This window comes from Metallococcus carri (assembly GCF_011440275.1).
In the GTDB taxonomy this organism is placed as follows: domain Bacteria; phylum Actinomycetota; class Actinomycetes; order Actinomycetales; family Dermatophilaceae; genus Metallococcus; species Metallococcus carri.
In genome coordinates this window covers 1-112,126 of the sequence record NZ_JAAOIV010000002.1, presented here as the reverse complement: position 1 = coordinate 112,126, position 112,126 = coordinate 1, and the positions used below count along the sequence as shown (strand labels likewise).

General features: G+C 69.9%; 116 protein-coding genes and 1 riboswitch (1 of these 117 cut by a window edge). Of the genes, 60 read left to right on the top strand and 56 right to left on the bottom strand.

Annotated features, from left to right (window positions below):
- The 10 genes from G9U51_RS03065 to G9U51_RS03020 all read left to right on the top strand — a co-directional run.
- Positions 1-613, top strand: the 3' portion of a protein-coding gene (locus tag G9U51_RS03065; protein WP_207947982.1) for an amino acid ABC transporter permease. Its footprint begins 254 nt before the window's first position; only the last 613 of its 867 coding nucleotides appear in the window; the start codon falls outside the window, past its left edge; it ends in the stop codon at positions 611-613.
- A gap of 13 nt (positions 614-626) precedes the next feature.
- Positions 627-1,421 carry an amino acid ABC transporter ATP-binding protein gene (locus G9U51_RS03060; protein ID WP_166192993.1) on the top strand — a complete coding sequence of 265 codons (795 nt, stop codon included), beginning with the start codon at positions 627-629 and terminating at the stop codon, positions 1,419-1,421.
- Positions 1,418-3,100, top strand: a complete 1,683-nt coding sequence (locus tag G9U51_RS03055; protein WP_166192990.1) for a thiamine pyrophosphate-binding protein — start codon at positions 1,418-1,420, stop codon at positions 3,098-3,100. The genes G9U51_RS03060 and G9U51_RS03055 overlap by 4 nt, the downstream gene beginning before the upstream one ends.
- The gene (locus G9U51_RS03050; protein ID WP_166192983.1) at positions 3,097-4,533 is read left to right on the top strand and encodes an aldehyde dehydrogenase family protein; all 1,437 of its coding nucleotides are present in this window, start codon (positions 3,097-3,099) and stop codon (positions 4,531-4,533) included. Before G9U51_RS03055 ends, G9U51_RS03050 begins: the two co-directional genes overlap by 4 nt.
- Positions 4,530-5,921, top strand: a complete 1,392-nt coding sequence (locus tag G9U51_RS03045) for a fumarylacetoacetate hydrolase family protein (protein WP_166192980.1) — start codon at positions 4,530-4,532, stop codon at positions 5,919-5,921. The genes G9U51_RS03050 and G9U51_RS03045 overlap by 4 nt, the downstream gene beginning before the upstream one ends.
- Positions 5,905-6,876 carry a 4-hydroxy-tetrahydrodipicolinate synthase gene (dapA, locus tag G9U51_RS03040; RefSeq protein ID WP_166192977.1) on the top strand — a complete coding sequence of 324 codons (972 nt, stop codon included), beginning with the start codon at positions 5,905-5,907 and terminating at the stop codon, positions 6,874-6,876. Before G9U51_RS03045 ends, dapA begins: the two co-directional genes overlap by 17 nt.
- On the top strand, positions 6,873-8,399 hold the full coding sequence (gene hpaE / locus G9U51_RS03035) for a 5-carboxymethyl-2-hydroxymuconate semialdehyde dehydrogenase (RefSeq protein ID WP_166192974.1): 1,527 nt from the start codon (positions 6,873-6,875) through the stop codon (positions 8,397-8,399). Before dapA ends, hpaE begins: the two co-directional genes overlap by 4 nt.
- A gap of 14 nt (positions 8,400-8,413) precedes the next feature.
- Positions 8,414-9,481: a 3,4-dihydroxyphenylacetate 2,3-dioxygenase gene (gene hpaD, locus G9U51_RS03030; protein WP_166192971.1), complete on the top strand. Its 1,068-nt coding sequence runs from the start codon at positions 8,414-8,416 to the stop codon at positions 9,479-9,481.
- 22 nt (positions 9,482-9,503) lie between these two features.
- The gene (locus tag G9U51_RS03025; RefSeq protein ID WP_207947981.1) at positions 9,504-10,889 is read left to right on the top strand and encodes a chloride channel protein; all 1,386 of its coding nucleotides are present in this window, start codon (positions 9,504-9,506) and stop codon (positions 10,887-10,889) included.
- A gap of 292 nt (positions 10,890-11,181) precedes the next feature.
- A complete protein-coding gene (locus tag G9U51_RS03020; protein ID WP_166192968.1) occupies positions 11,182-11,763 on the top strand; it encodes a DinB family protein in 582 nt (193 codons plus the stop codon).
- Between the two features lie 208 nt (positions 11,764-11,971).
- Here the strand turns inward: G9U51_RS03020 and G9U51_RS03015 are convergent, their stop codons facing one another.
- The 7 genes from G9U51_RS03015 to G9U51_RS02985 form a co-directional block, all read right to left on the bottom strand.
- Positions 11,972-12,799, bottom strand: coding sequence for a phosphotransferase family protein (locus tag G9U51_RS03015; RefSeq protein ID WP_166192965.1), 828 nt, complete (start codon positions 12,797-12,799; stop codon positions 11,972-11,974).
- A gap of 113 nt (positions 12,800-12,912) precedes the next feature.
- Positions 12,913-13,260 carry a PIN domain-containing protein gene (locus G9U51_RS03010; RefSeq protein WP_207947980.1) on the bottom strand — a complete coding sequence of 116 codons (348 nt, stop codon included), beginning with the start codon at positions 13,258-13,260 and terminating at the stop codon, positions 12,913-12,915.
- Between the two features lie 16 nt (positions 13,261-13,276).
- Positions 13,277-13,675 (bottom strand): hypothetical protein, encoded by a 399-nt coding sequence (locus tag G9U51_RS03005; protein ID WP_166192962.1) that lies wholly within the window; start codon positions 13,673-13,675, stop codon positions 13,277-13,279.
- 185 nt (positions 13,676-13,860) lie between these two features.
- Complete coding sequence (locus G9U51_RS03000) at positions 13,861-14,268, bottom strand: type II toxin-antitoxin system VapC family toxin (protein ID WP_235945429.1); 408 nt, start codon at positions 14,266-14,268, stop codon at positions 13,861-13,863.
- An 11-nt stretch (positions 14,269-14,279) separates the two neighbouring features.
- Positions 14,280-14,516 carry a type II toxin-antitoxin system Phd/YefM family antitoxin gene (locus G9U51_RS02995; RefSeq protein WP_166192955.1) on the bottom strand — a complete coding sequence of 79 codons (237 nt, stop codon included), beginning with the start codon at positions 14,514-14,516 and terminating at the stop codon, positions 14,280-14,282.
- Positions 14,517-14,982: 466 nt separating this feature from the next.
- Positions 14,983-15,516: a hypothetical protein gene (locus G9U51_RS02990; RefSeq protein WP_166192952.1), complete on the bottom strand. Its 534-nt coding sequence runs from the start codon at positions 15,514-15,516 to the stop codon at positions 14,983-14,985.
- A gap of 129 nt (positions 15,517-15,645) precedes the next feature.
- Positions 15,646-16,284: a hypothetical protein gene (locus G9U51_RS02985; RefSeq protein WP_166192949.1), complete on the bottom strand. Its 639-nt coding sequence runs from the start codon at positions 16,282-16,284 to the stop codon at positions 15,646-15,648.
- An 83-nt stretch (positions 16,285-16,367) separates the two neighbouring features.
- Here G9U51_RS02985 and G9U51_RS02980 point away from each other — a divergent pair, with 83 nt between their 5' ends.
- From G9U51_RS02980 to G9U51_RS02970, 3 genes are all read left to right on the top strand, one after another.
- The gene (locus G9U51_RS02980; protein ID WP_166192946.1) at positions 16,368-16,865 is read left to right on the top strand and encodes an HIT family protein; all 498 of its coding nucleotides are present in this window, start codon (positions 16,368-16,370) and stop codon (positions 16,863-16,865) included.
- Positions 16,862-17,404 carry a GNAT family N-acetyltransferase gene (locus tag G9U51_RS02975; RefSeq protein WP_166192943.1) on the top strand — a complete coding sequence of 181 codons (543 nt, stop codon included), beginning with the start codon at positions 16,862-16,864 and terminating at the stop codon, positions 17,402-17,404. Before G9U51_RS02980 ends, G9U51_RS02975 begins: the two co-directional genes overlap by 4 nt.
- A 126-nt stretch (positions 17,405-17,530) precedes the next feature.
- Positions 17,531-17,887: a VOC family protein gene (locus G9U51_RS02970; RefSeq protein ID WP_166192940.1), complete on the top strand. Its 357-nt coding sequence runs from the start codon at positions 17,531-17,533 to the stop codon at positions 17,885-17,887.
- Between the two features lie 181 nt (positions 17,888-18,068).
- Here G9U51_RS02970 and G9U51_RS02965 read toward each other — a convergent pair whose 3' ends face one another.
- The 4 genes from G9U51_RS02965 to G9U51_RS02950 all read right to left on the bottom strand — a co-directional run bounded on the left by G9U51_RS02965 (position 18,069) and on the right by G9U51_RS02950 (position 21,549).
- A complete protein-coding gene (locus tag G9U51_RS02965; RefSeq protein WP_166192937.1) occupies positions 18,069-18,962 on the bottom strand; it encodes a helix-turn-helix transcriptional regulator in 894 nt (297 codons plus the stop codon).
- Between the two features lie 186 nt (positions 18,963-19,148).
- Positions 19,149-19,853, bottom strand: coding sequence for an alpha/beta fold hydrolase (locus G9U51_RS02960; protein WP_166192934.1), 705 nt, complete (start codon positions 19,851-19,853; stop codon positions 19,149-19,151).
- Positions 19,854-19,909: 56 nt separating this feature from the next.
- Positions 19,910-20,572: an HAD family hydrolase gene (locus G9U51_RS02955; protein ID WP_166192931.1), complete on the bottom strand. Its 663-nt coding sequence runs from the start codon at positions 20,570-20,572 to the stop codon at positions 19,910-19,912.
- A complete protein-coding gene (locus tag G9U51_RS02950) occupies positions 20,569-21,549 on the bottom strand; it encodes a TIGR03557 family F420-dependent LLM class oxidoreductase (protein WP_166192928.1) in 981 nt (326 codons plus the stop codon). The genes G9U51_RS02955 and G9U51_RS02950 overlap by 4 nt, the downstream gene beginning before the upstream one ends.
- Positions 21,550-21,713: 164 nt before the next feature.
- On the opposite strand from G9U51_RS02950, the gene G9U51_RS02945 reads away from it, so the two are divergent.
- On the top strand, positions 21,714-22,370 hold the full coding sequence (locus G9U51_RS02945; RefSeq protein ID WP_166192925.1) for a helix-turn-helix transcriptional regulator: 657 nt from the start codon (positions 21,714-21,716) through the stop codon (positions 22,368-22,370).
- Positions 22,371-22,373: 3 nt separating this feature from the next.
- On the opposite strand, the gene G9U51_RS02940 is transcribed toward G9U51_RS02945, so the two are convergent.
- Positions 22,374-23,384: an NAD(P)H-dependent glycerol-3-phosphate dehydrogenase gene (locus G9U51_RS02940; RefSeq protein ID WP_166192922.1), complete on the bottom strand. Its 1,011-nt coding sequence runs from the start codon at positions 23,382-23,384 to the stop codon at positions 22,374-22,376.
- Between the two features lie 115 nt (positions 23,385-23,499).
- On the opposite strand from G9U51_RS02940, the gene G9U51_RS02935 reads away from it, so the two are divergent.
- The 4 genes from G9U51_RS02935 to G9U51_RS17750 all read left to right on the top strand — a co-directional run bounded on the left by G9U51_RS02935 (position 23,500) and on the right by G9U51_RS17750 (position 26,445).
- Positions 23,500-24,117, top strand: coding sequence for a LysE family translocator (locus tag G9U51_RS02935; RefSeq protein WP_166192919.1), 618 nt, complete (start codon positions 23,500-23,502; stop codon positions 24,115-24,117).
- 67 nt (positions 24,118-24,184) lie between these two features.
- Positions 24,185-25,312, top strand: a complete 1,128-nt coding sequence (locus G9U51_RS02930) for a methyltransferase domain-containing protein (RefSeq protein WP_166192916.1) — start codon at positions 24,185-24,187, stop codon at positions 25,310-25,312.
- Between the two features lie 11 nt (positions 25,313-25,323).
- Complete coding sequence (locus tag G9U51_RS02925) at positions 25,324-25,593, top strand: acylphosphatase (protein WP_166192913.1); 270 nt, start codon at positions 25,324-25,326, stop codon at positions 25,591-25,593.
- A gap of 12 nt (positions 25,594-25,605) precedes the next feature.
- Positions 25,606-26,445: a DUF1028 domain-containing protein gene (locus G9U51_RS17750; RefSeq protein WP_166192910.1), complete on the top strand. Its 840-nt coding sequence runs from the start codon at positions 25,606-25,608 to the stop codon at positions 26,443-26,445.
- Here the strand turns inward: G9U51_RS17750 and G9U51_RS02915 are convergent.
- Complete coding sequence (locus G9U51_RS02915) at positions 26,439-27,800, bottom strand: FAD-binding oxidoreductase (protein ID WP_328823281.1); 1,362 nt, start codon at positions 27,798-27,800, stop codon at positions 26,439-26,441. The two genes, G9U51_RS17750 and G9U51_RS02915, sit on opposite strands and share 7 nt — an antisense overlap.
- A 67-nt stretch (positions 27,801-27,867) precedes the next feature.
- On the opposite strand from G9U51_RS02915, the gene G9U51_RS02910 reads away from it, so the two are divergent.
- Positions 27,868-28,878 carry an LLM class flavin-dependent oxidoreductase gene (locus G9U51_RS02910; protein ID WP_166192904.1) on the top strand — a complete coding sequence of 337 codons (1,011 nt, stop codon included), beginning with the start codon at positions 27,868-27,870 and terminating at the stop codon, positions 28,876-28,878.
- A gap of 4 nt (positions 28,879-28,882) precedes the next feature.
- Here G9U51_RS02910 and G9U51_RS02905 read toward each other — a convergent pair whose 3' ends face one another.
- From G9U51_RS02905 to G9U51_RS02890, 4 genes are read right to left on the bottom strand one after another with little or no spacing between them, the layout of a single operon-like run.
- Positions 28,883-29,866, bottom strand: coding sequence for a quinone oxidoreductase family protein (locus G9U51_RS02905; protein ID WP_166192901.1), 984 nt, complete (start codon positions 29,864-29,866; stop codon positions 28,883-28,885).
- Positions 29,867-29,912: 46 nt separating this feature from the next.
- Positions 29,913-30,533: an L-threonylcarbamoyladenylate synthase gene (locus tag G9U51_RS02900; RefSeq protein WP_166192898.1), complete on the bottom strand. Its 621-nt coding sequence runs from the start codon at positions 30,531-30,533 to the stop codon at positions 29,913-29,915.
- A 1-nt stretch (position 30,534) separates the two neighbouring features.
- Complete coding sequence (locus G9U51_RS02895; protein ID WP_166192895.1) at positions 30,535-31,563, bottom strand: aldo/keto reductase; 1,029 nt, start codon at positions 31,561-31,563, stop codon at positions 30,535-30,537.
- A gap of 43 nt (positions 31,564-31,606) precedes the next feature.
- Entirely contained in the window at positions 31,607-32,032 is a 426-nt protein-coding gene (locus tag G9U51_RS02890) for an OsmC family protein (RefSeq protein ID WP_166192892.1), read from the bottom strand.
- Positions 32,033-32,062: 30 nt separating this feature from the next.
- On the opposite strand from G9U51_RS02890, the gene G9U51_RS02885 reads away from it, so the two are divergent.
- Positions 32,063-32,674, top strand: coding sequence for a histidine phosphatase family protein (locus tag G9U51_RS02885; protein ID WP_166192889.1), 612 nt, complete (start codon positions 32,063-32,065; stop codon positions 32,672-32,674).
- Between the two features lies 1 nt (position 32,675).
- On the opposite strand, the gene G9U51_RS02880 is transcribed toward G9U51_RS02885, so the two are convergent.
- Positions 32,676-34,160 (bottom strand): glutamate--cysteine ligase, encoded by a 1,485-nt coding sequence (locus G9U51_RS02880; protein ID WP_166192885.1) that lies wholly within the window; start codon positions 34,158-34,160, stop codon positions 32,676-32,678.
- Between the two features lie 128 nt (positions 34,161-34,288).
- Here G9U51_RS02880 and G9U51_RS02875 point away from each other — a divergent pair, with 128 nt between their 5' ends.
- Genes G9U51_RS02875 through G9U51_RS02860 form a run of 4 tightly spaced genes read left to right on the top strand, consistent with a single transcriptional unit; the run spans position 34,289 to position 40,357 of the window.
- Entirely contained in the window at positions 34,289-35,440 is a 1,152-nt protein-coding gene (locus G9U51_RS02875; RefSeq protein WP_166192881.1) for an exonuclease SbcCD subunit D, read from the top strand.
- The gene (locus G9U51_RS02870) at positions 35,437-38,523 is read left to right on the top strand and encodes an AAA family ATPase (RefSeq protein WP_166192878.1); all 3,087 of its coding nucleotides are present in this window, start codon (positions 35,437-35,439) and stop codon (positions 38,521-38,523) included. The genes G9U51_RS02875 and G9U51_RS02870 overlap by 4 nt, the downstream gene beginning before the upstream one ends.
- A gap of 23 nt (positions 38,524-38,546) precedes the next feature.
- Entirely contained in the window at positions 38,547-39,761 is a 1,215-nt protein-coding gene (locus tag G9U51_RS02865; RefSeq protein ID WP_166192875.1) for a pyridoxal phosphate-dependent aminotransferase, read from the top strand.
- Complete coding sequence (locus tag G9U51_RS02860; RefSeq protein WP_166192872.1) at positions 39,758-40,357, top strand: histidine phosphatase family protein; 600 nt, start codon at positions 39,758-39,760, stop codon at positions 40,355-40,357. Before G9U51_RS02865 ends, G9U51_RS02860 begins: the two co-directional genes overlap by 4 nt.
- 3 nt (positions 40,358-40,360) lie before the next feature.
- Here G9U51_RS02860 and G9U51_RS02855 read toward each other — a convergent pair whose 3' ends face one another.
- A complete protein-coding gene (locus G9U51_RS02855) occupies positions 40,361-40,990 on the bottom strand; it encodes a GNAT family N-acetyltransferase (RefSeq protein WP_166192869.1) in 630 nt (209 codons plus the stop codon).
- Positions 40,991-41,040: 50 nt separating this feature from the next.
- A complete protein-coding gene (locus G9U51_RS02850; protein ID WP_166192866.1) occupies positions 41,041-41,766 on the bottom strand; it encodes a CPBP family intramembrane glutamic endopeptidase in 726 nt (241 codons plus the stop codon).
- Between the two features lie 52 nt (positions 41,767-41,818).
- Here G9U51_RS02850 and G9U51_RS02845 point away from each other — a divergent pair, with 52 nt between their 5' ends.
- Positions 41,819-42,826, top strand: coding sequence for an SDR family NAD(P)-dependent oxidoreductase (locus G9U51_RS02845; protein ID WP_166192864.1), 1,008 nt, complete (start codon positions 41,819-41,821; stop codon positions 42,824-42,826).
- 257 nt (positions 42,827-43,083) lie between these two features.
- Here the strand turns inward: G9U51_RS02845 and G9U51_RS02840 are convergent, their stop codons facing one another.
- The 12 genes from G9U51_RS02840 to fdhD form a co-directional block, all read right to left on the bottom strand.
- Complete coding sequence (locus G9U51_RS02840) at positions 43,084-43,587, bottom strand: GNAT family N-acetyltransferase (protein ID WP_166192861.1); 504 nt, start codon at positions 43,585-43,587, stop codon at positions 43,084-43,086.
- On the bottom strand, positions 43,587-46,457 hold the full coding sequence (gene gcvP, locus G9U51_RS02835) for an aminomethyl-transferring glycine dehydrogenase (RefSeq protein ID WP_166192859.1): 2,871 nt from the start codon (positions 46,455-46,457) through the stop codon (positions 43,587-43,589). Before gcvP ends, G9U51_RS02840 begins: the two co-directional genes overlap by 1 nt.
- A 71-nt stretch (positions 46,458-46,528) precedes the next feature.
- Positions 46,529-46,622: riboswitch (glycine riboswitch) on the bottom strand.
- 294 nt (positions 46,623-46,916) lie between these two features.
- Entirely contained in the window at positions 46,917-47,507 is a 591-nt protein-coding gene (locus G9U51_RS02830) for a MerR family transcriptional regulator (protein WP_328823280.1), read from the bottom strand.
- 154 nt (positions 47,508-47,661) lie between these two features.
- Positions 47,662-48,147, bottom strand: coding sequence for a bifunctional nuclease family protein (locus G9U51_RS02825; protein ID WP_171715558.1), 486 nt, complete (start codon positions 48,145-48,147; stop codon positions 47,662-47,664).
- A gap of 10 nt (positions 48,148-48,157) precedes the next feature.
- Positions 48,158-48,838 (bottom strand): transcriptional regulator FtsR, encoded by a 681-nt coding sequence (ftsR, locus tag G9U51_RS02820; protein ID WP_166192856.1) that lies wholly within the window; start codon positions 48,836-48,838, stop codon positions 48,158-48,160.
- Positions 48,839-48,849: 11 nt separating this feature from the next.
- Positions 48,850-49,305 carry an FHA domain-containing protein gene (locus G9U51_RS02815; protein WP_166192853.1) on the bottom strand — a complete coding sequence of 152 codons (456 nt, stop codon included), beginning with the start codon at positions 49,303-49,305 and terminating at the stop codon, positions 48,850-48,852.
- 32 nt (positions 49,306-49,337) lie between these two features.
- Complete coding sequence (gcvH, locus tag G9U51_RS02810; protein WP_166192850.1) at positions 49,338-49,727, bottom strand: glycine cleavage system protein GcvH; 390 nt, start codon at positions 49,725-49,727, stop codon at positions 49,338-49,340.
- Between the two features lie 34 nt (positions 49,728-49,761).
- A complete protein-coding gene (locus G9U51_RS02805; RefSeq protein WP_166192847.1) occupies positions 49,762-50,646 on the bottom strand; it encodes a DUF881 domain-containing protein in 885 nt (294 codons plus the stop codon).
- The gene (locus G9U51_RS02800; RefSeq protein WP_166192844.1) at positions 50,643-50,975 is read right to left on the bottom strand and encodes a small basic family protein; all 333 of its coding nucleotides are present in this window, start codon (positions 50,973-50,975) and stop codon (positions 50,643-50,645) included. The genes G9U51_RS02805 and G9U51_RS02800 overlap by 4 nt, the downstream gene beginning before the upstream one ends.
- Positions 50,972-51,823 (bottom strand): DUF881 domain-containing protein, encoded by an 852-nt coding sequence (locus tag G9U51_RS02795; protein ID WP_166192841.1) that lies wholly within the window; start codon positions 51,821-51,823, stop codon positions 50,972-50,974. Before G9U51_RS02795 ends, G9U51_RS02800 begins: the two co-directional genes overlap by 4 nt.
- Entirely contained in the window at positions 51,820-52,404 is a 585-nt protein-coding gene (locus G9U51_RS02790; RefSeq protein ID WP_328823279.1) for a CDP-alcohol phosphatidyltransferase family protein, read from the bottom strand. The genes G9U51_RS02795 and G9U51_RS02790 overlap by 4 nt, the downstream gene beginning before the upstream one ends.
- 51 nt (positions 52,405-52,455) lie before the next feature.
- Entirely contained in the window at positions 52,456-53,283 is an 828-nt protein-coding gene (fdhD, locus tag G9U51_RS02785; RefSeq protein ID WP_166192838.1) for a formate dehydrogenase accessory sulfurtransferase FdhD, read from the bottom strand.
- Positions 53,284-53,383: 100 nt separating this feature from the next.
- Here fdhD and G9U51_RS02780 point away from each other — a divergent pair, with 100 nt between their 5' ends.
- Complete coding sequence (locus G9U51_RS02780) at positions 53,384-54,520, top strand: DUF2207 domain-containing protein (protein WP_166192835.1); 1,137 nt, start codon at positions 53,384-53,386, stop codon at positions 54,518-54,520.
- 331 nt (positions 54,521-54,851) lie between these two features.
- On the top strand, positions 54,852-55,598 hold the full coding sequence (locus G9U51_RS02775) for a hypothetical protein (RefSeq protein ID WP_166192832.1): 747 nt from the start codon (positions 54,852-54,854) through the stop codon (positions 55,596-55,598).
- A 1,246-nt stretch (positions 55,599-56,844) separates the two neighbouring features.
- Here the strand turns inward: G9U51_RS02775 and G9U51_RS02770 are convergent.
- Positions 56,845-57,816: a magnesium transporter CorA family protein gene (locus G9U51_RS02770; RefSeq protein ID WP_328823278.1), complete on the bottom strand. Its 972-nt coding sequence runs from the start codon at positions 57,814-57,816 to the stop codon at positions 56,845-56,847.
- 28 nt (positions 57,817-57,844) lie between these two features.
- Between G9U51_RS02770 and G9U51_RS02765 the strand changes: the two genes are divergently transcribed.
- Genes G9U51_RS02765 through G9U51_RS02740 form a run of 6 tightly spaced genes read left to right on the top strand, consistent with a single transcriptional unit; the run spans position 57,845 to position 62,554 of the window.
- Positions 57,845-58,531 carry a phosphatase PAP2 family protein gene (locus tag G9U51_RS02765; protein ID WP_166192829.1) on the top strand — a complete coding sequence of 229 codons (687 nt, stop codon included), beginning with the start codon at positions 57,845-57,847 and terminating at the stop codon, positions 58,529-58,531.
- An 18-nt stretch (positions 58,532-58,549) separates the two neighbouring features.
- Positions 58,550-60,043, top strand: a complete 1,494-nt coding sequence (locus G9U51_RS02760) for an APC family permease (protein ID WP_166192826.1) — start codon at positions 58,550-58,552, stop codon at positions 60,041-60,043.
- 60 nt (positions 60,044-60,103) lie between these two features.
- Complete coding sequence (locus tag G9U51_RS02755) at positions 60,104-60,607, top strand: methylated-DNA--[protein]-cysteine S-methyltransferase (RefSeq protein WP_166192823.1); 504 nt, start codon at positions 60,104-60,106, stop codon at positions 60,605-60,607.
- On the top strand, positions 60,607-61,071 hold the full coding sequence (locus G9U51_RS02750; RefSeq protein WP_166192820.1) for an RNA polymerase sigma factor: 465 nt from the start codon (positions 60,607-60,609) through the stop codon (positions 61,069-61,071). Before G9U51_RS02755 ends, G9U51_RS02750 begins: the two co-directional genes overlap by 1 nt.
- Positions 61,071-61,652 carry a methylated-DNA--[protein]-cysteine S-methyltransferase gene (locus G9U51_RS02745; protein WP_166192817.1) on the top strand — a complete coding sequence of 194 codons (582 nt, stop codon included), beginning with the start codon at positions 61,071-61,073 and terminating at the stop codon, positions 61,650-61,652. Before G9U51_RS02750 ends, G9U51_RS02745 begins: the two co-directional genes overlap by 1 nt.
- Before the next feature lie 44 nt (positions 61,653-61,696).
- Positions 61,697-62,554, top strand: a complete 858-nt coding sequence (locus G9U51_RS02740; RefSeq protein ID WP_166192814.1) for a GNAT family N-acetyltransferase — start codon at positions 61,697-61,699, stop codon at positions 62,552-62,554.
- Positions 62,555-62,838: 284 nt separating this feature from the next.
- On the opposite strand, the gene G9U51_RS02735 is transcribed toward G9U51_RS02740, so the two are convergent.
- From G9U51_RS02735 to G9U51_RS02725, 3 genes are all read right to left on the bottom strand, one after another.
- Positions 62,839-63,204, bottom strand: coding sequence for a ribbon-helix-helix protein, CopG family (locus G9U51_RS02735; RefSeq protein ID WP_166192811.1), 366 nt, complete (start codon positions 63,202-63,204; stop codon positions 62,839-62,841).
- The gene (locus G9U51_RS02730) at positions 63,197-63,481 is read right to left on the bottom strand and encodes a hypothetical protein (RefSeq protein WP_166192808.1); all 285 of its coding nucleotides are present in this window, start codon (positions 63,479-63,481) and stop codon (positions 63,197-63,199) included. The genes G9U51_RS02735 and G9U51_RS02730 overlap by 8 nt, the downstream gene beginning before the upstream one ends.
- Positions 63,482-63,589: 108 nt before the next feature.
- Positions 63,590-64,324, bottom strand: a complete 735-nt coding sequence (locus G9U51_RS02725) for a class I SAM-dependent DNA methyltransferase (protein ID WP_166192805.1) — start codon at positions 64,322-64,324, stop codon at positions 63,590-63,592.
- A 90-nt stretch (positions 64,325-64,414) separates the two neighbouring features.
- On the opposite strand from G9U51_RS02725, the gene G9U51_RS02720 reads away from it, so the two are divergent.
- Positions 64,415-65,905: a carboxylesterase/lipase family protein gene (locus G9U51_RS02720; protein ID WP_166192802.1), complete on the top strand. Its 1,491-nt coding sequence runs from the start codon at positions 64,415-64,417 to the stop codon at positions 65,903-65,905.
- On the opposite strand, the gene G9U51_RS02715 is transcribed toward G9U51_RS02720, so the two are convergent.
- The 9 genes from G9U51_RS02715 to cobC all read right to left on the bottom strand — a co-directional run bounded on the left by G9U51_RS02715 (position 65,878) and on the right by cobC (position 74,516).
- A complete protein-coding gene (locus tag G9U51_RS02715; protein WP_328823277.1) occupies positions 65,878-66,888 on the bottom strand; it encodes an ABC transporter ATP-binding protein in 1,011 nt (336 codons plus the stop codon). The genes G9U51_RS02720 and G9U51_RS02715 overlap by 28 nt on opposite strands.
- Positions 66,889-66,905: 17 nt before the next feature.
- Complete coding sequence (locus G9U51_RS02710) at positions 66,906-68,396, bottom strand: ABC transporter permease (protein ID WP_328823276.1); 1,491 nt, start codon at positions 68,394-68,396, stop codon at positions 66,906-66,908.
- A gap of 38 nt (positions 68,397-68,434) precedes the next feature.
- Positions 68,435-69,559 carry an iron ABC transporter substrate-binding protein gene (locus G9U51_RS02705; RefSeq protein WP_407941413.1) on the bottom strand — a complete coding sequence of 375 codons (1,125 nt, stop codon included), beginning with the start codon at positions 69,557-69,559 and terminating at the stop codon, positions 68,435-68,437.
- 91 nt (positions 69,560-69,650) lie between these two features.
- Positions 69,651-70,541, bottom strand: a complete 891-nt coding sequence (locus G9U51_RS02700) for an amidohydrolase family protein (RefSeq protein WP_166192796.1) — start codon at positions 70,539-70,541, stop codon at positions 69,651-69,653.
- Positions 70,538-71,104, bottom strand: coding sequence for an NUDIX hydrolase (locus G9U51_RS02695; RefSeq protein WP_166192793.1), 567 nt, complete (start codon positions 71,102-71,104; stop codon positions 70,538-70,540). Before G9U51_RS02695 ends, G9U51_RS02700 begins: the two co-directional genes overlap by 4 nt.
- A gap of 10 nt (positions 71,105-71,114) precedes the next feature.
- The gene (locus G9U51_RS02690) at positions 71,115-72,122 is read right to left on the bottom strand and encodes a cobalamin biosynthesis protein (protein WP_166192790.1); all 1,008 of its coding nucleotides are present in this window, start codon (positions 72,120-72,122) and stop codon (positions 71,115-71,117) included.
- A complete protein-coding gene (locus tag G9U51_RS02685; protein ID WP_207947978.1) occupies positions 72,119-72,649 on the bottom strand; it encodes a bifunctional adenosylcobinamide kinase/adenosylcobinamide-phosphate guanylyltransferase in 531 nt (176 codons plus the stop codon). Before G9U51_RS02685 ends, G9U51_RS02690 begins: the two co-directional genes overlap by 4 nt.
- On the bottom strand, positions 72,646-73,404 hold the full coding sequence (locus G9U51_RS02680; RefSeq protein ID WP_166192784.1) for an adenosylcobinamide-GDP ribazoletransferase: 759 nt from the start codon (positions 73,402-73,404) through the stop codon (positions 72,646-72,648). Before G9U51_RS02680 ends, G9U51_RS02685 begins: the two co-directional genes overlap by 4 nt.
- Positions 73,368-74,516, bottom strand: a complete 1,149-nt coding sequence (gene cobC, locus G9U51_RS02675) for an Rv2231c family pyridoxal phosphate-dependent protein CobC (protein ID WP_166192781.1) — start codon at positions 74,514-74,516, stop codon at positions 73,368-73,370. The genes G9U51_RS02680 and cobC overlap by 37 nt, the downstream gene beginning before the upstream one ends.
- Before the next feature lie 251 nt (positions 74,517-74,767).
- On the opposite strand from cobC, the gene bluB reads away from it, so the two are divergent.
- Positions 74,768-76,552: a 5,6-dimethylbenzimidazole synthase gene (gene bluB, locus G9U51_RS17745; RefSeq protein ID WP_166192778.1), complete on the top strand. Its 1,785-nt coding sequence runs from the start codon at positions 74,768-74,770 to the stop codon at positions 76,550-76,552.
- Positions 76,553-76,556: 4 nt separating this feature from the next.
- Here bluB and G9U51_RS02665 read toward each other — a convergent pair whose 3' ends face one another.
- From G9U51_RS02665 to G9U51_RS02655, 4 genes are all read right to left on the bottom strand, one after another.
- Entirely contained in the window at positions 76,557-77,234 is a 678-nt protein-coding gene (locus tag G9U51_RS02665) for a transporter substrate-binding domain-containing protein (protein WP_328823275.1), read from the bottom strand.
- Positions 77,235-77,579: 345 nt separating this feature from the next.
- Positions 77,580-77,960 carry a DUF3037 domain-containing protein gene (locus G9U51_RS17045; RefSeq protein ID WP_328823274.1) on the bottom strand — a complete coding sequence of 127 codons (381 nt, stop codon included), beginning with the start codon at positions 77,958-77,960 and terminating at the stop codon, positions 77,580-77,582.
- Positions 77,957-78,724 (bottom strand): HipA family kinase, encoded by a 768-nt coding sequence (locus G9U51_RS17040; protein WP_171715554.1) that lies wholly within the window; start codon positions 78,722-78,724, stop codon positions 77,957-77,959. The genes G9U51_RS17045 and G9U51_RS17040 overlap by 4 nt, the downstream gene beginning before the upstream one ends.
- A gap of 31 nt (positions 78,725-78,755) precedes the next feature.
- Positions 78,756-80,174 carry an aminotransferase-like domain-containing protein gene (locus G9U51_RS02655; RefSeq protein ID WP_166192775.1) on the bottom strand — a complete coding sequence of 473 codons (1,419 nt, stop codon included), beginning with the start codon at positions 80,172-80,174 and terminating at the stop codon, positions 78,756-78,758.
- A gap of 43 nt (positions 80,175-80,217) precedes the next feature.
- Between G9U51_RS02655 and G9U51_RS02650 the strand changes: the two genes are divergently transcribed.
- Together G9U51_RS02650 and G9U51_RS02645 are read left to right on the top strand one after the other, a co-directional pair.
- Complete coding sequence (locus G9U51_RS02650; RefSeq protein WP_328823273.1) at positions 80,218-81,075, top strand: DMT family transporter; 858 nt, start codon at positions 80,218-80,220, stop codon at positions 81,073-81,075.
- Between the two features lie 54 nt (positions 81,076-81,129).
- Complete coding sequence (locus G9U51_RS02645) at positions 81,130-81,678, top strand: mycothiol transferase (RefSeq protein WP_166192772.1); 549 nt, start codon at positions 81,130-81,132, stop codon at positions 81,676-81,678.
- On the opposite strand, the gene G9U51_RS02640 is transcribed toward G9U51_RS02645, so the two are convergent.
- Complete coding sequence (locus tag G9U51_RS02640; RefSeq protein ID WP_328823271.1) at positions 81,659-83,128, bottom strand: cobyric acid synthase; 1,470 nt, start codon at positions 83,126-83,128, stop codon at positions 81,659-81,661. The two genes, G9U51_RS02645 and G9U51_RS02640, sit on opposite strands and share 20 nt — an antisense overlap.
- A gap of 159 nt (positions 83,129-83,287) precedes the next feature.
- Positions 83,288-84,283, bottom strand: coding sequence for a sunset domain-containing protein (locus G9U51_RS02635; RefSeq protein ID WP_166192769.1), 996 nt, complete (start codon positions 84,281-84,283; stop codon positions 83,288-83,290).
- A 148-nt stretch (positions 84,284-84,431) separates the two neighbouring features.
- Here G9U51_RS02635 and G9U51_RS02630 point away from each other — a divergent pair, with 148 nt between their 5' ends.
- Positions 84,432-85,745 carry a ClC family H(+)/Cl(-) exchange transporter gene (locus G9U51_RS02630; RefSeq protein ID WP_166192766.1) on the top strand — a complete coding sequence of 438 codons (1,314 nt, stop codon included), beginning with the start codon at positions 84,432-84,434 and terminating at the stop codon, positions 85,743-85,745.
- A 171-nt stretch (positions 85,746-85,916) separates the two neighbouring features.
- Here G9U51_RS02630 and G9U51_RS02625 read toward each other — a convergent pair whose 3' ends face one another.
- A complete protein-coding gene (locus tag G9U51_RS02625) occupies positions 85,917-87,254 on the bottom strand; it encodes a 6-phospho-beta-glucosidase (RefSeq protein WP_166192762.1) in 1,338 nt (445 codons plus the stop codon).
- Between the two features lie 148 nt (positions 87,255-87,402).
- On the opposite strand from G9U51_RS02625, the gene G9U51_RS02620 reads away from it, so the two are divergent.
- Genes G9U51_RS02620 through G9U51_RS02600 form a run of 5 tightly spaced genes read left to right on the top strand, consistent with a single transcriptional unit; the run spans position 87,403 to position 91,959 of the window.
- The gene (locus tag G9U51_RS02620) at positions 87,403-88,554 is read left to right on the top strand and encodes a PfkB family carbohydrate kinase (RefSeq protein ID WP_166192759.1); all 1,152 of its coding nucleotides are present in this window, start codon (positions 87,403-87,405) and stop codon (positions 88,552-88,554) included.
- A complete protein-coding gene (locus G9U51_RS02615) occupies positions 88,551-89,927 on the top strand; it encodes an extracellular solute-binding protein (RefSeq protein ID WP_166192756.1) in 1,377 nt (458 codons plus the stop codon). The genes G9U51_RS02620 and G9U51_RS02615 overlap by 4 nt, the downstream gene beginning before the upstream one ends.
- 6 nt (positions 89,928-89,933) lie before the next feature.
- Positions 89,934-90,797 carry a carbohydrate ABC transporter permease gene (locus G9U51_RS02610; RefSeq protein WP_166192753.1) on the top strand — a complete coding sequence of 288 codons (864 nt, stop codon included), beginning with the start codon at positions 89,934-89,936 and terminating at the stop codon, positions 90,795-90,797.
- Positions 90,794-91,609 (top strand): carbohydrate ABC transporter permease, encoded by an 816-nt coding sequence (locus tag G9U51_RS02605; protein WP_166192750.1) that lies wholly within the window; start codon positions 90,794-90,796, stop codon positions 91,607-91,609. The genes G9U51_RS02610 and G9U51_RS02605 overlap by 4 nt, the downstream gene beginning before the upstream one ends.
- A complete protein-coding gene (locus G9U51_RS02600; protein WP_166192747.1) occupies positions 91,606-91,959 on the top strand; it encodes a VOC family protein in 354 nt (117 codons plus the stop codon). The genes G9U51_RS02605 and G9U51_RS02600 overlap by 4 nt, the downstream gene beginning before the upstream one ends.
- Before the next feature lie 78 nt (positions 91,960-92,037).
- On the opposite strand, the gene G9U51_RS02595 is transcribed toward G9U51_RS02600, so the two are convergent.
- The gene (locus tag G9U51_RS02595) at positions 92,038-93,483 is read right to left on the bottom strand and encodes an ADP-ribosylglycohydrolase family protein (RefSeq protein ID WP_166192744.1); all 1,446 of its coding nucleotides are present in this window, start codon (positions 93,481-93,483) and stop codon (positions 92,038-92,040) included.
- A 1-nt stretch (position 93,484) separates the two neighbouring features.
- Entirely contained in the window at positions 93,485-94,426 is a 942-nt protein-coding gene (locus tag G9U51_RS02590) for a T3SS (YopN, CesT) and YbjN peptide-binding chaperone 1 (protein WP_166192741.1), read from the bottom strand.
- Positions 94,427-94,492: 66 nt separating this feature from the next.
- Between G9U51_RS02590 and G9U51_RS02585 the strand changes: the two genes are divergently transcribed.
- The 9 genes from G9U51_RS02585 (at position 94,493) to G9U51_RS02545 (ending at position 105,002) form a co-directional block, all read left to right on the top strand.
- Positions 94,493-95,203, top strand: coding sequence for an NUDIX hydrolase (locus G9U51_RS02585; protein WP_166192738.1), 711 nt, complete (start codon positions 94,493-94,495; stop codon positions 95,201-95,203).
- Between the two features lie 126 nt (positions 95,204-95,329).
- Positions 95,330-96,211, top strand: coding sequence for an SDR family oxidoreductase (locus G9U51_RS02580; RefSeq protein ID WP_166192735.1), 882 nt, complete (start codon positions 95,330-95,332; stop codon positions 96,209-96,211).
- Between the two features lie 2 nt (positions 96,212-96,213).
- A complete protein-coding gene (locus G9U51_RS02575) occupies positions 96,214-97,890 on the top strand; it encodes a carbamoyltransferase family protein (protein ID WP_166192732.1) in 1,677 nt (558 codons plus the stop codon).
- Complete coding sequence (locus tag G9U51_RS17740; RefSeq protein ID WP_166192729.1) at positions 97,887-99,413, top strand: HAD-IIIA family hydrolase; 1,527 nt, start codon at positions 97,887-97,889, stop codon at positions 99,411-99,413. Before G9U51_RS02575 ends, G9U51_RS17740 begins: the two co-directional genes overlap by 4 nt.
- Positions 99,410-100,453, top strand: a complete 1,044-nt coding sequence (locus G9U51_RS02565; protein ID WP_166192726.1) for a glycosyltransferase family 9 protein — start codon at positions 99,410-99,412, stop codon at positions 100,451-100,453. The genes G9U51_RS17740 and G9U51_RS02565 overlap by 4 nt, the downstream gene beginning before the upstream one ends.
- Positions 100,441-101,424, top strand: a complete 984-nt coding sequence (locus tag G9U51_RS02560; RefSeq protein ID WP_166192723.1) for a glycosyltransferase — start codon at positions 100,441-100,443, stop codon at positions 101,422-101,424. The genes G9U51_RS02565 and G9U51_RS02560 overlap by 13 nt, the downstream gene beginning before the upstream one ends.
- Positions 101,421-102,638 carry a glycosyltransferase gene (locus tag G9U51_RS02555; RefSeq protein ID WP_166192720.1) on the top strand — a complete coding sequence of 406 codons (1,218 nt, stop codon included), beginning with the start codon at positions 101,421-101,423 and terminating at the stop codon, positions 102,636-102,638. Before G9U51_RS02560 ends, G9U51_RS02555 begins: the two co-directional genes overlap by 4 nt.
- Positions 102,635-104,035 carry a PfkB family carbohydrate kinase gene (locus G9U51_RS02550; protein ID WP_166192717.1) on the top strand — a complete coding sequence of 467 codons (1,401 nt, stop codon included), beginning with the start codon at positions 102,635-102,637 and terminating at the stop codon, positions 104,033-104,035. The genes G9U51_RS02555 and G9U51_RS02550 overlap by 4 nt, the downstream gene beginning before the upstream one ends.
- Positions 104,028-105,002 carry a glycosyltransferase family 9 protein gene (locus G9U51_RS02545; protein ID WP_166192714.1) on the top strand — a complete coding sequence of 325 codons (975 nt, stop codon included), beginning with the start codon at positions 104,028-104,030 and terminating at the stop codon, positions 105,000-105,002. The genes G9U51_RS02550 and G9U51_RS02545 overlap by 8 nt, the downstream gene beginning before the upstream one ends.
- On the opposite strand, the gene G9U51_RS02540 is transcribed toward G9U51_RS02545, so the two are convergent.
- Positions 104,932-105,834, bottom strand: a complete 903-nt coding sequence (locus tag G9U51_RS02540; protein WP_166192711.1) for a glycosyltransferase family 2 protein — start codon at positions 105,832-105,834, stop codon at positions 104,932-104,934. The genes G9U51_RS02545 and G9U51_RS02540 overlap by 71 nt on opposite strands.
- A gap of 1 nt (position 105,835) precedes the next feature.
- On the bottom strand, positions 105,836-106,525 hold the full coding sequence (locus G9U51_RS02535) for a GAF and ANTAR domain-containing protein (protein ID WP_166192708.1): 690 nt from the start codon (positions 106,523-106,525) through the stop codon (positions 105,836-105,838).
- Positions 106,526-106,702: 177 nt separating this feature from the next.
- Here G9U51_RS02535 and G9U51_RS02530 point away from each other — a divergent pair, with 177 nt between their 5' ends.
- The 8 genes from G9U51_RS02530 to G9U51_RS02495 all read left to right on the top strand — a co-directional run bounded on the left by G9U51_RS02530 (position 106,703) and on the right by G9U51_RS02495 (position 111,836).
- Positions 106,703-107,224, top strand: coding sequence for a hypothetical protein (locus G9U51_RS02530; RefSeq protein WP_166192705.1), 522 nt, complete (start codon positions 106,703-106,705; stop codon positions 107,222-107,224).
- Positions 107,221-108,177, top strand: a complete 957-nt coding sequence (locus tag G9U51_RS02525) for an SDR family NAD(P)-dependent oxidoreductase (RefSeq protein ID WP_166192701.1) — start codon at positions 107,221-107,223, stop codon at positions 108,175-108,177. The genes G9U51_RS02530 and G9U51_RS02525 overlap by 4 nt, the downstream gene beginning before the upstream one ends.
- A gap of 216 nt (positions 108,178-108,393) precedes the next feature.
- Positions 108,394-109,212 carry a sigma-70 family RNA polymerase sigma factor gene (locus G9U51_RS02520; protein WP_166192698.1) on the top strand — a complete coding sequence of 273 codons (819 nt, stop codon included), beginning with the start codon at positions 108,394-108,396 and terminating at the stop codon, positions 109,210-109,212.
- 9 nt (positions 109,213-109,221) lie between these two features.
- Positions 109,222-109,680, top strand: coding sequence for a hypothetical protein (locus tag G9U51_RS02515; RefSeq protein ID WP_166192695.1), 459 nt, complete (start codon positions 109,222-109,224; stop codon positions 109,678-109,680).
- Entirely contained in the window at positions 109,677-110,906 is a 1,230-nt protein-coding gene (locus G9U51_RS02510; RefSeq protein ID WP_166192692.1) for an NRAMP family divalent metal transporter, read from the top strand. The genes G9U51_RS02515 and G9U51_RS02510 overlap by 4 nt, the downstream gene beginning before the upstream one ends.
- Positions 110,906-111,295, top strand: coding sequence for a hypothetical protein (locus G9U51_RS02505; RefSeq protein WP_166192689.1), 390 nt, complete (start codon positions 110,906-110,908; stop codon positions 111,293-111,295). Before G9U51_RS02510 ends, G9U51_RS02505 begins: the two co-directional genes overlap by 1 nt.
- On the top strand, positions 111,292-111,633 hold the full coding sequence (locus G9U51_RS02500) for a PRC-barrel domain-containing protein (RefSeq protein WP_166192686.1): 342 nt from the start codon (positions 111,292-111,294) through the stop codon (positions 111,631-111,633). The genes G9U51_RS02505 and G9U51_RS02500 overlap by 4 nt, the downstream gene beginning before the upstream one ends.
- Entirely contained in the window at positions 111,630-111,836 is a 207-nt protein-coding gene (locus G9U51_RS02495; protein WP_166192683.1) for a hypothetical protein, read from the top strand. The genes G9U51_RS02500 and G9U51_RS02495 overlap by 4 nt, the downstream gene beginning before the upstream one ends.
- The last annotated feature ends 290 nt before the right edge of the window (positions 111,837-112,126 follow it).

Sequence of the window (112,126 nt, the reverse complement as noted above, 5' to 3'; positions counted from 1 at the left end):
CGGCACCCTCGTGGCGCTGGCGCGGATGTCCAGCAACCGTGTGCTGCAGGCGGTGGCCTTCGCCTATATCTGGTTCTTCCGGGGCGTGCCGCTGCTCGTGCAATTGCTGGTGTGGGGCAACCTCGGTCTGCTCTTTGCCACCTTGAGCCTGCGTATTCCGTTCACCCAGATCGTGCTGGTCGAGGCCAACACCAACAAAGTGGTCACCGCCACGGTGGCCGCCTGCCTGGGGCTCGGCTTGCACGAGGCGGCCTATATGGCAGAGATCGTGCGCGGCGGTATACTCGCCGTCGATGTCGGGCAGGGCGAGGCCGCGACCGCGCTCGGTATGACGTCGTCGCTCGCCATGCGTCGCATCGTCCTGCCGCAGGCCCTGCGGGTGATCATCCCGCCGACAGGCAACCAATTCATCTCGCTGCTCAAAGCCAGTTCGCTGGTGTCGGTGATCGCCGGCGGTGACTTGCTGACCGCGGTCGAGAACATCAGCGCGGTCAATTACCGAACGATGGAACTGCTCGCCGTTGCGAGTTTTTGGTATCTCGTGATCGTTTCGGTGCTCAGCATCGGCCAGCACTTCCTCGAGCGCCGCCTCTCCCGCGGCCACCAGCGATAGGAGGGCCCGCATCATGACCGCTCAATTGGAAAAACCCACAGCGCGTGAGGCCTTGGTGCGGCTTTCCGGCGTGCGCAAAAGCTTCGGCGACCACGAGGTGCTGCGCGGTGTCGACCTGCAGATCGATCGTGGCGAAGTGCTGTGCCTGATCGGGCCGAGCGGGTCTGGCAAGTCGACCCTGCTGCGGTGCATCAACGAACTGGAGACCGTCGACGACGGCGTCGTCTTCCTGGAAGACACCCCGATCGGGCATATCGCCGAGGGCGGACGCCTGCGGCGGATGCGGCCGCGGATGGTCGCCCGCCAGCGCCGCGAGATCGGCATGGTGTTCCAGCGCTTCAACCTCTTCCCGCATATGACCGTGCTGGAGAACATCGTCGAGGCGCCGGTGCGTGTCCGGCGCGAACCGATCGGCGAGGTGCGCGAGCGGGCCCAGGGCCTGCTCGAGCGGGTCGGGTTGAGCACGCACGCCGACCACTACCCGGCCCAGCTGTCCGGCGGTCAGCAGCAACGCGTCGCGATCGCCCGCGCCCTCGCGATGCGCCCCAAGCTGATGCTCTTCGACGAACCCACCTCGGCCCTGGACCCCGAGCTGGTCGGCGAGGTGCTCGATGTCATGCGCGGCCTCGCCCGGACCGGCATGACGATGGTGGTGGTCACCCACGAGATGGGGTTCGCCCGTGATGTCGCCGACCGGATCGCCTTCATGGACGACGGGACGATCGTCGAGATCGGCGATCCCGCGACCGTGCTCGGCAACCCCAGCCACCAGCGCACCCGCACCTTCTTGACGGCGATCCGCCGATGACCGCCCTGCGCACCGATCCCTCCCCCAGCCAGGAAGTCCCACCGATGACCTCCCGCCAGACCGGCGGCGAACTGCTCGCCGCACAACTCGTCGCCGAAGGCGTCACCACCGTGTTCGGTGTGCCGGGCATCCAACTCGACTATGCCGTCGACGGCATCGCCCAACAGGGCAAGGGGCTGGACTTTGTGGTCGCCCGGCACGAGCAGGGTGCGGCCTATATGGCCGACGGCTACGCCCGGGTGGCCGGCAAGCCCGGCGTCTGCCTGGTCGTCCCGGGTCCCGGCCTGCTCAACGCCGGAGCCGCGCTGGCCACGGCATACGCCTGCAGTAGCCCGATGGTCCTCATCGTCGGGCAGATCCCCTCGCCGACGATCGGGCGCGGTTACGGGATGCTGCACGAGATCCCCGAGCAGAGCAGGCTGCTGCGGTCGCTCACCAAATGGCACCGCCTGGTCACCTCACCCGAGGACGTGCCGGACGCCATTGCAGAGGCCTTCCAACAGGTCCGATCGGGGCGGCCGCGGCCGGTCGCGGTCGAGGTGCCACCGGACGTTCTCAAATCGCTCAGTGACGCCGAACTCGTCCCGTCCCGCCCGGTCACACCACTCGCGCCGGACCCCGAGGACGTGCGCCAGGTGGTGCGGCTGATCGGCGAGGCCAAGAACCCGGTGCTGTATGCCGGCGGCGGCGTGCGTGACGCGCCCAGCTCGGCGGCCCTGCAAGAACTCGCCGAGCGTCTCGGCGCGCCGGTGGTGATGAGCCGCAACGGCCGCGGTGCGCTCTCCGACCGCCACCCGCTGGCCATGAGCCGGCTCACCGGTGGCCCGTTGCTCGACCGCGCCGACACCGTCATCGCCGTCGGCACTCGCTTCATGACCCAGCAGGGTCGCCCGGTCGTGCACGGAGCCGGCCGGCACCGGCTGATCGGGATCAACGCCGACCCGGCCGACCTGGGCGAGCCGCGACAGTATGACGCCGTCCTGACGACCGACGCGCACTCCGCGCTGACCGCACTCCTAGCCGCCCTCCCCACCCAGGCGCGACCGGCGCCAGACCTCTCCGACTTGCGCCGCCGGTCCGAGGAGTTGTTGCGTGAGATCCAGCCGCAGGTGCAGTGGCTCGAAGCGATCCGGGCGGCCCTGCCCGACGACGGCGTCCTGGTGGACGAGCTGACCCAGGTGGGTTATCCCTCCCGGATCGCCTACCCCGTCTACCAACCGGGCACCTACGTCACGCCGGGTTATCAGGGCACGCTCGGCTACGGCTTCCCCACCGGACTGGGTGTCCAGGCCGCCGACCCCGACCGCCCGGTCGTCGCGATCACCGGCGACGGTGGCTTCGGCTGGTGCCTGCCAGAGCTCGCCACCGCCGCGAGATATGAGCTCGGCCTGGTGACGGTCGTCTTCGTCAACGGTTCGTTCGGCAATGTCGAGCGCATCCAGCAGGACACCTTCGGCCGCACCCTCGGCGTCGAACTGCATAACCCCGATTTCGCCGGCCTGGCTTCGGCATACGGCGTCCGGCACGAACTGGTGAAGACCCCCGAGGACCTGACCACCGTTATCCGAGCCGCCCGCGGCACCCGGCGTCCGCTCTTGGTGGAGGTGCCGGTCGGTGACATGCCCTCACCGTGGGACCTGATCGCGGAACCGAGCTACGGCGAGGAGGCAGCGCGATGACGACCGCACACGTCACCAGCTTCGTCGACGGCGAGTGGACCGCACCGACCGGACATCGCGCCGATGTGGTGTCCCCGCACACCGAGGACGTGATCGCCGAGGTCGAACTCGCCGACGCCGACACCGCACGCTCAGCGGTCGCCGCCGCAGTCCGCGACCAGCCGGCGTGGGCGGCTACTCCCCCGTCGGTACGCGCCGCGCTCGTCGAGCGGATGGCGACCTTGGTGCAGGAGCGGGAAGACGAGTTGACCGAGCTCATCACCGCCGAGGTCGGTATGCCGGCCGCGCAGGCTCGCGTGCTGCAGGTCCAGTCCGCGATCGGCGCGCTGCAGGACGCGGCCCGGCTGCTGCGGCAAGCCCTGGCGCCCGAGACCATCGGTGACACCGTGGTGGTGCACGAGCCGGCCGGCGTCGTCGTCGGCATCACGCCGTGGAACTTTCCGCTCTATCAAGCTGCGCTCAAGGTCGGTCCCGCGCTCGCCGCCGGTTGCGCGATCGTGCTCAAGCCGAGCGAGGTCACTCCACTGACCGCGATCGTGCTCGCCGAGGTTTTCGCCGACGCGCGAACCGCCCTAGGCAGGTGTGGACACGACGTCCCCACCGGTATCTGCAGTGTCGTCCTCGGTGATGCCGATATCGGCGCCGTGCTCGCCGCCGACCACCGCATCGACCTGGTATCGCTGACTGGCAGCACGAGCGCGGGCCGCGCCGTCGCGGCCGCTGCGTCCGGCACTGTCACCCGGGTGTCGCTCGAACTCGGCGGCAAGAGCCCATTGGTGGTGCTGCCGGATGCGGATCTGGAGGAGGCGGTGCGCTACGGAGTGGCCCGCTGCTTCGTCAATAGCGGACAGACCTGTGCGGCGCTCACCCGGCTCATCGTCCCTCGCGACCGGCTGGCCGAGGTCGAGCGGATCGCGGCCGACGCGGTCGCTGAAGTCCGCCTGGGTGAAACGCTCGGTCCGCTCGTCTCGCGCACTCAACGGGATCGGGTGCTCGCCTTCATTGACCGCGGCCTCGCGGAAGGTGCCCGGCTGGTCGCCGGCGGCAGCGATCGCCCGCGCGAGCGCGGCTGGTTCGTGCGGCCAACGGTCTTCTCCGACACCCGGCCCGAGATGACGATCGTGCGAGAGGAGATTTTCGGCCCGGTCCTTGTCTTGCAGGCCTATGACTCGGTGGCCGAGGCGGTGCAGCTCGCCAACGACACCGACTACGGCCTTGCGGCCGGGGTGATCGGCGGCGATCCGAAGGCCGAACGGGAAGTTGCGTCCCAGCTGCGCGCCGGGATGGTCTTCCTCGGAGCCGTACCCACCAACCCGCAGGCGCCCTTCGGCGGCGTGAAGCACTCGGGCTACGGCCGCGAACGAGGGCGCCACGGCATCAGCGAATATCTCGTCCCCAAGGCGCTCGTCGGCGCCGCGAAGGATCGGTCATGACCACGCGCCCCGGGAAAGTCATCGCGGTGCACGTCAACTACCGCAGCCGCGCCGCCGAGCGCGGAGCGACGCCGAAGCACCCGTCATACTTCCTCAAACCTGGCACCTCGGTGAGCTCCGGCGGCCCGGTGGCCCGCCCGCCCGGTGCCGGATCACTCACCTTCGAAGGTGAGATCGCCCTGGTCATCGGCACGCCGGCCCGCGGGGTGAGCGAGGACCGCGCCTGGGAGCACGTGGCCACGGTGACCGTGGCCAACGACTTGGGCCTGCCCGGCCTGAAGGCGATCGACCGCGGGTCCAACCTGCGCAGCAAGGGGGCGGATGGGTACACGGCTGTGGCGGCCAACGGTCTCGACGCCCGCGTTGTCGATCCTTGGCGGCTGCGGCTACGGACTTGGCTCAACGGCACTCTCGTGCAGGACGACTATTCCGACCAGTTGCTTTTCGGCTTCGCCCGGCTGGTGAGCGATCTGTCCGAGTTGATCACGCTCGAGGCGGGCGATGTGATCCTCACCGGCACACCGGCCGGTGCTGGCACCGCCAAACCGGGTGACCTGATCGAGGTCGAGGTGAGCGACGGCATACGCAGCACCGGGCGGCTGCGAACCGAAGTTGTCGACGGGCCGGCCCTGCGCGAGCCGGGCATCGCCGCGCCTCCGGCAGGCACCGGCGCGCCTGAGTTCGTCCTCGACGAGGAGCGGCGCCGTGCGGCATCTTCGGTGACCACCGCGACGCTGAACTCGCAACTGCGCCGCCGAGGCCTGGTGGCGACCAGCCTGGACGGCGTCCACCCCCTCGTCCCGGGGATGCGGCTGGTCGGCCGGGCGCGCACCCTGCGGTTCATCGGCTTCCGGGAGGACCTGTTCGCCGAGCATGGCGGAGGCCACAACGCCCAGAAGGCCGCGTTCGACGCCATCGGCCCAGGCGAGGTGCTGGTGATCGAGGCCCGCGGTCAGACGTATGCCGGGACCCTCGGCGACATCCTCGCGCTGCGGGCAGCGCACCGCCACGCGGCTGGGGTCGTCAGCGATGGCGCGGTGCGAGATCACGCCGAGGTCGCGGCCGTGGGGCTGCCGGTCTTCGCGACCGGCGCCCATCCATCGGTGCTGGGGCGTTGCCACGTGCCGTGGGAGACCGACGTCGCGGTCACCTGCGGAGGAGTAGCGGTCCTGCCGGGCGACGTGCTTGTCGGCGACGACGACGGGGTGGTCGTCATACCTCCGGCCATATTCGACGAGGTGGTGGCCGACGCGATCGAGCAGGAGCGGCAGGAGCGGTTCATTGCCGACCGGGTGGCCGAGGGCGCACCGCTCGAGGGCCTCTATCCGATGAATTCCCAATGGCGAGAACAGTATCTGGCAAGGAGAGCCGATGAAGTTCCGAACTGACCCGTGGCGGCTGACCGGCTCGATCGCCGCGTTGATGACCCCCTTCGGCGACGACGGACAGCTCGATCTGCCCAGCCTGCGCCGGATGGTCGCCTGGCAGCTCGACCAGGGATCGCATGGCGTTTCCATCGGCGGTTCGACCGGCGAACCGAGCTCACAGACGATCAGCGAACGCGCAGCGGCCATTCGCGCGGTCGCGGACGAGGTCGGTGACCGGGTTCCGTTCCTCGCCGGCACCGGCACGGCGAAGCTGGACGAGACTCTCGAGCTCACCGCGGTCGCCCGCGACGCCGGGGCGGACGCCGCGCTGATCATCACGCCGTACTACGTGAAGCCGACCCAGGAGGCGCTGGTGCGGTGGTACACCACCATCGCCGGTGAGTTCCCGGACCTGCCGATCATCGCCTACAACGTGCCGAGCCGCACCTGTGTCGACATTGCACCGGAGACGGTCGAGCGGCTCTTCCGGGCCGTCGACAACTTCATCGGGGTCAAGGAGACAACCGCGGACTTCCAGCACTTCTCCCGGGTGCTGCACCGGTGCGGGCCGGAGCTGATGGTGTGGTCCGGCATCGAGCTGTTGTGCCTGCCGCTGCTGTCACTCGGCGGCGCCGGGTTCATCAGCGCCGCCGCGAACCTGGCCCCAGCGGCGAGCGCGCTGATGTACGACCACTGGATCGCCGGCGACCACGACGGCGCCCGGCGCATCCACTACGGGCTGCACCCCCTGGTCGACCTGCTGTTCGTCGAGACCAACCCGGCACCCGGCAAACACGTGCTGGCCGAACGCGGAGTCATCGCCTCGCCGCACGTGCGTCCCCCGCTCGCCGGCCTGACCGCCGCCGGTCGCACCCGCGTCGAGGAACTGCTCGCGGCCGGTGCCGACTACCTGTCTCCCCCACCGACCGAATCGCTATCCGGTGCCACGGCACCCCTGATGGAGGCCGGCCGATGATCGCTACACCGCCCACTGATCTGCCCGAGCTGCTGCGCCACCACATCGACGGCGTCGACGTCGACAGCATCGGCGGGGAGACCCTCGAGGTCCTCGATCCGGTGAGCAACACGGCATACCTGCGGGCGGCCTCCGGTCAGACCGCGGACGTCGCACGAGCGGTCGCCGCCGCGCGCAAGGCCTTCGAGTCCGGGAGCTGGTCCCGGCTGCGCGCCCGGGACCGAGCGCGCTGCCTCGCCCGGGTGGCCGACGAGATCGAGGCGCGCCGGGACCGGCTCGCCACCTGGGAGTCCTTCGACTCCGGCCTGCCGATCACCCAGGCGCGGGGCCAGGCGGCACGTGCCGCCGAGAACTTCCGCTTCTTCGCCGACCTGATCGTCGCCCAGCGCGACGATGTCTACGCGGTGCCCGGCGCCCAGTTGAACTATGTCAACCGCAAGCCGGTCGGCGTCGCCGGGCTGATCACCCCCTGGAACACCCCGTTCATGCTGGAGAGCTGGAAGCTCGCCCCGGCGCTGGCCGCCGGCTGCACTGTCGTGCTCAAGCCAGCCGAGTTCACGCCATTGTCGGCGAGCCTGTGGGGCGAGATCTTCGCCGCAGCCGGCCTGCCGACCGGCGTCTTCAACCTCGTCAACGGACTCGGCGAGAGTGCCGGTGATGCGCTGGTGCGTCATCCCGACGTCCCGCTGATCTCCTTCACCGGCGAAAGCTCAACGGGCGCAACGATTTTCGAGCGGTCGGCACCCTTCCTCAAGGGTCTGTCGATGGAGCTGGGCGGCAAGTCGCCGGCGGTGATCTTCGCCGACGCCGACCTGGACGCCGCCGTCGACTCCACGGTCTTCGGGGTGTTCTCGCTCAACGGTGAACGTTGCACCGCCGGCAGCCGCGTGCTCGTGCAACGGCAGGTGTATGACGACTACTGTGCCCGGCTCGCCGAGCGAGCCGCGGCGATCGTGGTCGGCGACCCGTCCGACCCCACCACCGAGGTCGGTGCGCTCGTCCACCCAGAGCATTTCGCGAAGGTGATGAGTTATGTCGAGCTCGGCAAGGGTGAGGGCCGGTTGCTCGCCGGGGGCGACCGGCCGGCCGACCTCCCGGACGGCAACTTCGTGGCTCCGACGGTGTTCGCCGATGTGGATCCGCGAGCCCGCATCTTCCAGGAGGAGATCTTCGGCCCGGTCGTCGCGGTCACCCCCTTCGACACCGAAGCGGATGCGGTTCGCCTTGCCAATGACACCCGGTACGGGCTGGCGGCATACATCTGGACCCGCGACCTGGACCGGGCGCACCGGGTGGCGGACGCCGTCGACGCCGGCATGGTGTGGATCAACTCCCACAACGTGCGCGACCTGCGCACCCCGTTCGGCGGGGTGAAGGCCTCCGGGCTCGGGCAGGAGGGCGGTTACCGATCTCTGGACTTCTACAGCGAACAGCAAGCGGTGCATCTGACCACCGGCCCGGTTCACACCCCCATCTTCGGAGCGGCGCGCCAGCCCGCTGCCTCCGCGACCTCGAACCGATGACAGGAGACCACGTCATGTCCCCAAGCCCCCACACCCTCTCCGTCCCGCCGCCGGACATCGTGCGGTCGGCCTATGTCGACCTGGTGGTGGCCGACCTCGCGCGCGCTCGCGCGTTCTATGTCGACCTGCTCGGGCTGATCGTGACCAAGGAGACCGAGGACGCGATCTACCTGCGGACCTTCGAGGAGTTCATCCATCACAACGTGGTGCTGCGACAGGGCCCGCAGCCGGGCGCCGCCGCCTTCGGTTACCGCGTGCGCACCCCCGAGGACGTCGACCGCGCCGAGGCCTTCTTCGCCGCGCTGGGATGCCGGGTCAAACGCGCCCGCGACGGCTTCGTCGACGGCATCGGCGACGCGGTCCGGGTGGAGGACCCGCTCGGCTTCACCGACGAATTCTTCTACCAGACCGACCATGTCGACCGTCTCACCTGGCGTTACGACCTGCATTGCGCGACGCCGCTCGCCCGGCTGGACCACATCAACCTGGTCACCCCGCGGGTGCAGGAGGGCTGTGACTTCCTCGCCGCACTCGGCTTCCGCATCACCGAGGACATCCGCGACGGCGACGGGGTGACCTATGCCGCGTGGTTGGGCCGCAAGCAGACCGTGCACGACACCGCGCTCACCGGTGGGGACGGGCCGCGGATGCATCACCTGGCGTTCTCGACCTACGAGTCCCATCACGTCCTGGCACTGTGCGACCGGCTCGGTGCGCTCAGCCAGACCTCGGCGATCGAGCGAGGACCGGGGCGGCACGGCGTCTCCAATGCGTTCTACCTCTACCTGCGAGACCCCGACGGGCACCGCGTCGAGATCTACACCCACGACTACTACACCGGCGATCCCGACAACCCGAGGATCACCTGGGATGTCACCGACGAGCGTCGCCGCGACTGGTGGGCGAATCCCGTTGTGCCACGGTGGTATTCAGAGGCAAGCAGCGTCCTCGACCTCGACGGCATACCGCGCCCGCTCGACATCCGGGAGGAGCCACGCGAAGAGCGAGTGGTGGTGGGAGCCGACGGCTTCACCGTCGACACCGCCACCGATCAGGAGACCAAGATCGGCTCGCAATTGTGACTCGTCCGGGAGCTCGATCCCGGTGAGGTGGCAAGCCAGCGCCGGCCCGTCGGAGCGCGAGCGCGTGCCGCCGCCGTTGCTCAAGCGGCGTATGTCGTCCGGGCGCGCGTCGACCAGTCAGCCCAATGTCACCGGTGACGGGGCCGCGGCGCTGACCCCGGGGTTCTGGGTCGCGATCGTGGTGACCGGTGTGGCTGCCGGTCTGTTCGGCGCGGCGTTGATGGAGTTGCTGCGTGCTGTTTCCCGGATCGCCTACGGCGCTGCAGACCTCAGCGGCTTCGCTGCGGCGGTGCGGGCCGCTTCCCCCTGGGGCAGGGCGTGGCCGCTGCTGGTAGCCGGGGTGATCGCCGGGCTCGGCGGGTGGGGCCTGGGGCGTTTCGCCGCGGGCAAACGCACCGACGTCGATGACCTGCTGTGGACCGGGCGTGGCCGGCTGTCGGTGCGGCGCAGCCTGGGCACGTCGGTGCTCTCCGAGGCCGTGGTCGGGCTCGGCGCCTCGCTCGGCCGCGAGGCGGCGCCCAAACTCATGGGCGCCGTCGCCGGCCACGTCGTCGCCGAACGACTGCATTTCACGCCGCCCCAGGTGCGGCTGCTCGTCGCGTGCGGCGCAGGTGCGGGGTTCGCGTCTGTCTACAACGTGCCGTTCGGGGCCGCGCTGTTTACCGCGGAGGTGTTGGTGGGCGCGATCAACCTTCCGATCGTGCTCCCGGCGCTCGCCTGCAGCGCGACTGCTACGGCGACGGCCTGGCTGGTGCTGCCGAATCAGCCGGTCTATCTCCAGGTTCCGCAGGTCACGACGACCGCCGGACTGGTGGTCTTCGCCATCGTGATCGGGCCGGTGATCGGATTATGCGCGACGGCCTATGTGCGCCTCATCGGCATCGTCTCGCATCATGCACCGGGTGGCCGGTGGGTCCTGGTGTTGCCGTCGGTGGCCTTCGGCATACTCGCCCTGCTTGGCCTGAGCTACCCCCTCCTCTACGGCAACGGTTCGGACATCATGGTCGCGGCCCTAGGCGACAACGGCACCCTTGAAGTGTTCGTCGCCCTGCTCATGCTCAAACCGCTCGTGACGGTCCTGTGCCTCGGCAGCGGCGCGCCGGGTGGACTGTTCACGCCAGTGCTGGCGACCGGTGCCGCGTTCGGGCTGGTGAGCGGAAGGCTGTGGGATCTCATCTGGCCGGGCACGCCGATCGCGGCATACGTGCTGGTGGCCGCCGCGGCGATGATCGGAGCGGGCATGCAGGCCCCGCTGGCCGGGGTCGCCCTTGTGCTCGAACTCACGGCGGTCGGCACAGCTGTCGTCGTGCCCCTTATCGCGGCGACCATGATCGCCACCGCCGTCAGTCACCGGCTCGACGGCTACTCCATCTATTCGGCCCGGCTCGCAAGCTCGATCGAGTCCTGACCCGGCCGACATAGGGTGCGCGGCTTCAAGGCCAGGGGGTGAGATCCAAGAAGTCGATGAGCCAGGACCGCAGCTCGCGCAGCGTGCCTTCATCGACCTGTCCGGCGCGCTTGGTGATTCGTTGTCGGTCGATCGTTCGGGGCGCGCCTCCGGCGTGACCGTGATGGTCGTGGTCGTAGCCATAGAGACCATGGTGGTCGCCCTACAGCCTGCTTGGTAGCGCATCAGGTATCCGAGCCGCAGCCGCAACTGACGCCGGGTGCTGGGTGGCGCACCTCTCTAGAGTCGGACCATGACCACCGAACAGAAGGCCGTCTGGCAGCGCTACTACCGGGAGCGCCGCGAGGCCCTGATCTCCAAGGTCGAGGACCTGTCGGAGTACGAGGCCCGCAGACCGCGGACGCCGACCGGAACCAACCTGATCGGGATCATCAAGCACGTCCTCAACGTGGAGGCGATCTACCTCGGCGCGACCTTCGGCCGCCCGTTCCCCCACCCTGAGGAACTCGTCGCGGACGACGCGTATGACGCCGACCCGCAGGCGGACTGGTACGCCACCGCCGACGAGACCGTGGCCGGCATCATCGACCTCTACCGCCGAGTGATCACGCACTGTGAGCAGACCGTCGAGCAACTCGATCTCGATGCGGTCGGCCACGTCCGGCACTGGGGCAGCGAGCAGGTCACGCTGGAGTTGATCCTGGTCCACAACTTCAACGACCTGTCACAGCACAACGGCCAGGCCGACATCCTGCGCGAGCAAGTCGACGGCAGCGCCGGCTGGCGAGGGCCCGGCGACAACGTCCCGGATGGGTACGACTGGCCGGCCTACGTGGCGAAGCTGACCGAGCTCGCCGAGATGTTCCGCGACTGACCGTCAGCTCACCGCGCGGGTGGCGACGGGACCGGACACGGCGCGCCCTCACAACAGGGCCGGATGTATCCGCAGCCGTCGCACCGTTCGTGGGAGGTCTCCCAGCGCATGAGCGTGCCGCAGGCGGGACAGGGTTCGGTCAGATCGGCCACCCGTCGACCGTATGCCGTGCGCCCGGCCCGTTCCGCTCGGCGCGCCGACTCCAGAGTCAGCCGAGTCGGCGAAGGGTCGACTCGATCACGGTCTCCACGCGGGCCGTCATACCGCCCTCGTCGACGGGTCGACGTCCGGCGACCTGACGAGTGAGCCATTTCGCCTGCTCGTCGTTGTAGTGCAGCAGCGTGTAGAGGTCCCACCACGGATCGACGCGCACCCCAGCGATCGACTCGTAAAGCGACCGAAACGCTTCCGCAGTCTCCGGCGCGTCGAGGGTGGCAAGGTAACGCCGGCAGTGGCCGACGTCGATGGCGCGTGACCCGCGATGAACCCCGTTCCAGTCAATCAAGCCGGTGATCCTCCTCCGCGACCACAGCAGGTTCACCGGCAAGAAGTCGCCGTGCACGAAGACGGCTTCGTCCTCCGGTGGCGACTCCCCCATGACCTCGAACGCCGCCGTCCACACGGCGGGATCCCGCGCGCCCGTCGGCACCCGCAGGGCGGCCCGCGGCCTGATCCACGAATCGGCCCACGGGCGGAATCTGCTCGCAGGCAGGTCGACAGAATGCACGCGCGCAGCGAGCTCCGCCATACGCGTCAACCAGGTCTGCGGGTCGGCCGGGTCGAGGTCCACGTGACCCGACAGCCGCGTCATCAGCAGGGCCGGCGCTCCGCCCGTCGCCGCGCCGTTCACGTCCGCGGCCAGCACGCGGGGAACCGGCAGGCCACTCCCCTGCACCAGGTCGAGCGTCGCGATCTCTCGCTCGAGCGCCGCCCGCAGGCCGAGTCCACCCGGATACTGCCGGAGTATGACGAAGGTGCGGGCCCCGTGCCGCGCGACCGTCAGCCGATGCACCGCCGAGGAGACGCCACCGGTCATCCGGCGATGAGCGACGACCCGACTGCTTCGACCTATCGACGCCTCGACCCATCGAAGCGTGTCGTCACTGGGCCGCCGTGAGGTGAACCCGCTCTCCCGCCAGTCCGCGTCCGTCACGGACGTGACGCTAGTGGCCGGAATCGTTGGGCGACAATGGATTTCGCTGGGCCAGCGGTCGGAGCTTGAACATCAAGATGCCGAGGTATTTGTTCATCACCGCTGCCTTTCCGAGTCACGACCGTCATGCCGCGTGCCTTGGCGATGGCGCCGATGAGCGCGTCATCGAGCGGGGCCATGCTCGGGCACTCGAAACCTAGCCAATGACCGCGCTGCCGCCAGGTCGAACGGCAGCACGCCCGCAAGAGCTGACCCTGCCGACGATCGGAGCGTTCCTTCTGCACCACTCCCCGCTCGATCTCAGCAATCGTGAGCGCTGTGACGAATTGCTCGACGACCGGCACGGTTGTGGTCCTTTGGTTACGAGGACGCTCGCACGCGGCCGGGTGAGATCGCCAGCGCTGCCCAGAAGTTGACCTCTCTGCACTGGGCCAACTCGACCACGGTTGAGTGCACGGCAACCGAATCAGCTTGTGCGACAACCTTGTTGCTCAGGTCGCGAACAGTGACCGAAATCGCCTTCGCACCCTTGACCGGATGGAGCGAAGTCGACAATCGAGTGAGGTGCAGATCGACCCACGTCGAGGGGTCGGTGCCGACCGCCGCGCTCCTCTGGCAGGTCTGTTGGGCGCACACTTCAACCGTCACCGTGGAGCCGTCGGCGAAATCGTTGAAGGTGACGCCCACCGGTGACTCCGCCAACGACGCCGGGCACGCCACCGAGTCCGGGGACTGCGCGCATCCTGACAGCGTGATCATGCACGCTCCCATCGCAACGATCCGCCCCAACCCCATGACGTGATCGTGATCCGCCGTTCGTGGGATGGCTAGGGCTCTGGCGGGGTTGATGCCGAATCGCTATCAATGGACCCGTCAGGGATCACCGTCGGATTCAGCTGAGCGGGCACCGGTCGCGTCAAAGCCTCGAGACGCTTTTTCCTCAGTCAACCGTCAACCGCGCGGTCCGGGTGCGTGACGACGTGAATCTCCAAGGCGCCGATGCCCTCGAAGTCTTGCGGATTGCAGGTGTAGAGCGGCACACCGTGAGCGATGGCCGTGGCGGCGATGAGGGCGTCATACGCGCGCGCTGATGTCCTGCGCCCGCGGGCCCGCAGGGCCGCCGCCACTCCTCCGAAAGCGCGCGCCGCATCCGCACCGAACGGCACCATGTCGAAGTCCGCTTCCGCCTGCTGCAGGTGAGCCTGCCGAGCCACGCGCTCGCGTTCGTCGTCGGCGACCAGGGGCCCAACCGAGAGCTCTGCGAGAGTGACAGCACTCACGATGCATTCATCTGGCAGTTCACCCGGATCATTGACCCGCCCCAGCAAGATCACCGTCGCGGTGTCCAGCATTCCCCGAGTGGTCATAACGAGGAATCGATCACCGAATCGAGGTCTTTGCGCAGGAGGTCCGGATCAACGGGCGGAAGCGTGCGTCGCCGGGCTATCAGTTCGGCGGGACGCGGGCTGCGCCGAGAACGCGGACTCAACTGCGCGACCTCGACGTCGTCGCGCGTCACCGCGAGCGTTTCACCGCGGACAACACGGTCCAGCACCTCGCCGCCGTGATTGCGAAGCTCCCGAACGCTCACCCTGTCCATCCCCCAAGTGTGTCACCGGTGAGACAGAATCGAGTCGGGCTTGGTCGGCGCCGTCTCGCTATCCGACCCGTCGTCCTTGGGAATGAGACAGCGGCAGCCGCGCGATTGCGGCATACGCGACAGGGTCTCCCGATCCACCCGCGCAGGGGCTTCACCTCGGCGGTAGAAGAGCGCACGGTGGAGACATGAGCGCCACCCACGATCTCGACGACTACGACCTCGACCAAGAGTCGCTGGCAACCGAGGAAGGTATGCCGGCCGCGACCTTTCCCGCGCCCGACCCTCCCCTGCCGATCCCCGGTGAGCCGGCACCCGGACCGGGCGAGCCGGGTGTGCCGCCTCCGGGGCCGGGCGTGCCGCAGGAACCAGCCCCTGGGCCGGGGTCCCGCAACCGCCGATCGAGCCCGGCCCGCTCACCGAACCTCCCGGCCCCGACCCTGACCCGCGACCGGTGTGAACTTGGCGGTCAGTGCAATAGGGCCCAGATGCCCAAGCCGCCGAAGACGATGACCAGGAGCACGGCGGTGACGATGGCGACGATCAAGGCGCCCTTCTGTTCGGCAGGCATCTTTTCCGACCAGCCCTGCGCCTTCGCGACGTCGCGGATGATGGCGCGGCCGGTGGACGAGTCGAACGAATAGCCGACCACCTCGCCGACCTTGCCCGAGTCGAGGTCAACCCCGAACTCCTTGTGGAAGGACTTTTCGTAGATCCGGCCGCGGGTGACCTTCTTTTCCATCCGCAATTGCGGAACGGTGCCACCAGCACCGCCGGTGACCTCGTTGGAGACGTCAGTGATGACCATTTTCTGTTGCGGCTCATCGAGTTTCACCTCATAGGTGAAGACCTTCTTGAGCTTCTGCACGCTGACCAAGGTTGCCCACCGCGCGTCGGCCACATCGATGGTGAGGTCGAATCCCTCCGGAGTCTCGCGCACGACATACGGCGTGTTCTGCGCCGCTGCCTGCACGGCGGCGATGAATTCGGCTCGGCTGCTCATCTGCGGTTGCTCCTTCGGGGACTGGCGCCCCTGATGCGACGGGTGGTGCGGTCGTCACCATAGAGAGTCCGATGGGCTCGCCGGTTCCCCCGAATGTCAGATGGTCAACAAGACCTCCACGGGGTTCGCTCATCCATCCCGAGCGAACCCGTCGTCGCGCATGCCCCTCGGCAGTGCCGCTGTCGTGCGTTGCGGCGCGGTCAGGGCGGGCGCGTTGGACGTCTCCAGGTAGTTGTGCACCGTGGACGCGATAGCGCTGATCGACCGCGGTGGCACGTAGGCCGATGCCCCGGCGTCGAGCAGACGACTGACGGGGCCGCCATACCGCACGCCGAGTTCCTCGTCCTCGATCTCGGTGATGATGACGCGGGCGTCCGGGAACTGCGCGCGCAAGGTGCCGAGCAGTTGTGGGCTCACCGGACTGATGAGCAGCACGTCGGTGCTGCGCGGCGCCTCCTGCAGATCGAGGACGACATAGTCGCTGCCGAATTCGTCGGCGAGGCGACGGCGGGCCGAGTCCGACAGCTGCATTGCGGTGGCCACGACCGTGACGCCCTCGCGCGGCACCGTCTCCGGCTCAGGCTCGTGGGCGGCCGGGATGACGACACCGGAGAGCACACTCGGGCGGAATGCGAGCGTGCCGAGTTCGCAGCCGCCGCTCACGACGGTCACCGGCAGGCCCGCCACCGCCGCCTCGATCGCGCGCCGCACAGCGCGCGGCAGCGCGTCCAGGTCGAGCCGTGGTGCATCCCGCTCTGATCGACTCATCCGGCTTCCCCTCGCGCGCTGTCGGTCAGCGACGCTCCCAGTCTTACCCCGTCCTCGCCCGCCAACGTGGTCGAACCGCCGGAGTGCCACAGATTCCCGGTTGCCGTGCGCGCCGCGCCCTGCTCCAATCAAGCGGCATGAACGACGTCTGCCTCGTCTGCGCCGAGGTCACCGGGGCGCAGCCCGTGCCGGGCGGCTTCCTCGAGCAATGCAACACGGTGGTCGTATTCCACTGCCCGGTCGTCGCCCCAGCCACCGACGTGTATGCCGGTCACCTGTTCGTCGTGCCCCGGCGCCACGCGGCCGGCTTCGCCGATCTGACCATGAGCGAGGCGGCGAGCGTGGGTCAGGCGCTCGCCCGGTGGTCACTCGCCCTCGAACGTGCCGGCGCCGAACATGTGTATGTCGTCCGCGTCGGCCACGCGTTTCCTCACCTGCACGTGATGCTTCTCCCCCGCTGGCCGGGAACGCCGGAATCCGTGTCGTGGAGCGAGGTGGACCGCTGGCCCGGCGCCCGGCGCGGCGACACCGAGTTCGCGACGGAAGTGGTCGACGAACTGCGCCGACTGGCCGCAGTATGACGGACCTGGCGTACCCCGATCCGCCGCTGCAGGACGGCCGGTTCGGGCTGCGCGCGTGGCGGCCGACCGACCTGGAGTGTGTCCGGCTGGCATCGACCGATCCGCAGATTCCGCTCGGCACGACGGTGCCCGCGGTCTTCACTCCGGACGCCGGTCGTGACTTCGTCGCGCGACAGATCTCTCGCGCGCGAACCGGTCAAGGTCTGGCGCTGGCGATCGCGGACCTGACCGACGACCGCGCTATCGGCCATCTGTGGCTTGGCCGTCGGCCCCAGGAAAACGTTGCGGGAGTGGGGTATTGGGTGATTCCGAGTGACCGCCGCCGCGGCGCCGCGGCGAGCGCGCTGCGACTGATCGTGCCGTGGGCGTTCGCGTCCTGGGGTGTACGCCGGATCGAGGCGTGGGTGGCTCCGGACAACCTGGCGTCCCGGCACACCCTGCTGGGTGCCGGGTTCGAGTTGGAGGGTCGGTTGCGCAACTTCCTTACTGTTGGCGGTCAGACCGCCGACGCCCTGGTTTTCTCGACGATTGACGGGTAAGGGTTTCGACGCGGCGGCTCGTCCCTCGCCGCCTTGCCCTTCGACTCGCTGCGCTCGCTCAGGACGGCGCTCAACCACCGACAACATGGGACGGGGATCGTCCACATCCAGGGCTAACGTGGCGACATGGCTATCGCGCGCTTCCCCACCGTCGTCCTGGACTGCCCTGACCCGAAGGTGCTCGCCGAGTTCTACGGCGCCTTGCTGGACTGGAAAGTTGAGCACAAGGAGGACTGGTCCTCCATCCGCGCCGACTACGGCGACTCGCTGGAGTTTCAACGAGTCGAGAACTACCAGGCGCCCGCCTGGCCGGGTCAGGACCGACCGCAGCAGATGCACATCGACGTCGTCGTCGACGACCTCGACAGCGGCGAACAGGCGGTGCTCGAGCTTGGCGCAACGAAGGCCGAGCACCAGCCGGGTGAAACATTCCGGGTTTTCCTCGACCCCGCCGGTCACCCGTTCTGCTTGTGCCTCAACTGAATTCGGCTCAGCTGCATATCGGGTAGCGCCCGGGCCATCACAGCGTCCGCGTCCACGCACCAACGGTGCAGCGAAACTGCGGACACAACGACCCCAGGCCACCGCAGCGTCCGCATCGACGCACCAACGCTGACGCGAAACTGCGGACACGCACCCACGGGCGCACACATCGACCGAGCGGTCACCACTCCCAGTCGAAGCCGATCCCACCCGCCGGTCCGCCGGAACGCACCATCTGCACGATGCCGTCACGGTCCGGAGTGATGAGGCGCCCGCGGGCGGCGTCGTGGTCACCGGCGGTGTAGCTGAGCTCCCACACCGCCTTCGGCGGACGCAGGAACTGCACGTCGACGACCAGCGTGCTGTCCGGCGAACTGGTGGACCGGACGATGCCGTCGGACAACGGTCGGCCGGCGGCCAACGCGGCCAGCTGCGGGTCCGCGAGCAGATCCTCCGGCGCTTCGGCGAATTCGTAGGACACCGAGACCGTCGAGCCCGCGCGACTGTCGGACACCCGGAAGGTGAACAACGCCGCGTTATGGTCGCGCAGATCCAGCCGCTGCAGGGGCTCGCACCCGTGCCAATCAACCAACCGGCTGAGCGCTACAGGTGTCGCGTCGTCGCCAGCCTTCAGCAGGCTGGTGATCCGCGCGGTCGGAGTCTTGGCCTGCAGCACGCGGTGGCTGAAGGCGCGAAGGATCCGGCCGTCCTCGCCGACGGTCACCCGGTGGGTGGCGGCAAGCTCGCGCCAGCGATGCCGCGCCGGGTCAACCACCGAGGCGACCAGGTCGTCGATCGACCCGCCGCTGAGCAGACCTCGCTCCACGCTGGCGAACTCGTCATAACTCGCTGGCGCGTCGTCACCGAAGGCCTCGCGGAGCGCATCCGCGAGCGGGGTGAAGGGTCCGAGCACGTCGATCAGTGCTTGCAGCGTCCCAGGGTGCGGGCTGGTGATCGTGCCACGCTCCAGCGCACCGATGGTGCGTGCGCTCACGCCGGACCGCGCCGCCAGCGTCTGCTGAGTGAGACCGGCGGCGGCTCGAGCCTGCCGCAACAGGACGCGCCCCCTTGCCATAGGACGAGTATGGCAAGGGGGCGCGCCCTACCCCCCTGGGACGCCGTTGCGCGTGCCCAAACCAACCGCCGAGACCCCACTGCTCGCAACGTCTACCAGCGAAATTGCCGACAACCTGCCGACGGATCGCTACATCAGTCCGTATGCCGAGAGCCCGCAGGGTGAAAGCCCCGCTCGCGACCGCACCTACCCGCGCGGCACGCCGCCGAGGATCACCTGCGCCAACCGCTCCGGCTGGGTCAACTGCGGCCAGTGCCCACCACCGATGTCGACGTAGTCGACGGCGACCGTGCGGCGCAGCTCCGGCCCGGGCCCGTCGTCCTCGGTCGCCCACTCCTTGGCGTCCTCGGTGGTGTATTCGGGGCACACCAGAGTCATGGGCACCGCGAACCGGCGCCCGTCGCGCAGTCTCACCGGCGTGGTGATCGCCGCCACCGGCACGGGTATCGCGTTGTCATACAACGACTTTCGTTGTGCAGCGTCCATATCGCGCACGTTGGCTTCCTCGCCCATCTCGACCCAGTCCGGCATACGCACCTCGCCGTTAACGGCGGGTAACCCACCGAGCAAGGCCTCGCCATCGCCTGCCGGGAAGCCCCCGATATGCATCACCCGGACGACGCGCTCGGGCCGGGCGTCGAGCGCGGCATGGGCGAGCCCGCAACCGGCCGAATGTCCCACGAGCAGCACGGGGTCCGCAGCGTCGTCGATGGCCGCAACCACCGCGTCGATCCAGTGCTGCAGGCCGACGCCCGAGCGATCAGCGCCCGTCGACTCCATCCCGGGCAGGGTGAGGGCGCGCACGCGATGGCCGGCCGCCTCGAGCCGCGGGGTCACCTCGTCCCAGCACGACGCGTTGAGCCAGAGACCGGGGATGAGCACGATGTCCATGACCGGGACGCTAGAAGCGATTCCGGACGGACACCCTCCGCTTCATCGCGCCGACGTCAGCGGCAGTACCCGAGGAACGACAGCCAGTCCAGGCCGATCGCCTCACGCGGCCCGTCGACGACGGTCGCCGCGCCGGCCTTGTAGAGCTCCGCCTCACCGAACCCACCGGTGCGGAAGGTGATGCAGCGCAGCCCGGCACGCGAGGCGGCATCGACGTCATACACCGAGTCCCCGACCATCACGGCGCGCTCGGCGCGGCTGGCGCGCAGCGCGGCCTCCAGCACGTCCGGCTCGGGCTTGGACTCCTCGGCGTCATCGGAGGACACGACCGCCTCCAGAGCGTCCGCGACGCCCAGACGCTCGACGGCCTCATCGACGAACTCCCGCTCCCCCGAGGACGCCAGCGCGACGAGGAAGCCCCCGTTGCGCAGTTGCCGAATCAGCCGCTCCGCGCCGTCGAACGGCCGGGCCTCACCGCGCAGCGGCTCGTATTCCTGCCGCCAGCGTTCGCGCAGGTCATCGCCGTGGGCGCGCTCGGCGTCCTCGCCCAGCACCTCTGCCACCAACCGGTCCCCGCCCATCCCGATCGCGCGGTGGACCCGCCAGGTCGGCGCCGCCAGGTCGTATGCCGCGAACGCGCGCGCCCAGGCGATCGCGTGCAGGTAGGTCGAGTCGACGAGGGTGCCGTCGACATCGAGGACGACCACATCACGGCTCATGACGCAGCCCGCAGCTTCTTCAGCAGCGGCGCGGCCGCCTCGTCGAGGAAGCGCTGCTGGTCCTCGCCGCCGATCTGCACCAGGGCGATATCGGTGAAGCCGGCCTCCCAGTAGGCGGACACGGCCTCCACGATGCGGTCGAGATCCGGGCCGCAGGGCATGGCGTCAGCGACATCGTCCTCGGTGACATAGGCCGTTGCCGCGGCGAAACCGGCCGGCGTCGGGATGTCCGCGTTGACCCCGAATCCCCCTGCGAACCAACGGAACTGGTCGTGCGCGCGCTTCTTGGCCTCCGCCTCGTCGGGGCCCCAGCAGATCGGGATCTGGCCGATCGCCCGAGCCTTCTGCGGTATGCCGGGAGCCCCGGACGTCGCGTTCCACGTCTTGACGAGCTCGGCGGACGGTTCGACCGCGACGAGATGGTCCGCCAGCGGGGCGAAGCGTTCGATCGCGCGGTCGCCACCGACGGCCACCGCAATCGGCACCGGCTGGTCGGGCAGGTCCCAGATGCGCGCGGAGTTCACCTCGAAGTGCGTGCCGTGGTGGTCGATGAGCTCACCGGTGTGCAGTGCGCGGATGATCTCGATCGCCTCGGCCAGCTTGTCCTGGCGCACCGCGACCGAGGGCCAGGGGCCGACCGTGTGCTCGTTGAGGCTCTCGCCGCTGCCCAGACCGAGCACGAAGCGATCCTCGGAGAGCAGCGCCATGGTCGCGGCCTTCTGCGCCACGACCGCCGGGTGGTACCGCTGGGTCGGGCAGGTGACATAGGTCATCAGCTCGACCTTCTCGGTCGCCTGGGCAACGGCACCGAGCACGCTCCACGCATAGGGCGCGTGACCCTGCGAGGTGAGCCATGGCGAGAAGTGATCGCTCATCACCTCGAAGTCGAAGCCGACGCTCTCGGCGTGGGCCGCGTCGGCCACCAGTGCGCGTGGACCGGTCTGCTCGGTCATCAGCGTGTAACCGAAAGCGGGCATCCGTGCTACGCCTCCCTGAGTGAGGTGGATGGGGTTGGCACTCCCACGTTGCCGCATCGGTGCTGGTGCAAACTCGCCTCGAAAGGGTGGAATCGCCTGGCCAAGCGTCCATATCGGGCAGGTCTGAGGCGGCAGATGTCGGTGTGGGGGTTTACCGTCTAGGTATGCCGACCGACCTGCGTCCCCGCGTGGCGATCGTGAACGACTACGAAGTGATCGTTCACGGTGTGCGCGCCATGCTCGAGCCCTATCGCGACCACGTGCGCATCGTTGAGGTCGCAGCCTCCGAACCGGTCGAAGAACCGGTGGACGTGGCGTTATTCGACACCTTCTCCACCGCCAGCCCGTCCGCGCCGGAGCTGCAGACGCTGCTGGAAAACCCGTTGGTCGGCGCCGTGGCGGTCTATGCCTGGAACGTGCCGACCACCTACGTGCACGACGCGATCACCGTCGGCGTGCGCGGAGTGCTGCCCAAATCGCTGGAGCCCAAGGAGTTGGTGCGCGCGATCGAACGGATCGCTGCCGGTGAGATCGTCCGGCCGGCGGCCGGCATCACCGCATCCGGCGGTGCCAACGTGGGTCGGGACTGGCCGGGCCGCGCCGAGGGCCTCACTGAGCGCGAGGCTGACGTCATCGCGCTGATCAGCCAGGGTCTGTCGAATGACGAGATCACCCGGCGGCTCTACCTGAGCATCAACACGGTGAAGAGCTACATCCGCACCGCCTACCGCACGATGGGCGTCGCGTCGCGCAGCCAGGCGGTGCTCTGGGCGGTGCAGCACGGCTTCACCCAGTCCTCCGGGCACGTCGCGGTCAAATAGGCCTCACCAGGCGTCGCCGTGGAACTCATGTGACGGCGCCTCGCGTAGCAAGCCCCGGTAGGTGTGCTCCACCGGCTGCCCGTGATTGATCACCGCATCGACCTCGTGCGCGATGCGCATATCGACACCGTGGTGATCGGCCAGCTCCATCACCACCGATGACGACTTCACGCCCTCGGCGACCTGCTTGAGCTCCGCGGCGATCTCCTCCAGCGTCCGGCCCTGCGCGAGCCGCACACCGACCCGCCGGTTGCGGCTGTGCGGGCTGGTGCAGGTCGCGATCAGATCGCCCATCCCGGACAGGCCGGAGAAGGTGCGCTCCTGGCCGCCCATCGCGACGCCGAGCCGGGACAGCTCGCGCAGCGACCGGGTAATGACCATCGCGCGGGTGTTGTCGCCCGCCTCGAGCCCGTCGCCGAAACCGGTGGCGATCGCAAACACATTCTTCAAGGCGCCCGCGACCTCGACGCCGGTGACATCGGTCGAGGTGTAGACCCGGTAGAGCTTGGAGCTCAGCAGCCGTTGCAGCGATTGCGCCAAATGGTGGTCGGGCATCGCCAAGGTGGCGGCAGCGGCATACCCCTGCACGATCTCGCGGGCGATATTCGGCCCGTTGAGCACGCCGACGGGGTGACCGGGCAGCACCTCGCTCACCACATCGGTGATCCGTGACCGCGTCCCCTGCTCCAGGCCCTTGACCAGCGACACGATCGGCACCCACGGGCGCAGGTGGTCGGCCGCCTCGGTCAGCACCGCGCGGCAAGCGTGCGAGGGCACGCCGAGCACGAGCACGTCGGCGGTCTCGACCGCCTCCTGCAGATCGGCGGTGGCGCGCAGCCGCGGGTGCAGCGGCAGGTCATCGAGATAGCGGGAGTTGGTATGCCGCTCGTTGAGCTCGGTGACCGTGTCGGCGTCCCGGGCCCACAACAGGGTCTCGGTGTTGCGCGTGGCAACCGACGCCACCGCCGTGCCCCACGAACCGCCACCCAGGACCGTCACCTTCGGTTGCCGCATCCGCGCTCCTCGTCCTCGCCGCTGGTGCGCCGACTCTAGGGCCCGGGGAGCCGCTAGGTGGCCGCTTCGCGGAACGGCATCGACGCGTCCGGACCGACCGCCACATACTGACGCGGTGAGCCAGTACCTCAGCTTCGTGCTCTTCGCCGCCGTGGTCGCCATCGCACCCGGACCCGACACCTTCCTCACCCTGCGCAACACGGTGATGGGCGGGCGTGGCCGCGGGCTGTGGACGACCTTCGGCATCTGCTCGGCGGGCGCGACCCAGGGAGTGCTGGCCGCGCTGGGGCTCGGCGCGATCATCGCCCGCGCCGAGCCGGTCTTCCAAGCCATCCGCTGGGCCGGCGTCGCCTATCTGACCTACCTCGGTTTCCTCGCGCTGCGCGCGGCCGTCCGCGGTCACGGGATGAACTGGGAGGCCACCGGGCTCGCCCCGCGCAGCCCCTGGCGCAGCTTCCGCCAGGGCTTCTTGTGCAATATCACCAACCCCAAGGTGCTGGCGTTCAATCTGGCTGTGCTGCCCCAGTTCGCCGGCGCCGACACCGGTATGGCGGGGCTGCTCGCCTACGCACTCACCCTCACCCTGGTCGGTCTGGTCGTGCTGCTCGCGGTGGTCGCCGGCGCGTCCCGGGCCCGCACGGTGCTGCAGGGCCGTCGCGCCCAGCGCACCATCGAGGGCGGCACCGGCGTGGTCATGCTCGGCTTCGCCGCGGTGCTTGCCGGCGACGACTAACTCCCGTCCCCGGGTGCCCCGGGGCGCTCACGCAGCGGTCAGGTCGGTCGGTCACACTGGTGCGGTCATGCAGTGCGACTACTACGACCGCGGCGCCTGCCGATCGTGCACCTGGATGAATGTCGGGTATGCCGACCAGCTCGCTCGGCTGGAGCAGATCACCGCAGGAGCGCTCGGCGACCTGGTGCCCGCGGATGTGTGGCTCCCGGTCGGCCACGGCCGCGAATCGGGCTTCCGCAACAAGGCGAAGCTGGTCGTCGGCGGCCGGCGCGGTGCGCCCACGCTGGGCATCCTCGACGGTGACTTCCGGGGCGTCGACCTGACCGGTTGCGGCCTCTACGAGCCCGGGCTGTCGATGGCGCTGCCGGCGCTAGCGCAGTTCGTCGCCGAGACCGGACTCACGCCATACGACATCCCCCGGCGGACCGGTGAGCTCAAGCACCTGATCGTCACCCACTCCCCCGCCGGCGAACTCATGGTGCGCTTCGTGCTGCGCTCCCCTGGTCAGCTGCGCCGCCTCGAGGACGGGCTGCCCGATCTGCTTGCTGCAGTGCCGGGGCTGCGCGTGGTGACCGCGAACCTCCAGCCGGAGCACAAGGCCGTCCTGGAGGGGCCGGACGAGGCAGTGCTCACCGACCAGCTGACGCTGCCGATGCCGGTCAACGACGTCGTCCTGCACCTCGGGCCGCGCAGCTTCTTCCAGACCAACACCGAAATGGCTGCGCTGCTCTACCGACAGGCGGCCTCGTGGATCGACGACGACCGCCCGAGCTCGGTGCTCGACCTCTACTGCGGTGTGGGTGGTTTCGCGATGCACGCCGCCGACGGGGTGCGCGCGGTGCGCGGCCTGGAGGTGTCGGCCGACGCGGTCCGGTGCGCTGAGCGGTCGGTGCGGGAGAACGCAAAACCGTTGGGCGACATACGTTTTGAGACGGCCGATGCAGACGCGGAGCTGGCGATCGATGCGGAGACCGTGATCGTGAACCCACCCAGGCGCGGCATCGGCGCCGACCTGGCGGCAGCCATCGAGGCGAGCGACGCGCGCACGCTGATCTACTCCAGTTGCCATCCGGGCACCCTCGCGCGCGACCTGCGGGCGCTGCCGTCCTGGCGGGTGAATGCCGCGCGGCTGATCGACATGTTCCCGCAAACCACGCACGCCGAAGTCCTGATCCGGCTCGCCCGCGCCGCGTAGGGTCGGGCGGTATGACGATCGCCGTCGACATCCGGGTCACTGGGCAGGTCCAGGGTGTCAGCTTCCGCTACTACTGCGCGCAAGAAGCGCGCCGGCTCGGCGTGACCGGGCAAGTGGCCAACGAGTCCGACGGGTCGGTGAGCGGGCATTTCGAAGGTGACCAGCAGGCCGTCGAGGACCTCGTCGCCTGGTGCCGCACCGGTTCACCATCCGCCTCGGTCGAGGATGTGCAGGCCACGCCCGCACAGGTGCGCGGCGACAGCGAATTCACTACGGGCTGAAGGAGATTCACCGTGACCTTCTCGATCGTCGCGACCGATGGGACCGCCTATGGCGTCGCAGTCGCCAGCAAGTTCCTCGCGGTCGGGTCGGTGGTGCCGGGCGCCCACATCGGCGTCGGCGCGGTCGCCACCCAGTCCTACGCCAAGGTGTCCTATATCCCCGACGTGCTCGAGGCGATGGCAAGCGGCTCCAGCGCGGCGGGTGCTCTCGCGCACGCCACCGACGCCGACCCCGAACGCGAGGTCCGCCAGGTCGGTGTCGTCGGGCCGAGCGATCAGGCCAGTTTCACCGGCACGGACTGTATGCCGTGGTGTGGTGGCGTCACCGGGCGTGACGCCACCGGCGCGTTCGCGATCCAGGGCAACATCCTCACCGGGCCCGAGGTCGTCGCCGAGATGGAACGCGCCTGGCACGACAACGCCGGCCAGCCGCTGCCCCGCCGGATGATCGCCGCGCTCCTCGCCGGGGACGCCGCGGGCGGTGACAAGCGGGGCCGGCAGTCGGCAGCCGTATATGCCGTGGCTCCCGATGCCGGTTATGACCACAGCGGCGTGCTCGCCGACCTGCGCGTCGACGACCACCCGCAGGCTCCGACCGAGCTGGCCCGACTGCTCGACCAGCAGGAGCTCTACTTCGGTGGACCCGAGGACGTGCAGCCGCTCACCGGAGAGCTACGCGACGAAGTGGTAGACCTGTTGCGCCGCAACGGGTTTGACTCGGGCAAGCTCGACACCGACCTGGCCGACTGGATGGGCGAGGTCAATCTCGAGACCCGGTGGACGACCGACGGGATCGACGCCCGGGTGCTGCAGCAACTGCGAGGCACCGGAACCAGAGACGCTGGTCAGTAGCCCGCGCCCGGGTTGAGCAGTCCGTCCGGGTCGAGCGCGTTCTTGATCCTGGCGTGCAGGTCCATCACGTCCGGGCCGAGCTGTTCGGCCAGCCACGGCCGCTTGATCCGGCCAATGCCATGCTCGCCGGTGATCGTGCCGTCCAAGGACAGCGCGAGCCGCATGATCTCGTCATACGCCAGGGCCGCCCGATCACGACAGTCGGGATCGGCAGGGTCGAGCACGATGATCGGATGGGTGTTGCCGTCACCGGCGTGCGCGACCACCGGGATCCGCAGTCGATGGCGCTGCGCGATCGCACCGATGCCGCGCACGAGGGCTGGCAGCGCGGGCAGCGGCACTCCGACGTCCTCGAGCATGAGCGGCCCGAGGCGGTCCAGCGCCGGGAAGATCGCCCGTCGTGCGGCGACGAACATCTGCGCCTCCTCCGGGTCATCGGTGCTGAAAACCGCTGTGGCGCCGTGCTTTTCGCAGGCTCGCTGGGCCACCTCGAGCTCCAGCTCACGAGCCGCGCCCGGCGCGTCGGTCTGGATCAGCAGCAGCGCACCCGCGGCCCGGTCCAGACCCATTGACTGGAAGTCCTCGACCGCGTTGATCGACGCGTTGTCCATCAGCTCGACCATCGAGGGGCGCACCGCGCTGCAGGTCTCGACGACCGCGGCGGCGGCCTCGTCAGGGGTGGCGAAGAGCGCCACCAGGGTCGCGGGCGGTGGCAGCTCGGGCACCAGTCGCAGCACGATCCGGGTGACGACGCCGAGCGTTCCTTCGCTGCCGACGAAGAGCTGCAGCAGGGACAGTCCGGCGACATCCTTCAGCCGAGGGCCGCCGAGGCGCGCCAGCCGGCCGTCCGCCAGCACCACATCGAGGCCGAGCACGTAATCACGGGTGACCCCGTATTTCACGCAGCACAGTCCCCCGGCGTTGGTCGCGACATTGCCGCCGATCGAGCTGATCTCGACCGAGGACGGATCGGGCGGATACCACAGCCCGTGCTCGGCCGCCGCCTGCTTCACCGCGATGTTCAACGCTCCCGGCTCGACCACGGCGGTCCTGGTGTCGGGGTCGATCGCGATGCCGGTCATCCGGTCGAGTGCGAGGACGATGCTGCCCTGCTGAGCGCTCGCCCCACCGGAGAGGCTGGTGCCCGCGCCGCGCGGAATCACCGGAATGCGTTGTGCCGCAGCCCATTTCATCGTCTGCTGCACCTGCTCGGCGGTGACCGGCCGGACCACGGCGAGCGGTGTCTGCGCGGCGGGGTCGCGGCTCAGGTCGTAGCGGTAGGCCTCGAGCCGCTCCGGCGCGGTGCTCACCTGGTCGGCACCGATGAGGTCTCGCAACTCGTCCAGGATGTCCACCGGCTCAGCGTCACATATCCGCCTGCGCCCTGGGAACACCCGCACCCGAGGCGCGGTTGTCCCTTGCATGACCTCCCGCGTGCCGCTGTCCGTGCTCGACCTCGTCCCCGTCTCCCAAGGCATGTCCCGCACCGATGCGTTCGTCGCTTCTCGCGAGTTGGCAAAGTTGGCGGATTCCCTTGGTTACCAACGGTATTGGGTGGCCGAGCACCACGGCAGCGACACCTTCATGGCCTCGGCCACCTCGCTCGTGCTGGGTGACCTCGCCACCCGCACAACCGGCATCCGGCTCGGCAGTGGCGGCGTCATGCTGCCCAATCACGCGCCGCTCATGGTCGCTGAGTACTACGGCACCCTCGCCACGATGTATGGCGACCGCTTCGACCTGGGCCTGGGTCGGGCTCCCGGCACCGACCCGATGACGGCCGCAGCGCTGCGGCGCAACCACGGTGAACTCGACACCTTCGCCCGCGACGTGCTCGATCTGCAGCACTACCTCGGCGAAGGACATGCCAGCGGGGTGCGTGCCGTGCCCGGCGAGGGCACCGACGTGCCGATGTGGATGCTCGGCTCGTCCACCGGCGGTGCCCAGGTCGCAGCGGCGCTCGGACTGCCCTTCTCCTTCGCTTCGCATTTCGCGCCGCAGCAGATGGAGCAGGCAATCGCGTTGTACCGCAGCGCTTTTCGCGCCGACGCTCCAACCGCGCAGGTCGAGCGGCCGACCGTGATGGCCGGTGCCAATGTGCTCATCGCGGACACGCACGAGGAGGCGGTGCGTGAGTTCACCACCAGCCAGCTGATGCGGGTGCGCATCCGCACCGGGCAACTCGCTCCGCTGGACCCGCCCGCGGACCGGATCGAGGACGTCATACCAACCGAAGCCCTCGACCTCGCCGGCCGGCCGGACGGCCCGGCGACCTTCGTCGGCACCGCCGAGGAGGTGACCGAGGGGCTCACCGGATTCGTCGAGCGGCACGGCCTGGACGAGGTGATTGTGGCGACCTACACCTTCGAGCCAAAGGTGCGTCAGGCGTCGTATGCCGCCCTCGCGCGCGCCTGGGGCTTGACCGGACGCTGACCGTTCAGAGCGTGAGCAACACCTTGCCGGTGGTCCGGCGGCCCTCCAGAGCGGCATAGGCGTCGGCGGCCTGCTCGAGCGGGAAGCGTGCGCCGATGTCGACCTTGAGCGAGCCATCGGCGACGGCGTCGAGGATCTCGCGCGCTCGCCACTCGAGCTCGGCCCGGTCACCGAGGTAGTGCGCCAGGGTCGGCCGGGTGATGAAGAGCGATCCGTATTTGTTGAGCAGCTGCAGGTCGAAGGGCGGCACCTGCCCGCTCGCGCCCCCGAAGAGGGCGAGCAGCCCGCGCGGACGCAGCGACTTCAGCGATGCCTCGAAGGTCGCCTTGCCGACCCCGTCATACGCGACATCGACACCGCGGCCGGCGAGGGCCCGCACGGTGGCGGCGAGTTCGTCGGGGCGGCCGTCATATTGCCGGTAGTTGATGACGTGGGCGGCGCCGAGATCCTTGGCGATCTGCAGCTTCTCGTCGGTGCCCGCGGTGGCCACCACGCTGGCACCGCGCGCGGTGATCAGCTGCACCAGCAGCTGCCCGACACCTCCCGCCGCGGCGTGCACGAGCGCGATCTGACCCGGCTCGATCGGCCAGGTCGAGGTGACCAGATAGTGCGCGGTCATCCCCTGGAGCATCACCGCGGCCGCGGTGTCCAGGTCGACGCCGTCGGGCACCCGCACCGCGCGCTCGGCCGGGACGTTGACGAGTGCGGCCGCGCTGCCTGCCGATTGTGCCCAGGCGACGCGGTCGCCCTCGGCGAAGTCCTGGACATCGCGGCCGACGCCGACGACGGTGCCGGCCGCTTCCTCGCCCAGCACGAACGGCGTGTCCTGCGGATAGATGCCCTGCCGCTTGTAGACGTCGATGAAATTGACGCCGACCGCGGCCACCTGCACCTGCACTTCACCGGGTGCGGGTGGCAGCACGGGAGCGTCCTGCACGGCGAGGACGTCGCGGTCGCCGGGCTCGGTGACGATGAGGGAGCGGGTCATAGCTCCACCCTACGAGCGCCGGGGAGCAGGCCCAAGCGAGCAGCGATCAGGTGAAGCGCGATGGTTCTCCGGCGCCCACCCGGACGACCTGCGGATAGCCCTCGGAGAAGTCGACGACCGTCGTGGGGTCCACCCCGCACTCCCCCGAGTCGATGACCGCATCCACCTCGTGATCGAGGCGCTCCTTCACCGCCCAGCCTTCGGTCAGCGGCTCCTCCTCACCGGGCAGCAGCAGTGTCGAGGTGAGCATCGGCTCGCCCAGCCCGCGCAGCAGGGCCGAGACCACCGGGTGGTCCGGGATCCGCACCCCGACCGTGCGCTTCTTGGGGTGCATCAGCCGGCGCGGCACCTCCGAGGTCGCCGGCAGGACGAAGGTGTAACTGCCCGGCGTCGCCGCCTTCACCGCCCGGAACACCGCGTTGTCCAGCTGCACCAGTTGCCCGAGCTGAGCGAAATCGCTGCAGATCAAGGTGAAATGGTGTTTGTCGTCCAGCTGCCGGATGCGGGTGATCCGGTCCTTGGCGTCGGCATTGCCGAGCATCGCCCCGAGCGCGAAGCACGAGTCGGTCGGATAGGCGATCAGCCCGCCGTCGCGCAGGATCTGCAGCGCCTGCTCGATCCGCCGCGGCTGCGGGTCGACCGGGTGCACGTCGATGAGCCGGGCCATCTCACTCCCTCCCGGAGCTGATCCAGGCCGGGTTGTCGACGATATTGCGGTCGCCCTGCACCAGCCCGGCCACCGTGTCGAGGCGCGCCATTTGCTCGTCATCCAGCCGTATGCCGACCGCGCCCAGGTTTTCGATCATCCGCTCGGCAGTGCGCGACCCGGGGATCGGCACCGTGCTGGCGCCCAGCGCCGTGCCCTGATGCAGCAGCCAGGCGAGCGCGACCTGGGCGTTGGTCGCACCCACGGCCCGCGCGACCTCGGCCACCACGGCGAGGGCCTGTTGGTTGGCGTCCCAGCCTTCGCCCATCCGCGAGGTGCCGCCGCGGAAGTCGCCGGCGACTTGCTCCTGGGTGAGGGTGCCGGTGAGGAAACCGCGCCCGAGCGGGCTGTAGGGCACGAAGCCCACGCCGAGCTCGGCGCACGCCGGCACGACATACCGCTCGACGTCACGCGACCACAGGCTCCACTCGGACTGCACCGCGGTGATCGGGTGCACGGCGTGGGCGCGGCGCAGTTCGTCGGCGGTGACCTCGGACAGCCCGAGGTGGCGCACCTTGCCGTCGGCCACCAGTTGCGCCATCGCCCCGACCGTCTCCTCAACCGGCACGTCCGGGTCGGGACGGTGCAGGTAATACAGGTCGATGGTGTCCACGCCGAGCCGGCGCAGCGACGCCTCGCACGCGGATCGGACGTATGCCGGCCGCCCGTCGGTCGCCTTGGAATCATCGGTGCCGCCCTTGCCCCAGCGCGCACCGAGGATGCCGAATTTGGTGGCCAGCTGCACCTCGTCGCGGCGGCGGGCCAGCAGCGGCGCGAGCATCTCCTCGTTGGTGCCGGACGGTCCGGTGGTGCCCTCCCGTGGCTCGCCATACACATCGGCGGTGTCGAGGAAGGTGATGCCGGCATCGATTGCGGCGTCGAGGGTGGCGCGGGCCGCGTCATCGCTGGTGCCGCCGTAGACATGCGACAGCGCCATACAGCCAAAACCGATGGGCGAGACGGTGAGATCTGCGAGCTGGACGGTCGACATCGGTGAATCTCCTTGTCGCTCAGTCGTTCTCGGGTGGAACAGGTCAGTCGATGTGCATGGTGACGTCGGTTGGGAGCAGCACCGTGCGGCTGACCGTGCACAGCCGGTCGTGGGAGTCGTGCACCGACTTGGGCAGGATCGCGCGGGCCGCGTCACCCTGCTCGCCCTCGGGGAAGCGCACGGTAAAGGTCACATCGATCGGACCCATGTGGTTGCCCTGCTCGTCGCGGAGCTTGTCACCCTCGGCAACGACGTCGAACTGGGTCGGCTCGGACCGGCGGGTGGTGAAGATGTCCACGTCGATCGCCGAACAGCCGGCGATGGCGGCGAGCAGTAACTCGACGGGCGTGAACTGCTCGTCACCGCCACTGCCGAAGTCAAGGGTGCCGCCACGCGCGTTGATCGCCTGGAACTTGCCGGCAGCGGTGCGCTGCAACGACACGGAGCGGTGAGCATCGGAGTTCGTCATACGTCCAGCCTGCCATTAGCGTGGGGAGCCGTGAACGCCGCCGAGAACACCAACAGCCTCGTCCTCATCCGCCACGGCGAGACCGAATGGTCCAAGTCGGGACGACACACCGGCCTGACCGACCTGCCCCTGCTGCCGGTCGGCGAGGACGGCGCCCGCCGCGCCGGTGATCTGCTGACGGGGATGTCCTTCGTGGCCGTCTTCAGCTCGCCGCTGATCAGGGCGCGCCGGACCGCGGAACTGGCGGGCCTGACCGGCATACAGCTGGACGATGACCTGCTCGAGTGGGACTACGGCGGCTACGAGGGCCTGACCACCCCGCAGATCCGCGAGCAGACCGGCGACCCGGACTGGGAGATCTTCAAGAACGGCGTCGTGCCCGGCAAGACGCCCGGCGAGACCGTCGAGGATGTGGCCGCCCGCGCCAGTCACGTCGTGCAGCGGGCGATGCCGTTGCTGCAGAAGGGGAATGTCGCCCTCGTGGCGCACGGCCACCTGCTGCGCATCCTCACCGCGGTGTTCTTGCGCCAGGAGCCGCGCTTCGGCGCGCAGCTGATGCTCGACGCGGGTGCGGTGTCCAAGCTCGGCTTCTACCACGGCAAGCCGGCGCTGCAGGTGTGGAACCGGCAGACCCGGGAGTGACTCAGCCCGGCAGCTCCCACTCGTGCACCGGGACATTGTCCGACATCCCGACGAGATAGAGCTCGAGCATCTTCGCCAGCGCATCGGTGCGCTGAAGTCCTTGTGCCTCAAGGGCTTTCACGCAGGCGATCTGCCAGCTCGCACCGTTGACCCCTGCGCGACAGCGGCCCTCGATCACCCCGAGATAGCGCTCGCGGACACTCGGCGCCACGCCCCACTGCTCCAGCCCTTCGTGAGCCAGCGGCAGCAGATGCCGCAGCACGAGTTCGTCGGCCGAGACCTCGCCGAAGCCGGGCCAGTAGACCTTGGCCTCGATGCCGTGCCGGGCGCATTCGTAGAAATTCTCGGTGGCCGCGGCATAGCTCATCCGGGTCCAGATCGGCCGCTCGTCCTCGGCGAGCATCCGCACCACGCCGTAGTAGAACGCGGAGTTGGCCATCGTGTCGATGATCGTGGGACCGGCCGGCAGCACGCGGTTCTCCACGCGCAGGTGGGGCCGTCCGTCGACGATGTCGTAGATCGGCCGGTTCCAGCGGTAGACGGTGCCGTTGTGCAGCCGCAACTCGGCCAGCTCGGGCGCCTTGCCGGCCTCGAACAGCGCCACCGGGTCCTCATCGCTGGACTCCGGCAGCAGCGCCGGGAAATAGCGCACGTTCTCCTCGAAGAGGTCGAAGATCGAGGTGATCCAGCGCTCGCCGAACCACACCCGCGGGCGGACGCCCTGGTTCTTGAGTTCGATCGAGCGCACGTCGGTGGCCTGCTTGAAAACCTCGATCCGGTTCTCGTGCCACAGCTGCTTGCCGAAGAAGTATGGCGAGTTCGCACCGACCGCGAGTTGCACACCGGAGAAGGCCTGGGCGGCGTTCCAGTAGGACGCGAACTGCAGCGGGCGCACCTGCAGGTGCAATTGCACCGAGGTGCACGCGGACTCAGGGGCGATCGAGTCGGCATAGGTCGCCAGGCGCTCGCCGGACGGGCCTTCGATGTCGAGGAAAAGGTCCTCGCCCCGGGCCGCGAAGATCGCCTCGTTGAGGGCGGCATACCGCGCGTTGGCGCTCATCCACTCGGTGTGGAAGTGATCGGGCATGAGCGTCGGCAGCATGCCGATCGTGACGATCCGAGCCCCGGCCTGCTGGGCCTGCTGGTCGGCCCGGTTGAGGCTGTCGCGCAGGTCCGCCTCCAGCCGCAGCGCCTCGTCGCCCGGCATCGGGCGGGGGCTGACGTTGAGCTCGATGTTGTACTGGCCCAGCTCGGTTTGGTAGTCGGGATCCGAAATCGATTCCAGCACAGCGGCATTGACCATCGCAGGCTGCATGTCGGAGCCGACCAGGTTGAGCTCGATCTCCATGCCGGTGAGCTGGCGGTCGAACTCGAAGCCGCGGGTGTGCAGCATCCGTTCGAAGACGTCGAGATCCTGGCGGACCTTCTCGCGGTAGCGCTGGCGCTGCTCGCGGGTGAAGGGGGTCCCTTCGATGTCGGCACCCATGCGTCCTCCTCCGTCGGGCCCTGGCGTGCGGCCAACCTAACGGTTCGGACCGGCGATATGGGGCGAGCCAGGGCGGCGCGCGAGCGACCTCCGGGAGGTTGTCGGTGGTCTCTCCTAGCCTGCTGGACATGCGGTTGTTGCACACCTCCGACTGGCACCTGGGACGCTCGTTCCACGGTGTCGGGCTGCTCGATGCCCAGGCGACATATCTCGAGCACCTGGTGCAGGTCGTGCGCTCCGAGCGGGTGGACGCGGTGCTGGTGTCGGGCGATGTCTACGACCGGGCGCTGCCTCCGCCCGACGCGGTGCGGGTGCTGGACGAGGCCGTCACCCGGCTGTCCGAGCTCACCCAGGTGGTGATCTCCAGCGGCAACCATGACTCGGCGACCCGGCTCGGCTTCGGCGCCGGCGTGCTCGAACGCAGCGGGGTCCACGTCCGCACCAGCCTCGCCTCGATCGGCCGCCCGGTGCAGGTCGCCGACGGCGTGATCTATCCGCTCCCCTACCTCGAGCCCTCGCTCACCGCCGAGCCGCTCGCGGCCGCCGAGCGCACCCACGCGGGCGTGCTGCGCGCGGCGATGCAGCGAGTGCGCGCCGACCTGACGTCCCGCACCGGTCCGAGCGTGGTGATGGCGCACGCCTTCGTCACCGGGGCCACCAGCAGCGATTCCGAGCGAGACATCGCCGTCGGTGGCGTCGCCGCCGTGCCCGCCGAGGTCTTCGACGGCATCTCGTATGCCGCCCTCGGTCACCTCCACCGGCCCCAGGCGGTCACCGACTCGGTCCGGTTCTCCGGTTCCCCGCTGGCCATGTCGTTCAGCGAGACCGGCCAGGTCAAGGAGTCGGTCCTCGTCGAGGCCACCGTTGCTGGCCTGCGGACCACCTCCATCGCGGCGCCGGTGCCTCGCCCCCTGGCCCGGCTGCGCGGCGAGTTGGCCGATCTGCTGAGCGACCCGGCATACGGCGAGGCCGAGCAGTCCTGGTGCGAAGTGACGCTCACCGATGCGAGCCGGCCGGCCGGAGCGATGGAGCAGTTGCGCCGACGGTTCCCGCACACGCTCGTCCTCGCCTTCGATGCTCCGGTGGGGTCGCGCTCGATCGGCTCCTACGCCACCCGGGTCAGGGACCGCGCCGACCTGGATGTGTGCTGCGACTTCCTCGACCATGTGCGCGGCCGCGACGCCGCCGACGACGAGCGAGCGCTGTTCGAGATCGCGCTCGAGCAGACCCGCACCGACCGCGCGCGGCGTGACGACGAGGGTCAGGTGGGTGCCGCGTGAGGCTGCATCATCTGCGGGTGCAGGCCTTCGGGCCGTTCGCCGCGGCGGCGGACGTCGACTTCGACGCCCTGGCCGAGCACGGGCTCTTCCTCGTGCACGGCCCGACCGGTGCGGGCAAGACCAGCATCCTCGACGCGGTCTGCTTCGCCCTCTTCGGCGAGGTGCCCGGCGCTCGACGCCGGCAGAGCCTGCACAGCGACCACGCGCCGGAGACCCGGCCGGAGGTGCAACTCGTCCTCACCGTCGCCGGCCGACGGTTGCGCGTCACGCGCTCCCCCGCCCACACCGCAGCCAAGAAGCGCGGCGGCGGCACCACGACCCGTCCGGCCCGGGTGCAGCTGGATGAGTTCAAGCACGGCGACTGGCAGTCGTTGTCGGCGCGGCTGGACGAGGTCGGCGATGTGCTCGACGGTCTGCTCGGTCTCAAGCTCGAGCAGTTCGCCCAGGTGGTGCTGCTGCCCCAAGGCGAATTCGCGACCTTCCTGCGCGCCAAGGCCGACGACCGGGCCGCGGTGCTGCAGCGATTGTTCGACATCAGCCGGTTCAGCGACGTCGAGACCTGGCTCGCGGCCCACCGCGCCGAGTTGCGCGCCGAGGTCGCCGCGGCGGACCGGGCGATCCAGGACGCCCTGCTGCGGGTCGAGGACCCGCTGTCGGTGCTCGACCTCAGCGCGCAGCCTGAGGTATGGCGTGACCTGCCGCCCGAGGGCCTCGCGCCGGCGATCCGCGCCACCCGGGAGGAAGTCTCGGCCCGGCTCACCGTGGCCATCGCCGAGGAGGACGCCGCCGCGCGGCGCGACGAAGCCGCCCAGTCGGCGCTTTCCGAGGCGACCGCGACCGATCGGCTCCAACGCCAGGCCGCCGATGCGCGCGCCACCCTGCAACGCCTCGACACCGATGCTGACGACCGCAGCGCCGATCGCGCCCGACTCGAGGCACATCGGCGCACCCTCGGGGTGCATCCGCTCGTGCGGGCCCGGGACCGGTCGGCCCGTCGGCTGGCCGACGCCCGCGACCGGCATACCGCCGCGGTGCGCGATCTGGTCGCGGCGACCCGGGACGACGAGCCCGCGGTGATCGCGCAGGCGATCGACGAGGGCACCGACGCGCTGTCGGCGCTGACCTCCATCGCCGACCAGCTCAGCGCGGCGACCACGACGGTGCGTCGCCTGGACGCCGCCGTCGTCGCCGCGCGCACCCAGACCGAGCGGCTGACCCGGCAGGCCGCCACGGTCGCCGAGCAGCAGGAGCAGGTCCGGGCCCAGGTGACCGCCGCCGAGCAGGACAGCGCCGGTCTCGATGCCGCCCGCGCCGCGATCAGCGCCGTCGACCGGTGGTTGCGGGCCGCTGGCGCGCGCGGTCAGCGACACGTGCAGCACGAGGCTGCGGCGGCTGCTTCGCGGACCGCCGCCACGCGGTATGCCGCCGCTGAGGAGCAGGCAATCTCGTTGCGCCGCAAGCGATTGGACGGGTTCGCGAGCGAGTTGGCGATCGACCTCACCGATGGCGCGCCCTGCCCCGTGTGCGGCAGCACCACCCATCCCGAGCCGGCGACCAGCGCTGAGTTGGTGACCGAGGAGGCCGTCGCCGAGGCCGAGCGAGCCGCGGCTGAGGCCCGGACCGAGCACACGCGTGCCGAGCAGGAGGCGGCAGCCGCGCGGGCGCGTCTGCGGGATGCTGACGACCTGCTCGCGGCCGAGGAGGCGCTCATTCGGCGTCTGCTGCGCGATTCCGCGAGCGCAGTGAGCGGGGACTCTGAGCAGGCGCCGGGCGGTGAGACCGTCGACGAGGACGCCGTCACCGCGCTGCGCACCCGGGCCGTGGACGCCGAGACCGAGGCGGCCGCCGCGGCCGAACTCCTCACCGCCCTGCGCGAGCGTGCCGACAACCTCGCCACCGAAGCCGGTGATACCGCGGTCGCGCTGGCGACGGCCCGTTCTGCGCTGGACACCCGCTCCGGCGAACTCGCCGCCGCCGAGCAACAACGGGATGCCGCCGCGCAGGCCAAGGCCGCCGCGCTCGCCGACCATGCAGCACGGTGCGCCTGTGGTGGTCGCGGTGACGAGACCGTCGCCGTTCATGCGAGCGCGGTGCGCTTGGTGGCCGCCGTTGGAGAGCACGAGCGCGCCCTCAGCTCCGCCGAGGAGGTGCACGCCGCCGACCGCGACGCGCTGTCGACGGCCCTGTCCGACTCCGGCTTCGAGGACGCCGGCCAGGTGCTCGCCGCCCACCTGGCGGCGGCGGAAGCCGCCGCGATCGATGCTCGACTGCAGGCCGCCGAGCAGGAGCGCGCCAAGGCCACCGGCTTGCTCGAGAGCGCCCCGGTCGTCGCGGCGATCGCCCATGGCCCGGTGGACCTGCCCGCCGCGATCGAGATCGCGCACGCCGCGCGCCAGCAGGCCCGTGTCGCGCACCTCAGCGTGGAGCGGGTGCGGTCGGCGCTGACGGCGCTCGATCAGTGCCTGGAACGGGTGGGCACCACCCTCGAGGAGTCCCGTGCGGCGCGTGCTGCGCTCCCGACCACCGAAAAGCTGACCGATGCGGTCCTCGGTGTCGGCGGGGACAACGCGCTGCGGATGCGGCTCACGTCATACGTCCTGGCGGCCCGGCTGGAAGCCGTCGTCACCCTCGCCAACGAACGCCTGCGGGTGATGACCGACGGGCGCTACCTGCTCGAGCACACCGACGCGCTCGCGGCGCGCGGGGCCCGCAGCGGGCTCGGGCTGCAGGTGCGCGACGCCTGGACCGGCACGGTGCGCGACACCGCGACGCTGTCCGGCGGTGAATCCTTCGTGGTGTCGCTGGCGCTGGCCCTGGGGCTCGGCGAGGCCGTGCTGCACACCACCGGTGGCCGGCCGCTGGAGACCTTGCTGGTCGATGAGGGGTTCGGCAGCCTGGACGAGGACGCGCTCGAGACGGTGATGAGCGTGCTCGATGACCTGCGAGCCGGTGGCCGCACCGTCGGCGTGGTCAGCCATGTCGGCGAACTGCGCGGCCGCATCCCCGCCCAGATCGAGGTCGCCAAGGGCGAAACGGGGTCGCGGATCACGGTGCGTCTCGCCGCGTCCTGCGACGTGGCCTGACCCAACCGTGAAAGGCTGGCGCCGTGCGCCAGATCAAGCAGTCCAAGAAGTTGCAGGGCGTCCGGTATGACGTCCGCGGCCCGATCCTCGTGGAGGCCCAGCGCCTGGAGAACGAGGGCCACAAGATCCTCAAGCTGAACATCGGCAACACCGCGCCGTTCGGTTTCGAGGCACCCGAGGCGATCGTCGCCGACATGATCCAGGCCTTGCCCGAGGCCCAGGGGTACTCCGACTCGCGCGGGATCTACTCGGCGCGCACCGCGGTCGCGCAGTACTACCAGTCCAAGGGTTTCCGCGATGCCGTCGTCGACGACGTCTTCATCGGCAATGGCGTGTCCGAGCTCATCTCGATGGTGCTGCAGACCTTCCTCGACGACGGCAACGAGGTGCTGGTGCCGGCGCCGGACTATCCGCTGTGGACCGGCGCGGTGACGCTGTGCGGCGGCACCCCGGTGCACTACCGGTGCGATGAGGACAACGGCTGGAATCCCGATCTCGCCGACCTCGAGGCCAAGGTCACCGAGAACACCCACGCGATGGTCATCATCAACCCCAACAACCCGACCGGCGCGGTCTATTCGGCCGAGACGCTGCGCGGGATGATCGATATCGCCCGGCGCCACGACCTGGTCGTGATGGCGGACGAGATCTACGAGAAGATCCTCTTCGACGACGCGGTGCACCACCACGCGGCGACCTTCGCCGGCGATGACGTGCTGTGCCTGACCTTCAGCGGGCTGTCGAAGGCCTACCGGGTGTGCGGCTACCGCGCGGGCTGGGTGTGGATTTCCGGGCCGAAGCACCTAGCCGGGGACTTCCTCGAGGGCCTCACCCTGCTGGCGAATATGCGCATGTGCGCCAATGTGCCCGCGCAGCACGCGATCCAGACCGCCCTCGGCGGCTACCAGTCGGTCAACGAACTCATCGTGCCCGGCGGCCGCTACTACGAGCAGGCCAAGCTCGCCGCGCGCTTGCTCAACGACATCCCCGGGGTCAGCTGCGTCGAACCGCAGGGCGCGCTCTACTGCTTCCCGCGGCTGGACCCCTCGGTCTATCCGATCGACGACGACCAGGCCTTCGTGATCGACCTGCTGCGGGCCAAGAAGATCCTGGTCACCCACGGCACCGGCTTCAACTGGTTCGAGCCCGACCACTTCCGGCTGGTCACGCTGCCCGATGTCGAGGTGCTCACCGAGGCGATCGGTCGCATCGCGGACTATCTGTCCAGCATGCGATGAGCGACCTGCAGTGCCCGGCCACGATCATCCTGGCCCGGCATGGCGAGGCGGTCTATGAGACCGATCGCTGGTATGACGACGGCGGCACCCTCACGGTCCTCGGCCGGTCCCAGGCCCGCGCCCTCGGCGAGCGGTATGCCGGGCGCCGCGTCGCGCACACTTACGCGTCCACGATGGCTCGCGCTGTGCAGACTGCCGAGCTGGCGGCAGCGGTGCTCGGCGTGGCCGTCACGACGCGAAATGCGTTGCAGGAGTTCACAGTTGGCGACTTCGAAGGCGCAGATCGCACGACCGATCCGTTCGCGCCGATCTACGCCCAGTGGCTGGCCGGTGATCTCCAGGCGCGCGTCCCGGGCGGCGAATCCGGCCTCGAGGTGGTCACCCGGCTGCGCACCGTGCTGGGTGATATCGCCGATCTGCACCGGGGCGAGACGGTGCTGGTCGTCAGTCATGGCGGCATCCTGCGACTCGGCATACCGGCGATGGCGCGGATCGCGCCCGGCGTGGTGGCCGCTCAACTCGGCAACACGGCCACTGCCGTGGTCGACCTCGACGCTGACGGCGCCGTCTGCACGGCCTGGGACCGATCTGCCTGAGGCTCAACGCGATTCGTCACCTGGACGATTGCGGGCGCGCCACTCTACCGCCGTCATCTCGTATTCGACCTCGCCCTGGTCGGCGCCGGGCAACGGATCTTCGAAGGACGGATAAAAGGTGCGCGTATGCCGCATTCCGAGCGCCGCCATCACCGCGCGGGAGCCGGCGTTGACCGCCATCGTCTGGGCCAGCACGCGACTCTGCCCGACGGTGTCGAAGGCGTGCGCGAGCAGCCGTCGTGACGCCTCCGTGGCGAGCCCGCGTCGCCATACCTGCCGACGAAACCGATAACCCAGCTCGCCCACCGTCGGGTCGTCCGGCTGGTCTGGTCCATGAGCCGGCGGCAACATCATCAGGCCTAAGAACTCACCATCCTCCTCAGCGGCGGGCGCCCGCGATCCCCGAGCTCCACCGTCAACACCGAACGCGACCCAATACCCGAGGCCGTCGACCCGTCGACCGAGTTCCATCCGTTCGGCATGGGCCCGCCGCACCTCGTCGGCCGGGCGAGGGCGACCGAAGAGGAAACGCAACACCTCCGGGTCGGAGTCGAGCTCGATCTCTAAGCCGAGGTGACGGTCGGCCAGCGGCACCAAGAGCATCCGGTCGGTGGTGAGGATCGGCGCAGCCACCTCCCTACTGTGCTCGATGCGCTGCGGCCCGGCCACCGACTTTCCGACGTTCAGCCGAAGGCATTCAGCGCGGGCGGCAAAAGCAGCAGCATCCCGAGGGACCAGGTGAGGTGGGTGATGATCGGCGCGAGGATGCCGCCGGTGACCCGGCGCTGCAACCCCGTCACCAGACCCAGCACCGCACCCGCGAGCACGAGCAGCGGCACACCCGAGAAGGCCGTGACGGCGGCATACGCGATGGTCGTGATCAGCACCGGATAGCGGCGGCCAACGGCAGCGAACGCCGCGCCGCGGAAGTAGAGCTCCTCGGCGATTCCGTTGACCGCGGTGAGCGCGGCCACCAACGGCAGCGAGCCGAAGCGGGCGTGATCGAGCAGGGCGTCGACCGGTCCGCGGAGCACCGGCACCCGGGCCACCACAATGGCGCCGATCAGGAAGACTCCGAGCAGCAGCAAGCCGACGACCAGCGGCTGCAGCACCGGGCGCACGTCATAACGGCCGTTGCGGGTGCGAGCGCGCCCGAGGTGCAGCGGCCCGGAGGACCACGCCCCCACGGCCCAGACGACGGCCAGCGCACCCGTCGCGGCATAGAACCGTGGATCGCCCGGCGGCACCCGCAGCGCATAGGCCAGCACGGCCGTGCCGATCACCAGGGTGACCACGGCGACCACCCGGCGGCGATGGAAGGCCGCGTCCGACTCCTGGTGGTTGCGGGGCACCGGGTCGATGAGAGCCGCGCGCACGAACTCGCGCAGTTCCTCCACCGGGGCGACCATTCCCCGATCCTTGCATCCGCACCCGGCGGCACGGGATGCAAGGATCATCTCCATGCCTCCAGCACGCCTCGCGCTCGTCACTGGCGCCACCGGTTACATCGGTTCTCGGCTCGTGCCCACCCTGCTCGACGCCGGCTGGCGGGTGCGCGTGCTGACCCGCAGCGCCGACCGGTTGTCCGAGCGCGCGTGGTCCTCCTCGGACCAGGTCGAGATCGTCGAAGGCGACGCCACCGACGAGGCGGCGCTCGCCCGAGCCTTGGCCGACGTGGACGTCGCGTACTACCTGCTGCACTCGATGGATGGCAAGGGCGACTTCGTCGAGCGCGACCGGCGGCTGGCCCGCAGCTTCGGACTCGCCGCGCGTGAGCAAGACGTCCAACGGATCGTGTACCTGTCCGGGCTGCACCCGGTCGACAACAAGCTGAGTGCGCATCTCGCTTCACGCGTCGAGGTGGGCGACATCCTGATGGACAGCGGCGTGCCGACCGCGGTGTTGCAGGCCGCGGTCATCATCGGCTCGGGGTCGGCGTCCTTCGAGATGCTGCGACACCTCACCCGGCGCCTTCCCGCCATGATCGCGCCGAAGTGGCTCGACAACCGCATCCAGCCGATCGCCGTGCGCGACGTCCTCTGCCTGCTCGTCGCGGCGGCCGACCTGCCCTCGCATCTCAACCGCACCTTCGACATCGGCGGCCCGGACGTCCTCACCTACCGCCAGCTGATCACGCGGTTCGCTCGCGTCGACGGGCTCCGTCGCCGGCTGGTCGTGACTTTTCCTGTGCTCACCCCGAAGTTGGCGAGCCTGTGGGTCGGTCTGGTCACCCCGGTCAGCACCGGGATCGCCCAGCCCTTGGTTGGGTCGCTGATCCACGAGGTCGTCTGCCAGGAGAACGACATCGCCGAGTATGCCGAGGGCTGTGCGCGCGACTTCCTCACCGTCGACGAGGCACTGCGCGCTGCCCTCGCGGGCCCGCGACGCGGCGACGGCCGCCCGCTGCCCGAGCCCGGTGAGGCCGATCCGGCCCAGCTCACCACCGCCGACCCGGAGTGGGCGGGTTAGGAGCAGCGCTCCACCGCCACAAAACGCCCAACTGGGCAATCCGCGCCAACCGGCCCGGCCCCCACCGGCACAAAACGCCCAACTGGGCGATCCGCGCCAACCGGCCCGGCCCCCACCGGCACAAAACGCCCAACTGGGCGATCCGCACCAACCGGCCCGGCCCCCACCGGCACAAAACGCCCAACTGGGCGATCCGCACCAACCGGCCCGGCCCCCACCGGCACAAAACGCCCAACTGGGCGATCCGCGCCAACAGATCAGCGCTGGCGGCCCATCACCACCGTGCCCTCACCGGTGCCCGGCCCGAGCACCCGCCAGCCTTCGGCGGCATACAGCCGGCGCGCCGGATCGTCGGCGTCCGCGGTCGTCTGCAGCAACCACCGAGGCTCGGGCCGATCGGCGAGCAGTGCACGCATCAGCGCGCGTCCGATCCCGTGGCTTCGATGCGAGGCAAGCACTCCGATGCTCACCAGTTCGAAATGATCGCCGAGCCACTCCTCGGCGACCGCCGCAGGCAGAGTGGACCGCACGTTGTCCGTCCACCACTGCCCGGCCTCACCGGTGTAGCCATAGGCAAAACCGACCAACGCCGAGTCGTCGTAGGCCCGGGCGAGCGCGAAGCCGGAGCGGGCGATGTGCTTGTCCCACACCGACTTTCGCCAGGTTGATTCGTCCGGCTGGTCGCCGAAGACAGCGTCGTAGACCGGCCACAGCTCGGCGGTATCCGCCGAGCCGACCGCGTCCACGACGGTGATGCGCATCAGTCCTCAAAGGCCTCGGGCGCCGGGCACGAGCAGATCAGATGGCGGTCGCCATATGCACCATCGATCCGGCGCACCGGCGCCCAGTACTTGCGCAGCGGGTCGACGCCGGCCGGGTAAGCCGCCTCGGCGCGGGTGTAGGGGTGGTCCCAGTCGGCGGTCAGCGACAGGGCGGTGTGCGGCGCGTGCCGCAGCACCGAGTCGGCGGCCGCGACCTTGCCGTCGATGACGTCCTGGATCTCGGCCCGGATGGCGATCATCGCCTCGCAGAAGCGGTCGAGCTCCTCCAGCGATTCGGATTCGGTCGGCTCGACCATCAACGTGCCCGCGACCGGGAAGGACATCGTCGGCGCGTGGAAGCCGTAGTCGATCAGCCGCTTGGCCACATCGTCCACGGTCACGCCCGACTCCTTGGTGAGCGGACGCAGATCGAGGATGCACTCGTGGGCGATCAGCCCGCTCTGCCCGGCATACAGCACCGGGAAGGAGTCGCGCAGGCGAGCCGCCACATAATTCGCCGACAGTATGGCGGTCTCGGTCGCCGCAGTCAGTCCCGCACCACCCATGAGCCGCACGTAGGCCCACGAGATCGGCAGGATCGACGCGGACCCGAAGGGCGCGGCGGACACCGGACCGACGCCGGTGTCGGGACCGGCTTCAGCCGACAACGGGTGGTTGGGCAGGTAGGGCGCGAGATGCGAGCGCACCGCGACCGGACCGACGCCGGGGCCGCCGCCACCGTGCGGGATGCAGAAGGTCTTGTGCAGGTTGAGGTGTGACACGTCGCCACCGAACTGGCCCGGCTGGGCGACGCCGACGAGCGCGTTGAGGTTGGCGCCGTCGATGTAGACCTGGCCGCCTGCTTCGTGCACGAGATCGCACAGCTCGGCGATGGTGTCCTCGAAGACGCCGTGCGTCGAGGGATAGGTCACCATGATCGCGGCGAGCGTCTCGCCATGCTGCTTCAACTTCAGCTTGAGGTCGTCCATGTCGACCTCACCGGTCGGGGCGGTCTTGACCACGACGACTTTGAGCCCGGCCATCACCGCCGACGCCGCGTTGGTGCCGTGAGCCGACGCCGGGATCAGGCAGACATTGCGCTCGGACTCGCCGTTGGCCTGGTGGTAGGCGTGGATCGCGAGCAGCCCGGCGAACTCGCCCTGCGAGCCGGCGTTCGGCTGCAGCGACACCGCGTCATACCCGGTGATCGCGCACAGCCAGCCCTCGAGGTCGTCGATGAGCTCGCGGATGCCGACGGTCTGATCGGCCGGAGCGAAGGGGTGCAGGTCGGCGAACTCCGGCCAGGTGATCGACTCCATCTCGGTCGTGGCGTTGAGCTTCATCGTGCACGAACCGAGCGGGATCATCCCGCGATCGAGGGCGTAGTCGCGGTCGGCCAGCGCGCGCAGATAGCGCAGCATGCCGGTCTCGCTGTGGTGGGTGTTGAACACTGGGTGGGTGAGGTAGTCCGAGGTGCGCACTAGCGCGTCATCCCAGATTTCGGTGCCATCGCTGGCCTGCGGGGCGTTGACGCCGAAGGCCGCCGCCACGGCCGCGAGCTGCTCGTCGGTCGTGGTCTCGTCGACGCTGACCGACACGTGGTCGGCGTCCACCCGCCAGATGTTGATGCCCCGGTCGAGTGCCGCCTCGACGACCGCATCGGAGCGGCCGGGGACGGCGACGGTCAGCGTGTCGAAGAAGCTCTTGTGCACCGGCTCGATGCCGCCCGCGCGCAGCGCCTCGGCCAGCCCGACCGCCTTGCCGTGCACATCCCGGGCGATCTGCGCGAGACCCTCGGGGCCGTGCCACACGGCATACATCGAGGCGATGACCGCGAGCAGCACCTGGGCTGTGCAGATATTCGAGGTCGCCTTCTCCCGCCGGATGTGCTGCTCGCGCGTCTGCAGAGCCAGCCGGTATGCCGGGGCGCCGTCCGCGTCGAGACTCACGCCGACCAGGCGCCCGGGCAGGGTGCGCTCGAGCCCGCTGCGCACCGACATGAACCCGGCGTGCGGGCCACCGAAGCCCATCGGCACTCCGAAGCGCTGGCTGTTGCCGACAGCGACATCGGCACCCCACTCCCCGGGCGGGGTGAGCAGGGTGAGGGCGAGCAGGTCGGTGGAGGCGGTGACGAGCGCGCCGGCGTCGTGCGCGGCGGCCGTCAGCGCCCGCCAGTCGACCACCTCTCCGGCGGCGCCGGGATATTGCACGACCACGCCGAAGACGTCACGGTCCCCAGCGGCGGCGCGCAGCCCGGCGGCGTCGCGCACATCGCGCAGGTCGGCGACGACGACGTCGATGCCGAGGGCGCCCGCGCGAGTCTGGGTGACGGCGACCGACTGCGGCAGCACCTGGGCGTCGAGCAGCAACACTGCGTCGTCGGCGACCTTGGCAGCCCGGCGCATCAGGGTCATCGCCTCGGCGACCGCGGTTGCCTCGTCGAGCAGGCTGGCACCGGCCGTCGGCAGTCCGGTGAGGTCGGATACGACGGTCTGGAAGTTGAGCAGCGCCTCCAGCCGGCCCTGGGAGATCTCCGGCTGATAGGGCGTGTAGGCGGTGTACCAGGCGGGGTTTTCCAGGATGTTGCGGCGCACCACCGGCGGGGTGTGGGTGCCGTAGTAGCCGAGGCCGATCATCGAGGTGAGCACCCGGTTGCGGGAGGCCTTCTCGCGCAGCTCGGCGATGACGGCCGGCTCGGACGCCGCAGCGTCAATGTCGAGTTCGCGGCCGGCGCGGATGCCGCCGGGGACGCTCTTGTCGATCAGCGCGCCGAGGCTGGACACCCCGATGGTGCCGAGCATCGTCGCGACGTCTTGCTCGCGAGGGCCGATGTGGCGGCGGACGAAATCGGGGCCGGCGTCGAGCGACATACCTGATCCTTTGCGGGCGGGGACGACGAGCGTCTCCCCCACTGTTGGACGCGGGCGCCCTTCAGAGTCGCCTCGACCGGGCGGTCCGGTGGCCTGAGAGGTTGCGGGGAGGCTTGCCCCTTCGGCGCCGCACCGAGGTGGTGCGGACTCTCCCGTCCGGTGTCGAAAGCTGGAGACAAATCTAACACCGCCCTGGTGGAAACCGAGGCGGTGTCAGAACGTATGGCGGTCGGGCGAACAGGAATCCGCCCGGCGACGATCAAGCGAGAGCGCTGTCGAGCCTGCGAGAAGGACCGGAGCCCGCCCGGCGACGATCAAGCGAGAGCGCTGCCGAGCGTGCGAGGCTGCGCCGAGCGCTGAGGAGCTGGGCGAAAAGGAATCCGCCGGGCGACGATCAAGCGAACGAACGCCCGAGCGTGCGAGGGCGATCGGAGCGTTGAGGAGATCGGTGAGAAGGAATTATCCCGCGTTGCGGCGGGAGCGGCGGGCGTGCAGCTCGTCGCCGGGGTGCGGTGCGGGCTCTTCGTCGGTGGCGCGCTCGCTGGGCAGCTCGGACAGCGTGCCTTCGACCTCGCGCCAGACCGAACCGAGCGCGATGCCGAAGACGCCCTGGCCGCCGCGCATGAGGTCGATGACCTGGTCGTCGGAGGTGCATTCGTAGACGCTGGCACCATCGGACATCAAGGTGATGCCGGCCAGGTCGTCGACACCGTGGTCGCGCAGCGCGCCGACCGCGATGCGGATCTGCTGCAGCGAGACGCCGGTGTCGAGCAGGCGCTTGACGACCTTGAGCACGAGGATGTCGCGGAAGCTGTAGAGGCGGTGGTTGCCCGAGCCGCTGGGGTTGCGCACCGACGGCTCGACCAGACCGGTGCGGGCCCAGTAGTCGAGCTGGCGGTAGGTCACACCGGCCGCGCGGCAGGCCGCAGGTCCGCGGTAGCCCTCGGAGGAGGCGGCCTCCTCGTCGTGCCGCTGCTCACCGGCCGGCTGGGCCTCGAGCGGAGCGGGAGCCTGGGAGCCCGGGTGCTGCACGTCGGTGCGAGTGCCCACGACTACCTCCTGGGGAGCGTGCCCGCGGACGCGGGCGGAATGAGAACTGATCTGCCCTTGACGGTAGGCCCACCATCGGGCCGGGTCAACGACCACCGGCTGAGCGCGTCGGCGTGTCGCGCAACCCTCAAGGTCTTGTTGAGAGTGAGGGAACTCATCGTCCCTCACCGCTCGCGCCTGGGTCCTCGAAGTCGTCAGCGGAGACCTGGTCGAGGAATTCGCGGAACTTCTCGACCTCGTCCTCCTCCTCGACCGCGACGGCCACTCCGACCTCATCGAGGATCGAGTCGTCGATGAAGACCGGTGCACCGGCGCGCAACGCCAGGGCGATGGCGTCGGACGCGCGGGCGTCGACCCGCTGGCTGCCGAGCACGACCTCGGCATAGAACACGCCCTCGGTCATCCGCACGATGTCGACCCGCTCGACCGAGCTGCCGAGCTGACGGACCACGGTGAGCAAGAGGTCGTGGGTGAGCGGACGCGGCGGCGTGACTCCTTCGAGCACGTGCGCGATGGCCGTCGCCTCGGGAGCGCCGATCCAGATCGGCACATAACGGTCGCCGTCCGCCTCGCGGAGCAGAACGATCGGCTTGTTGGTGGGCATCTCGACCCGGACACCCATGACGTCGACGGCTTTCACGCCTCCAACGCTACCCCCGCGGCAGCCCCGCGCGAACCAGAGCTAGGTGCAGAGCCAGGCAGTGCTGGGCGACCTCGGCGGCGTCGGACCGGCTGGGCCCCAGCAACAGCTGGTCAATCAGCCCGAGCTCGCGGTCGGCGGCCAGCCGGAAGGGCCGCAGATGGCGAGCCTGCACGCCATACGACAGCAGGGTCGCGGCGGCGTGCGCGACCTGCAGGTCCGCGCCGTCGAAGTGCCCCTTAGCGTCGGGCCGGATGAGCGCGAAGTCGACCAGATCCTGGACGGCGTCGGCGTCCAGGCCGGTGGCGGTGGACAACTCCGTCGCGGTGAGCCGCAGATCCTCGACCGGAGCGGCGACCTCCTGCTCTGAGGGCGTGCCGTCGACCACCGCCGGAGCAGGCACGACCGGCCGGCCGCCACCCTCCTCGGGCTGCAGGCCGCGGTCGTAGGCGTCGAGCGCCTCGCGGATCACCTTGAGCGGCCAGAACCGGTCGCGCTGGGCGCGCAGCACGAAGCGCAACCGGTCGACATCCTCGGGACGGTATTTGCGGTAGCCGGAGCTGGTGCGCTGCGGCGACACCACACCTTGGGCGTCCAGGAAACGCACCTTGGACACCGACAGGTCGGGAAACTCCTCGCGCAACTGGGCGAGGACCGCCCCGATGCTCAGGCCAGGTTCTGCGGCCGACACGTGGCCGCGATCTAGGAGGCGGCCGACGCGCCGTAGTAGACCAGGCGGAACTTGCCGACCTGGACCTCGTCGCCGGTCTGCAGTTCGCGGTGGTCAGTGACCTCGCCGTTGACATAGGTGCCGTTGAGCGAGCCGACATCCTGGACGGCATACCCGCGCTCGCCACGGCGGAAGAGCGCGTGCCGGCGCGAGACGGTCACGTCGTCGAGGAAGATGTCGCTGTCGGGGTGGCGGCCGGTGCTCACCTCGGCGTCGTCGAGCAGGAAGCGGGCGCCGGCGTTAGGCCCGCGCATCGCGATGAGCAGCGCGGTGCCCGGGCGCAGAGCATCGACCATCGCTTGGTCGGCGCTGGTGAGGCGCTGCTCCCCGACGAACTCCTGCTGGCGCTGGACCTCGCCCACGTCGAACTGGGCGGTGCTGTCCTGCTGGGAGTAGTCGCGAAACTCCGGTGACTGCTGATCAGACATGTCGTCCATTCTCGCTGGCGGGCTGAGGGCTGTCAGCCCAAGGAAGCGGTGTAGGTGTCGCGGTCCTGCAAGGCGTCGACCGCGGCGGGGTCGGCGAGCTTCAGCTCATACATCCAGCCCTCGCCGTAGGGGTCGCTGTTAACCAGCTCCGGGGTCGCGTCCAGGGCCTCGTTGACTGCGGTGACCTCACCATCGAGCGGCGCGTAGAGGTCGCTGACCGACTTGGTCGACTCGACCTCGCCACAGCTGTCGCCCGCCGTCAGGGCGTCGCCGACCGACGGCAGGCTCACGTAGACGACGTCGCCGAGAGCGTCCTGGGCGTAGGCGGTGATGCCGACCCGCACTGCACCGTCACCGTTCGTGCGCACCCACTCGTGGTCGGCGGTGTAGCGCAGGTCGGCCGGGTACTCGAGGTCGCTCATGATGCTCCTGTGACTCGTGCGGGCCGCCGGAGATCTAGCCGGCTGCTTTGTCCGGCTGAGCGTAACGAGGCTGCGAGGACGCCCGCAACGCGGTCACCTGGATCACATTGGCGGAGGTGATGGTGGCGGTGGAACCCAACTGCCGCAACGATTCCACCACGCCACCGGGAATCGCCATCGCCGTCGACATGGTGTGTGAATCGCCGATCGCCTTCACGACATACGGCGGCTTGAGCGTCGTGCCGTCGACGATCAGCGTGTTCTGGTCGGACAGCGCGAACCACGTGCTCGCGACCACCCGCACCGGACCGATCTGGATCGCCTCGGCGCCGGCGTCGCGCAATTCCTCGACCGCGTCCAGGATGTTGGAGGAGGCGACCGACTTTTGCGGGTCGGTGATCGTCATCGTGATGCCGGGGCCCTGCACCGGGATCGTCCCGGCGAGGATCTGCAGGGTCGTCAGCCGATCCTGGGCGGCCTTGAGCGCGGCCGCGTCGCCACCGGTCTTGAGCGAGTCGCGCAGCCGGGTGAGGGTGTCGATCTCGGTGTTGAGCTTGCCCGAGCGCGCGTTGACGCTGTCGAGCAGTGCGATCAGGTCGGCCTGGCTCATGCTGGCCAGCCCGGTGGTGTGTTGCTGCTGCACCTGCGTCATGACGCCGAAGCCGAGTGCGACGGCGAGCACGGTGGCGAGCAGGTTGGCCTTGGTGAGCCGCGGTCTGCCCATGCGGGCCAGCCGGGACCAGCCCTCGGTGCGGGTCTCGACCGGCGTCGCCTCCGTGCCGGCGGCCGCGACATCCTGCACGGCCGGCTCATGGTGTTCGGCGCGCGTGGTGGACTGCACCGGTTCGCTCGCGAGCCGGTCCGCGGGCTCGCGACGCGTCGGATCCGGTATGCCGGGGTGCTCGTCGGGCCCGGTCATGCGTGGAACAGGTGCCGGCGGATCGCCGCCACATTGCTGAAGATGCGCAGGCCGAGCACGACGACCACGCCGGTGGACAACTGGGTGCCGACGCCCAGCTGGTCGCCGAGGAAGACGATCAGGGAGGCGACGACGACATTCGACAGGAACGACACGACGAAGACCTTGTCGTCGAAGATGCCGTCGAGCACCGCGCGGACCGCGCCAAACACCGCATCGAGCGCCGCGATGATCGCGATCGGCAGATAGGCCTGCAGCCAGGTCGGCACATCCGGGTGCAGCAGCACGCCGACCACCACACCGATGATCAGGCCGAGGGCGGGAATCACGGGGCCTCCTTGGTCGGCTTGGCGTAGTTGAGCTCGATGCTGGGCAGCGCGGGCAGGCGCAGACTGGGCGCCGCGGTCATCGAGCGGCGGACCCCGAAGCCTTGCACCAGGCCGTCGAGATAGATCCCGCCGGTGCCCGAGCTGAACGACGACTGCAGGGTAGACGGTCCGACCACGCTGATCACATAAGGCGGGACGAGCGGCCGGAAGTTGACCAGGATCGCTTCGCCGGCGAACCGGATCGCGGTGGTGGCGCCGAGCCGCTGACCGTTGATGGCGATGGCCTCGGCCCCCGAATGCCACAAGCCGTTGACCACGACCTGCAGGTCCGAGGAGGTCACCCGCCCCTGCGAGGAGGTCGAGGTGCGCGGGTCGCCCTGGCCGTCGGTGCTCGAGGAGGGGGCGTCGTCGATGGTGAGTTGCCAGCCCGGGCCGGTGACGGCACCAGCCCCGGTCTCGGTCTCCAGCGTGGTGATCCGCTGCGGCAGGTCCGAGCCGGTGAGCGCGGCATTCTGCCGGGCGTCGATCTCCTTGCGCAGACCGGTGATCGTGCGGGTGTTCTTGTCGATCGTGGCCTGCCCAGCCTCCACCCGGCTGATGATCGCGTCGTGGTCCTTCTGCGCCTGGTTCTTCGGCACCCGCAGCGCCGTCGCGGCGACGGCGAGCGCGAACCCGATCAGCAGCGTCGTCACCACCAGCAGGGGTGAGTGCAGGCTGCCGCCGGTCGCCTTGCCCTGCGCGCGCTTGCGTCGGGCGACATCCTCGTATGACGGGTCGAGCGGGTTGCGCATCAACTCGGTGATGAGCGACATCGAGGCGGCCGGGTCGCGGGCGGGGCGCGTCGTCATACCGCCGCCCGCACCGATCGCACCATGCCGCGCACCTGGGCGGCATACATGATCCCGGCGACCCAGTAGAGCGCGGTCCCCCACCACACGAACGCCCAGCCGAGCGGCTGGGCGACCGCGCCGACCGCTCCGGGCTGTTGGCCGAGCAGCACGAGCGGGAAGGCGTAGATGAGGTTGAAGGTGGCGGCCTTGCCGACGAAGTGCACCGGCGGCAGCGGCAACCGGTTGCTGCGCAGCACCGGGCCGAGCGCGGCGACGAAGGCTTCGCGCGCCACGAGCAGCCCGACCAGCCACCACGGGATGATCGCGCGGATCGCGAGCGCCACGATGGTGGCGAGGATGTAGAGCCGGTCGGCGGCCGGGTCGAGCAACTGGCCCAGGCGCGAGGTCTGGCCGAGCGCGCGCGCCAGCTTGCCGTCCAGATAGTCGGTGACGCCGGCCAGGAAGAGCACCAGCAGCGCCCACAGGTCGTGGTGGGCGAGGATCAGCCAGAAGAAGATCGGCACCCCGACCAGGCGCAGCACGGACAGCAGGTTGGGAATCGTCCACACCGCGTCGGACACGGCCTCCTGCTGCTCCACGGCGGTCAGCCTAATGCCGCGAGCACGCGGCTCACCCCGGCGGGCGGCCGGTCAGGCTCCGAGCGTGACCCGGCCCTCGTGGGAGCACAGCGTGACCCGGTCGCCACGCGCGAAGGCGGCCAAGGTGATGCCGAGGTCGTCGGCGGCTTGCACCGCGAGCGCCGAGGGAGCGGAAACCGTCACGACCGTGCCGATGCCCGCCATCGCGGCCTTCTGGACGATGTCGAAGGAGGCGCGGGAGCTCACCGTCAAGGTGAGGTTGACCCTGTTGACGCCCTGGAGCAGGCTCCAGCCGATGACCTTGTCCACCGCGTTGTGCCGGCCGATGTCCTCGCGCACCACGAGCGGCTCGCCGTTGGCGGTGAACAGGCCGGCGGCGTGGGTGCCGCCGGTGCGGTCGAAGGCCTTCTGCTGCGCGCGCAACTGCTCCGGCAGGCTCGCCAGGGTGCGCGCATCGAGCGTGGGCAGATGGGCGGAGTCGACCTGCGGGCCGGCCGCCTGGACCGCGTCGATGCTGGCTTTGCCGCACAGTCCGCAGCCGCCGTGCATCACCAGCGTGCGGTGGGCGTTGACCGGCATCGGCCGCTCCCCCTCGCGCAGCGTCACCTCCAGCACGTTGAGCGTCTCGGTGTCGGCGCAGTAGCGCGCGAGCAGCACGTCCTCACGGCAGGTGATCAGGCCCTCGCCGAGCAGCAGCCCGTGGACGAGTTCGATGTCGTCACCCGGCAACCGCATCGTCACCGTGAGCGTCTCACCGCCGACCCGCACTTCCAGTGGCTCTTCGACCGCGAGGTCCTCGGCCCGGGTGTGCGTGGTCGCCTGGCCGTGGTCGTCGAACCGGACCGCGGTCAGCCGTCGCCTGTGGATACGCCGGCCCATCAGCGCGGCTCACCGGTTACGGTGACGACACAGCGGCGGGCGGGGAGGCTCGTCATACTGCAGAAGCCTAGGACGGCTGGCAGCGAAAGGGGCAGGCGCGGTGACCAAGCTGGATACCGAATCGATCGCCATCGGGGTGGGCCTGCTCATCCTGGCGATCCTCGTCGTCAGTGTGCTCGCCCGGCGCCGGCGCGATCAGGAGTATGTCGGCCTCACCCCCGGTCTCGAGCCGGTCGACCCGAGGTCGGCGTCGGTGCGCCGGGTGCGCGGTGGCGTGGAGTGGAAGGGTCAGGTCGCTCCGCAGTTCTCTCCGCCGCGAGGCATGGGTCCGGCGGTGGCGGGCACGATCATCGACGGCAGCGTCGACTCGCGCGACCTGGCCGCGATGCTCGTCGACCTGTCGCTGCGGGGCTGGTACCGGCTGCAGCACATCGGACCGCCGGGCAAGGGCAAGGGTGACTGGGTCTTCCACCAGGCTGCGCAGCCACCGTCCGGTGACCGGCTGAGCCCGGCGGAGCAGCGGATGCTGAGTGCGATCTTCGCCGGCGGTCCGCAGGTCAGCCTCGCCGGGTTGCGGCCACACCTGAAGATCAAGCTGCGCGAGGTGCAGATCGACCTGTATCGGGAGATGATCCAGCGGGGCTGGTATCGCGATCACCCGCGCTCGCGCAACGGCATACCGGCACTGATCGGCGTGCTGTTGATCCCCGGCGCCGCCGTGCTCGCCTGGGTCGCCTACACGCTGCAACGCGACCAGGGCGCGGTCTACGCGTGGGCGTTGCCGGCCGGGGCGCTGGCCGCGGCGATCGTGCTGATCACCTTCGGACGGGGTCGCACGCCGCGCACCGCCTCCGGCACGGCGGCGCGGATCCAGGTCCTGGGCTTTCGCGAATATCTCGCCACCGCCGAAGCCGACCAGATCAAGTTCGAAGAGGCTGCCAACCTCCTGCCGCGTTATTTGCCCTTCGCGCTCGCCTTCGGCCTGGCCGACCGCTGGGCCAAGCTCGTGCGTGATGTGCAGCGCGACGCCCAGCTCGCCGGGTATGGCGATCTCACCAGCGGCTGGGACAGCATGCCGGACCTGTTCCTGTTCACCGATTTCGCGAGCGACGCCACCTCGCTGTTCGTCGACGGCGCCGGCTGCATCGACGGATGCGACGGCTGCGACGGGCTGGACGGATGCGACGGATGCGACGGATGCGATGGTCTGGACGGCTGCGGCGGCTGTGACTGGTGAGCGGCTAGGCCCAACCGAAAAAGGACACAAGGCGGGCCCCGGGCCCTCCTTACGCATGTAGGGATCTCTCCACCGCCGGGAGAGGAGTGCCGCCCACGCGATGCCACTTCCGAGCCAATGACTCCTCCGACGCTGGTTGCGTCATGCCGGACTGCAGACCCGACGTCGGTCGGCAGTCCACTTGTAAACGCAGGCGCTCACACGTCTGAGCGCCTGTCAGCGCACCGACCTACGATTCATGAATGGGGTAACCCACGTCGGGGAGCCTCAAACAGCCGAGGGTCTTGCCTCGCTCCCTCGGGAGATCCGGTCAGAACACTGACCTGCGCGATTGGACGAAACACCGATGACACACACGGGCGATGACGAAGATCTGAAATTGCCGAAACCGGTTCCTTACCCGAACTATGCCGTCCGCCTCACGGCCCGCTCGCACGAAGGGCTGCCAAGACTGCCCGGTGGGCTCGGTGACCACCTGACGGCTGTCAGCGCCGCTACTAGCGGAATCGCCGCCATCGTCTCTTCGTCAAGGTTCAACGTCGACCTCAAGGACCACATGACCGCCAGCAGCGCCCTGGCGACAACACTCGCACCCCCAAGCCCCCTCTCCACGCTGCTGCGCCAAACCGCCCTCGCCCACGGCATCCCCAAAGGGCTGGCCGGCTACCAGAAGTTCGCCCTCGGCCTCCAGAACCACATGACCGCCAGCAGCGCCCTGGCGACAACACTCGCACCCCCAAGCCCCCTCTCCACGCTGCTGCGCCAAACCGCCCTCGCCCACGGCATCCCCAAAGGGCTGGCCGGCTACCAGAAGTTCGCCCTCGGCCTCCAGAGCCACATGACCGCCCTCGGCCTCCAGAACCACATGACCGCCGGCGGCGCTCTCACCAGCCGAATCGTCGCCGAACGGATGAGCCTCCCGCGCGGGCTGACTGAGCGCCTCACCTCGGATTTGAGTGCGGGCGGCCTCGGGGGGGTATCTCCGAGCCGCGGCCGAGGCACGCGGATCGTCGAGCATTCTGGGCGCTCGACTGGAGAACGGTCGTCTGAGCGAAGCAGAGTTTCGCGACGGACTTAGTGCGCTCTGCGAGGAGCACCACCTCGAACCCACTCCTGAGGTCCAGACCAGCGCGGCGGCCCTCTTGGATGACCAATTGCGAACTGGTGGTCCCGATCTCGCTGTGCGGGGAACGTCTTCAATTACGTCAGTCGCGGCGACCTCGCTGTCGACGCTGCTGGTCGCCGCGCTTGCCTTCTTTGCCCAGGAATACCTCCTCGCCTGCGCCGTCTGGCTAGCAGAAGAGCTCGTCTTCCTCGTCAGGCTCGCCATTGAACTAGTTCGCGAGCGGCCTTGAAAGACCCCACACCAAACCGCGCACGCGATCCGCGCATCCCCACGCTGACCTCTGTAATAAATCTTCGAACGCTGGTGTGGGCCGAAGTCGCGTTGGGCGGCGTCGGCCTCCCGATCGTTGTCAGGAGTCTGCCCGCTAGTTCGGAGGGGATGGCCCTAGGCCTCCTAGCCGTGTGGTCAGCGGCTGTTCTCAACGCCACTCGACTCAATGACCTCGTCAAAACCCACGCGTGCTCCGACGAAGCAGATCTGGCCGACGCATGGCTCGAGGTTTACGGGCGATGCTTCGCGCTGGCGGTGATGCCGATCCTCGCTTATGGGTTCGGCTTCGTATCAGCGCAATTGCTGGGCGCGCACAATTCATCGCAATCCTTCTCAGCAGTCCTCGCCCTGGTCGGATTTGCTGCAGTTGCCGACTTGTTGGGTTCCCAGTACCGACCCCACCAGACTCTGCTGAACGCCGGAGAGGTGCCTAAGCGGTGGAGTCGCCACTGGGCACTGTGGGGCAGCAGCACCGCGCTCCTTGTCGTTGGAGTTCTGGTCGCCGGTCTCGCTCCTTAATCGTTTGGGCAACTACCGATCAGGCTGCGGCATGGTTACCTGTGAAGATGAAAATCTTAGTAGTCGTCCTGTATCTGATGGCTCTATGCGCTCAACTCCCAGCTGTGCTCGCATCATTCACGCCAGCTGTTCGCGAGGCTCCTAAGGCTCCCGGGCTCTTCGAGATGTCTACCGAGCTTCGCGGAGGGCCCGGGAAGACCTGGCGCACCAGGGGTTCATTGCTCGGCCTACTCGTCGCCACCCTCGCCTCGCTTCTCTCCCTCTGGGTTTAGTTAGCCGTGCGGTGGCGTGTGAGTCGCACAGTTCTTCCGTGCATCGACACTGAGAACACCGGTGGGTTCGGCCACGCACGCCAGGCCGATCCCTGTGAACGCGCCCTCTCGTCACTTGCCCTCGCCGTTGCGGCGAGTCACACCCAGCCGCGGCGCCGGAAGGCCCAGTAGAGGCCGGCCGACCCTGCGACGATGAGGAGCACGCTCGCCCAGAAACCCCAGGTCTGGGAGAAGCCCGGATAGGGCACGTTCTGCCCGAACCACCCGGTGATCGCGGTCGGGACGGCGATGATCGCGGCCCAGGCGGCGAGCTGGCGCATGATCATGTTGAGCCGCGCGTCCTGCAGCGACAGATTGGTCTCGAAGATCGAGGAGACCAGATCCCGCAGCGAGTCGGTCCACTCCCCCGCGCGCAGCACATGGTCGTAGAGGTCGTCGAACCAGGGGTCCAGATCCGGGTCGGTGCGGCCGCCGTGGCGGACCAGCGCGTTGACGACCTCTCGCATCGGCAGCACCACCCGCCGCAAGGACACCAGGTCGCGGCGCAAGCCGTAGATCTCACGCAGGAAGTCCGGCCCGGTGCGCTCGCGCTCGAAGAGCACGTCGTCGAGGGCTTCGACCCGGTCATCGAAGGTCTGAATGGTCTCGAAGTGGCCGTCGACGACCGAGTCCATCAACCCGTGCACCAGCGCTCGTGGACCGTGCGCCAGCAGGTCGGCGTTCTCCTCCCAGGTGCGCAGCGCCGCTTCGATCGGGAAATCCGCCTGCCGGACGGTGACCATGCCCTGCGGCAGGACGAATCCGGAGATTCGCCGCATCCGCAGTTCGCCGTCGACCACCGTGGCGGAATAGGTGGTGAAGAACAGGTGGGTGCCGCGCCGGGTGACCTTGGGCCGCTCGTGCGGCGCGGTGATGTCCTCGATCTCGGTCGGAGCCAATTGGAAGGCCTCGGCGATCCAGGCGAATTCCTCAGCGGTGGCCTCGACCAGGTCGAGCCAGACCAGGTGGTCGGGGTCGCGCAACGCGTCGAGGATCTTGTCCCGGGCTACCTCGGTGCCGATCAGCTTGCCGTTCTTCCACACCCGGCAGTGCATTCGTTCGCTGTCCACGGGGACATCGTGCCGGTAGAACTGTCGGGTGCACACACAGCCCAGTGACCGGATGGCCCGAGGGTTCGTCATCGGCGGCATCCTCGGGCTGGTGGTGAGCCTGGCGGTCGGGGCGCGCTTCGCACCGCTGATGAACCTCGACGCCCAATCGGTGCGGTGGGCGACCGATCAGGTCCGGCCGCATCCGGCGGTGCGGGACTTCCTGCTGCTGGTGCAAACGCTCGCCCACCCGGTCATGCTCTATCTGCTGGCGGCGCTCGCCGTGCTCGCCGCCGCGCTGCGGCACTCCGGTCTGCGGCTCCGGGCGGCGTGGGCGGCCGGCACGCTGCCAGCCTGCTGGATCCTCGCCGGACTCTCCAAGCTCGTGTTGCGCCGGCCACGACCAGAGCTCGCCGAACCCATCACCCGCCTCCACGGCTACGCCTTCCCCTCCGGGCACGCGATGAATGCCGCCGTCGTCGTGAGCGTCCTGTGGCTGGTCTTCGCCCCGGTGGCGGGCCCAGCCGGTCGCCGGCTCGCGGTCATCGCCACGGTGGCCTTTCTTGCTCTGGTGGCGGCCGATCGGGTATTGCTCGGTGCGCATTACCCCAGTGATGTGGTGGGCGGTCTCCTGCTCGGCACCGGCCTGGTCGGCCTGTCCTGGCTGGTCGCGGTGCGCCTCGTGCGCGGCCGCAACCGCCCAGAGCGCACGGCATACCTGAGTCGTGGGAAATAGGTCCTAGAATCCCTCGTTATGCCTTCCCGCTCACTGGTCCGCACCAAGGACGTTGACACCGTCCTCCGGCAAAACGACGAAGGATCCGACGGCGGGCACCACGCCCGGTTGAGCAAACGACTGACCGCCTGGGACCTGATGGGCTTCGGGATCGGCATCGTCATCGGCACCGGGATCTTCACCCTCACCGGCATCGAGGCCAAGAACCACGCCGGCCCGGCGATCATCGTCTCGTTCGCCATCGCTGGCCTGGTGAGCCTGCTCGCCGCGCTGTGTTATGCCGAGCTCGCTGCCGCGGTGCCGACCGCGGGCTCGTCATACACCTATGCCTATACGACGATCGGTGAGATCTTCGCCTGGATCATCGCCTGGGACCTGGTGCTAGAGTTCGCGCTCGGCGCGGCGGTGGTCTCGCGCGGCTGGTCGGGTTATCTGCAGGAGGCGCTCAACCTGCCGACCACCTTCTTCGGTGAGAAGTCGACGGTCAACCTCGGCGCTATCGCGATCGCGCTGGTGCTCGGCATCGTCGCCGCGGTCGGCATCCGGGAGTCCAAGCTGGTCACCAACGCGCTGGTGATCATCAAGGTCTCGGTCTGTGTCTTCATCGTCGTGGTCGGCATCTTCTTTGTGAAGGCCGCCAACCTCAGCCCGTTCGTGCCGCCGTCGCAGCCGCCGGCCGAGAAGGCCTCCGGGCTGACCCAGCCGCTGTGGCAGTTCGTCAGCGGCGTGGAGCCCTCGTCCTTCGGTTTCGCCGGCATCCTCGTCGCCTCGGCGGTCGTCTTCTTCGCCTACAGCGGTTTCGAGGCGGTCGCCAACCTCGGCGAGGAGACCAAGGACCCGGCCAAGGACATGCCCCGCGGCCTCATCGGCACGCTGGTCATCTGCACCGTGCTCTATCTCGCGGTCTGTTTCGTGCTGACCGGCATGGTGAAGTACACCAACCTGTCCACCGGCGCACCGTTGTCGGACGCCTTCGACCAGGTGGGCATGGGCTGGGCCTCGATCCTCATCGGCATCGCCGCCGTCGCCGGCCTGAGCTCGGTGATCCTGGTCGACATCGTCGCGATGGGCCGCATCGGCTTCGCGCTCTGCCGCGACGGGTTGCTGCCGCCCTCGGTCGGCGCGGTGCACCCGAAGTTCCACACCCCGATGCGCATCACCCTGGCCACGACCGCGGTGGTCTGCCTGCTCGCCGGCTTCGTCCCGCTCGACGTGCTGGCCGAGATGGTCTCGATCGGCACGCTGTTCGCCTTCGTCGTGGTGTCGATCGCGGTCGCGGTGCTGCGGCGCACCAAGCCGCGGATGAAGCGACCGTTCCGCACGCCGCAGGTGCCGCTGCTGCCGATCATCTCCGCGCTGTCCTGTGTCGCGCTGATGGCGGCCTTGTCGGTGGAGACCTGGATCCGGTTCCTGGTCTGGCTGGTGATCGGCCTGCTGATCTATGCGTTCTACGGCTACCGCCACTCGCGCCTCGCGACCGGCACGGAACCGATCAGCGAATCCCAGGACTGACCTCACGAATCCGTCGGTGCCGGCGTCTACCCTGCGACTCAACGGAAAGGGGCAGGGGCCATGCCTGCACGACACGCGATCGTCGACTCGCCCGTCGGTCCGCTCACCATCGCCGCCGACGGCGAGGCGATCGTCGGCATCTGGTTCGAGCAGCACCGCTATCCAACGACCGCGGCGACCCTCGGCGCGCGGGTGAGCGCGGCCGACGATCCGGTGCTCGCGAAGGCGGCGGAGCAACTGCTCGCCTACCTGCGCGGCGAGCGCGACGATTTTGACCTGCCGGTGCGCACCTCAGGTTCGCCGCTGCAGGAACTCGTCTGGGCCCGGCTGCGGCGGATCCCGCGCGGCACGACCGTCACCTATGGCGAGATCGCCCGCGAGATCGGTGATGGTGCGATCGCGCAGGCCGTCGGACAGGCGGTCGGGCACAACCCGATCTCCATCGTCATCCCGTGCCACCGCGTCGTCGGCGCTGATGGCTCGCTGACCGGTTTCGCCGGTGGCCTCGATCGCAAGCGCCGCCTGCTCGAACTCGAGGGTGCGGTGGCGCCCGCGCTCTTCTAGTGCGGGCACCCTTCGAGCGAGCCGTCGAGCACCACGGGGCGACCGTGCTGCGCGTATGCCGGGCGGTGCTCGGCGGTGATCCTGAGGCCGAGGACGCCTGGTCGGAGACCTTCCTCGCGGCGCTGCGTGCCTGGCCGAGCCTGGCCGAGGACGCGAATGTCGAGGCCTGGCTGGTCACCATCGCCCACCGCAAGGCGCTCGACATCGTCCGCCGCCGCCGGACCCTGCCGATCGATCAGGTGCCAGCGTGCACCGTCGACCCGGACCCCGCGACCGCCCTCACCGTCTGGGAAGCCGTGCGGTCGCTGCCCGAGCGACAGCGCCTCGCGGTCGCCTACCACCACCTCGGCGGACTGCCGTATGCCGAGGTCGCCGCCCTCGTGGGCGGCTCACCCGAAGCGGCCCGCCGGGCGGCGGCGGACGGCATGAAGACCCTGCGCACCGTGCTGAAGGAGGACGAGTGATGCGCTTCGATGTGGACGACACCCGACTGGACGACCTGCGCGAGCGGCTCGCCGACTCGGCATACGCCGGTGGGGACCTGGACCTCGCCTATCGCACGGTCGACTCCCCCGTCGGCGAACTGCTGCTCGCCGCGACCGAGACGGGCGTGGTGCGCGTCGCCTTCGCCCGAGAGGATTTCGACGCCGTCCTGGCCCGGCTCGCCGATGCCGTGGGGTCGCGAATCCTGCTGTCCCGCAAGCGATTCGATCACGCTCAACGTGAGCTTGAGGAATACTTCGCCGGCTCGCGCTCGACCTTCGACCTGCCGCTCGACCGGCGACTGTCGCACGGCTTCCGTGGCGAGGTGCAGCGACAGCTGAGCTCGATCGGCTACGGCACCACCTCGTCATACGGCCGGCTCGCGCAGCAGCTCGGCCATCCGCGCGCGGCCCGGGCGGTGGGCTCGGCTTGCGCGACCAATCCGCTGCCGATCCTCGTGCCCTGTCACCGGGTGCTGCGCTCCGACGGCAGCATCGGGGAGTATGCCGGGGGCCAGGCCGCCAAGCGCGTCCTGCTGGAGCTCGAGGCGCGCGCGGGCTGACAAATCGCTGGCCGGTGCTCCCCTCGGCGTGGTGGAGTGACCGCATGTCCATCTCCCTGCACACTCCGACGGTCGAGGACCTGGCCACCGTCATCACCGCCGTCGCCGAATGGCAGATCGAAGGCGGCCCGGTGCAGCTCCACCCGGGTGACATCGGCTGGAACCAGCGCGACGGCGCGGAAGCGATTGCAGCGGCCCTGCGCACCTGGACCCGCGACGGTCGCATCGTCGCCGTCGCGATGACCGACGGGGACGTCGCGCGGATCGCGGCCGCTCCCGACCTCTGGGAGGACGACGACCTCGCCGCGGCGATGACCGCCGACCTGGCCGATCCCGACCGTGGCGTGCTCACCGCGGGTGGGGGCGCCGTCGAGGCCCGCTTCGGCGGCGCACTCTCGCGCCACCTGACCGAGGCCGGCTGGACCGAGGACGAGCCGTGGACGCCGCTGCACCGCAGCCTCGCCGCCCCGGTCGAGGACAGCGGCCTGCGGATCGAGATCGTCGGGCCGGACGATGCGCAGCTGCGAGTTGACGTGCACAAAGCGTCCTTCGACACCTCCACCTTCACCCTCGCCAAGTGGCGGGCGATGGCGGCCGGCCCGGCATACGCCGACGCCCGGTGCCTGCTCGGCTATGCGGGCGAGGACGCGGTCGCCGCGGCCACGGTCTGGTCCGCCGGAGAAGGTCGTCCCGGGCTGATCGAGCCGCTCGGCGGGCACCGGGACTTCCGCGGCAAGGGCTACGGCCGCGGCATCACCCACGCTGCGGCCGCCGCGCTGCGCGAGATGGGCGCCTCCAGCGTGACGGTCTGCACGCCCAGCGCGAACACCCGCGGCGTCGCCGCCTATGTGTCGGCCGGATTCACCCGGCTGCCTGACTGGCGCGACCTGCGTCGCCCCTAACGACCGGCTGAACCGCGCGTAGGGGACTCCACGCGACGGCCGAGGTCGTCTGGTGATTGTCAGGAACGCGGCGTGTCGTGCACGTTGCGGGCACCAATCCTCCGAGCGACGTCGCCGACCGTCGCGTGGGGTGAGAGGTGGTGGCGCGGTGCTTCGCCCTGGCTGGTCGGTGAGGCCTAGTGGTGTGTGCGCGTGGCCATCACCGAGGTGCGGCCGGCACGTTCCCCGGTGCCCGTCACTGCGTCCGTCGTCGACCTGTTCATGATCGACAGACGAGGTAGTGCTCAGCTGGCCGTTTGGTGGCGGGTCAGCATGTCGTGCACTGCTTCGCGGACAAGCTCAGACTGGCTGCGTCCGGTGGCCTCGGCGAGGCGCTTGAACGCGGCGTAGTCGGCCTCGCTGATCCGCCCGCGGACAGTCGGGGAGGAGCCGCGGGCGGTCTGGCCGACCTTGGGCCGGCCGGCCTGGCGCAGCATCTGGTCAAGTTCGGCCGTCGAGCCGTACTCGCGCTCCAGCAGCGCGCGTCCGTCGGCCGCGACCGGGTCGCTGGCCACACCGCCGCTGACGATGGCGTGCTCCGGGTCCTGCAGCCGCTCGGCCAGCGCCGCCAACTGCTCGTCGGTCGCCTCGGTCTTCTGCTTCTTAGTCATGGGGGTTCTCCTCTCGGTGGCGTCGGAACTTCGGCCCGAGGGGCATAGCGTGGAAGATCCGCGCCGGTCTACCGTCGCTATACACGTTCACCAGGACCTCGATCTCATCCTCGGGCAGTGCCTGTGCGTGCCGTGGGCCGATGAACAGCCACACCTCGCCGTCGTCGATGCTCTCTTGCGGCAAGTGGTCGACGTAGGTCCGGTGCGCGATCGCGTAAGCCTGATCTGGCCGGGCTACCCCATGCTTGTCGCTGGAGGCCGTCCACTTCGGCGTCATGCATCGATGTTCCACTGTAGCACGCATTGTGTAACCGGAAATGAGTAGCGCGTTCCACACCTGGCCTGCCGCTTGATCCGTTCTCGGGCTCGGCTGCGGGCCCCCTGCTCAGCGACGTCGCCAGACAGAGACGTGCGATTGGGAGTCAGCGGTGAACGGCTGCCGGTGCCAGTCGGCATACCGCGCCTCGAGCTCCATCCCGGCGAGTTGCGCCATCAGGTCGCACTCGGCCGGCCAGATGTAGCGGAACCGGCCAACCCCGTGCCGCACCGAGCCGTCCGGCTCGGTCCAGTAGTGCTGCGAGGTCGACTGCTGGGTGACCAGGTCGTAGGTGTCGAAGACCAGGTGTTCGTCGGTGGCCGTCATCGGCACCGCGTGCTGCCCGGGTGGCATCCGCCGGATCGGCGGCACCCACAGCTCGATCACGAAGCGGCCTCCGGGGCGCAGATGCCGAGCGGCATTGCGGAAGCACCCCACCTGCTCGGACTGGGTGCGCAGGTTGGAGATCGAGTTCCACACCAGATAGACCAGGCTGAAGTCGCCCTCGACCCGCGTCGTCGCCATGTCGCCGACCGTGACCGGGACGCGGTCGGCGTCCGCGCGGCGTCGCAGCTGGTCGACCATCGGCTGGGACAACTCGATTCCGGTGACCTGAATCCCCCTGTCCCGCAACGGTATGCCGACTCGTCCGGTCCCGATCGCGAACTCCAGTGCCGGGCCGTGCCCGGCGAGCTCCGCGAGGACGTCGACCGCCGGGTCGAGGACACTCGGGTCGAACATCTCCGCCGAGGTCTCGTCATACCGCCTGGCCGTGTCCTCGTCCCACAGGTCGCTGGTCGTCATGCCGCCAGCCTCGCGGGCCGCCGCATCGCGGTCCACCGCATTCCGCCGGGTCGCGCCACGCTGGCGCCACCGACGGGGCAGGATCGGCTCATGAGCGAACCGATCGTCACAATCTCCTCCGGTCAGTTGCGCGGCAAGCGCACCGAGCATGGTGTCGCCTTCCTCGGTGTGCCGTATGCCGAGCCTGCCGTCGGCGCAGCGCGATTCGCTGCCGCGCAGCCACGCCAGCCCTGGGACGGGGTGCGGGACGCGACCGAGCACGGCCCGACCTCGCTGCAAGGCCCCTACCCGGCAGGGATGGATCGGTTGCTGCCCAACGCGATCGACCCCGGCGACGACTACCTCAATGTCGCGGTGTGGACCCCGGACCCGGGCGCGCAGGGGCTGCCGGTGGTGGTGTGGATCCACGGCGGAGCCTTCGTGCGCGGCGCGAACTCGATCGCGACCTACGACGGCGACGCCTTCGCCCGCGACGGCGTCGTGCTGGTCGGCATCAACTACCGCCTCGGCGTGCCGGGCTTCCCGGTGCTGCCGGACGCGCCGACCAACCTCGGCATCCGCGACCAGATCGCCGCGCTGGAGTGGGTGCGCGACAACATCGCCGCCTTCGGCGGCGACCCCGGCAAGGTCACGATCATGGGCGAATCCGCGGGCGGGATGAGCGTCGCGACGCTGATGGCGACGCCGCAGGCGCGCGGGCTCTTCCACCGCGCGATCATCCAAAGCGGCGGCGGGGTCTCTGCGGGCGCGCCGGACGACCTGGGCAAGGTCACCGCCGAAGTCGCCCGGGTGCTCGGTGTCCAGCCGACGGCTGCGGCTCTGGGCGCGGTCGAGCCCGACCGGCTGCTGCAGGCGCAGACCGAGGTGTCGCTCGCGATGATCCTCGACCCCGACCCGGCCCGCTGGGGCGCGACGACGATCACCGGTGGCTTCGGCATCATGCCCGTCTTCCCCGCGATCGATGGTGACCTGCTGAGCGGTGCCCCGGAGCGCCTGATCGGGTCCGGTTCGGCAGCGGGCATCCCGCTGCTGATCGGCTCGACCACCCAGGAGTTCAACCTGTGGAGCATCGGGCTGGGGATGGGTGCCCAGATCACCGAGGACACCCTGCGACCTGCCCTCGCCCGCTTCGGCGTGCCCGCCCAGGTCGTCGACGGGTATGCCGAGCGCCGCCCCGGCGCCGCTGCAGCCGACGTCTTCTCGGCCGTCGTCACCGACCTGCTCTTCACCCAGCCCACGCTGCGGCTGGCCCAGGGTCAGCTCGACCACGCACCGGTGCACCTCTACGAATTCGATTGGCGCACAACGGTGCAGGCGCTTGGCGCCTGTCACGCGCTCGAGCTGCCGTTCGTCTTCGACACCCTCGCCGCGGCCCGCGAGGGCATGGCGGGATCGGACGCACCCCACGAGCTCGCGACGCAGATGCACGCCGCCTGGGTGCGCTTCGCGACGGACGGCGAGCCGGGCTGGGCGGCATACGACACCGAGCGCCGGCCGGTGCAACGGTTCGGCGACGAGATCGCGACCGTAAACGACCCGCGGCGCGAGGACCGTCAGGCGTGGGCCGGCGAGCCCGGGTAGGCGATCGCAGCGCCGCTCACGCTCAGCGACACCCGTTCGCCCGGCTGCGGCACGTCCCAGGAGGGCACGTCGACGAGCAGTTCGGGCACACCGTCGGCGGCCAGAATGACGTGCTGGTGGTCGCCCTGATCCTCGATCCGGCTGACCGTCGCAGCGGCCGCTCCGGACGCCCGCACCAGCCGAACTTGACTGGGGCGCAACATGATCACCGCTTCACCGGGCTCGGTCGCGACGACCGGCAGGTCACCGAATGCGGTGTGGGCCGTGCTGCCGGACACCACTCCGGACAGCTCGATGGTCTCGCCGAGGAAGCGCGCGGTGTCGAGGTCGATCGCCTCGGTGTAGAGCTGGGTGGGCGCCCCGACCTGGCGGAAGCTGCCGCCGGACATCACCGCGACCTGATCGGCGAAGGACAATGCCTCGGCCTGATCGTGGGTGACCAGCACCGTCGTGATGCCGGCGTCGCGCAGCACCGCACCGATGCTCTCGCGGGTGCGCGCCCGCAACCCGGTGTCGAGCGCCGAGAAGGGCTCGTCGAGCAGCATCACCTTGGGCCGCAAGGCAATCGCTCGAGCGAGGGCGACGCGCTGCTGCTGTCCGCCGGAGAGTTCGTGCGGGCGCCGAGAGGCGAGCGCCGGGTCCAAGGACACGGCCTCGAGCAAGGAGGCGATCCGGCCGGGCGTACGGTCGCGGCGCGGCAGGCCGAAGCCGACATTGCCCTTGACCGTCAGGTGCGGGAAGAGCGCGCCGTCCTGGGCGACATAGCCGACCCCGCGCTTGTGCGGCGGCACGGTGGCCGCACCCGACACCTCGCGACCGTCGATCGTCACCGTGCCGGACGTCGGCGTCTCGAAGCCGGCGATGCAGCGCAGCAAGGTCGTCTTGCCGCAGCCGCTCGGTCCGACAACCGCGGCGACCGATCCAGCGGGCACGTCGAAGGAGACCCCGCGCAGGACCTGCTGTCCGGCGAGGGTCTTGGTCACGTCCTGAACGCTGAGCATCAACCGTCCTCTCGAGACTGACGGTAGAGCAGGTAGGTCATCGGCAACGACAGCACCACCAGCAGGAGGGCGTATGGCGCGGCCCCCGCGTAGTCCAGTTCATTGCTCAGCGACCAGAAGCGGGTGGCGAGAGTGTCGGTGCCGGTCGGCGCGAGCAGCAGGGTGGCCGACAGCTCACCGGCCGCGCCGAGGAAGGCCAGCGCGATCGAGCCCAGCAACGCCGGCGCCAGGATCGGGATGGTGACGCGGACCAGCGCCAGCCAGCGTGGGCACCCGAGCGACATGGCGATCTCCTCCAGCCGCCGTGGAGCCTGGGCCAGGCCAGCACGCACCGTCACGAGGGCGCGCGGCAGGAAGAGCACGGCATACGCGAAAACGAGCAAGGTGGAGGTCTGGTAGACCGCGGGCAGCAGATCGAGCGACAGCGTCACCAGGGCGAGGGCGACCACGATGCCGGGCAGCGAGGTCGCCACGAAGGTGGTGCCCTCCAGGGCCCGCGTCCAGCGGCCCGGACGCCGCACGGACAGCCAGGCGAGCGGCAGCGCGGCGACCGTGGTGAGCAGGCCAGCCAGCAGCGAGAAGCGCAGCGTCGTCCACACGATGGTCGGCAGCTCCGCGGTCCACTCCCCTCCGCGCGCGGTCAGCCAGGTGGTGAGGCTCCAGGCGGGCACGCCGAGGGCGGCGCCGAGCACCGCGAGGATCCCGAGTGCCACGGGTATGCCGCCCGCTCCGAGCCGCACCGGCCGGACCCGGGCTGCGGCGCCGCCGCCGATGCGCTCGTAGCGTTCGCGGCCGCGAGTGCCGGCCTCGAGGACGAGCAGCAGCAGGCAGAGCAGCACCAGCACCGCCGAGAGAGCGGCCGCTGCCGGGCCGGCGAAGGTTGTGCGGTATTGGTCGTAAATCGCGGTGGTGAAGGTGTCGAAGCGCACGAAGGCGAAGGCGCCGTATTCGGCGAGCAGGTGCACCGCGACGAGCAGCGCGCCACCGAGGGCCGGCAGCCGAAGTTGCGGCAGGACGACCCGCCATACGACCGCCGGGCCGGACAACCCGAGGGAGCGAGCCGACTCCTCGACCGCCGGGTCCAGGCGCCGCAGGGCGGCCAGCACGGGGATGTAGACGAAGGGGTAGTAGGACAACACCGAGATGAGCACCGCACCGCGCAACCCGCCGATGCCCGGCCAGACCGTCGCCCAGGCGTAGCTGTTGACGAATGCCGGCACCGCCAGGGGCGCCGCGAGCAGCGCGGCCGCCAACCCCCGCAGGGGCAGGCGCACCCGTTCAACGGCCAGCGCGGCGCCAATCCCGATGACGAGACACAGCGGCACCGCGACGCCGACGAGCTGGACGGTGTTGCCGAGCAGCTCGCGGACGCGCCCGCGGAAGATCAGCCGGGCCATCGCGCCCACGCCGGTCTGCTCGGTCGCCCGGGCGACGTAGACCAGCGGCAGCAGGCTGAGCGCCGCCACGCACAGCGACAGGACGACCGCCACCAGAGGTGGACGGCCGCCCTGTCGCGGCAGTGCAAGGGTCAGAGCAGACCCGCTTCCTGCATGAGGTTGACGACCTCCGGGCCGTTGAGCGTGGCCGGGTCGACCTTCGGAGCCTGCAACTCGGCGAGCGGGACGAGCTTGGCGTTGGGCGTGACCCCCGAGCCGACCGGGTACTCGAAGGACGTGCCGTTCTTCAGCACCTCCTGGCCGGCCTTGCTGGTGATGTACTTCACGAAGGCCTGAGCCGCGACCGGGTTCTTGCTGGACTTCAGCACGCCACCACCGGACACCGACACGAACGCGCCCGGGTCCTGCTTCTTGAAGTAGTAGGAGCCGACGTTGTTGCTGTTGGCGCCACCGTTCTTGGCCTGGTCGCCGAAGTAGTAGTAGTGGAAGATCACGCCGCCGTCGACCTGGCCGGCGTTGACCGCCTTGAGCACGCTGGTGTTGCCCTTGTAGGTCTTGACGTTGGTCTGCATCGCCTTCAGCCAGGCGAGCGTGGCGTCCTTGCCCTTGAGCTGCAGCATCGCACTCACGATCGCCTGGAAGTCCGCACCGGACGGCGAGGCGCCCCAGCGGCCCTTCCACTCCGGCTTGGCCAGGTCCATGATCGAGGCCGGCATCTGGTTCGGCTTCAGCTTGGACTTGTTGTAGACGAAGACCGTCGAGCGGGCGCCGATGCCGGTCCACATGCCGGTGCCCGGGCGGTAGTCCGCGGGCACCTGGGCGAGGGTGGCCGGGTCGATCTTGGCGAACAGCCCCTTGTTCTCCACCAGCGACATCGACGGCGAGTTCTCGGTGAGGAAGACGTCGGCGGGTGACTTGGCACCCTCGGCCACGATCTGGTTGGCCATCTCGGTGTCGTCGCCGTTGCGCATGACGACCTTGACGCCGGTGGCCTTGGTGAACCCGTCCACCCATTCCTTGGTCAGACCCTCGTGCTGGGCGTTGTAGACGGTGATGGTGCCGCTCGGCTTGGGGGCGGAGGACGACGCGCTCGAGCTCGAGGTGCTCGACCCGGTCGCCGAGTCGGAGCTCGAGCTCGAGCTTGAGCTCGAGGAGCTGCTTGCTCCGGTCGAACCGGTCGAGGAACCACCGGATCCGCAGGCGGCGAGGGCCGGCGCGAGGAGCAGGGCGAGGGCAAGTGAGCGGCGCGTGGGCACGGGATGAGTCCATTCGTCGGGAACAGCAAACGCGGGTGAGCCTAGGTTAGCCTTACCTTAGCTTGTCAAATCGGGCCGGTCCGCAGTTTGGTCAATCCAGTCCCAGCAGCCGAGCTCCGTTGTGCCACAGCACCTTTCGCATCCACTCATCGCCGAGGTCCAGCCGGGCCAGGGCCTGCAGTTGGTGCGCGTAGGGATAGGGGATGTTCGGGAAGTCGCTGCCGAGGACCACCTTGTCCCCCAGCGTGCCGAGCCGCCGGATGTATGCCGGGGGCAGCGGTGCGACCGCCTCGGTGAAGTCGGTCCCGTTCATCGTGGTGTCCAGATGCACCCGCTCGAAGCGCTCGGCGAGGTCGGCGAAGGCGTCGTACTCCGGCATACCGAGATGGGCGATGACCAGGGCGAGATCCGGGTGCCGCTGGAGCACCCGGGCGACCGGCGCGGGGCCGGTGAACTCGCCGGGCAGCGGCGCCGATCCGGCGTGCAGCACGACGGGGACGCGCGTGTCGGCGAGCAAGCCCCACGCGTCGTCGAGCAGCGGATCGTCCGGTGAGTAGCCGCCGACCTGGACGTGCATCTTGATCAGGCGCGCACCGGCTGCGAGGGCGTCGCCGAGGTAGTCCGCGACGCCGGGCTCGGGATAGAGCGTCGCGCACGGTATGACGTCCGGCTCGCGGGCGGCGAACTGCGCGCCCCACTCGTTGAGCCACCGCGCCATGCCGGGCTTGTGCGGATAGGTGAGCGCGGGAATGGCCTTCAGCCCGAACGACCGGACCAGCCGCAGTCGCTCCTGCTCGGGCAGCTCGTAGTGGATCGGCCAGGCGCGGCCGTAGTTGGCTTCGGCATCGGCGAAATAGGCCCACACCTTGCGCAGCATGGGTTCGGGCAGGAAGTGCACGTGGATATCGGCCAGCCCGGGCAGCCCGAGCGCGGCCACATAAGCAGGGATGTCGGCGTCGGTCACCGGGCCGGGCGTGGTCACGGCAGCATCCGTCCGACGACCTCGTGGTGCAGGGTGAACTCGCCGGCGGCGTGGTCGTCGACCCAGTGCCGCAGGGTGAGTTGCACGGTCTGGAAGGACAACTCCTCCCAGGGGATCTCCTCCGGCTGCACCCACCAGCACTCGATGGTCTCCGGCCCGGGGTCGACCTCGAGGGTGTCGGCCGTGGCACGGAAGAACAGGTGCACCTGGCCGGGCCGGACCGCATCGATCACGGTGAACAGCTCCCCCATCCGCGGGTTGACCCCGGCCTCCTCCCGCGTCTCGCGGGCGGCGCCTTCCACCACGCTCTCGTCGAGTTCGAGGAAGCCGGCGGGCAGCGTCCAGAAACCCTTGCGCGGCTCAATATTGCGGCGGCACAACAGGATTCGTAGCTCATCACCCTCGCCGTGCGTGGTGACGGTGCCGACCACATTGATCGGGTTGAGGTAGTCGATATAGCCGCAGGAGGGGCAGGTCGCGCGCTCGCGGTCCTCCATCGGCGGGATCGTCGTGGTCATCGCCGTCCCGCACAGGCGGCAGAACTTCACGTCGGGGCGAGGCATGACAGCGACCCTATGCCGCGTCGCCTGCCGGGCGGTGGCGGTGTCCGACGATGGCGATGGTCGCTGGCAACAATGAGCGACGGGGAGCCTCGCTGCGTCCGGCGATCATGACCGAGACGGCCAGCGCCGCGAGCTGCACCGCCCGGCTGAGCCGCACCACCCGGGCGATATCCGCGGGCGTGGGTGCGGGTCCCTCGCCGAGGTGTCCCCGGTCTTCGACCCGGTTGCCATAGCGGTTGACGCCACCGAGCCGGACCCCGAGGGCTCCCGCGAAGGACGCCTCGACCGGTCCGGCATTGGGGCTCGGGTGCTGTCGTGCGTCGCGCCGCCAGGCGCGCAGCGCCGCTCTCGGCGCGCCGCCCACGACGGGTGCTGCGGCTGCGACGAGCGCTGCCGTGAGTCGCGCCGGCAGCCAGTTGGCCACGTCATCGAGGCGGGCGGCCGGCATACCGAACTCGCGATAGCGCTCGGTGCGGTGGCCGATCATCGCGTCGAGGGTGTTCACCGCGCGATAGCCGAACAGACCCGGTATGCCGGCCGTCGCGCCCCACAGCAAGGGTGCGACGACGGCGTCGGAGGTGTTCTCGGCGATCGACTCCACGCAGGCGCGGGCGATCTCGTCGGCGGTCAGTCCGGTGGGGTCGCGGCCGACGAGATGGCGGATGCGCTGGCGTGCCCCGGCGAGATCGTCCTTCGCCAGCAGGTGCGCGATCGCGGTGGCTTCGCGGTCGAGCGAGCGGCCACCGAGCACGACCCAGGTGGCGATGGCGGTGACGAGGATGGGTCGCCGGCTGCCTCGCTCGGCGAGCGCGCCGGTCGCGGCCGCGGTGGCGACGAGCACGGCGGTGTGGGCCGCGCCGGCGAGGCGTCGGCTCGTGGCGTCGATCGGATAGGTGCGTTGCTCCAAATGCGTTGCCACCCAACCGAATCCGGCGACCGGGTGCCACCGGCGCGGGTCGCCGAAGGCATGGTCGAACGCGACGCCGAGCACCAGCCCCGCGGCGCGGTGGTGCTTCACGGCAGCCGCAGCACGCGACCCGCGACCACGAGCAGCACCTCGTCGCTGACTCCCGCGATGCGCGCGTTCAGGCGGCCCAACTCGTCGGCGAAGATCCGCCCCGACCGATGCTCGCTGACCAGACCCCAGCCGACCTCATTGGTCACCGCGACCACCGGGCCTGCGGTCGCCGACCAGGCGGCGACCAGGTCTTCGACCCGCTCACGCAACCGGGGCCGCCATACCTGCTCGTCGTCCTGCCAAGCACCGAGTTCGTCGAGCGTCCCGGTGAGCCAGGTGCCGAGGCAGTCGATCAGCACCGGCCCATGGGACTCGCGCAGCAAGTCAGCGGCAGCCAGGGTTTCGACGGTCCGCCAATGCGCCGGGCGGCGCGCTTGATGCTCGGCGATCCGCGCGGCCCACTCGTCATCCTGCGTGGGGTCGAACGGTGCGGGCGCGACATAGATGACGGCTTCGTGACCGGCCATCAGTTCCTCGGCGGTGCGCGATTTGCCGCTGCGCACCCCGCCGGTGACGAGCGTCCTCATCGCCATCCCTTCGCCGCGAGCACGATCAAGATCACCGTCTCGGTGACGCTGATCGCTGCCCCGATCACGTCCCCGGTCACGCCGCCGAGGACGCGAGTTGCCTTGCGTTCCACCAGGTATGCCGCCCCCAGGCCGGCTGCCGCTGCCAGTGCGCCCTGCCAGAACGGCGTGACGGTGCAGGCGAGGACCACGGTGACCGTGAGCGCGACGACCAGCGCGGCTGCGGTCGGCACGGCGCCCGCCATGGGGCTGCCGAGACCGTCGCTTCTCGCGGGGGTGACCCCGGCTCGGCATACGATCGCGCAGGCCGCACGCGAGGTGACGATCACTGCGGCGATCACGAGCGGTCCCCACGGGCGGTCGAGGCAGGCGGCGATGGCGACCGTCTGGGCGACGACGAACACGACCAGCGCGACCGCGCCCATCGGGCCGACGTCACCCTTGCGCATCACCTCGAGGGCGCGTGCCCGGTCCCACCCGGCGCCGAATCCGTCGACGGTGTCGGCGAGTCCGTCCAGGTGCATGCCGCGGGTGAGCAGCCCGTTCGCGGCCACGATCAGCACGGCGGTAAGCAAGGCGGGCAGCCCGAGGAAGTCACCGGCGGCTGCCATCAGAGCGGCGGCGATCGCGACCGGGAGCGCAGCGACGGGGGCGAGCACCATGGCACGGGCCGCGGTGTCGCGGGTGATCGGCGCGACCTGGCCGGTCGGGACGATGGTCAGGGTGCCGACTGCGAGGCGAAGTCCGTCGCGCATGCCACCTCCTGCGATGCGTCGGCGGCGTCGTTGTCGGGCTCGCCGTCGGTTTCGTCCCGGATGGCGGCCAATGCGTCCAACAGGCGATCGGTCGTCGCGCGGTCGCGGACGGCGATGCGCACCCACTGCGGGCCCAGGCCCGGGAAAGTGTCACCGCGGCGAACGGCGATTCCCTTGTCGCGCAACGCTTCTCGCAGGCGCTCGTGACGTCGGCTCTCGACCAGCACGAACGGAGCCTCGCTCGGCTGCGGCCTGAGGCCGCATCGGCGCAGCCCGGTGACGAGGTAGTCGCGATCGGCGGCGATCGTGGCCGCCGCAGCGGCTGCCTCGGCCCGAGCGTCGGCGCTCAGGCATGCCTCGATGGCGACGGCGGCGGGAGTCGACACCGACCACGGTGGTTGATGCCGGGCCAGGGTTGCGATGAGGGCGGGGTCGCCGACGACATACCCGGCGCGCAGCCCGGCCAGGCCCCAGGTCTTGGTGAGCGATCGGATCACCAGCACGCCGGTCAGGTCCGCCCCAGGCGCGAGCAGGCTCTCGATCTCTCCCGGCACCGCATCCATGAAGGCTTCGTCGATGACAAGGGTGCGGCCCGGTCGGCGAACTTTCAGCAGCGCCTCGCGGGGGTGCAGCACGCCGGTGGGATTGGTCGGATTGCCGATGATGACCAGGTCGGCCTCCTCCGGCAGCGAGCGCATCCGGAAGCCGTCGGCGGGGCCGAGCAGGGCCCGTTCGACGCGTCGTCCCGCTGCCCTCAACGCAGCCTCAGGCTCGGTGAACTGCGGATGCACCACCAACGGCCGCACCGCCGGAATGCCTTGCGCCACAAGAGAAAACGCTTCGGCTGCGCCGTTGGTCGGCAGCACGTTGGCCAGGTCCACGTCGTGGGCGGCGGCGATCGCCCGCCGGGCCGCCTCCGTCGAGGGGTAGGCCGCGAGATCGGCGACGCTCGCCTTGATGCGGTCGGCGAGCCATTGCGGCGGTCGGCTCAGGCGCACGTTGACCGCAAAGTCCAGCAGCCCCGGCCCGACCTCGGCATCGCCGTGGTGCCCGAGGTCGACATCCGGGCGACGCGGGTCGGCGCTGTCGCGGTGCGCCGGGTCGCTCGCCATGCCGGGCATCCTCGCAGACGACATCCGTAGAAGCGTCTTTACACCCGTAGTAGAGGAATCTGGTCGCTATAGCCGCCACGCCTCGCACCGGTCGCAGGGCGGCTATAACAGCCGCTGCGCTCTACTACCGATGTAGCGGAGGTCGGCATGGCGCGCACCCGGCATACGTGGCGGCATACGCGCCCGGCATACGTCGAGGACGGCGCGGGCGGACGAGCTCGCTCGGCGACCTGACGCGTAGCCTCAAGGCCATGGACGGGGATCCGCGAACTGAGGCTGTGCACGCCGGCGAGGCGGATCCTCTGTCGAAGACGGACGAGCGGCGGTGGCCGCGACCGGTGCCGACCATCGGTGACCGCACGAGTGCCGTTGAACGACAAGCGAATCCGCGTGGCTGGGCGCTCAGCGGTGAAGTCGCCGAGGCTCTCTCGGAGGTGATCGAGGCGCGTCGGGACATCCGCCGGTTCCGCCCCGATCCGGTGCCGGACGAGCTGCTGCGCCAGGTCCTCGAGGCCGGTCACCGGGCACCCTCGGTCGGCCATTCCCAGCCATGGCGGTTCATCGTCGTGCGAGACCCGGCAGTGCGCGACCGAGCGGCATACCTCGCCGACCGGGCACGGCTGCGTCAAGCGAACGACCTCGAACCGGACCGTGCCGCCCGGTTGCTCGACCTGAAGCTGGAGGGGCTGCGCGAGGCGCCGCTCGGCGTGGTGGTCACCTGCGATCGCCGCACACCTGCCGCGGGCGTCCTGGGCCGCGCGACCTTCCCCGACGCCGACCTGTGGTCGTGCGCTTGTGCGATCCAGAACATGTGGCTCACCGCCCGCGCCGTGGGGCTGGGCATGGGCTGGGTCACCCTCTTCGAACCGGCCGACCTCGCCGCACTGCTGCATCTGCCCGACGGCGTCGTCACCCTCGGCTGGCTGTGCCTGGGCTGGCCGGACGAGCGGCCTCCGGCGCCCGGCCTCGAGCGCGCCGCTTGGTCGCGACGTTTGCCGCTGGATTCGGTTGTGCTGCAAGAACATTGGCCTGATGAGGATGGTCCGCAGATGCCGGTTTCTCACCTGCGCGCACCCGCGCCCGGCGAACTCGTCGGTGCGACCGACGCGGCGGACGAACTGCTGACGCCACCCGAGGCTCTCGGCGTGCTCGACCGTGCCCTCAACCGCATCGTCGCGATCGGTGGCGCGGACCTCGACCGCGGCGAACTGGTGCTCGTCGGCGCCGACCATCCGGTAGCCGCCCTGGGAGTGAGCGCCTACCCCGCGTCGGTCACTCGCGACGTCCTCGAGGCTGCTGTTGCGGGCCGCTCGGTCGGCATCGCGACCGCCAGCGCTTCCGGTCTCGCCAGCACGGTGATCGACGCCGGTGTCGATGGGCCGCCGGTCCGTGGCGCCCGCGACCTCCGGGCGAGCGGTCCACGCGGTGACCTGGCATCGGGCGATGCCCTCTCCCCCGACGCTGTCCTGCGGCTGATCGAGGAAGGTCGGGCCGTCGGGTCTGCGGGTCACGGCATCGTGGCTCTCGGCGAGGTCGGCGTCGGCAACACGACAGTCGCCGCGGCCCTCACGTGCGCCGTGCTCGGCATCGCCCCGGAGGACACCGTCGGGCTCGGCGCGGGCTCGGATGCGGAGATCGTCCAGCGCAAGATCCACGTCGTGCGAAAGTCCCTGTCCCGCAAGAAGATCCACCAGGATCCGATCGATCTCCTCGCCGCCTTGGGCGGACCGGAGTTCGCCGTGCTCACCGGCGTCGTGCTCGGCGCCGTTGCCGCAGGTATGCCGGTGGTGCTCGACGGGCTGGCTACTTCGATCGCTGCCCTTCTCGCGGTGCGCACCGAACCGTCGGTGCAGGCCTATCTCGTTGCGGGACAGGTCAGTCGAGAGCGCGCACACGCCCTAGTGCTGCGCGAACTCGGGCTCGAACCGCTCCTCTCCCTCCGCCTGCGCGCTGGCGAAGGCGTCGGGGCGTGCCTGGCGACCTCGATGCTGCTGCAAGGCCTTCAGGTGCGGCGCACGGCCGCCCGCACGGTCTAGCCGGCTAACCCAGCCTCGTCGCACCGAACCAGGGCTTGGTAGCCGCAGCCCAGGTGCCGTCATGCCGCGCGATATTGAGCCACTCATTGACGTACTCCTGCCAGGCAACATCACCCCGCGGCAGCAGGTAGGCCTTCTGACTGAAGTTGAACGGCTTCTGCGGGTGTACCGCGCACAGCTTGGGTTGAGTGTTAGCGACCCATACCGTCTCGCTCGCGTCGGTGGTCATCACATCAGCCTTGCCGGCGATGATCTGGTCGAAGATCGTGTTGTTGTCGCCCCAAACGATGATCTTTGCCTTGGGAAAGTTGGCGCGGGCGAACTTCTCGTTGGTGCCACCCTCGGGAGTGATCGCGCGCACCCCCGGCTGATTGATCTGGGCGACGGTCGAATACTTCGACACATTGCTGCACAACGTGATCGGAGTCTTGCCCTCGGTCACCACCGGGTCAGAGAAGAAGGCCTTCTGCGCCCGCTCGGTGGAGATCGACACCCCACCCACGGCGATATCGCACTTCCTCGTGAAGTCCGGCATGAGCGTCTTCCAGGTCGTCGGCACCCACTCGATCGGCACCTCAAGCGATGTCGCGAGGTTCTGCACCATCGTCACATCGATCCCGCTGCGCTGCTTGGTCTTCGGGTCCAGGTAGCTGAAGGGCCGATAGTCGCCTGTGGTGCACACCTTGAGCTTTTTTGCCGCCAGGATCGCGTCCAGCCGACTGCCGGCGGCTAGAGCACCGTTCGGGCTGCCGGACTTCGACGACGCGGAAGCGGTGGTGCTCGACGAAGTGCGAGTCGCACTGGGCACCGGGTCCGAAGTGGTTGTCGTAGAACCGTTTTGGGCATTACATCCCGCGAGCACCATCATTGCCGCGAGCGGCGTCGTCATTCGTATCCGTCGCATTCCTCCGCCTTCCCGTCTGCGAAAACTCGCAGCCGCCCTGAGTGGCGTGACGCTACGCGCGGTGCGCGACCCGGGCAAGCACCGGCATACCGCCGCACCCGCTGGGGTGCTGACGTCGCGCGATCAGACGACGAGGCGATCGAGCAGCGCGGTGAGTTCGGCGCGCGGGTCAGCGGTGAGGCCGCCGTGCACCGGGCCCGGCTGGATGACGGTGCTGCGCGGCGCCGACAGCCAACCGAACCGGCGGCCGAGCGCGCCGAGCGTGGGCAGGCCGCCGCCGGTTTCACCGCGGCAGACCCGGCAGACCGTGTCGAGGCTCGCGCGGACGGCGTCGAGGTCGAGCGTCGGTGCGAACGCACGCAGTCGCGCCTCGTCCACACGCCAGTCCGCATCCAGGAAGTCCTCGGCCTGGCTGTAGACGATCACGCCGACGTTGATGAATTCCTCCCGCTCGACGCGAGGGACGCAGCGCAGCACGACATATTGGTAGGGCGTCAGGCTCACGACGCACCTCCCGGCAACCAGATCTGTGGCGTCTGCAGGCGGGCGAGGAAGTGATCCCGGTATGCCGCTCGCACGGCTGGCGCATCCGCGAGGCCGACTGCCGGCTCCAGCCATTCAGCGGGCACCGAGTCCACCACGGTCGTCAATAGCGCATCGTCGATCCGAGCCGCGAGCCGCTCGTGCGCCGCACCAAGATCCGAGGCGACATCCCGCAGCACGTGCGCCGAGGCATCGAAGGGTTGCCGGGCGAAACGCTCCGGATCGGGCGCCCGGCTGGGCCAGGAGTGATGGAAATAGAGCGCCGCGCCGTGGTCGATCAGCCACGGATTGCGGTGCCAGATCAGCAGATTCGGGTTGCTCCAGGTGCGGTCGACATTGGCGGTGAAGGCGTCCAGCCAGAGGATGTCGGCCGCCGTGTCCGGTGCTGGCGGGTGGCTGCCGTCATACCCGAATGACCCGGGCAGGAAGTCGATCCCGAGGTTGGATCCGAGACTCGCGGTGAGCAGATCCTGCACCTCCTCGTCGGCCTCGTATTTGGCGATCGGCGCCTGCAGGTCGACCACCGCGAGCCGGGGCACATCGAGCCCCAGCGCTCGCGCGAGCTCGCCGACGAGCACCTCGGCGACCAACACCTTCAGGCCCTGCCCGGCGCCGCGGAACTTCAGCACATAGGTGCCGCAGTCGTCCGCCTCGATGAGACCCGGCAGCGACCCACCCTCCTTCAAGGGGGTGATGTACCGGGTCGCGGTGATGGTCTCGAGCACGCGCCCCACCCTAGAGCGCCGCGCGGTGCACTCAACGCGTCTCGAACGCGCGGGCGAGCCGCTCGATGCCGGTCACCACGTCGGGCACCGACGGGACACCGATATAGCTCAACCGAAGGTGCGGCGCCGGATTGGCGGTGGCGTAGTAGTTGGACCCGGGCGTCACCGCGACGCCGTGCACCAGCGCCACGGCGGCCAGCTGCCGCGGGTCGCGGTCGGCGGGCAGTCGCAGCCACAGGTGATAACCGCCCCGGGGCACGTGCGGCACCTCCACCTGCGGCAGCCGCTCGGTCACAGCAGCAAGCGCCGCCGAACGCCGCTCGGTCAGGTTGCCGGCGAGCGAGCGGATGGTGCGCTGCCACGAGGCGGCGGTCAGCAGTTCGAGCGCGGTGAACTGCAGCGGCGCCGGCACGAACATCGCGTCCACGATGTGCGCGGCGCGCAATCGCGCCAGCACCGGTCCACGGGCCGCGATGGCAGCCACCCGCAGATTGGGCGAGGTGACCTTGGTGAGCGACCGCAGGTGCAGCACGGTCCCGACCGTGTCGTGCTCGATCAGCGGTGGCGGCAGCGGGCGGGCGTCGGCGTGTGCCATCTGCCGGGCGAAGTCGTCCTCGATCACGAAGGCGCCGTGCTGGGTGGCCAGCTCGAGCAGATCTCGTTGTCTCCCAACGGAAAGCGTCACCCCGGTCGGATTCTGAAAGAGCGGCTGCACCACGATGACACGCGCCTTCGTGCGCACCAGCGCCTGCTCCAGGTCATCGAGCCGCAGCCCTTCGGCGTCGACCGGCACCGGGACCGGCCGCAGCCCGGCCGCCTGCGCCGCCGCGAGCGTGCCCGGATAGGTCGGCGATTCGATCACCACGGGGTCCCCCGGCATACCGACGGCGCGCAGCGCGAGCGAGAGCCCTGCTTGACCCCCTGCCACGACCAGCAGATCGTGGCGTGACAGGCCAGCTCCGATCTGAGCGGCGAAGTGATCGCGCAACTCAGGCAAACCCGCCGGGTCGGGCCGCTGCCAGGCGTCGGTGCGCCGGCCGGCGCGGCTGAGAGCGCGGCCGAGCGCGACCGTCGGTTGCAGCTCCGGATGCAGGTAGCCCGCGTTGAGATCCGCCACTTCGGGTCCGTATGCCGTGACCGTCGCCCCCAGCGCGATCGCGTCGACATCCCGGCTGCCCGAACCGTCGAGGTCCAGCGCAGCCTCCTGCCACGAGGTGTCGCCGAGGTTGCGCGCCGCCTGCTTGGCACTACGGAAAGTGCCGGCACCGGGCTGGGATTCGATCAGACCCGAAGCGGCCACAGCGGCGACCGCGCGGGCGACGGTCGTCGCGCTGACGCCATACCGCGCAACCAACTCACGCTGGGTCGGGATGCGCCTCCCGGGCGGCAGCGGCGCCACCTCGTCGGCCAGCTCGCGCGCGATCGCTTCCCAGCTGCTACCGTCTGTCATGTCAGCTGACAATAGCGCTATCTCGACCGGCTCGGTATCGCCCGTGGCCTCCGGCACCGTACTGGCAGCGCTCGGGGTGCTGAGCTTTTCCTTCAGTTTTCCCGCCACGGCGTGGGCTCTGCAGGGCTTCGGGCCGTGGACGGTCGCCGGCCTTCGCGGCGCGCTCGCGGCCGTCCTCGCCGCTGTCGCGCTGCTCGCCAGCCGCGGCGCGTTCCCCGCACGCGACGACTGGCCCGGGCTCATCGTCGTCGCGGTGGGCTGTGCGGTCGGCTTCCCCCTGCTCACCACGCTCGCCCTGCAGACCTCGTCCACCGCACACTCGGCGGTGGTCATCGGTGTGCTGCCGGTGGCGACGGCAACTATCGGAGCGCTACGCACCGGGCGACGGCCGTCGTCGACCTTCTGGGCGGGCGCGATTGCCGGAGCGATCATCGTCATCGGTTTCACGCTCGTGCAAAGCCGCGGTGCCATCACGCTGGCTGACGGCTATCTGTTCGCCGCGCTCGTGGTGTGCGCCGCGGGGTATGCCGAGGGCGGTCGCCTGTCCGCGCATCTGCCGGGTTGGCGGGTGATCGCGTGGGGCGTCCTGCTGGCGGCGCCGATCAACCTTGTGGTGGCCGCCGTCGCCCTCGTTGAGGAGCCCATGCGACTCGGAGCGCACGCCCTCGTCGGGCTCGGCTATGTCGCGGCGATCTCGCAGTTCGGCGGTTTCGTGGTCTGGTATCGCGGCATGGGACTCATCGGGGTGAGCCGCGCGAGTCAGCTTCAACTGGCCCAGCCCCTGCTCACCCTGGTCTGGGCGGTGCTCCTGCTCGGGGAGCAATTCCCTGCCGTTGTGCCGTTGACGGCAGTAGCGGTACTGGCCTGCATCGTGGTGACGCAGCGCGCTCGCGTCGACTGACCACGCTGTAACCGTCCGGCGACGGGCGAGCAGACAACGCTGCACAATGAGGTCATGACGACCGCACACGACGCTCTCATCGACGCCTTCGACCGGGTCGCGGAGACCGTGCCTCAGGTGGTGGACGGACTCTCGGTGCAGGATCTGCTGCACCGGCCGCGGCCGGACGCCAACTCCATCGGTTGGCTGATCTGGCATCTCGCTCGCGTCGAGGACGACCACCTCGCCGGCGTGGCCGCTGTCGTCGAGGGCTCCGGCACGGGCACCGCTGGCGCCGGAGGAACCAGCCAGGTGTGGCTCGCCGACGGCTGGGCACGCCGGTTCGGGCTCCCCTACCCCGAGGACGCGATCGGCTACGGTCAGACCAGCGACGAGGTCGGGCGGTTCACGATCAGCGACCCGCAGTTGCTCATCGGCTATTACGCGGCCGTGCACCAACGCACGGTCGAGATCTTGAAACCGTTGTCGGACAACGACTTCGACGCCATCGTGGACGACAGCTGGGACCCGCCGGTGACCCTTGCGACCCGCGTGGTGAGCGTCGTCAACGACGTCACGCAGCACATCGGACAGGCGGCCTACGTCAAGGGTTTGCTCGGCTGAGGGGAGTCAGCTCGAGCACGCGATCCAGGTCGACGTGGTGCTCCACGGCGTCCGCGAGCCGGTCGATCATGTCCTCGCGTCGCGCGGCGAAGGATGGCGCGGCGGGGTCCGGCCGCCAGGACGCGCCCGCTAGCGTGGCGACCTCGCGGAGATAGGCGCGCCGGAAGTCGTCGCCCTCCAGCAGGCCGTGCCACATGGTGCCGCTGACCGCGCCGACTGCACTGCCACCCGGGAATGGTTCACCGTCGGCATCCATCACGACGCCGTGATGGATCTCGTAGCCGCCGGCCGACACCCCACGCCACGCACCACGCGGTCGCCCGAGCACCTTCTCCTGCCGGAACCGCGTTGTCCCCGGCAACGCTCCCAACCCATCAACCGTTGTGGGACAAGGGGATTCGATGTCGTCCTCGATGCGCGCGGTCAACATCTGATAGCCACCACAGATCCCGAGCACCGGGCGCTGCTCCGCAAGGCGCTCTCGCACCACCCCGGCGATCCCCCGTTCCCGCAGCCAGGCGAGGTCGCTGACCGTGGAGCGGGAGCCGGGGAGCACGAGCAGGTGAGCGGCTCGGCATACGGCGGGGTCCGCGGTGACCGCGACGTCCACGCCTGGCTCGGTCATCAGGGCGTCGACATCGGTGGCGTTGGACACGCGCGGGAATCGCACGACAGCGACCCGCAACGCGTCGGGAGCTTCGGCTTCGGGTCGCCAGCGGCCGACCTGCAGGGTGTCCTCGCTGTCCAGCCACACGTCCGGCAGCCAGGGCAGCACCCCCAGACAGGGCAGCCCGGTGCGCCGGCTGATCTCGACCAGCCCAGGGGTGAGCACTGACTCATCCCCACGGAATTTGTTGATGAGATAGCCCGCGAGCAGGGGCCGATCGGCGTCGTCCAGCAGCGCCCAGGTGCCATAGAGCGCGGCCAGCACGCCACCACGGTCGATATCCCCCACCAGGAGAACCGGCAGCCGAAACCGTTGTGCCAGGCCGAGATTCACGTAGTCGCCGCTGCGCAAGTTGATTTCAGCCGGCGACCCCGCGCCCTCGCTGACGATCAGGTCGACTCGCGCACTGAGTTCCTCGTATGCCGCGAACGCCGCCTCGGCGAGGTGCCGACGCCCGGTCGCGTACTCCCCCGCTTCCAGCGTCCCTGCGGGCTGGCCCCGCACGACCACGAAGGTGCGCCGGTCGGTGCCCGGCTTGAGCAGCACCGGGTTCATCGACGAGTCCGCCGCGATGCGCGCGGCCTGTGCCTGCAGATATTGCGCACGGCCGATCTCGCTGCCGTCGGCGCACACCATCGAGTTGTTGGACATGTTCTGAGCCTTGAACGGCGCGACCCGCAGGCCCCGACGGGCGAGGGCTCGGCACAGCCCGGTCGTCACCAGCGACTTGCCCGCGTCCGAACTCGTGCCGGCCACCAGCAGTCCCCGAGCGCGCGTCGTCACGCTGGTGAGTGTAAGGACGCGCCTAGAGTGGGCGCGTGTCCCGCCTGGTCATCGTCGTGCGAACGACCGCGTGATTGACGCGATGCTGCACGGCCGCACCGTGCGCGAGATCGATTGGGAGATCCCACTGCCCAATGCGGCCGTGCGCGTCTATCGCCGCTAGTCCGCGGGCCGGAAGCCCGCCCGCTCAGCCGCGCCGCCGTCGGTGAACCAGACGTGCGGCTCGCTTCCGGCGTATGCCGGGTGCTCCGGCGTGGCGTAGGTCTTGGTGTCTTCCCACCCTTTCACCGGGTGACCGAGCGGCATCGCGCCGTCGTCGATGGGGGCTGCGGAACCGACCGAGTAGCCGCCGTCGCGCACTTCGTCGAGCTCGGAGGTCCGACGGCCATCGTCACCGCTCGCCGACCCAGTCTCAGCGCTCGACGAGTCACTGCTGCCCAGCGAGGAGCCGGCGGTTGAGGACCCGGATGGCGAGGAGTCCGCGTCGGAGGTCGATGACCCGACGTCATAGCTGGCCGCACCGCCCCCGATGCTCGACGAACCGCCGGCGGAGGCGCCGCGATCAGCGTGTCCGCCTTCGGCCTGGCCGCCGTCGGAATGTCCGCCGTCGGACTGGCCGCCGTCGGACTGGCCGGGGCCGCCCTGGCCACCGCCGGTCGGCTGCGATCCGCCGACCTCACTGCCCTCGACGAGGTTGCCGTCCGCGTCCCAGACCTGCGGCTGCGCGCCGTCGTCGGCGGTCCAATCACCGCGCTGCCGGAACTCCTCACCCGCCTCGACGTCGTGCTTGTCCGGGTCGTGCTCTTTGGCGAACTGCTCCTGCTGGCGCTGGGCGTCTCGCTCGTCCTGCTCCCGCTGCCGCTGCGCATCCCGGTCGTTGTCGCCATCCCGGCCGCCACGGTCCTCGTCCCGGCCACCGCCATCACTCTGGTCGCCGTCGCTGTCGCCGCGCTCGCGGTGCCGGCCCTGGTCCCCCTGGTTGGTCGTCGCCTGCGAGTCGCCGTGGCTGTGCGTGCTTTCACTGCGCTCGTCGGTCGCGCTCTGCGATCCGCCGCCGTGCTGCCGGTGCTGCTCACCGCCACCCGGCTGGCCGGCGGGCGACGGGGCCGCCCCTGAATTGTGGTCATCGGTCGTCCGCTGCTGCTCGTCGTTCACCACGAGCCACCTCCGGTCTCCAAAGAAGGGCAGCGGGCTGCTGCCGCTGATCCCAACGCTAGCCACGCCACGGCCCCGGTGGCGGGTCTCGACCTCACAGGCTTGACCAAGCTCCCAGCCTCGAACCGTTGCAGTGGACAATTGAGGGGTGTCCACCTCCCCAGCACGCACGCTTCATTTCACCCTGGCCGCCGCGGTCATCGGCGTGCTGACCGGCATCGCGGCAGCCAGCTTCGCCGTCGTGCTGCGTTCGGCCACGGTGCTCCGCGGTGATCTGATCCGGTGGTCGCACGCCTCGAGCCCGCTCACCGCGGCCGTCGTGATCGGCCTCGCCGCCGTCGCCACCGCCACCGCGGCCTGGCTGGTGCACCGGATCGAGCCCCACGCGGAAGGCAGCGGCATACCGCGTGTGGAAGCGGTCGTCGAGGGCCGCACCGAGCCAGGACGACCCCGGATCCTGCCGGTGAAATACCTCGGTGGCCTGCTATCGATCGGCTCCGGTCTCGCGCTCGGCCGGGAAGGTCCGTCGGTGCAGATGGGCGGCAATATCGGGGTCATCGTGGCCCGGGCGATGGGGTGCACGCGTGACGAACTGCGCGTCCTCGTCGCGGGCGGTGCCGCGGCGGGGCTCGCGACCGCGTTCAGCGCGCCGATCGCCGGCGGAGTCTTCGTGCTCGAGGAGTTGCTGAAGCGATTCGACCCGCGCACCACGATCGCGACGCTTGTTTCCTCGGCGACCGGATTCGCTAGTGCCCGTGTGCTTTTCGGACTCAACACCGACTTCCACCTGGCGCCGCTGGCCGAACCACGACTGTCCCAGGCTCCGCTCGTGCTCGCAGTCGGTCTGCTCACCGGTGTCGCGGGCGCGCTCTACAACCGGTTGGTCATGCTCGGTCTGCGCGTCGCCGACCGCAGCCGCATCCACGTGGTCGTGCGGGCCCTCGCGATCGGAGCGGCCGTCGGCACCGTGGCGTGGTTCGCCCCGGATCTCGTCGGCGGGGGCGACCTGCTGACCCAGCGCGCGCTGCTCGGGGAAGGCACCGTGCTCGCGGTCTGCGGTGTGCTGCTCGCCCGCACGATCCTCGGTGTCGTGTCGTATGCCGCCGCCGTGCCCGGCGGCCTCTTCGCGCCGATGCTCGTCCTCGGCACCCATCTGGGTCTGCTGGTGGGCCTGTTGGGGCACCGCTTCATGCCGGGCCTCGCCCCCGAGCCGGCCGCCCTTGCCCTCATCGGTATGGCGGCGTTCTTCGCCTCCTCGGTGCGGGCGCCGGTGACCGGCATCATCCTGGCGACCGAGATGACCGGCTCGGTGGTGCTGCTGCCGCCGATGCTCGGTGCGTGCGCGATCGCGATGCTGGTCGCGATGATGATGCGGTCGACGCCGATCTACGACGCGCTCACCGAGCGGGCCGCGCTGCGGGCAGCTGAGAACGAGGCGGCCCAACGTGCGGGACTCGCTTGAGACACAACGGGTTTCGATGCGGCCCTCCCTTCGACACGCGCTCCTGCGTCGCGCTGCTCAGGACGTCGCCTCCGTCGGTCCTTACCCTTCGACTCGCTCCGCCCTTCGACTCGCTCCGCTCGCTCAGGACAACGCTCGCTCAGGACAACGCTCAACCACCGATGGGGAGGCTCAAGTGAAGACGGCGTCCAGCTCCGGAATCGCGGCCCGATAACCGCGCAGCAGCTCGCGGGCCACGGTCACCGAATCGACGAGCGGATGCACCGCGAAGGCCTGCACCGCACGCTCGGCCGAGCCTGTGGTGGCCGCCTCGATCACCAGCCGGTCGACGGCCTTGACCTGCTGCACCAGCCCGAGCGGTGCACCGGTCAACGACGGCAGCTCGTGTGGCACCGGACCGGCCCCGGTCACCCGGCACGGGACCTCGATCACGGCAGCATCGTCCAGGCCGGTGATCAGCGCGCCGGCCGGCAGATTGAGGATCAGCTCGGCGGGCTCGTCGCGGGCGATCGCGGCCATCAGCGCGAGGGCGACCCCCTCGTAGCCGCCGCCCTGCACGTCCTCCTCATCGCGCTCGTCCCCCTCAGCGCGCGCTTCCTTCATGTAGGTCGCGTTGCGTTCGAGCCGCACCCGGTCCCACTCGCCGAGGGCGTCCGCCGATGGATCGGCCAAGGACGCATAGAACGAATCCTGTTGCGCGAGAAGGTATTCGCCTCTCGTTCGCTCGGCGGCTCGGATGCCCTCGAGCGCCTCACGCGCGTAGTCGTAGTAGTAGAGATATTCGTTGGGCAGCGCACCGATCGTGCGCAGCCACTCCGGCCCGAAGAGCCGCCCTTCCTCCATCGTCAGCAGCCGGGCGTCGTCGTCGAGCAGCTCCGGCAGCCGGTCCACGCCGTCCACCTCCAGGCGCCGCAGCCAGCCGAGGTGGTTGAGCCCGAGGTAATCGATCCGCGTGGTGTGCTCGGTCGCCCCGATCAGCCGAATCGCCCTGCGCGCCATAGCAATTGGACTGTCGCAGATGCCAACCACGCGGCCCGGCAGCACCGCCGACATCGCCTCGGTGATCAACCCCGCCGGGTTGGTGAAGTTGATGACCCAGGCCTGCGGTGCCACTCGGCGCACGCGCTCGGCCAGGTCGAGCGCCACCGGCACCGTGCGCAACCCATAGGAGATCCCACCCGGTCCCACGGTCTCCTGGCCCAAGAGGCCCAGGTCGACGGCGACGCGCTCGTCGGCCGTGCGCGCCCGCAAACCGCCCGTGCGCACCGCCGAGAAGACGAAGTCGGCTCCGTCGAGGGCGCGGTCCAGGTCAGTAGTGACGCTCACCGTCGGCGCGTCCGCCCGACCGGTCGCCATCGCCCGCAGCACCCGCTCGATCGCTGCCAGCCGGGTCTCGGACAGGTCGTGCAGGACGACTTCGGTGATCCGTCGCTCGTGCGGATCGGCGAGCAGCGCCCGGTAGACCAACGGCGTGCGGAAACCCCCGCCTCCGACCATCGTCAGCTTCACGCGAGCATCACCTTCGTTTCCCAGTCGTCGGCCGGCGAACACGGCATACGGCGAAAAACATAGTCGCGCAACCGGTGCTGCTTGCACGCCTGCACCGGCTCGGCAAGGATCCCAACGACAGCCGGGTCCCACCAGCGAAGGAGCAGTGTTGTCGCAGCAGTCGCCGTCCGAGCCGGAATGCCAGCCTTATGACCCGCTGGCGGCCGACCGCGCGGCCGGTGGTCCCGAGCTCGATCTGTTCGTCGAGGGCCAGGTCTTCCTCGATATCATCTTCACCGGTCTGCGCGCCCTCCCCCAGCGCGGCCAGGAGATCTGGTCCGAGGGCATGGGCTCGACGCCCGGCGGCATCGCCAACCTCGCCGTCGCCGCCAGCCGTCTCGGGTTGCGCACCGGTCTCGCCGCCGCGTTCGGCGACGACGCGTATGGCGACTTCTGCTGGACCACGCTCGCCGAGAACGAGCACGTGGACCTGTCCCGATCGCGGCGGTTCGCCGACTGGCACACCGCGGTCACCATCTCGATGGCTGACGGCGTGGACCGGGCGATGGTGACGCACGGGCACCCGGCACCCATCCCCGTCACCGAGATGATCGGCCGCCCGCCCACCGCGGCCGCAGTGATGGTCGACCTCGCACCAGGCGAGGACGTCGTCGGCACCGCGGACGAACCGTCCTGGGTCGAACGGGCTCGCCGCGACGGTTCACTCGTCTTCGCCGACGTCGGTTTCGACCCCTCGGGTCAGTGGGACGAGCGCCTGCTCGACCAGCTGCAGACCTGCCACGCGTTCATGCCAAATGCGTTGGAGGCCATGGCCTACACGCGCACGAGTTCGGCGCACGAGGCGCTCTACGCGCTCGCCGACCGGGTGCCGCTCGCCGTGGTGACCGATGGCGTCAACGGCGCGCTGGCGCTCGACAGCAGCACCGGCGAGGAGGCCACGGTGCCGGCCCTGCGGGTGCAGGCGCTCGACCCGACCGGCGCCGGCGACGTGTTCGGCGCCGCCGTCGTGCTCGGCACTCTCGCGCACTGGCCGCTGCAGGACCGGCTCGCCTTCGCCAGCCTGTGCAGCGCGCTCGCCGTGCAGCAGTTCGGTGGATCCCTCGCGGCCCCGGGCTGGGGCGATATCGCCGACTGGTGGCACCGGCAGACCACGGCGACCAGCGGGTCGGCATACGACAAGGCCCTCCGTCGACGGTTCGGTTTCCTGGACGCTCTCGTGCCGCAGGTGCCCCAAGGCGCGACTCGTCGCGCCCACGCGACTTTGGCCCACTACAACGACCTGTTCAAGGAGCACCCATGAGCCGCAACGTCTTTCGCACCGGCACAGTGATCGCAGCGGTCAGCTGTCTTGGGCTCGCCGCGTGCGCGCCCGGTTCGAGCGGCGGCTCGTCGGCCTCGAAATCCAATGCCAGTGCGCCCGCACAGACCGACCCGGCCAAGCTTGGCAAGGTGACCCTCACGGTGTGGGATCAGGAGGTGCGCGGCGGTCAGGCCAAGCAGATCACCCAGCTCAACGCGGCCTTCCAGAAGAAGTACCCCAACATCACGATCAAGCGGGTGCCGCGTTCGTTCGACGACCTGGGCAAGACCATCAAGCTCGCCCTCTCGGGCGACAACCCGCCCGATGTCGCCGAGGTCAACAACGGTCGCGGTGACATGGGAGCGTTCGTCAAGGCCGGCCAGTTGCTCGACCTCGGCAAATACGCCAAGGCCTACGGCTGGGACGAGCGCTATCCGCAGTCGGTGCGGCAGTACAGCAGCTACTCCCCCGACGGCAAGACCTTCGGCACCGGCAACCTCTACGGGCTGCCGCAGGTCGGCGAGGTGGTCGACCTCTATGTCAACACCGAGCACCTCCAGCAGGCCGGGCTGGCGATGCCCACCACCTGGGAGCAACTCGTGGCGGCGATGAAGACGCTGAAGGCGAAGCGGCCTGGTGAGGCGCCGATGGTGCTCGGCGACCTGGACAAGTGGCCGGCGATCCACGTGTTCGGTCCGACGCAGGCGCAGTTCGTGGCCCCCGACGACATCCGCAAGCTCGCATTCGGTCAAAAGGGCGCCAATTGGAAGACACCGGGCAACCAGCAGGCCGCGCAGACGCTGGTCGACTGGATGAAGGCCGGCTATCTCGACGCCAAGACGATCGGCACCGGCTACGACAACGCCAACAAAGCGTTCTCCCAGGGCAAGGGCACCTTCCTGATGGCCGGCACCTGGCTGGCCGCCGACCCGATGCCGGCACTCGGCAGCAAGGTGCGCTTCATCCTGCCGCCTCCGTCCAAGGCGGCCGGGGGCAAAGAGGTCTCGACCGGCGGCACCGGCATCCCGTGGGCGATCTCCAGCAAGACCAAGCACCCGGACGCGGCTGCGGCATACATCAACTTCATCACCAGCCCCGAAGCGATGAAGGTGCTGGCGTCGACCGGCAACGTGCCGGTCGCGAACACCAGTGAGCAGACGGCGGCCACCCCGCTCGACAAGGATGTCCTCACCGCCTTCGGCAAGGTCGTCGAGGCCAACGGTCTCGTGCCCTATCTCGACTACGCGACGCCGACGATGGCCGACACCCTCGGTGCGGCGCTGCAGGACCTGCTCGCCGGCCGCAAGACGCCCGCACAGTTCCTCGACACGCTGCAGCAGGACTACTCCGGGTTCGTCGCGAAGAACGGCTGAATCCCTATGGCGCGCAACGGTTCTGGCCGACCGCCGGGAGAGCCCCGTGCGATCGGTTACCTCTACGTCCTGCCTGCCTTCCTGTTGTATGCCGGGTTCGCGCTGTTCCCCCTCGGGCGAGCCGTCCAGTTGTCGTTCTACGACTGGGACGGGCAGACGCTCGGCACCTGGGCGGGCCTGCGCAATTACACCGATGTCTTCACCGATCCGATCCTGCGGGGCGCCTTCGGTCACACGCTGGTGCTCATCCTGTTCTTCGCCTTGCTGCCGGTCGCGATCGGACTCCTGCTCGCCTCGATCCTCAACCGGGCACGGGTGCGTGGGTTGGGGTTCTTCCGGACGGTCGTGTTCTTGCCCCAGGTGATCGCGATGGTGGTGATCGCCATCGCCTGGAAGCAGATCTACGACCCGACGAGCGGCTTCGGTCCGGTGCGGGGCTGGCTCGGTGACTATTCGCTGGCGTTGCCGGCGGTCGGGCTCATCGGCACCTGGTTCGAGATCGGCCTGGCGACGGTGCTGTTGCTCGCCGGGATGAGCCGCATCCCGCGCGAGCTCTACGAGGCGGCGCGGCTGGACGGAGCCGGCCCGGTGCGCGAGTTCTTCGCCGTCACCCTGCCGTCGGTGCGCGGTGAGATCGCCGTCGCGCTGACCCTGACGATCATCGCCGCGCTGAAGACCTTCGACCTCATCTACATGACCACCAAGGGCAGCCCGGGCACGACGACGCTCGTGCCGTCATACATCGTGTTCGACCGCGCGTTCCGCACCAACCAGGTCGGTTCGGCGGCAGCGGTCGGTGTGACGTTGACGGTCCTGATCTTCGCAATCTCGTTCCTGGTCAACAGGATCGGCGATCGGAGCACCTCATGATCGGGCGCGGCGAACGGGCCGCGAACTACGTCATCCTGGTCGCCTTCGCGATCTTCGCGCTCTACCCGATCGGCAAGATCGTCGCGATCGCGCTCGGTCCGGCGGACAGCGGATCAGGTGGCGGCATCCTCGGAGTGCACCCGGGCAACTTCGTCGACGCCTGGCAGACCGGCCACTTCGGCAGCTACCTGCGCACCAGCCTGCTGGTCTCGGTGATCGTCGTCGTGGTGAGCGTGCTGTGCTCGATCCTCGCCGGCTACGCGCTCGGCATGCTGCGCTTCCGCGGCGCCGACGCGCTGTTCTACCTTTTCTTGATCGGGATGATGATGCCCAATGAGGTGATCGTCGTGCCGCTCTACTACGACCTGCGCAGCGTTCATCTCACCGACACGATCTGGGCGGTGGTGCTCCCTCAGATTGCACAGTCGATCGCGTTCGGCACCTATTGGATGCGGGCCTACTTCCGTGCCGGCAACCGCTCGATGGTGGAGGCGGCGCGGCTCGATGGTGCCAACTCCTGGCGCACCCTGTGGTCGGTGCTCGTGCCGCTCGGCCGTCCGGCGATCGTCACCCTCACCCTGCTGGTGTTCATGTGGACCTGGAACGAGTTCCTCATTCCCCTGGTCATGGTGACCAAAGACAGCCTGCAGACCGCTCCGCTCGGCCTGGCCTTCTTCCAGGGCCAGCACACCTCGGCCACGACGCTGCTCGCGGCGGCCGCCTGCCTGGTCGCCACCCCGATCGTGGTCCTCTACGCCTTCCTGCAGCGGCATTTCATCGCCGGCATGCTCGAGGGAGCGGTGCGGGAATGACCGCCCGAGCGCTCGCCCGCATCTTCGTCGACGATCTGGCCGCTGCCCTGCCCCTCTACCGTGCACTGGCCGATGACGCCGCGCCACGGCTGTTCGAGTTCGGGGACGTGCAACTCGCCTGGGTGGGTCCGTTCCTGCTGCTGGAGGCGCCCCCAGCCCGACGCGCCCAACTCGACCGTGCCGCAACGGTTCTCGTTGAGAACATGGAGGCGACCGTCCACGAACTTGAGCGGTATGGCGGCTCCGTGCTCGAACCTCCCGCTCCCGGGCCGAACGGTCGCCGGATGGTCGCGCGACACCCGGACGGTGCGGTGCTGGAATACATCGAGGTCCCCGCCACCGACCGCTAGCTACATCCGTAGTAGAGCAGAGCGGTCGTGATGGCGACCACTGTCCGGGTTTCGACTCGCTATAGGCGCCAGATTCCTTTACGACGGGTGTCGGAAGCGGGTCAATGCCGCTGCGAACGCACGGTTCGGGCGAGCCTGCGGCAGCACCGCCCTGACCCGCGTCGTCGCCTGGTCGAGCGGTACGCCACGCAGGACGGCATACGCAATGGCGATGGTGGGCGTGCGGTGTTGTGCCGCAACGCAATGCAGCAGCACCACATGCCCCTCGGCCCGCAGGTCCGCCACCGTCTGTGCGGCGTCGGCGACGACGAAGTCGAGGTTCGGATTGTCCGCCTCGTCTGGCGAGTCGATCAGCCGGAACACCACATGTTCCAGACCGGCCGGCACCTGCTCACCGCCCACCAGGCACAGGCTCACCACGGCCGTCACGTCGGCGGGCAGATGGTCGAGCCCGCCCACGCCGGATAGCCAGACCCCGTCGTCATCCGGGTGACGCACCGGCGCCATCGCCGACCCCGGCTCGGAGTAGTCGATTCGCCGGACGTTCGGCCAGCCGTAACGCACCGCGTCGCCGGTGGCGAGGGTGGCCAGCTCGACGAGCCGCTCACCGGTGATGCCGGGATAGCCGTGGCTGATCCGCCGCCACGCAGCCGGCACCGCGGACGCACCCCAGCGCGCACCGAGCAGAGCACCCGCGATCGCCGCGACCGTGTCGGTGTCGTGTCCGACCCCGACGGCGACCGCCAGCGCGTCCGCGAACTGGCGGCACGGCACAGCCTCCGGCACCGGCGTGTGCACGATCGAGGACCACGCCGCCTGGAAGGCCGTCACGACCCAGCCGTTGGGCGTGAAGTGCTCCGGAGCACGTGTCTCCGCCTCGGTGATCAGCCCCGCCCACCGGCCCCGGCGAGTCGACGGCAGCGCCTCCAGACCGACGCGCATGTCGCTGTCCCCGTTGACAATTGCGTGCCGGATCGCCAGCGACCACAGCACGCACGCGTCACCCGCGTCCGGGTCGGTGTGCGTCAGCGCACTCACTGCGCGCGCCGCCTGCGCCACCGCAACCGGGTCGTCCAGAGCGGGCAGGCACACCGCCGCCGTCCGCATCAGCGAGCCGTTGCCCGCGCTGCGGCCGGTGCGCTCGTGCAGCGCTTCGGCCGCAGCGGTCATCGACGCACCCGTCGGTTCCGCACCGACCGCGCCGAGCACCCGAGCCGTCTGTATGCCGATGTCCGGTGGCCGGCTGTCGTGCCACGCGCGGAAGTTGCGGGCGACCTCGGTCAGTCCAGCCTCGCTGTGCAGATCGACCCCACGGGCGGCCACCTCGGCGATGCACCACGCCATCGAGGTGTCGTCGGTCCACTCCCCCGGGGCGAAACCGCCGAGCCCGCCACCGATCATCCGCGGCCCCTCCGGTCCGAGCGGCGCCGAGCCGAACTCGTAGCCGGCCCCCAGCGCGTCCCCGATCGCGGTGCCCAGCACAGCGCCACACGCCCGATCCCGTTGTGCTGCAGTGAGTTCCATCTCAGGCCACCCGGCCGCCGACGCGCAGCGCCAGGTCTTCGCGCGTCTGCACCAGCGCGGTGCAGAACACTTCGAGCATCTCGCTCAGCTGACGCGGAGCGAAGGGCAGTGCCGGGATCATCAGGGTCTGCCAGACCGTCCGCTCGCGCAGCGTCCACTTCACCAGCTGGTGGGAGCGGTTGAGCAGGCTCAGTTCCACGGCGGTCGCGCGACGCGACCACACGCCATACGTCGGGATGGCCAGGAGTTCGATCGCCGGGATGTCGCCGTGCACGCGCACCCAGATTGACTGACCCGGCCCGGGCAGCACGAAGTCGCCGTCCTCGTCCACCTCCTCGGGGTCGATGCTGCACAGCTCGTTCAGCACCCAGCCGACCCGGGTCTTCAGCTGCTCACCGTCAGCCGCCCAGAACGCCGCCTCCGTCTGCGGCGGACTCGCGTCCTCCTCGGGCACATCGGCGGTCTCGACCAGGCCGAGCAACGAGGCGTTGTCCTTTGCGGGTCCCGAGGCCCGGTAGGTCATCAGTTGTGGGTGCAGGATGGCGAAGCCCAGGCGCAGCGCCGCCACCAGTCGGCCGGCGATCTCGCCGGACCGCTCTGGCATGAAGTCTGCGAACCAGTTGGCCGACGAGTCGTCATTGCCCTCCCACCCGAAGATCTCGCGCAGCAGCACGTCTCGCTCCTCCGAGAGGCGAAGCTGCGGCAGCAGGTGGACGTTGCCGCAGAGCTCGGCCCGCAGCGGCTTCCCGCCGCCGCGCGCGATCACCTGCAGGTAGGGCCGACACCCGGCGGGCGTCTCCTCACCGGGCACCTCCACGAGGAGCAGGTCGTCGCAGCTGGCCATACCGCGGATGTAGCGCTCCAGGGCGGCGGTGAACTGGCTCCACGCGCCTTCGATGTCGAGTTCCTCGACCGGGCCGGCCGGGCTGTTGTGTTCGTTCATGACGAACCTCCTTTAGCACTCTGTCCTAGCTATTATTAGCACGCTGTTCGCGCTAATGTCTACGCCATGTCCCCAGCGACCGATCTGGAAGAGTTCCCCCGCCCCGGTGTCACTGTCGACCTGGCACTGCTGACGATAGTCGGCACCACCGACAGTGCCCCCTCGTTGCGGGTGCTCATCCAGGACCGCTCCGACCCGACCGGCCGGGCCCTTCCGGGGGCGTTCATCCGCGAGCGGCATACCGTCGCCGACACCGTGCGCGACGTGCTGACCCGCAAGGTCGCCATCTCCCCCGACCGCCTGCCCACCCCTCGCCTCCTGCAGCTGTATGACGACCCCGCGCGCGACTCGCGCACGTGGACGATCTCGGCGGCGCACTCCCTGTCGGTGACCGAGGCGGCGCTGACCGGAGCTGTCGGCGAGTTGGCGGCGGTGGGCGACGATGGCCGCCTGCGGGGTCACGAGCCGCTGCTGTTCGACCACGACGACATCGTCGCCGCGGCGGTCGCCGACCTGCGGTCACGCTACGAATTCCGTTACCGCTATTCAGAATTCGACGACGCACGGCCCGACCCCGACCACTTCCTCCCCGAGCCGTTCACCCTGCATCAGCTGCGCAAGGTGCACGAGGCCGTCGTCGGCGCCGAACTGCACAAGGACAACTTCAACCGGCGGATGAAGCCCTTCCTCACCCCGGTCACCCGACGCGGCGAGGTCGTCACCGCGGCGGGCCTGCGCGGCCGCCCGGCGGCGCTCTACCGGCGCGCACGCCGGTGAGTGCGCCGGTCAAGCGCCGGCACAGCGGGCCCCCACCCCTACCGGTGGTTTGGGCCGGATCGCGTTTAGCCGCCCTCGAGCGGGGTAAGGGCTAGGTAAAGCCCACACCCGATCGAGGAGGACCCGATGCCCCAGCCCGGTGACTATGACGCTCTCAAGGACGGCTTTCCCCGCCAGGAGCAGACCCTGCCCGGCGCCACCCAGCAGATGGACCCGGTGCCTGACCACGGCGAGGAGAGCTACCGCGGCAACGCCCGTCTTCACGGGTTGCGCGCGCTGATCACCGGCGGCGACTCCGGCATCGGCCGCGCCGTCGCGATCGCCTTCGCCCGGGAGGGAGCCGATGTCGCGATCGCTTACCTGCCCGACGAGGACCAGGACGCCCAGGACACCGCCGAGTGGATCCGCAAGGCCGGCCGCACGGCCGTGCTCTGCCCCACCGATCTCACCGACCCGCAGGCTTGCCAGACCTTGATCGCCGACGCGGTCGAGGGGCTCGGTGGCCTGGACATCCTGGTCAACAACGCCGGCGTGCAGATGGCGCGCGACGACGGGCTGGCCGACATGGGCCTGGAGCGCATCGACCGGATCTTCAAGACCAATCTCTACGCCCCGCTGCTGCTCGTCCAGGCGGCGCTGCCCCATCTCAGCAAGGGGTCCAGCGTCATCAACGTCAGCTCCGTGCAGGCCTTCCAGCCCTCGACCTCACTGCTCGACTACGCCGCCACCAAGGCCGCGCTCAACAACCTCACCGTCAACCTGGCCGCCGAGCTCGGCGAAGCGGGGATCCGGGTCAACGCCGTGGCACCCGGCCCGATCTGGACGCCCTTGCAACCGGCCACCCAGGAGCCGGACAAGATCGAGTCGTTCGGCACCGATACGCCGCTCGGACGCGCCGGTCAGCCGGCCGAATGCGCCTCGGCCTTCGTCTTCCTTGCCTCGCCGACCGAGGCGTCCTATGTGTCCGGCACCGTCCTGGGCGTCACCGGCGGCAAGCCGGTCTTCTGAGGATGAACGTCCTCGGGGTCAACGCCCTCTTCCACGATCCCGCCGCCGCGCTCGTCGTCGACGGCGAGATCGTCGCGTGCGCGGAGGAGGAACGCTTCAGCCGCCGCAAGCACGGCAAGCGTCCCGTGCCGTTCTCGGCCTGGGAGCTGCCCGAGCAGGCCATGCGCTGGTGTCTCGAGGAGGCAGGTCTCCAGGCCGCCGAGCTGGACGCGGTCGCCTACTCCTTCGACCCCGCCCTCGCGCGGCCGGCCGAGGACCTCGGGCTCGACGATCCGTGGGATCACCTACGCCGGATGTATGCCGAGGAGTCACCCGGCTTCATCTCCACCGCGCTGCCCGGCCTTGCTGTGGACCGGGTCCGCTTCGTGCCGCATCACCTGGCGCACGCCGGGTCGGCCGGCCTGGTCGACCCGGACGGCTCGACCGGGGGTTGCAGTGTCCTCGTGGTCGACGGTCGTGGGGAGCAGGCCTCCCACCTGGCCGGACACTACGCGCCGGACGGCAGGGTGGAGGTGCTGGCGACTCAGGCCCTGCCTGATTCGCTCGGGCTGGTCTACGAGTCGCTGACCGAGCATCTCGGCTTCCTGCGCTCCAGCGACGAATACAAGGTGATGGCGCTCGCGTCCTACGGCACTCCCCGGTGGGCAAACGAGATCGGCCAGCACGTCCACGCGACCGGTGCGGGCGGCTTCCGCGCCCAGGCGCCGGACTGGTCCCAGTGGGCGCCGCCGCGCGAGCCGGACGATGAGGACTGGAGCGCTCCGCATGCCGACCTCGCCGCCTCGGTGCAGCGCTGCCTGGAGGACACGCTGCTCGAGCTGGCCGTCTGGCTGCACGGCGAAACCGGCGACGACCGATTGGTGATGGCGGGCGGCACAGCGCTGAATTGCGTTGCGAACACTCGCATCTTCGCCGAGGGTCCGTTCCGGAGCGTGTGGGTTCAGCCGGCCGCCGGCGACGCGGGCACCGCCCTCGGCGCGGCGCTCCACCTCACCGCGAGCGAGGGCGACCTGGTGACGCCGGCTCCCTTCCCCACCGCCGCACTGGGCCGCGGGTGGAACGACGAGGAGCTCGCGAGCGAACTGCGGCGCGCCCGCCTGCCCTTCACCACGCCCGCCGATCTGGCCGAGCAGGTCGCTGCGATTCTCGCCGGCAACGGCGTCATCGCCTGGTATGACGGGCGCAGCGAGTTCGGGCCGCGCGCTCTCGGCCAACGATCGCTGCTGGCCCACCCCGGCGAGGCGGCCAACCTGCAGCGGCTCAACGACATCAAGGGCCGCGAGCAGTTCCGGCCGGTGGCCCCGATGGTGCTCGTCGACCGCGCCGCGGAGATCTTCGGCCGAGGGCCGCTGCCGAGCCCCTACATGCTCTTCGTGCACGACGTCGCCCCCGACTGGCGCAAGCGCATCCCGGCCGTCACGCATGTCGACGGCACGGCGCGGGTGCAGACCGTCGACCCGGCCGGGCAGCCGCGCATCGCCGCGGTGCTGAGCGAGTTCGCCGAGCTCACCGGCCTGCCGGTGCTCGTCAACACCAGCCTCAACACCGCCGGCCGGCCGATGGTCGACACCCCGCGGGAGGCGCTGGAGATCCTCGGGTCGACGCCGGTGGATGTCCTCGTGCTCGGCCCCCACCTGGTGCGGCGCAGTGACCTGCTCGCCGAGGAGGTCCGATCGTGACCGACAGCGCACCGGCATACAGCATCGTCATCCCGACGGTGGGGCGAGCGAGCCTGCGGGACCTGCTCAACGCGCTGGCGCGGCAACGGCGGCTGGAGGCCGACCGGATCGTGGTGGTCGACGATCGTGGCGAGCCGGTGCCCGATGTCGAGCTGCCGGCGACGGTCGGCGGGGTGCCCGTCACCCGGCTGCGGTCCTGGGGTCGCGGTCCGGCGGCAGCGCGCAATCTCGGCTGGCGGGTCACCGACACCGAGTGGGTCGTCTTCCTCGACGACGACGTGCTGGTCACCGACGGCTGGAGCGACCAGCTGGCCTCCGACCTGCGGGCGGCACCGGCCACCCTGGCCGGCAGCCAGGGACGGGTCACGGTGCCGTTGCCGACCGACCGTAAGCCGACCGATTGGGAGCGCAACACCGCCGGGCTCGAAGGCGCCTGGTGGATCACCGCCGACCTCGCCGTGCGCCGCCAGGCACTTGAGGAGGTCGCGGGCTTCGACGAGCGCTTCCGGCGAGCGTTCCGCGAGGATGCCGATCTGGCCTTGCGGTTGCAGCAGAACGGCTGGCAGCTCGACCGCGGGCGCCGCCGGGTGCTGCATCCGGTCCGCCCCGCCGGCCCGTGGGTGAGCGTTTCGATGCAGCGCGGCAACGCCGACGATGCCCTGATGCGCCGGCTGCACGGCGTCGGCTGGCGCCACGCGGCCCGGGAGACCAGGGGTGCCTTCGCCTGGCATGTCGCCACAGTGGCCGCCTACGCACTCGCCGACCTGACGGCGGTGGTGCGTGGCCTGGGTGTGCCCGTGCGCCGGGCGGTCCCGCTCACCGCCGCGACCGCGGGTCTGCTCTCCACAGCTGCCTTCGCCGCCAAGCGCATCGCCCCCGGGTCACGCACCCTCCGCGAGGTCGCGGTGATGACCGCCACCAGCGCGGTGATCCCCCCGGCGGCGGTCTTCCACCGGCTGCGTGGCGAATGGCGCTATCGCTCGACTCCGCCCTGGCCACGGGCGCCGCGCGCGGTGCTCTTCGACCGGGACGGCACGCTGATCCGGGATGTCCCGTTGAACACCGATCCCTCGCTCGTCGAGCCCACCCCCGGTGCCCGTGAAGCCGTGACTCGCCTGCGCGACAAGGGGATTCGCGTCGGTGTCGTCTCGAATCAGTCGGCCGTCGGCGCCGGTGACATCACCCGGGCACAGATGGATGCTGTCAACGCGCGGGTCGAGGAGTTGCTCGGTCCGTTCGACACCTGGCAGGTGTGCGTGCACACCCCGGAGGAGGGCTGCGCGTGCCGCAAGCCTGAGCCGGGCATGGTCCGGCGCGCCGCCGCCGAGCTGGGTCTGCCGCCGAGCGCCTTGACCGTCGTCGGCGATATCGGCAGCGATGTCACCGCTGCGCTGCGCGCCGGGGCCCGCAGCGTCCTTGTGCCCACCGAGCACACCCTGCCGGTCGAGATCGCCGCGGCACCCGCTCGCGCCGACGACCTGCCCGCTGCGGTCGACCTCATCCTGCACGGCGGTGCGCCGTGAACCGGGTGCTGGCGGTCCGCACCGACAGCCTGGGCGACGTCCTGCTCACCGGGGCGGCGATCCGCGCGCTCGCGGCACATGCTGACAACGTGGACCTGCTGGTCGCTCCGGAGGGTGCCGCTGCGGCGGCCCTGTTGCCTGGGGTCGACGACGTCATCACCCATGCCGTGCCCTGGTCGGGAATCGTTGCGCCACAGGCAGATCCGGCGGCCATCGAGCATCTCATCCAAGGGCTCCGCCGCCGCGTGTATGCCGCCGCGGTGATCTTCACGTCCTACCACCAGAGCCCGTTGCCCGCAGCGCTGGTATGCCGGATGGCCGACATACCGTTCATCGCCGGCACGAGTGACATTCACCCCGGGAGCCTGCTCGACGTCCGGCATCGACGCTCTGCCGACGGCCGCGACGACGACGGTGGGCCGGAGGGTGGGCACGAGGTCGAGGCCGCGCTCGACCTCGCCGCTGCCGCCGGATTCGCGCTCCCGGAGGGTGACGACCGACGGCTGGCCATCCGGTCCACCGCTCCCATCGAGCTGCCGCCCGGCCGGTATGCCGTGATCCACCCCGGCTCCACCGCCCCGACCAGGGCGCTCCCGCCCACCCTGGTCGCCGAGACGATCGCCGCCCTCGCTCAGGACGGCTGGCACGTGCTGCTGACCGGCTCGCCCGCCGAGACCGCACCTTGGCGACGCTGCCCAGGCGTCACCGATCTGAGCGGATCCACCGACCTGCCCACGCTGGCGTCCGTGCTGCGCGGCGCGGCCGTGGTCGTGGTGGGTAACACCGGACCGGCACATCTCGCGGCGGCGGTCGGCACGCCGGTCGTCAGCGTCTTTTCCCCTGTCGTGCCCGCGGCGCGGTGGGCGCCCTGGGGTGTGCCGCACGTGCTGCTCGGCGATCAGACCGCTGCTTGCGCATTGAGCCGGGCCCGCACCTGCCCCGTCCCGGGCCACCCCTGCGTGTCCTCGGTGACCGCGGGCGAGGTGCTCGCAGCGATCCAGCAGCTGACCGCCCGATCGGAGGCCGCATGCGCATCCTGATGTGGCATGTCCACGGGTCCTGGACGACCTCCTTCGTCGCCGGCGCTCACGACGTCGTGCTGCCCCTCGCACCAGGCCGTGGACCCGAGGGTCGGGGCCGCGCACGGACCTGGACCTGGCCGGACCGAGTCCGCGAGGTGCCGATCGACCAGTTGCGGTCCGAAGAGCTGGATCTCGTTGTGCTGCAACGCCCCGAGGAGGTGCAGTGGTGTGCGAAGTGGACCGGCCGGCGCCCCGGGCGTGACCTGCCGGCGGTCTACGTCGAACACAATGCCCCCGACGGCCCAGCGGTGACGACGGTGCACCCGATCGCCGCCGATCCCGCTACCGCCCGCATCCCGATCGTGCATGTCACCTGGTTCAACGCGATGGCGTGGGACAACGGCGACCGCCAGGTGGAGGTGATCGAGCACGGCGTCGCCGATCCGGGCATCGCCTACACCGGCCGGGACCGCAGCCTCGCGGTCGTGGTCAACGAGCCGATGCGGCGCTGGCGCACGGTCGGCACCGACCTGCTGGTCGCCGTCGCCCGCGAGTTGCCCGTGCATGTCTACGGCATGGCGATGGCCCCATTGGGCGACCACGCGAGAGCTCACGGCATACCGCAACTTGCCGAACGGTTGCACGACGACCTGCCGCAAGCGGCGATGCACGCGGCGCTGGCCGATCACCGGGCTTATCTGCACACACCCCGGTGGACCAGCCTCGGACTGTCCCTCATCGAGGCGATGCTCATCGGCCTGCCGGTGCTCGCCCTGGCGACCACCGAGGCACCGACGGCGGTCCCGCCCGGCGCCGGTCTGGTGACCAACGACCTCGATCGCCTGCGCGACCAAGCCCGGATCTGGCTGGCCGACCCGGACGCGGCCCGCGCGGCCGGCGCGGTGGGTCGCGCGCACGCCCTGCGCCACTACGGACTCGAGCGTTTCCTGACCGACTGGGACGCATTGTTGAAGGAGATGGCCCGATGAAGATCGCAATGGTGTCCGAACACGCCAGTCCGCTCGCCGCGCTCGGTGGGGTGGACGCGGGCGGCCAGAATGTCCACGTCGCCGCCCTGGCGACGCAGCTGGCCCGGCGCGGTCACGAGGTGCGGGTCTACACCCGGCGCGACCAGCCCGAGTCGCAGCAGCCGGAGCGGGTGGCGCTCAATGACGGCGTCGAGGTGGTGCACGTCCCCGCCGGACCGGCGCGCGCGATCCCCAAGGACGAGCTGTTGCCCTTCATGGGCGCCTTCGGCGACTGGCTCAGCGAGGACTGGGCCCGCACCGGGACCCCCGATGTCGTGCACGCGCACTTTTGGATGTCCGGGCTGGCCGCGGCGCAGGCGTGTGCCCTGCCGGGCATCCCCTGGGCGATCACCTTCCACGCCCTCGGCGTGGTCAAGCGTCGCCACCAGGGTTTGGCCGACACCAGCCCACCGCAACGGCTGGAGCTCGAGCGGCGCCTGGCGAGCACCGCCGATCTGATCATCGCGACCTGCTCCGACGAGGCAGCCGAACTCACCCGCCTGGGCGCACCCGCCGACCGGATCGCGGTGGTGCCCTGCGGCGTCGACACCATGCTCTTCTCCCCCGCCGCTGCTCCGCGCCCGCCCCGCTCCCCGGCCAAGCTGCTCAGCGTCGGGCGGCTGGTGCCGCGCAAAGGCCTGGACACCGCGGTTCGCGCGCTGGTTGCGTTGCCGCACACCGAGCTCACCATCGCCGGCGGTCCGCCACGAGCAGAGCTCGACCAGGATGCCGAGGCCCGCCGCCTGCGGGAACTCGCCGACGCTCTCGGCGTCGGCGATCGCGTGCTCTTCACCGGTCAGGTCGCCCACGAGCGTATGCCGGAGCTCTACCGCAGCGCCGACCTTGTCCTGGCCACACCGTGGTACGAACCCTTCGGCATCACGCCGCTGGAGGCGGCCGCCTGCGGCAAGGCCGTGGTCGGCTCGGCGGTGGGCGGTCTGCTCGACACCGTGGTCGACGGCCAGACCGGTCGCCTCGTGCCGGAACGAGACCCGCGCGCACTCGCCTCCGCCATCGCCGAGATGCTGGATTGCCCTGAGACTCTTGCCGATTGGGGCCGCACCGCCCGTGCCCGCGCGGTGACCCGCTACGGCTGGGAACGCGTCGCCGAGCGCACCGAGGCGAGCCTGCTCGGCGTCGTCCGCGGCCGGCGCGCGGTGGAGGTGCCGGCATGACCCGGCGGGCTCGCATCGTCGTGGTCGGTGACCTGGTGCTCGATCGCGATGTCGACGGGCGGGTCGAGCGCGAGTGCCCGGACGCGCCCGCACCCGTGCTCGACGTCGAACGCTCGGTCCAGGGTCCCGGCGGTGCCGGGCTCGCGGCGCTGCTCGCCGTCGCACCCGACACCGATGTCCACCTCATTGCCCCGCTGGCCGCCGACGCCCGGGGTGAGCAGCTGCGCGCCGCGCTGAGTGACGCGGGTGTCGGCCTGACCGCCCTGCCGCATCTCGGCGGCACCCGCACCAAGACACGGTTGCGCGCCGGCGACCGGGTCATCACGCGGTATGACGAAGGTGGCCCCGGGACGCCACCGCCCGGAGCCCCGCCCGACGCGGTGGGGGCATTGCTACGGGAGGCGAACGCCATCCTGGTCTCGGACTACGGCGCCGGCACGACCAGCCACGCGGGGCTGCGCGAGTTGCTCGCGCGAACGGCGCGCGATGGTCGTGCGCCGATCGTCTGGGATCCTCATCCCCGGGGCACGACACCCTTGCCCGGTTGTGCGGTGGTCACGCCGAATCTCGGTGAGGCCCAACACTTTTCGCCGATAGAACGGCCGACGACCCACCTTCCCGAGGCACTCCGGGCACAGTGGTCGGCCGAGGCGGTCTGCGTGACTCGGGGTGCTGACGGCGCGCTGCTCGCCCGCGCCGGACACCCGCTGACGCGCGTTCCGGTGCCGGACGTGCGCGACCGCGACACCTGTGGGGCGGGTGACAGTTTCGCGGCCAGCCTGACCCGCAGCCTGGCCACCGGCCACACCCTGTATGCCGCCGTGCACCGGGCCGCTGCCGACGCCGCGGAGTGGGTGCGGGGCAATGGGACGACCGGCTTCCGGCAGCGATCTGGCCGCGTCGGTCCGATGGGCGACTCGGCTGGCGTGCTCGACTCGGCCGGCCTCCCGCGGACGCCCGGCGAGCGGGTCGTGGCGACCGGCGGCTGCTTCGACCTACTGCACGCCGGCCACATCGGCTCCCTGCGCGCGGCGCGCAGCCTCGGTGACCGGCTGGTGGAATTGCTCAACTCGGACCGGTCCGTGCGCCGGCTCAAGGGGCCGACCCGGCCGGTGCAGACCCAGGACGACCGCGCCGCCGTGCTGCGGGCGCTCGATGTCGTTGACGAGGTCGTGATCTTCGACGAGGACGACCCGTGCCGCCTGCTGGCCACGCTGCGCCCCGACATCTGGGCCAAGGGCGGTGACTACGACCCGGAGACCCTGCCGGAAGCGGACCTGGTGCGCAGCTGGGGCGGCGAGGTGGTGATCCTGCCCTTCGTGGCCGGGATGTCCACGACCGGCCTGGTGCAGACCATCGTCGGGCGCGCCGCCTTGGAGACCGCGGCCGATGCCTGACGCGCTGGTGCTGCGCGCGCTCGGACTCGGCGACACGCTCACCGGCGTGCCCGCGCTGCGTGGGCTGCGCCGCCTGCTGCCCGAGCACCGCATCACCCTGGCCTGCCCGCCGGCGATGGGCGACTGGCTGGTCGACCTCGCCATCATCGACGCGGTGCTGCCGACCGCCGGCCTGGACCGCCCGCTCGAGTGGACGGGGCCACCACCCGATGTCGCGGTCGACCTGCACGGCAACGGGCCGGAGAGCCACACTCTGCTCAGCAGACTCCGCCCTCGCAGACTGTTCGGATTCGCTTGTCCCCCAGTGGATTTCACCGACGGGCCGATCTGGGATGCCGCCGCCCACGAGGTCGACAAATGGTGCTCGCTCATCGAGTTCTATGGCGGCGCGTGCTCGGTGGACGACCTGCGCCTCCCGGTGCCGGAGCGCGCGCGAGGTGAGCACATCGTCATACATCCGGGGGCGAAGGCCCGGGCGCGGCAGTGGCCGGTCGAGCGGTGGCGCGCCGTCGCCGAGCACCTGCCGGCCGACGTGCATGTCACCGGTTCAGCCGGCGAACGCGAGCTCGGCCGAGCCGTCGCGCAGGCGTCGGCGCGGGTGACCGACCTGACTGGCGCCCTCGACCTGCCGGCGCTCGCCGCCGAGGTCGCCTCGGCGCGTCTGGTGCTCAGCACCGACACCGGGATCGCCCATCTGGCGCTGGCGATGGGCACGCCGTCGGTGGCGATCTTCGGCCCGATCTCTCCGAGTGTCTGGGGACCGCGGATCGATCAGGACCACCATCTGGTGATCTGGCATGACGACATCCCGAGTCCTGGCTTGCCCAATGCCGACCGGCTCGACCCGCGCATCGCCGCGGTCACCGTGGAGGAGGTCGTGGCGGCCGCGCGGGGGTTCACCACACCGAATGCGCCGCGCGCCGGCGGGTCGGTGTCGCCTGCCGCCGCCGCTGCTCGAGGAGCGTGAGCTGGCGGTCGAGCTCGGCATCGATCACCCGGCGCTCGCGCAACACCGAGGGCAGCATCGCCCCGGCCATCGCCAGGCCGCGCACCGCGACCCGCCGCGACGGGGTGGTGCGCAGGATGAACCAGGTCCACGATGCCGCGCGCGCCGCCGGGCGGTGGCGCCAGGCCGTGACCAGGGTGTTGCGCACCCCGAAATGCCGGATGTGTCCGGCATTGGCGGTGCTCGGGAAATGCCGCACCACCACCTCGGGCAGATAGCGCAGCTGCCATCCGGCCGCAGCCAGCGGCACCGCCAGCGTTTCCTCCTCGCCGCCGATGAACAGGCGTTCGTCATACCCGCCCACGTCGAGGAAGGCCGACCGGCGCACGATCACCGCGCCGGCCATGAACCCGAGCAGCGGCAGCCCCGGCAGGTCGCCCACCGGCAACGGCGACTGCGCCATTTCGGCGCTGATCGGGTCCAGCCGCTCCTCCTCGCCGACGAGGATCCGGGCGTTGACCAGCGCGAGCCGCGGGTGCCGGTCGAGCGCCGCGACCGCCGCGTCGAGCCCCTCCCCGGTGAACCAGCCGTCGTCGTCGCAGAAGGCGAGGTATGGCGTCCGCGCCCGTCGCGCGCCCACATTGCGGGCTGCCGCACCGATATTGCGCGGCAGCCGCATCACCTCGACGCCGGCGGCGGTCAGCTGGGCCACGTTGTCATCACGCGAGGCATTGTCGACGGCGATCATCGGCAGGCCGAGGCGTTGCAGGTGGTCGACGGTGCGGGCGATCCACTCGCCGCAGTTGTAGGTCAGCAGCACCACGGTGAGGCGATCCGACAAAGGCGGGCTCATCTCAGTCACCCGCCGGCAGCTTGCGCTGGGTGACCAGGTGGTCGGCGACCGCGCGCAGTTTGAGGTTGTGCTCCTGGGAGAAGCGGCGCAGCGCCTCGAAGGCCTGCTCCGGGTCCAGCCGGTAGCGCTCCATCAGGATCCCCTGGGCCTGGCCGATGCGTTTGCGGGCGTCGAGGGCGGTGCGCAGCCCTTCTTGGATCTGCGCGTCCTCCAGGGCGACCGCCGCGTGCCGGGAGAAGAGGGCGGCGAAGGCGATGTCCTCGGAGTCGAAGGCGTGCGCCCGGGTCCAGAAGAGGTTGAGCGCGCCGAGGCCGCGACCGTCGACGCCGCGCAACCGGGTGGCCAGCACGCTGATGATGCCGAGCGTCGCGGCGGCCGGACCCCAGTCGCCCCAGCGCCGGTCGATGCCGAGGTCGGCCGAGAAGATCGTCTCCTGCTCGATCGCGCTCTCCTCGCACGGCCCGCGGCCGAAGGCCTGCTGCAACTGGTCCAGCCGCACGACCAGCGGGTCGGTGGCGGCGATGGTCTGCAGGGTGTTGCCGCGCCGGACCAGGGTGATCCCGCCATGGTCGGCTTCGAGCTCCCGGCAGGCGTAGCGGACGACCTGCTCCGCCGTGGCGGCCGGGCTGGCAGCGGCATGCAGCTGCTCCGCCAGTTGCGCCATGTCGTCGGCCTGCGCCTTGTCGTCCATCACCCCTCCTCGTTCGCTCTCCGCCTCATCATGGTCTGCCAGCTTGATGAAAGCTGCTCCCAGCTACCCGTGCATCGCGCGCACGCGCCACGAAAGGGTGGATTCGCCGAGGCCCGCGGACGGATCCGACCAAACCACCGCGCGAACACACACGATGGTCGTGACGAAAGGACGACCATGACCACCCACGCAACCGTTGACCCGAACACCTTGATCCGCACCTACGTTCATCATCACTGGGTCGCCTCCCGCGGCGGCGTCGAAATGTTCGCCCGCGCTGCCTCCGGTATGCCGGACCCTCAGGTCCGCGCCGAACTCGCCGAACTCGCCGAGCAGGTCCGGCAAGACCGCACCGTGCTGCGGGAGATCGCCGATCGGGTCGGTGTGGGCCAGGCGTCCCTGAGCCAGCAACTCATGGTCGCCGGCGAACGCCTCGGCCGGCTCAAGCCGAATGGCTCGCTCACCCGCCGCACCGCCTTGACCGACCTGGTCGAGCTCGAGGCGCTGGTCATGGCGGTGCGCTCCAAGCGCCAGGGATGGCTGGCGATGCTGGGTTTCGCCGAGCGTGACGACCGGTTCGACGAGGCGGAGTTGCGCCGGCTGATCGACCGCGCGGACGAGCAGGTCGATCGACTCGATGCGCTGCACGCCCGTGCCGCCGCTGCTCTGCCGCGCTATCCCGGAGCGATGTCTTCGTGAGCGTCGCCGTCGTGCTGGGTGCCTCCCGTGGGCTCGGGCTGCTGTGCGCCCAGCAGCTGCTCGCACGCGGTTACCGGGTGGTCATCTCCTCCCGCTCGCAAGCGCGCTGCGACCGCGCGCGAGACCACCTCATCGGCCGGGGCGCCTCACCCGATGCGGTGCTCGCCTGGGAGTGCGACGTGCGGGACGCATCGGCGGTGGCCGCCCATCTGGACCGGGTCGAGCGCGATGTCGGTCCGATCGATCTCGGCCTGCATGTCGCGGGCGTCATCCAGGTCGGGCCGTGGTCGAGCTGGGAGCGCGAGCAGTTCGCCGACGCGATCGACACGATGTTGTGGGGGCCGATCCACTTCGCGCTCCCGCTCGCCCGACGTATGACGGCCCGCGGCCGCGGGCGGATCGGCATCGTCTCCTCGGTGGGCGGACTGGTGTCGGCGCCACACCTGTTGCCTTACAGCACAGCGAAATTCGGCGCCATCGGCTTCAGCCAGGGGCTCGCCTCCGAGCTCGCGGGCACCGGCGTCACGCTCACCACGGTCGCTCCTGGCCTGATGCGCGTCGGCTCCCATCTGGCGGCCGAATTCGCCGGTGACCGCGACGCCGAATACGCGTGGTTCGCCGCCGGAGCGTCCGCGCCCTTGCTGGCCATCGATGCCGACACCGCCGCCCGCCGGATCGTCGACGGGGTCGAGCGAGGGCGCACCTTCGTCACCTTCACCCCGCTTGCGCAGCTCGGCGCCCGGGTCAACGGTCTGGCTCCCGGCCTCACCACCCGGGTGCTCGGCGTGGTCGCCCGGCTGCTCCCCCGGGCCTCCGAGCAACAGTTGGCAGCGACCGGCACGACCTCCGGCGCTCGCGTCGAGGCCGGCCTCAGCCGGCGCCGCCGGTCCGTGCTGCGCGGGCTCACCGCGCTCGGTGAGCGGGCGGCCCGGCGCAATCTCGAGCGCGACTGAATCACGCCCGAACCCCGGCATACGGCCGAACGGCACCGCAAGCTCGAACGCGACTCAAGGCACGCGCGGACCCCGGCATACGGCCTCACCACCCCTCGGGGTGCGGAGCGCACCCTTGTCCGCGGGCGTCGGACGTGGTCTGCTTGCGGGGACGACATCAGCTCAAGCAGCCGGGCTGACCCAGGTCCATTTCTGCGAACGGCAGACATGAGCACGGTGACGTCTCTTCCCACCTCCGACGACCTCGAAGACCGCACGCTGCAGTTGTTGCGCACGGCGCAGGCGACCGACCCTGCGGATGCGGCCGAGCTGCGTGATCGCGTTGTGCTGATGCATCGGCCGATGGCGCTGCGGGTGGCGCATCGGTTCGAGGGCCGTGGCGTCGAAGCCGACGATCTGCGGCAGGTCGCCCTGCTCGGCCTCGTTCTTGCCGTCAACCGGTTCCGTCCCGAAACCGGTTATGCCTTCGCCGCCTACGCGATCCCGACGATCTCCGGTGAGCTCAAACGATATTTCCGTGACCACGGCTGGGCGGTACGGCCACCGCGTGCGGTGCAAGAGACCCGGCTCAGTCTGCGGGCGGCGCGCCCTGGGCTCGAGCAGCGCCTGGGCCGGGCGCCGGACGCCGGCGAATCCGCTGCGGCCGTCGGCCGGTCGGCAGTGGCCGTACGCGCAGCCGAGGACGCCGATCGCCACTATCGGTGGGTGTCTTTGGACGCGCCGGTGTCGGACGACACCTCCGGCACGCTCGGCGACACCCTGACCGATTCAGCGGCGGTGGAAGCCTTCAACCGAGTCGAGCTGCGCATCTTCCTGCAGCCCGCGGTCGCCCGGCTCGAGACCCACGAGCGGGAGATCTTGCGGCTGCGCTTTGGCGAGAACCTCACCCAACGTGAGATCGGGCAGCAGATCGGGGCCAGTCAGATGCAGGTGTCGCGGCTGCTCGCCGCCATCTTCGAGCAGCTGCGCCGAGAGCTGACCGCCGAACCGGCCCCGGCCGGGTGCCGACTGATTAGGGCTGACGAATCCGGGTAGATATCTGTCATGTCCCTTCGAGTCATCGGCCGCCGGATCGTGGCCGGGGCGGTGCCGCTCGCGCTGCTCGTGAGCGGGTGCGCCTCACCGTCGCCCACCATGTCGGACTTCCAGACCAAGACGCGCACGACCGCCCGCGCGGTGGCCGGCACGGCTGCGGTGGCACAAGTGAGCGCGCAGGCCTGGTCGCGCGGCCAGCTCACCGATGCGTATGCCGACACCCTGGTCACCGAGGCGGAGGATGACGTCTCCAGCATCATTCAGACCTACGACAGCCGGCAGCCACCGACCGCCGCGGCCGTCGCCCTGAAGGGCCGACTCGACAAGCCGCTGCAGGACATCTCCTCGGCGCTGACCGATCTGCGTATTGCGTTGCGGCGCAATGATCGTCGCGGCGTCGCCCAGGCGGTCGCCGCGCTCCGACAGCCCCTCACGACGCTCGGCCCGCTGCAGCAGGTCGGCTTATGAAACGCATCTTCGCCGTCGCGCTCGGTCTGGTCACCGCAATCGGCGGGTTCGTCGACATCGGCAACCTGGTGACGAGCGGGGTGACCGGCGCCCGCTTCTCGATGTCGCTGACCTGGGCGATCGTCGTCGGCACGATCGGCATGACGGTGTATGCCGAGATGGCCGGCCGGGTCGCCGCCGTCGCCGGCCGCCCCGTCTTCCACGTGGTGCGCGAACGGCTCGGTGTGCGCTTCGGGTTGTTCAACCTGCTCGCGTGCTGCCTGCTGAACCTGCTCACGCTGGCCGCGGAGATCGGCGGGATCGGCATGGCGCTGGAACTCGTGAGCGATGTCAGCTATCTGCTCTGGGTGCCCTTGATCGCGCTCGCGCTGTGGGGCGCGCTGTGGCGGCTGCCGTTCAAGGTGATCGAAAACCTCTTCGGGGTGATCGGCCTGTCCTTGTTGGTCTTCATCGTCGCGTTGTTCTGGCTGCCCGTCGACTGGGGGTCGCTGACCTCGAGCGCCCTGCATCCTTCGGTGCCGCCGACGGAGGCGTACACGACCTACTTCTTCTACGCGGTCTCGCTCATCGGCGCGTGCCTCGTGCCCTACCAGATCATCTTCTTCTCCTCCGGTGGGGTGGAGGAGGGCTGGACCCGCAGCTCGATGTTTCAGATGCGGCTCAACACCATCGTCGGTTTTCCGCTCGGCGGCGTGCTCAGCATTGCGATCATGGCGACCTCGGCGGTGGTGTTGCAGCCGCTGGGCACCGACGTCGGCCATCTCAGTCAGGTCGGGCTGCCGGTGGCGCTGGCGCTCGGCAAGGTCGGGCTGGCCTTCGCGATCGTCGGCTTCTTCGCCGCGACCTTCGCCGCCGGTGCCGAAGCGACGCTCTCGACGGGGTATGCCGTGTCGCAGTACTTCGGCTGGGCCTGGGGCAAATGGTTGCGGCCGTCGTCGGCGCCGCAGTTCCACGTGATCTGCCTGATCACCATGATCCTCGGCACCATGCTCGTGCTGACCACGATCGACCCGATCACCATCACCTTGGTCGCCGTCGTCCTCGGCGCGGCGGCGATCCCCCTGACCTTCCTGCCCGTGCTGGTGATCGCCAACGACCGCGACTATCTCGGCGACCAGGTCAACGGCCGATTCGCCAATGTGATGGGCGTGGTCTTCCTGGCCGTGACCGTCGTCGTCTCGGTCGTCACCTTGCCGCTGCTGTTCTGGACTCGAGGAGGCGCCTGATGGCTGAGTGGGAGTGGGAAGCCGCCACCGTGGACCAACTGCTGGACGTGCAGATCTACGCCGCCGACGGCGAGCCGCTCGGCAAGGTCGACGACCTGGAGTTCACCACGCCGTCGGACGGTGGTGCGCCGGTGCTCACCGCGATCCTGTGCGGGCCGTCCGCCTTCGGACCCCGCCTCGGTGGGCTCGTCGGGCTGACGGTCTGGGCCATCGGTCGGCGGCTCTCACCGACCGGCAGCGACCCGGTGCGGGTGCCGATGACGCAGGTCGACCGGGTCAACCGCCGCGAGATCCGGTTGCGCGAATCCGCCCGGCCCCTCGGCACGCACCGTTTCGCCGACTGGACCCGCGAACATATCGTCTGCCAGATCCCGGGCGGCTCACGATGAGGACCTTGGACCTGCTCGGCGCCGACGCCTACGACGCCGACGGCCAGCATGTTGGCACGGTCCACGACCTGCGGCTGGAATCCGGGGCGCGTCCGACGCGCGACTCGGGTGAGCCGGCATACGCGATGGGTTCGCTCGTCATCGGGCCGGCCGGGTTCGCGCACCGGCTCGGTTATGGTCGCGCGCAGATGGCCGGACCGTGGCCGCTCACCCTGATCTTTCGCCGTATGGCGGCCCGCTCGTTCGTCGTGGCCTGGGCCGACCTCGAGCGGGTGGAGCACCGCAAAGTCACCCTGCGCTCCGGCGCGGATCGGCGGCCGGCGGTGGAGGAGTCATGACGCAGACCGGCGGCCTGGTGGTGCTCGCGGCGTGGGTAATGTTCGGGGTGCTGGTCACGCTGTTGGCATGGACGGTGCTGCGCCACCACGACGATCCGGTGCGACTGGCGTGCGACCCCGACGGCCACCAGCCGACCGACGACGCTGAGTCAGCGGGGTCCGGCGCTGGGTCCGGCGCGGGTCGGCCCGACGATCAGCCGTGACCGAGCGACCTGCGTTCCCGGACGTGGTCACCGTCGACCTCGGTTAGCTCGCGCGGTCGAGTCGGGCGGTGGTGGTGGTTTCGGGTTCGGTGATGTAGGTGTTGCCGTGCGGGCTGGTCCAGGTGCAGACGCCGTCCTCGGTCATCGTCACCGTCCAGTCGCTTGGGGTTGACCCCGTTTCGTGGACATCTCGTTAAGCGGCTTGGTCGGCCGCGGTGATGAGTGTGTTCTCGAAGGCTATCGGGCTGATTTGGCCGAGCGAGCTGTGTCGCCGGCGCTGGTTGTAGACC

Bases quoted from the DNA above. Each gene is read 5' to 3' on its own strand.
- G9U51_RS03060 (WP_166192993.1), top strand. From the start codon at position 627: ATGACCGCTCAATTGGAAAAACCCACAGCGCGTGAGGCCTTGGTGCGG.
- G9U51_RS03055 (WP_166192990.1), top strand. From the start codon at position 1,418: ATGACCGCCCTGCGCACCGATCCCTCCCCCAGCCAGGAAGTCCCACCG.
- G9U51_RS03050 (WP_166192983.1), top strand. From the start codon at position 3,097: ATGACGACCGCACACGTCACCAGCTTCGTCGACGGCGAGTGGACCGCA.
- G9U51_RS03045 (WP_166192980.1), top strand. From the start codon at position 4,530: ATGACCACGCGCCCCGGGAAAGTCATCGCGGTGCACGTCAACTACCGC.
- dapA (WP_166192977.1), top strand. From the start codon at position 5,905: ATGAAGTTCCGAACTGACCCGTGGCGGCTGACCGGCTCGATCGCCGCG.
- hpaE (WP_166192974.1), top strand. From the start codon at position 6,873: ATGATCGCTACACCGCCCACTGATCTGCCCGAGCTGCTGCGCCACCAC.
- hpaD (WP_166192971.1), top strand. From the start codon at position 8,414: ATGTCCCCAAGCCCCCACACCCTCTCCGTCCCGCCGCCGGACATCGTG.
- G9U51_RS03020 (WP_166192968.1), top strand. From the start codon at position 11,182: ATGACCACCGAACAGAAGGCCGTCTGGCAGCGCTACTACCGGGAGCGC.
- G9U51_RS03015 (WP_166192965.1), bottom strand. From the start codon at position 12,799: ATGACCGGTGGCGTCTCCTCGGCGGTGCATCGGCTGACGGTCGCGCGG.
- G9U51_RS03005 (WP_166192962.1), bottom strand. From the start codon at position 13,675: ATGATCACGCTGTCAGGATGCGCGCAGTCCCCGGACTCGGTGGCGTGC.
- G9U51_RS03000 (WP_235945429.1), bottom strand. From the start codon at position 14,268: ATGCTGGACACCGCGACGGTGATCTTGCTGGGGCGGGTCAATGATCCG.
- G9U51_RS02995 (WP_166192955.1), bottom strand. From the start codon at position 14,516: ATGGACAGGGTGAGCGTTCGGGAGCTTCGCAATCACGGCGGCGAGGTG.
- G9U51_RS02990 (WP_166192952.1), bottom strand. From the start codon at position 15,516: ATGAGCAGCCGAGCCGAATTCATCGCCGCCGTGCAGGCAGCGGCGCAG.
- G9U51_RS02985 (WP_166192949.1), bottom strand. From the start codon at position 16,284: ATGAGTCGATCAGAGCGGGATGCACCACGGCTCGACCTGGACGCGCTG.
- G9U51_RS02975 (WP_166192943.1), top strand. From the start codon at position 16,862: ATGACGGACCTGGCGTACCCCGATCCGCCGCTGCAGGACGGCCGGTTC.
- G9U51_RS02970 (WP_166192940.1), top strand. From the start codon at position 17,531: ATGGCTATCGCGCGCTTCCCCACCGTCGTCCTGGACTGCCCTGACCCG.
- G9U51_RS02965 (WP_166192937.1), bottom strand. From the start codon at position 18,962: ATGGCAAGGGGGCGCGTCCTGTTGCGGCAGGCTCGAGCCGCCGCCGGT.
- G9U51_RS02960 (WP_166192934.1), bottom strand. From the start codon at position 19,853: ATGGACATCGTGCTCATCCCCGGTCTCTGGCTCAACGCGTCGTGCTGG.
- G9U51_RS02955 (WP_166192931.1), bottom strand. From the start codon at position 20,572: ATGAGCCGTGATGTGGTCGTCCTCGATGTCGACGGCACCCTCGTCGAC.
- G9U51_RS02950 (WP_166192928.1), bottom strand. From the start codon at position 21,549: ATGCCCGCTTTCGGTTACACGCTGATGACCGAGCAGACCGGTCCACGC.
- G9U51_RS02945 (WP_166192925.1), top strand. From the start codon at position 21,714: ATGCCGACCGACCTGCGTCCCCGCGTGGCGATCGTGAACGACTACGAA.
- G9U51_RS02940 (WP_166192922.1), bottom strand. From the start codon at position 23,384: ATGCGGCAACCGAAGGTGACGGTCCTGGGTGGCGGTTCGTGGGGCACG.
- G9U51_RS02930 (WP_166192916.1), top strand. From the start codon at position 24,185: ATGCAGTGCGACTACTACGACCGCGGCGCCTGCCGATCGTGCACCTGG.
- G9U51_RS02925 (WP_166192913.1), top strand. From the start codon at position 25,324: ATGACGATCGCCGTCGACATCCGGGTCACTGGGCAGGTCCAGGGTGTC.
- G9U51_RS02910 (WP_166192904.1), top strand. From the start codon at position 27,868: ATGACCTCCCGCGTGCCGCTGTCCGTGCTCGACCTCGTCCCCGTCTCC.
- G9U51_RS02905 (WP_166192901.1), bottom strand. From the start codon at position 29,866: ATGACCCGCTCCCTCATCGTCACCGAGCCCGGCGACCGCGACGTCCTC.
- G9U51_RS02900 (WP_166192898.1), bottom strand. From the start codon at position 30,533: ATGGCCCGGCTCATCGACGTGCACCCGGTCGACCCGCAGCCGCGGCGG.
- G9U51_RS02895 (WP_166192895.1), bottom strand. From the start codon at position 31,563: ATGTCGACCGTCCAGCTCGCAGATCTCACCGTCTCGCCCATCGGTTTT.
- G9U51_RS02890 (WP_166192892.1), bottom strand. From the start codon at position 32,032: ATGACGAACTCCGATGCTCACCGCTCCGTGTCGTTGCAGCGCACCGCT.
- G9U51_RS02880 (WP_166192885.1), bottom strand. From the start codon at position 34,160: ATGGGTGCCGACATCGAAGGGACCCCCTTCACCCGCGAGCAGCGCCAG.
- G9U51_RS02875 (WP_166192881.1), top strand. From the start codon at position 34,289: ATGCGGTTGTTGCACACCTCCGACTGGCACCTGGGACGCTCGTTCCAC.
- G9U51_RS02860 (WP_166192872.1), top strand. From the start codon at position 39,758: ATGAGCGACCTGCAGTGCCCGGCCACGATCATCCTGGCCCGGCATGGC.
- G9U51_RS02850 (WP_166192866.1), bottom strand. From the start codon at position 41,766: ATGGTCGCCCCGGTGGAGGAACTGCGCGAGTTCGTGCGCGCGGCTCTC.
- G9U51_RS02845 (WP_166192864.1), top strand. From the start codon at position 41,819: ATGCCTCCAGCACGCCTCGCGCTCGTCACTGGCGCCACCGGTTACATC.
- G9U51_RS02840 (WP_166192861.1), bottom strand. From the start codon at position 43,587: ATGCGCATCACCGTCGTGGACGCGGTCGGCTCGGCGGATACCGCCGAG.
- gcvP (WP_166192859.1), bottom strand. From the start codon at position 46,457: ATGTCGCTCGACGCCGGCCCCGATTTCGTCCGCCGCCACATCGGCCCT.
- G9U51_RS02815 (WP_166192853.1), bottom strand. From the start codon at position 49,305: ATGTCTGATCAGCAGTCACCGGAGTTTCGCGACTACTCCCAGCAGGAC.
- gcvH (WP_166192850.1), bottom strand. From the start codon at position 49,727: ATGAGCGACCTCGAGTACCCGGCCGACCTGCGCTACACCGCCGACCAC.
- G9U51_RS02805 (WP_166192847.1), bottom strand. From the start codon at position 50,646: ATGACCGGGCCCGACGAGCACCCCGGCATACCGGATCCGACGCGTCGC.
- G9U51_RS02795 (WP_166192841.1), bottom strand. From the start codon at position 51,823: ATGACGACGCGCCCCGCCCGCGACCCGGCCGCCTCGATGTCGCTCATC.
- fdhD (WP_166192838.1), bottom strand. From the start codon at position 53,283: ATGGGCCGGCGTATCCACAGGCGACGGCTGACCGCGGTCCGGTTCGAC.
- G9U51_RS02760 (WP_166192826.1), top strand. From the start codon at position 58,550: ATGCCTTCCCGCTCACTGGTCCGCACCAAGGACGTTGACACCGTCCTC.
- G9U51_RS02755 (WP_166192823.1), top strand. From the start codon at position 60,104: ATGCCTGCACGACACGCGATCGTCGACTCGCCCGTCGGTCCGCTCACC.
- G9U51_RS02745 (WP_166192817.1), top strand. From the start codon at position 61,071: ATGCGCTTCGATGTGGACGACACCCGACTGGACGACCTGCGCGAGCGG.
- G9U51_RS02740 (WP_166192814.1), top strand. From the start codon at position 61,697: ATGTCCATCTCCCTGCACACTCCGACGGTCGAGGACCTGGCCACCGTC.
- G9U51_RS02735 (WP_166192811.1), bottom strand. From the start codon at position 63,204: ATGACTAAGAAGCAGAAGACCGAGGCGACCGACGAGCAGTTGGCGGCG.
- G9U51_RS02730 (WP_166192808.1), bottom strand. From the start codon at position 63,481: ATGACGCCGAAGTGGACGGCCTCCAGCGACAAGCATGGGGTAGCCCGG.
- G9U51_RS02725 (WP_166192805.1), bottom strand. From the start codon at position 64,324: ATGACGACCAGCGACCTGTGGGACGAGGACACGGCCAGGCGGTATGAC.
- G9U51_RS02720 (WP_166192802.1), top strand. From the start codon at position 64,415: ATGAGCGAACCGATCGTCACAATCTCCTCCGGTCAGTTGCGCGGCAAG.
- G9U51_RS02695 (WP_166192793.1), bottom strand. From the start codon at position 71,104: ATGCCTCGCCCCGACGTGAAGTTCTGCCGCCTGTGCGGGACGGCGATG.
- G9U51_RS02685 (WP_207947978.1), bottom strand. From the start codon at position 72,649: ATGAGGACGCTCGTCACCGGCGGGGTGCGCAGCGGCAAATCGCGCACC.
- G9U51_RS02680 (WP_166192784.1), bottom strand. From the start codon at position 73,404: ATGCGCGACGGACTTCGCCTCGCAGTCGGCACCCTGACCATCGTCCCG.
- cobC (WP_166192781.1), bottom strand. From the start codon at position 74,516: ATGGCGAGCGACCCGGCGCACCGCGACAGCGCCGACCCGCGTCGCCCG.
- bluB (WP_166192778.1), top strand. From the start codon at position 74,768: ATGGACGGGGATCCGCGAACTGAGGCTGTGCACGCCGGCGAGGCGGAT.
- G9U51_RS02655 (WP_166192775.1), bottom strand. From the start codon at position 80,174: ATGACAGACGGTAGCAGCTGGGAAGCGATCGCGCGCGAGCTGGCCGAC.
- G9U51_RS02645 (WP_166192772.1), top strand. From the start codon at position 81,130: ATGACGACCGCACACGACGCTCTCATCGACGCCTTCGACCGGGTCGCG.
- G9U51_RS02615 (WP_166192756.1), top strand. From the start codon at position 88,551: ATGAGCCGCAACGTCTTTCGCACCGGCACAGTGATCGCAGCGGTCAGC.
- G9U51_RS02610 (WP_166192753.1), top strand. From the start codon at position 89,934: ATGGCGCGCAACGGTTCTGGCCGACCGCCGGGAGAGCCCCGTGCGATC.
- G9U51_RS02605 (WP_166192750.1), top strand. From the start codon at position 90,794: ATGATCGGGCGCGGCGAACGGGCCGCGAACTACGTCATCCTGGTCGCC.
- G9U51_RS02600 (WP_166192747.1), top strand. From the start codon at position 91,606: ATGACCGCCCGAGCGCTCGCCCGCATCTTCGTCGACGATCTGGCCGCT.
- G9U51_RS02595 (WP_166192744.1), bottom strand. From the start codon at position 93,483: ATGGAACTCACTGCAGCACAACGGGATCGGGCGTGTGGCGCTGTGCTG.
- G9U51_RS02590 (WP_166192741.1), bottom strand. From the start codon at position 94,426: ATGAACGAACACAACAGCCCGGCCGGCCCGGTCGAGGAACTCGACATC.
- G9U51_RS02585 (WP_166192738.1), top strand. From the start codon at position 94,493: ATGTCCCCAGCGACCGATCTGGAAGAGTTCCCCCGCCCCGGTGTCACT.
- G9U51_RS02580 (WP_166192735.1), top strand. From the start codon at position 95,330: ATGCCCCAGCCCGGTGACTATGACGCTCTCAAGGACGGCTTTCCCCGC.
- G9U51_RS02575 (WP_166192732.1), top strand. From the start codon at position 96,214: ATGAACGTCCTCGGGGTCAACGCCCTCTTCCACGATCCCGCCGCCGCG.
- G9U51_RS02560 (WP_166192723.1), top strand. From the start codon at position 100,441: ATGCGCATCCTGATGTGGCATGTCCACGGGTCCTGGACGACCTCCTTC.
- G9U51_RS02555 (WP_166192720.1), top strand. From the start codon at position 101,421: ATGAAGATCGCAATGGTGTCCGAACACGCCAGTCCGCTCGCCGCGCTC.
- G9U51_RS02550 (WP_166192717.1), top strand. From the start codon at position 102,635: ATGACCCGGCGGGCTCGCATCGTCGTGGTCGGTGACCTGGTGCTCGAT.
- G9U51_RS02545 (WP_166192714.1), top strand. From the start codon at position 104,028: ATGCCTGACGCGCTGGTGCTGCGCGCGCTCGGACTCGGCGACACGCTC.
- G9U51_RS02540 (WP_166192711.1), bottom strand. From the start codon at position 105,834: ATGAGCCCGCCTTTGTCGGATCGCCTCACCGTGGTGCTGCTGACCTAC.
- G9U51_RS02535 (WP_166192708.1), bottom strand. From the start codon at position 106,525: ATGGACGACAAGGCGCAGGCCGACGACATGGCGCAACTGGCGGAGCAG.
- G9U51_RS02530 (WP_166192705.1), top strand. From the start codon at position 106,703: ATGACCACCCACGCAACCGTTGACCCGAACACCTTGATCCGCACCTAC.
- G9U51_RS02515 (WP_166192695.1), top strand. From the start codon at position 109,222: ATGTCCCTTCGAGTCATCGGCCGCCGGATCGTGGCCGGGGCGGTGCCG.
- G9U51_RS02510 (WP_166192692.1), top strand. From the start codon at position 109,677: ATGAAACGCATCTTCGCCGTCGCGCTCGGTCTGGTCACCGCAATCGGC.
- G9U51_RS02505 (WP_166192689.1), top strand. From the start codon at position 110,906: ATGGCTGAGTGGGAGTGGGAAGCCGCCACCGTGGACCAACTGCTGGAC.
- G9U51_RS02500 (WP_166192686.1), top strand. From the start codon at position 111,292: ATGAGGACCTTGGACCTGCTCGGCGCCGACGCCTACGACGCCGACGGC.
- G9U51_RS02495 (WP_166192683.1), top strand. From the start codon at position 111,630: ATGACGCAGACCGGCGGCCTGGTGGTGCTCGCGGCGTGGGTAATGTTC.